This window comes from Actinomycetospora lutea (genome assembly GCF_028737205.1).
Lineage (GTDB): Bacteria > Actinomycetota > Actinomycetes > Mycobacteriales > Pseudonocardiaceae > Actinomycetospora > Actinomycetospora lutea.
Map to the genome: position 1 here is coordinate 1 of NZ_JAQZAL010000021.1, position 115,343 is coordinate 115,343.

104 protein-coding genes, 2 tRNA genes and 1 pseudogene (1 of these 107 running past the window's edge) are annotated in these 115,343 nt (G+C 73.7%); 58 read left to right on the forward strand and 49 right to left on the reverse strand.

The genetic code is table 11. From position 1 onward, the window contains the following. Positions 1-124 precede the first annotated feature (124 nt). Positions 125-1,129, forward strand: a complete 1,005-nt coding sequence (locus PHK61_RS21555; RefSeq protein ID WP_274283076.1) for an isopenicillin N synthase family dioxygenase — start codon at positions 125-127, stop codon at positions 1,127-1,129. Between the two features lie 187 nt (positions 1,130-1,316). Here PHK61_RS21555 and PHK61_RS21560 read toward each other — a convergent pair whose 3' ends face one another. After that, complete coding sequence (locus tag PHK61_RS21560; RefSeq protein ID WP_274283077.1) at positions 1,317-2,030, reverse strand: FadR/GntR family transcriptional regulator; 714 nt, start codon at positions 2,028-2,030, stop codon at positions 1,317-1,319. Positions 2,031-2,230: 200 nt separating this feature from the next. Here PHK61_RS21560 and PHK61_RS21565 point away from each other — a divergent pair, with 200 nt between their 5' ends. The 4 genes from PHK61_RS21565 to PHK61_RS21580 all read left to right on the forward strand — a co-directional run bounded on the left by PHK61_RS21565 (position 2,231) and on the right by PHK61_RS21580 (position 6,314). Then, entirely contained in the window at positions 2,231-3,103 is an 873-nt protein-coding gene (locus tag PHK61_RS21565) for a fumarylacetoacetate hydrolase family protein (RefSeq protein WP_274283078.1), read from the forward strand. Positions 3,104-3,128: 25 nt separating this feature from the next. Next, positions 3,129-3,893, forward strand: coding sequence for an alpha/beta fold hydrolase (locus PHK61_RS21570; RefSeq protein WP_274283079.1), 765 nt, complete (start codon positions 3,129-3,131; stop codon positions 3,891-3,893). Between the two features lie 32 nt (positions 3,894-3,925). Next, the gene (locus PHK61_RS21575) at positions 3,926-5,224 is read left to right on the forward strand and encodes a metal-dependent hydrolase family protein (RefSeq protein WP_274283080.1); all 1,299 of its coding nucleotides are present in this window, start codon (positions 3,926-3,928) and stop codon (positions 5,222-5,224) included. Between the two features lie 220 nt (positions 5,225-5,444). Next, entirely contained in the window at positions 5,445-6,314 is an 870-nt protein-coding gene (locus PHK61_RS21580; RefSeq protein WP_274283081.1) for a M48 family metallopeptidase, read from the forward strand. Between the two features lie 209 nt (positions 6,315-6,523). Here the strand turns inward: PHK61_RS21580 and PHK61_RS21585 are convergent, their stop codons facing one another. The 3 genes from PHK61_RS21585 to PHK61_RS21595 all read right to left on the reverse strand — a co-directional run bounded on the left by PHK61_RS21585 (position 6,524) and on the right by PHK61_RS21595 (position 8,764). Beyond that, positions 6,524-6,802, reverse strand: a complete 279-nt coding sequence (locus PHK61_RS21585; RefSeq protein ID WP_274283082.1) for a hypothetical protein — start codon at positions 6,800-6,802, stop codon at positions 6,524-6,526. Between the two features lie 94 nt (positions 6,803-6,896). Further along, positions 6,897-7,595 (reverse strand): response regulator, encoded by a 699-nt coding sequence (locus PHK61_RS21590; protein WP_274283083.1) that lies wholly within the window; start codon positions 7,593-7,595, stop codon positions 6,897-6,899. Further along, a complete protein-coding gene (locus PHK61_RS21595; RefSeq protein ID WP_274283084.1) occupies positions 7,592-8,764 on the reverse strand; it encodes a sensor histidine kinase in 1,173 nt (390 codons plus the stop codon). Before PHK61_RS21595 ends, PHK61_RS21590 begins: the two co-directional genes overlap by 4 nt. A 239-nt stretch (positions 8,765-9,003) precedes the next feature. Here PHK61_RS21595 and PHK61_RS21600 point away from each other — a divergent pair, with 239 nt between their 5' ends. Then, positions 9,004-9,354 (forward strand): DUF6223 family protein, encoded by a 351-nt coding sequence (locus PHK61_RS21600; RefSeq protein WP_274283085.1) that lies wholly within the window; start codon positions 9,004-9,006, stop codon positions 9,352-9,354. Here PHK61_RS21600 and PHK61_RS21605 read toward each other — a convergent pair. Next, on the reverse strand, positions 9,329-9,760 hold the full coding sequence (locus PHK61_RS21605; RefSeq protein ID WP_274283086.1) for a VOC family protein: 432 nt from the start codon (positions 9,758-9,760) through the stop codon (positions 9,329-9,331). The two genes, PHK61_RS21600 and PHK61_RS21605, sit on opposite strands and share 26 nt — an antisense overlap. Next, a complete protein-coding gene (locus tag PHK61_RS21610) occupies positions 9,757-10,533 on the reverse strand; it encodes an arsenate reductase/protein-tyrosine-phosphatase family protein (RefSeq protein ID WP_274283087.1) in 777 nt (258 codons plus the stop codon). The genes PHK61_RS21605 and PHK61_RS21610 overlap by 4 nt, the downstream gene beginning before the upstream one ends. Before the next feature lie 82 nt (positions 10,534-10,615). On the opposite strand from PHK61_RS21610, the gene PHK61_RS21615 reads away from it, so the two are divergent. Beyond that, positions 10,616-11,869 carry an APC family permease gene (locus PHK61_RS21615; RefSeq protein ID WP_274283088.1) on the forward strand — a complete coding sequence of 418 codons (1,254 nt, stop codon included), beginning with the start codon at positions 10,616-10,618 and terminating at the stop codon, positions 11,867-11,869. A gap of 149 nt (positions 11,870-12,018) precedes the next feature. Then, entirely contained in the window at positions 12,019-13,695 is a 1,677-nt protein-coding gene (locus tag PHK61_RS21620; RefSeq protein ID WP_274283089.1) for a heparan-alpha-glucosaminide N-acetyltransferase domain-containing protein, read from the forward strand. 11 nt (positions 13,696-13,706) lie between these two features. On the opposite strand, the gene PHK61_RS21625 is transcribed toward PHK61_RS21620, so the two are convergent. Beyond that, positions 13,707-14,027 carry an ArsR/SmtB family transcription factor gene (locus tag PHK61_RS21625; protein ID WP_337993992.1) on the reverse strand — a complete coding sequence of 107 codons (321 nt, stop codon included), beginning with the start codon at positions 14,025-14,027 and terminating at the stop codon, positions 13,707-13,709. Between the two features lie 214 nt (positions 14,028-14,241). Here PHK61_RS21625 and PHK61_RS21630 point away from each other — a divergent pair, with 214 nt between their 5' ends. The 6 genes from PHK61_RS21630 (at position 14,242) to PHK61_RS21655 (ending at position 18,116) form a co-directional block, all read left to right on the forward strand. Further along, positions 14,242-15,351: a cation diffusion facilitator family transporter gene (locus tag PHK61_RS21630; RefSeq protein ID WP_274283091.1), complete on the forward strand. Its 1,110-nt coding sequence runs from the start codon at positions 14,242-14,244 to the stop codon at positions 15,349-15,351. A gap of 64 nt (positions 15,352-15,415) precedes the next feature. Then, the gene (locus PHK61_RS21635) at positions 15,416-15,739 is read left to right on the forward strand and encodes an ArsR/SmtB family transcription factor (protein WP_274283092.1); all 324 of its coding nucleotides are present in this window, start codon (positions 15,416-15,418) and stop codon (positions 15,737-15,739) included. Beyond that, a complete protein-coding gene (locus PHK61_RS21640) occupies positions 15,736-16,215 on the forward strand; it encodes an SRPBCC family protein (protein WP_274283093.1) in 480 nt (159 codons plus the stop codon). The genes PHK61_RS21635 and PHK61_RS21640 overlap by 4 nt, the downstream gene beginning before the upstream one ends. A gap of 120 nt (positions 16,216-16,335) precedes the next feature. After that, the gene (locus tag PHK61_RS21645) at positions 16,336-17,016 is read left to right on the forward strand and encodes an ArsR/SmtB family transcription factor (protein WP_274283094.1); all 681 of its coding nucleotides are present in this window, start codon (positions 16,336-16,338) and stop codon (positions 17,014-17,016) included. A gap of 9 nt (positions 17,017-17,025) precedes the next feature. Next, positions 17,026-17,646 (forward strand): class I SAM-dependent methyltransferase, encoded by a 621-nt coding sequence (locus tag PHK61_RS21650; protein WP_274283095.1) that lies wholly within the window; start codon positions 17,026-17,028, stop codon positions 17,644-17,646. After that, positions 17,643-18,116: a class I SAM-dependent methyltransferase gene (locus tag PHK61_RS21655; RefSeq protein ID WP_274283096.1), complete on the forward strand. Its 474-nt coding sequence runs from the start codon at positions 17,643-17,645 to the stop codon at positions 18,114-18,116. The genes PHK61_RS21650 and PHK61_RS21655 overlap by 4 nt, the downstream gene beginning before the upstream one ends. A gap of 11 nt (positions 18,117-18,127) precedes the next feature. On the opposite strand, the gene PHK61_RS21660 is transcribed toward PHK61_RS21655, so the two are convergent. After that, the gene (locus PHK61_RS21660) at positions 18,128-18,922 is read right to left on the reverse strand and encodes a nucleoside phosphorylase (RefSeq protein ID WP_274283097.1); all 795 of its coding nucleotides are present in this window, start codon (positions 18,920-18,922) and stop codon (positions 18,128-18,130) included. Positions 18,923-19,048: 126 nt separating this feature from the next. On the opposite strand from PHK61_RS21660, the gene PHK61_RS21665 reads away from it, so the two are divergent. Genes PHK61_RS21665 through PHK61_RS21685 form a run of 5 tightly spaced genes read left to right on the forward strand, consistent with a single transcriptional unit; the run spans position 19,049 to position 22,488 of the window. Beyond that, the gene (locus tag PHK61_RS21665) at positions 19,049-19,546 is read left to right on the forward strand and encodes a protein disulfide oxidoreductase (RefSeq protein WP_274283098.1); all 498 of its coding nucleotides are present in this window, start codon (positions 19,049-19,051) and stop codon (positions 19,544-19,546) included. A gap of 10 nt (positions 19,547-19,556) precedes the next feature. Next, the gene (locus PHK61_RS21670) at positions 19,557-20,498 is read left to right on the forward strand and encodes a cytochrome c biogenesis CcdA family protein (RefSeq protein ID WP_274283099.1); all 942 of its coding nucleotides are present in this window, start codon (positions 19,557-19,559) and stop codon (positions 20,496-20,498) included. Further along, positions 20,495-21,040 carry a DoxX family membrane protein gene (locus tag PHK61_RS21675; RefSeq protein WP_274283100.1) on the forward strand — a complete coding sequence of 182 codons (546 nt, stop codon included), beginning with the start codon at positions 20,495-20,497 and terminating at the stop codon, positions 21,038-21,040. Before PHK61_RS21670 ends, PHK61_RS21675 begins: the two co-directional genes overlap by 4 nt. A 51-nt stretch (positions 21,041-21,091) precedes the next feature. Beyond that, positions 21,092-21,646 (forward strand): carboxymuconolactone decarboxylase family protein, encoded by a 555-nt coding sequence (locus PHK61_RS21680; RefSeq protein ID WP_274283101.1) that lies wholly within the window; start codon positions 21,092-21,094, stop codon positions 21,644-21,646. Beyond that, positions 21,643-22,488, forward strand: coding sequence for a radical SAM protein (locus PHK61_RS21685; RefSeq protein WP_274283102.1), 846 nt, complete (start codon positions 21,643-21,645; stop codon positions 22,486-22,488). Before PHK61_RS21680 ends, PHK61_RS21685 begins: the two co-directional genes overlap by 4 nt. 93 nt (positions 22,489-22,581) lie before the next feature. On the opposite strand, the gene PHK61_RS21690 is transcribed toward PHK61_RS21685, so the two are convergent. From PHK61_RS21690 to PHK61_RS21700, 3 genes are read right to left on the reverse strand one after another with little or no spacing between them, the layout of a single operon-like run. Next, a complete protein-coding gene (locus tag PHK61_RS21690) occupies positions 22,582-24,237 on the reverse strand; it encodes a PhnE/PtxC family ABC transporter permease (protein ID WP_274283103.1) in 1,656 nt (551 codons plus the stop codon). Next, on the reverse strand, positions 24,234-24,995 hold the full coding sequence (locus tag PHK61_RS21695; protein WP_274283104.1) for a phosphonate ABC transporter ATP-binding protein: 762 nt from the start codon (positions 24,993-24,995) through the stop codon (positions 24,234-24,236). The genes PHK61_RS21690 and PHK61_RS21695 overlap by 4 nt, the downstream gene beginning before the upstream one ends. Continuing rightward, positions 24,992-25,888: a putative selenate ABC transporter substrate-binding protein gene (locus PHK61_RS21700; RefSeq protein ID WP_274283105.1), complete on the reverse strand. Its 897-nt coding sequence runs from the start codon at positions 25,886-25,888 to the stop codon at positions 24,992-24,994. Before PHK61_RS21700 ends, PHK61_RS21695 begins: the two co-directional genes overlap by 4 nt. 166 nt (positions 25,889-26,054) lie before the next feature. On the opposite strand from PHK61_RS21700, the gene PHK61_RS21705 reads away from it, so the two are divergent. After that, complete coding sequence (locus tag PHK61_RS21705; RefSeq protein ID WP_274283106.1) at positions 26,055-26,588, forward strand: DinB family protein; 534 nt, start codon at positions 26,055-26,057, stop codon at positions 26,586-26,588. 24 nt (positions 26,589-26,612) lie between these two features. On the opposite strand, the gene lysX is transcribed toward PHK61_RS21705, so the two are convergent. The 4 genes from lysX to PHK61_RS21725 form a co-directional block, all read right to left on the reverse strand. Next, positions 26,613-29,900 carry a bifunctional lysylphosphatidylglycerol synthetase/lysine--tRNA ligase LysX gene (gene lysX / locus PHK61_RS21710; protein WP_274283107.1) on the reverse strand — a complete coding sequence of 1,096 codons (3,288 nt, stop codon included), beginning with the start codon at positions 29,898-29,900 and terminating at the stop codon, positions 26,613-26,615. Between the two features lie 228 nt (positions 29,901-30,128). After that, the gene (locus PHK61_RS21715; RefSeq protein ID WP_274283108.1) at positions 30,129-32,102 is read right to left on the reverse strand and encodes an ABC1 kinase family protein; all 1,974 of its coding nucleotides are present in this window, start codon (positions 32,100-32,102) and stop codon (positions 30,129-30,131) included. A 104-nt stretch (positions 32,103-32,206) separates the two neighbouring features. Further along, positions 32,207-32,995 carry a class I SAM-dependent methyltransferase gene (locus tag PHK61_RS21720; protein ID WP_274283109.1) on the reverse strand — a complete coding sequence of 263 codons (789 nt, stop codon included), beginning with the start codon at positions 32,993-32,995 and terminating at the stop codon, positions 32,207-32,209. A 405-nt stretch (positions 32,996-33,400) separates the two neighbouring features. Then, complete coding sequence (locus tag PHK61_RS21725) at positions 33,401-33,970, reverse strand: hypothetical protein (protein ID WP_274283110.1); 570 nt, start codon at positions 33,968-33,970, stop codon at positions 33,401-33,403. A gap of 225 nt (positions 33,971-34,195) precedes the next feature. On the opposite strand from PHK61_RS21725, the gene PHK61_RS21730 reads away from it, so the two are divergent. After that, positions 34,196-34,411: an SHOCT domain-containing protein gene (locus tag PHK61_RS21730; protein ID WP_274283111.1), complete on the forward strand. Its 216-nt coding sequence runs from the start codon at positions 34,196-34,198 to the stop codon at positions 34,409-34,411. Beyond that, the gene (locus tag PHK61_RS21735) at positions 34,408-35,898 is read left to right on the forward strand and encodes a multicopper oxidase family protein (RefSeq protein ID WP_274283112.1); all 1,491 of its coding nucleotides are present in this window, start codon (positions 34,408-34,410) and stop codon (positions 35,896-35,898) included. The genes PHK61_RS21730 and PHK61_RS21735 overlap by 4 nt, the downstream gene beginning before the upstream one ends. 16 nt (positions 35,899-35,914) lie before the next feature. On the opposite strand, the gene PHK61_RS21740 is transcribed toward PHK61_RS21735, so the two are convergent. From PHK61_RS21740 to PHK61_RS21770, 7 genes are all read right to left on the reverse strand, one after another. Further along, positions 35,915-38,494 carry a heavy metal translocating P-type ATPase gene (locus tag PHK61_RS21740; protein ID WP_274283113.1) on the reverse strand — a complete coding sequence of 860 codons (2,580 nt, stop codon included), beginning with the start codon at positions 38,492-38,494 and terminating at the stop codon, positions 35,915-35,917. A gap of 184 nt (positions 38,495-38,678) precedes the next feature. Beyond that, positions 38,679-39,974, reverse strand: coding sequence for a CocE/NonD family hydrolase C-terminal non-catalytic domain-containing protein (locus PHK61_RS21745; RefSeq protein WP_274283114.1), 1,296 nt, complete (start codon positions 39,972-39,974; stop codon positions 38,679-38,681). Between the two features lie 591 nt (positions 39,975-40,565). After that, positions 40,566-41,597, reverse strand: a complete 1,032-nt coding sequence (gene yhjD, locus PHK61_RS21750; RefSeq protein ID WP_274283115.1) for an inner membrane protein YhjD — start codon at positions 41,595-41,597, stop codon at positions 40,566-40,568. 950 nt (positions 41,598-42,547) lie between these two features. After that, on the reverse strand, positions 42,548-43,006 hold the full coding sequence (locus PHK61_RS21755; protein WP_274283116.1) for a DUF7144 family membrane protein: 459 nt from the start codon (positions 43,004-43,006) through the stop codon (positions 42,548-42,550). A 79-nt stretch (positions 43,007-43,085) separates the two neighbouring features. Further along, positions 43,086-43,247 (reverse strand): hypothetical protein, encoded by a 162-nt coding sequence (locus tag PHK61_RS21760; RefSeq protein WP_274283117.1) that lies wholly within the window; start codon positions 43,245-43,247, stop codon positions 43,086-43,088. A gap of 1 nt (position 43,248) precedes the next feature. Then, complete coding sequence (locus tag PHK61_RS21765; protein ID WP_274283183.1) at positions 43,249-43,596, reverse strand: DUF6325 family protein; 348 nt, start codon at positions 43,594-43,596, stop codon at positions 43,249-43,251. A 776-nt stretch (positions 43,597-44,372) separates the two neighbouring features. Beyond that, entirely contained in the window at positions 44,373-44,582 is a 210-nt protein-coding gene (locus PHK61_RS21770; protein ID WP_274283118.1) for a hypothetical protein, read from the reverse strand. A gap of 198 nt (positions 44,583-44,780) precedes the next feature. On the opposite strand from PHK61_RS21770, the gene PHK61_RS21775 reads away from it, so the two are divergent. From PHK61_RS21775 to PHK61_RS21785, 3 genes are all read left to right on the forward strand, one after another. Next, positions 44,781-45,101: a helix-turn-helix domain-containing protein gene (locus PHK61_RS21775; protein WP_274283184.1), complete on the forward strand. Its 321-nt coding sequence runs from the start codon at positions 44,781-44,783 to the stop codon at positions 45,099-45,101. Positions 45,102-45,343: 242 nt separating this feature from the next. Then, positions 45,344-45,625, forward strand: coding sequence for an IS110 family transposase (locus PHK61_RS21780; RefSeq protein ID WP_274283119.1), 282 nt, complete (start codon positions 45,344-45,346; stop codon positions 45,623-45,625). Positions 45,626-45,674: 49 nt separating this feature from the next. Then, complete coding sequence (locus PHK61_RS21785; protein WP_274283120.1) at positions 45,675-46,415, forward strand: transposase; 741 nt, start codon at positions 45,675-45,677, stop codon at positions 46,413-46,415. A 57-nt stretch (positions 46,416-46,472) separates the two neighbouring features. On the opposite strand, the gene PHK61_RS21790 is transcribed toward PHK61_RS21785, so the two are convergent. Next, positions 46,473-47,189: a UPF0158 family protein gene (locus PHK61_RS21790; protein ID WP_274283121.1), complete on the reverse strand. Its 717-nt coding sequence runs from the start codon at positions 47,187-47,189 to the stop codon at positions 46,473-46,475. A 1,329-nt stretch (positions 47,190-48,518) separates the two neighbouring features. Between PHK61_RS21790 and PHK61_RS21795 the strand changes: the two genes are divergently transcribed. Then, entirely contained in the window at positions 48,519-49,133 is a 615-nt protein-coding gene (locus PHK61_RS21795; RefSeq protein WP_274283185.1) for a sensor histidine kinase, read from the forward strand. Between the two features lie 554 nt (positions 49,134-49,687). Here PHK61_RS21795 and PHK61_RS21800 read toward each other — a convergent pair. Next, entirely contained in the window at positions 49,688-50,317 is a 630-nt protein-coding gene (locus tag PHK61_RS21800; RefSeq protein WP_274283122.1) for a TetR/AcrR family transcriptional regulator, read from the reverse strand. A gap of 127 nt (positions 50,318-50,444) precedes the next feature. Between PHK61_RS21800 and PHK61_RS21805 the strand changes: the two genes are divergently transcribed. Genes PHK61_RS21805 through PHK61_RS21855 form a run of 11 tightly spaced genes read left to right on the forward strand, consistent with a single transcriptional unit; the run spans position 50,445 to position 62,089 of the window. After that, the gene (locus PHK61_RS21805) at positions 50,445-51,605 is read left to right on the forward strand and encodes an acyl-CoA dehydrogenase family protein (protein ID WP_274283123.1); all 1,161 of its coding nucleotides are present in this window, start codon (positions 50,445-50,447) and stop codon (positions 51,603-51,605) included. A gap of 35 nt (positions 51,606-51,640) precedes the next feature. Continuing rightward, complete coding sequence (locus PHK61_RS21810) at positions 51,641-52,387, forward strand: SDR family NAD(P)-dependent oxidoreductase (RefSeq protein ID WP_274283124.1); 747 nt, start codon at positions 51,641-51,643, stop codon at positions 52,385-52,387. Positions 52,388-52,417: 30 nt separating this feature from the next. After that, positions 52,418-53,623 carry an acyl-CoA dehydrogenase family protein gene (locus PHK61_RS21815; RefSeq protein WP_274283125.1) on the forward strand — a complete coding sequence of 402 codons (1,206 nt, stop codon included), beginning with the start codon at positions 52,418-52,420 and terminating at the stop codon, positions 53,621-53,623. Next, positions 53,620-54,396 (forward strand): enoyl-CoA hydratase-related protein, encoded by a 777-nt coding sequence (locus PHK61_RS21820; protein WP_274283126.1) that lies wholly within the window; start codon positions 53,620-53,622, stop codon positions 54,394-54,396. Before PHK61_RS21815 ends, PHK61_RS21820 begins: the two co-directional genes overlap by 4 nt. Positions 54,397-54,401: 5 nt before the next feature. Next, on the forward strand, positions 54,402-55,322 hold the full coding sequence (locus tag PHK61_RS21825; RefSeq protein WP_274283127.1) for a 3-hydroxyacyl-CoA dehydrogenase family protein: 921 nt from the start codon (positions 54,402-54,404) through the stop codon (positions 55,320-55,322). Beyond that, positions 55,319-56,527 (forward strand): acyl-CoA dehydrogenase family protein, encoded by a 1,209-nt coding sequence (locus PHK61_RS21830; RefSeq protein ID WP_274283128.1) that lies wholly within the window; start codon positions 55,319-55,321, stop codon positions 56,525-56,527. The genes PHK61_RS21825 and PHK61_RS21830 overlap by 4 nt, the downstream gene beginning before the upstream one ends. A gap of 44 nt (positions 56,528-56,571) precedes the next feature. Continuing rightward, positions 56,572-58,206 carry a class I adenylate-forming enzyme family protein gene (locus PHK61_RS21835; protein ID WP_274283129.1) on the forward strand — a complete coding sequence of 545 codons (1,635 nt, stop codon included), beginning with the start codon at positions 56,572-56,574 and terminating at the stop codon, positions 58,204-58,206. 30 nt (positions 58,207-58,236) lie between these two features. After that, positions 58,237-59,058 (forward strand): enoyl-CoA hydratase/isomerase family protein, encoded by an 822-nt coding sequence (locus PHK61_RS21840; protein WP_274283130.1) that lies wholly within the window; start codon positions 58,237-58,239, stop codon positions 59,056-59,058. Next, positions 59,055-60,266 (forward strand): acetyl-CoA C-acetyltransferase, encoded by a 1,212-nt coding sequence (locus PHK61_RS21845; RefSeq protein WP_274283131.1) that lies wholly within the window; start codon positions 59,055-59,057, stop codon positions 60,264-60,266. Before PHK61_RS21840 ends, PHK61_RS21845 begins: the two co-directional genes overlap by 4 nt. Before the next feature lie 51 nt (positions 60,267-60,317). Further along, on the forward strand, positions 60,318-61,676 hold the full coding sequence (locus PHK61_RS21850; protein WP_274283186.1) for an NAD(P)/FAD-dependent oxidoreductase: 1,359 nt from the start codon (positions 60,318-60,320) through the stop codon (positions 61,674-61,676). Further along, entirely contained in the window at positions 61,673-62,089 is a 417-nt protein-coding gene (locus tag PHK61_RS21855) for a PaaI family thioesterase (protein ID WP_274283132.1), read from the forward strand. The genes PHK61_RS21850 and PHK61_RS21855 overlap by 4 nt, the downstream gene beginning before the upstream one ends. 304 nt (positions 62,090-62,393) lie before the next feature. Here the strand turns inward: PHK61_RS21855 and PHK61_RS21860 are convergent. Both PHK61_RS21860 and PHK61_RS32120 read right to left on the reverse strand, forming a co-directional pair. Continuing rightward, positions 62,394-62,466, reverse strand: a tRNA-Ala gene (locus tag PHK61_RS21860). Positions 62,467-62,471: 5 nt separating this feature from the next. Next, positions 62,472-62,690 carry a DLW-39 family protein gene (locus PHK61_RS32120; RefSeq protein WP_420791424.1) on the reverse strand — a complete coding sequence of 73 codons (219 nt, stop codon included), beginning with the start codon at positions 62,688-62,690 and terminating at the stop codon, positions 62,472-62,474. A gap of 117 nt (positions 62,691-62,807) precedes the next feature. Here PHK61_RS32120 and PHK61_RS21865 point away from each other — a divergent pair, with 117 nt between their 5' ends. The 4 genes from PHK61_RS21865 to PHK61_RS21880 all read left to right on the forward strand — a co-directional run bounded on the left by PHK61_RS21865 (position 62,808) and on the right by PHK61_RS21880 (position 65,810). Beyond that, a complete protein-coding gene (locus tag PHK61_RS21865) occupies positions 62,808-64,001 on the forward strand; it encodes a Tm-1-like ATP-binding domain-containing protein (protein WP_274283133.1) in 1,194 nt (397 codons plus the stop codon). Beyond that, positions 63,998-64,837 carry a phosphoenolpyruvate hydrolase family protein gene (locus PHK61_RS21870; RefSeq protein WP_274283134.1) on the forward strand — a complete coding sequence of 280 codons (840 nt, stop codon included), beginning with the start codon at positions 63,998-64,000 and terminating at the stop codon, positions 64,835-64,837. Before PHK61_RS21865 ends, PHK61_RS21870 begins: the two co-directional genes overlap by 4 nt. A gap of 1 nt (position 64,838) precedes the next feature. Continuing rightward, positions 64,839-65,282, forward strand: coding sequence for an SRPBCC family protein (locus PHK61_RS21875; RefSeq protein ID WP_274283135.1), 444 nt, complete (start codon positions 64,839-64,841; stop codon positions 65,280-65,282). 120 nt (positions 65,283-65,402) lie between these two features. Beyond that, positions 65,403-65,810 (forward strand): histone-like nucleoid-structuring protein Lsr2, encoded by a 408-nt coding sequence (locus PHK61_RS21880; RefSeq protein WP_274283136.1) that lies wholly within the window; start codon positions 65,403-65,405, stop codon positions 65,808-65,810. A 77-nt stretch (positions 65,811-65,887) separates the two neighbouring features. Here PHK61_RS21880 and PHK61_RS21885 read toward each other — a convergent pair. From PHK61_RS21885 to dnaA, 9 genes and pseudogenes are all read right to left on the reverse strand, one after another. Then, positions 65,888-65,961, reverse strand: a tRNA-Ile gene (locus PHK61_RS21885). 71 nt (positions 65,962-66,032) lie between these two features. Next, positions 66,033-66,674: pseudogene (locus PHK61_RS32250) on the reverse strand (DUF3566 domain-containing protein); the annotation flags it as partial. Between the two features lie 605 nt (positions 66,675-67,279). Further along, positions 67,280-69,790 (reverse strand): DNA gyrase subunit A, encoded by a 2,511-nt coding sequence (gene gyrA / locus PHK61_RS21895; RefSeq protein ID WP_274283137.1) that lies wholly within the window; start codon positions 69,788-69,790, stop codon positions 67,280-67,282. 195 nt (positions 69,791-69,985) lie between these two features. After that, positions 69,986-72,007, reverse strand: coding sequence for a DNA topoisomerase (ATP-hydrolyzing) subunit B (gene gyrB, locus PHK61_RS21900; protein ID WP_274283138.1), 2,022 nt, complete (start codon positions 72,005-72,007; stop codon positions 69,986-69,988). Between the two features lie 231 nt (positions 72,008-72,238). Further along, positions 72,239-72,928: a DciA family protein gene (locus PHK61_RS21905; RefSeq protein WP_274283139.1), complete on the reverse strand. Its 690-nt coding sequence runs from the start codon at positions 72,926-72,928 to the stop codon at positions 72,239-72,241. Between the two features lie 28 nt (positions 72,929-72,956). Further along, the gene (gene recF / locus PHK61_RS21910) at positions 72,957-74,135 is read right to left on the reverse strand and encodes a DNA replication/repair protein RecF (protein WP_274283140.1); all 1,179 of its coding nucleotides are present in this window, start codon (positions 74,133-74,135) and stop codon (positions 72,957-72,959) included. A 38-nt stretch (positions 74,136-74,173) separates the two neighbouring features. After that, on the reverse strand, positions 74,174-75,166 hold the full coding sequence (gnd, locus tag PHK61_RS21915; RefSeq protein ID WP_420791426.1) for a phosphogluconate dehydrogenase (NAD(+)-dependent, decarboxylating): 993 nt from the start codon (positions 75,164-75,166) through the stop codon (positions 74,174-74,176). Further along, positions 75,163-76,389, reverse strand: a complete 1,227-nt coding sequence (dnaN, locus tag PHK61_RS21920; RefSeq protein WP_274283142.1) for a DNA polymerase III subunit beta — start codon at positions 76,387-76,389, stop codon at positions 75,163-75,165. Before dnaN ends, gnd begins: the two co-directional genes overlap by 4 nt. Positions 76,390-77,160: 771 nt before the next feature. Next, complete coding sequence (gene dnaA, locus PHK61_RS21925; protein ID WP_274283143.1) at positions 77,161-78,852, reverse strand: chromosomal replication initiator protein DnaA; 1,692 nt, start codon at positions 78,850-78,852, stop codon at positions 77,161-77,163. Positions 78,853-79,254: 402 nt separating this feature from the next. On the opposite strand from dnaA, the gene rpmH reads away from it, so the two are divergent. Both rpmH and rnpA read left to right on the forward strand, forming a co-directional pair. Continuing rightward, positions 79,255-79,398, forward strand: coding sequence for a 50S ribosomal protein L34 (gene rpmH / locus PHK61_RS21930; protein ID WP_274283187.1), 144 nt, complete (start codon positions 79,255-79,257; stop codon positions 79,396-79,398). Between the two features lie 117 nt (positions 79,399-79,515). Next, a complete protein-coding gene (gene rnpA / locus PHK61_RS21935; RefSeq protein WP_274283144.1) occupies positions 79,516-79,872 on the forward strand; it encodes a ribonuclease P protein component in 357 nt (118 codons plus the stop codon). Here rnpA and PHK61_RS21940 read toward each other — a convergent pair. Continuing rightward, positions 79,862-80,641: an FkbM family methyltransferase gene (locus PHK61_RS21940; RefSeq protein ID WP_274283145.1), complete on the reverse strand. Its 780-nt coding sequence runs from the start codon at positions 80,639-80,641 to the stop codon at positions 79,862-79,864. The two genes, rnpA and PHK61_RS21940, sit on opposite strands and share 11 nt — an antisense overlap. Before the next feature lie 147 nt (positions 80,642-80,788). On the opposite strand from PHK61_RS21940, the gene yidD reads away from it, so the two are divergent. The 7 genes from yidD (at position 80,789) to PHK61_RS21975 (ending at position 87,035) form a co-directional block, all read left to right on the forward strand. Next, entirely contained in the window at positions 80,789-81,139 is a 351-nt protein-coding gene (gene yidD / locus PHK61_RS21945; RefSeq protein WP_274283146.1) for a membrane protein insertion efficiency factor YidD, read from the forward strand. Further along, positions 81,133-82,443, forward strand: a complete 1,311-nt coding sequence (gene yidC, locus PHK61_RS21950; protein ID WP_337993993.1) for a membrane protein insertase YidC — start codon at positions 81,133-81,135, stop codon at positions 82,441-82,443. Before yidD ends, yidC begins: the two co-directional genes overlap by 7 nt. Before the next feature lie 167 nt (positions 82,444-82,610). After that, positions 82,611-83,183 (forward strand): Jag family protein, encoded by a 573-nt coding sequence (locus PHK61_RS21955; protein ID WP_274283147.1) that lies wholly within the window; start codon positions 82,611-82,613, stop codon positions 83,181-83,183. An 82-nt stretch (positions 83,184-83,265) separates the two neighbouring features. Further along, positions 83,266-83,967, forward strand: coding sequence for a 16S rRNA (guanine(527)-N(7))-methyltransferase RsmG (gene rsmG, locus PHK61_RS21960; RefSeq protein ID WP_420791427.1), 702 nt, complete (start codon positions 83,266-83,268; stop codon positions 83,965-83,967). A gap of 115 nt (positions 83,968-84,082) precedes the next feature. Further along, a complete protein-coding gene (locus PHK61_RS21965; RefSeq protein ID WP_274283189.1) occupies positions 84,083-85,015 on the forward strand; it encodes a ParA family protein in 933 nt (310 codons plus the stop codon). Further along, a complete protein-coding gene (locus tag PHK61_RS21970; protein WP_274283148.1) occupies positions 85,012-86,136 on the forward strand; it encodes a ParB/RepB/Spo0J family partition protein in 1,125 nt (374 codons plus the stop codon). Before PHK61_RS21965 ends, PHK61_RS21970 begins: the two co-directional genes overlap by 4 nt. A gap of 233 nt (positions 86,137-86,369) precedes the next feature. Further along, positions 86,370-87,035: a GNAT family N-acetyltransferase gene (locus tag PHK61_RS21975; RefSeq protein WP_274283149.1), complete on the forward strand. Its 666-nt coding sequence runs from the start codon at positions 86,370-86,372 to the stop codon at positions 87,033-87,035. A 54-nt stretch (positions 87,036-87,089) separates the two neighbouring features. On the opposite strand, the gene PHK61_RS21980 is transcribed toward PHK61_RS21975, so the two are convergent. The 9 genes from PHK61_RS21980 to PHK61_RS22020 form a co-directional block, all read right to left on the reverse strand. Beyond that, a complete protein-coding gene (locus tag PHK61_RS21980) occupies positions 87,090-88,247 on the reverse strand; it encodes an N-acetylmuramoyl-L-alanine amidase (RefSeq protein WP_274283150.1) in 1,158 nt (385 codons plus the stop codon). 244 nt (positions 88,248-88,491) lie between these two features. Further along, positions 88,492-88,818 (reverse strand): thioredoxin, encoded by a 327-nt coding sequence (trxA, locus tag PHK61_RS21985; protein WP_274283151.1) that lies wholly within the window; start codon positions 88,816-88,818, stop codon positions 88,492-88,494. Between the two features lie 46 nt (positions 88,819-88,864). After that, complete coding sequence (trxB, locus tag PHK61_RS21990; protein WP_274283152.1) at positions 88,865-89,905, reverse strand: thioredoxin-disulfide reductase; 1,041 nt, start codon at positions 89,903-89,905, stop codon at positions 88,865-88,867. 49 nt (positions 89,906-89,954) lie between these two features. Further along, on the reverse strand, positions 89,955-90,587 hold the full coding sequence (locus PHK61_RS21995) for a hypothetical protein (RefSeq protein ID WP_274283153.1): 633 nt from the start codon (positions 90,585-90,587) through the stop codon (positions 89,955-89,957). Then, positions 90,584-91,222: an RNA polymerase sigma factor SigM gene (sigM, locus tag PHK61_RS22000; protein ID WP_274283154.1), complete on the reverse strand. Its 639-nt coding sequence runs from the start codon at positions 91,220-91,222 to the stop codon at positions 90,584-90,586. The genes PHK61_RS21995 and sigM overlap by 4 nt, the downstream gene beginning before the upstream one ends. Before the next feature lie 56 nt (positions 91,223-91,278). Continuing rightward, entirely contained in the window at positions 91,279-93,231 is a 1,953-nt protein-coding gene (locus PHK61_RS22005; RefSeq protein WP_274283155.1) for a protein kinase family protein, read from the reverse strand. A 108-nt stretch (positions 93,232-93,339) separates the two neighbouring features. After that, positions 93,340-95,865, reverse strand: a complete 2,526-nt coding sequence (gene murJ / locus PHK61_RS22010; RefSeq protein WP_274283156.1) for a murein biosynthesis integral membrane protein MurJ — start codon at positions 95,863-95,865, stop codon at positions 93,340-93,342. Then, positions 95,862-98,183, reverse strand: a complete 2,322-nt coding sequence (locus PHK61_RS22015; RefSeq protein ID WP_274283157.1) for a DUF6049 family protein — start codon at positions 98,181-98,183, stop codon at positions 95,862-95,864. Before PHK61_RS22015 ends, murJ begins: the two co-directional genes overlap by 4 nt. Beyond that, positions 98,180-98,608, reverse strand: a complete 429-nt coding sequence (locus tag PHK61_RS22020; protein ID WP_243741718.1) for an NUDIX hydrolase — start codon at positions 98,606-98,608, stop codon at positions 98,180-98,182. Before PHK61_RS22020 ends, PHK61_RS22015 begins: the two co-directional genes overlap by 4 nt. Positions 98,609-98,786: 178 nt before the next feature. On the opposite strand from PHK61_RS22020, the gene PHK61_RS22025 reads away from it, so the two are divergent. After that, complete coding sequence (locus PHK61_RS22025) at positions 98,787-100,256, forward strand: CCA tRNA nucleotidyltransferase (protein WP_274283158.1); 1,470 nt, start codon at positions 98,787-98,789, stop codon at positions 100,254-100,256. A 518-nt stretch (positions 100,257-100,774) separates the two neighbouring features. Here PHK61_RS22025 and PHK61_RS22030 read toward each other — a convergent pair. Further along, positions 100,775-102,229: an MFS transporter gene (locus PHK61_RS22030; RefSeq protein ID WP_274283159.1), complete on the reverse strand. Its 1,455-nt coding sequence runs from the start codon at positions 102,227-102,229 to the stop codon at positions 100,775-100,777. A gap of 211 nt (positions 102,230-102,440) precedes the next feature. Here PHK61_RS22030 and PHK61_RS22035 point away from each other — a divergent pair, with 211 nt between their 5' ends. Both PHK61_RS22035 and PHK61_RS22040 read left to right on the forward strand, forming a co-directional pair. Next, positions 102,441-103,031 carry a YqgE/AlgH family protein gene (locus PHK61_RS22035; RefSeq protein WP_274283160.1) on the forward strand — a complete coding sequence of 197 codons (591 nt, stop codon included), beginning with the start codon at positions 102,441-102,443 and terminating at the stop codon, positions 103,029-103,031. A 104-nt stretch (positions 103,032-103,135) separates the two neighbouring features. Continuing rightward, positions 103,136-103,624, forward strand: coding sequence for a DUF427 domain-containing protein (locus PHK61_RS22040; RefSeq protein ID WP_274283161.1), 489 nt, complete (start codon positions 103,136-103,138; stop codon positions 103,622-103,624). Between the two features lies 1 nt (position 103,625). On the opposite strand, the gene PHK61_RS22045 is transcribed toward PHK61_RS22040, so the two are convergent. Further along, the gene (locus PHK61_RS22045) at positions 103,626-104,108 is read right to left on the reverse strand and encodes an SdpI family protein (RefSeq protein WP_274283162.1); all 483 of its coding nucleotides are present in this window, start codon (positions 104,106-104,108) and stop codon (positions 103,626-103,628) included. Positions 104,109-104,243: 135 nt separating this feature from the next. Here PHK61_RS22045 and PHK61_RS22050 point away from each other — a divergent pair, with 135 nt between their 5' ends. Then, positions 104,244-107,156, forward strand: coding sequence for a leucine--tRNA ligase (locus PHK61_RS22050; protein ID WP_274283190.1), 2,913 nt, complete (start codon positions 104,244-104,246; stop codon positions 107,154-107,156). A 100-nt stretch (positions 107,157-107,256) separates the two neighbouring features. Here the strand turns inward: PHK61_RS22050 and PHK61_RS22055 are convergent, their stop codons facing one another. Next, complete coding sequence (locus tag PHK61_RS22055) at positions 107,257-108,339, reverse strand: inositol-3-phosphate synthase (protein ID WP_274283163.1); 1,083 nt, start codon at positions 108,337-108,339, stop codon at positions 107,257-107,259. 53 nt (positions 108,340-108,392) lie between these two features. Next, on the reverse strand, positions 108,393-109,052 hold the full coding sequence (locus tag PHK61_RS22060) for a PadR family transcriptional regulator (RefSeq protein WP_274283164.1): 660 nt from the start codon (positions 109,050-109,052) through the stop codon (positions 108,393-108,395). A 176-nt stretch (positions 109,053-109,228) separates the two neighbouring features. Here PHK61_RS22060 and PHK61_RS22065 point away from each other — a divergent pair, with 176 nt between their 5' ends. The 4 genes from PHK61_RS22065 to PHK61_RS22080 all read left to right on the forward strand — a co-directional run. After that, the gene (locus tag PHK61_RS22065; RefSeq protein ID WP_274283165.1) at positions 109,229-109,636 is read left to right on the forward strand and encodes a DUF5318 family protein; all 408 of its coding nucleotides are present in this window, start codon (positions 109,229-109,231) and stop codon (positions 109,634-109,636) included. A gap of 453 nt (positions 109,637-110,089) precedes the next feature. Continuing rightward, the gene (locus PHK61_RS22070) at positions 110,090-112,609 is read left to right on the forward strand and encodes a transglycosylase domain-containing protein (protein ID WP_274283166.1); all 2,520 of its coding nucleotides are present in this window, start codon (positions 110,090-110,092) and stop codon (positions 112,607-112,609) included. Between the two features lie 36 nt (positions 112,610-112,645). Next, positions 112,646-114,247, forward strand: coding sequence for a glycosyltransferase family 87 protein (locus tag PHK61_RS22075; RefSeq protein ID WP_274283167.1), 1,602 nt, complete (start codon positions 112,646-112,648; stop codon positions 114,245-114,247). Between the two features lie 170 nt (positions 114,248-114,417). Then, on the forward strand, positions 114,418-115,343 hold the 5' portion of the coding sequence (locus PHK61_RS22080) for a hypothetical protein (RefSeq protein WP_274283168.1). 28 nt of this gene lie beyond the right edge of the window; only the first 926 of its 954 coding nucleotides appear in the window; its start codon is at positions 114,418-114,420; its stop codon lies off the right edge, out of view.

A 115,343-nucleotide genomic window follows, 5' to 3' on the forward strand; every position in this document is an offset into this window, starting at 1 on the left:
GAACGCGGCTACGTCCTGACCGACACCGAGGCCCCCGTCCCCGAGGACGCCCTCGTCGAACTCCGCCGCTCGCCCGACACGGTCTGGCTGCGGACCTGGGGCGGCTGAGCGGATGGACGCACCGGTGTCGACGAATCTCCCGGTCCTCGACATGGCGATGCTCGACGGCGACGAGGCCTCGGCCGCGGCGTTCCGCGACGCCCTGCGCACGGCGACGCACGAGGTCGGGTTCTTCTACCTCGTCGGGCACGGCATCCCCGACGACGTCACCGCCCGGGCGTTCGCCACGGCCGAGCGGTTCTTCGCACTGCCCGAGCAGGACAAGCAGGGCATCGAGATGCTGCGCAGCCCGCACTTCCGCGGCTACACCCGCACCGGCGGTGAGCTCACCGCCGGCCGGGTCGACTGGCGCGAGCAGATCGACCTCGGCGCCGAGCGCGCCCGCACCGACGACCCGGGCGCCCCCGCCTACATGCGCCTCGAGGGCCCCAACCTCTGGCCGGCGGCGCAGCCCGAGCTGCGCACGGTGTTCACCGACTGGGAGCAGCGGTGCTCGGTCGTCGCTCGCCGGCTGATGCGGTCGTGGGCGCTGGCGCTCGGCAGCGCCGCCGACGTCTTCGACGACACCTTCGGCGACCGCCCGTCCACGCTGATCAAGCTCGTCCGCTACCCCGGCCGGGAGGACCGGGGCCAGGGCGTCGGCGCCCACAACGATCCCGGCGTGCTGACGCTGCTGATGATCGAGCCGGGCAAGGGCGGGCTCCAGGTCGAGCACGAGGGCGCGTGGCTCGACGCGCCCGCCCTGCCCGGGGCGTTCGTGGTGAACATCGGCGAGCTGATGGAGTTCGCCACCGACGGCTACCTCAAGGCGACGAGGCACCGCGTCGTCTCGCCGCCCCTCGGCGAGACCCGCCTGTCGATCCCGTTCTTCTTCAACCCCGCTCTCGACTCCACCGTCCCCCGGATCGACCTGGCGCCGGAGCTCGCGAGCCGGGCCCGCGGGGTCACCCGGGACCCCGGCAACGTCATCTCCGGCACCTTCGGCGACAACCTGCTCAAGGCCCGCCTGCGCGCCCATCCCGACGTCGCGGCGATCCACCACGCCGACCTGGTGCCGAGCAGGTCCTGAGCCCCTCCGCTCGGGACGCTCCGCCCGCCCGGGGTGTGGGCCGGCCCCGGACTTCGTCCCGGGGGGAGGAACGGCGTCCGGGACCGGCCTGTCCATCGTGGCAGCTCGCCGCGGGCTTTCGGGGCGGACTTCGTCCTGCGGGCAATCAGCTCGTCCGACGTCTCGCCGACGAGGGCGCCGCGGACCGTCAGAGCGCGCCGAGCAGGTTGGTGCGGACGTCGACGAGGTGGGCGCGCATGTGCTCGCGAGCAGCGTCGGGGTCGCGCTCCACCAGGGCGGTGACGATCTCGCCGTGGCAGCTCTCGTAGCCACGCCGGCGTTCGGGAGTCGCGGACCGGCGCTTGATGTTGCCCCACACCGGGAGGTCGCGGGCGGCGTTCATCGTGTCGAAGAGCCGGAGCAGCAGCCCGTTGTGCGCGGCGGCGGCGATGGCGCGGTGCAGCGCGGAGTCCCAGGCCTCGAACTCCTCGTAGGTCGTGGTGGCGTTGCCGCGGCGCAGGCAGTGCTCGACGTGGTCGATGTCGGCCTGGGTGGCGTGGCGGGCGGCGAGCGCGGCGACCTCCGGCTCGAGCACCAGCCGGGTCGACATGATCTCCGCCGGACTGGTCTGCAATGGTCCGTTCGCTCCCGGGGGCAGCGCGAGGTCCCGGCCCAGCTCGGCGAGGAACGTCCCCCGTCCCACGTGACGGGTGATCCGTCCTTCGCGCTCCAGCTCGGCCAGCGCCGCGCGCACGGCTCCCCGGGACGCGCCGAGGCTCTCACTGAGGGCGCGCTCGGTCGGGATCTTCGACCCGGTACGCAGCGCGCCGTCGGAGAGTCCCTGGTCGAGCAGGGTGCGCAGTCGGGCGACCACCGGGCCGGGCGCCGGCTCCGGGCGGTCGTCGCCGAGGGGTGCGGCCACCGTCCACCTCTGCTTCCGTCGAGCACCTGCAGTCCGACCAATACCGGACCAATGCTATCTCATCCGTCCTATTGGCATCCACCCCGCCGCGTCGTACGGTCGTTCCAGTGACGCCGTGACGCACCACACGCGGCGATTGGTCAGGATTGATCGGTATTGCGCCGCCCGTGACGTCGGCCGGGGGTGCGGTGGAGGTGTCCATGAAGCTGGTGACGTTCGTGGCCGACGGGCGCGAGGCGCTCGGGCGGGTCGACGACGACGGGACCACCGTCGGCGACCTGGGCGCGGTGGTGGGCGACCGGTCACTGCTCGAGGTCATCGAGGCCTGGGACCGGCTCGGGCCGGCGATCGGCGACGCGCGTGACCTGCCCGTCGTGGCGGGCGCGCGGCTGCGGGCGCCGATCCCGGAGCCGCGCCGCGACCTGTTCGCGGTCGGCAAGAACTACCGCGAGCACGTCGCGGAGTTCGGGCGCTCGGGCTACGACACCCCGCAGCGCTCGGAGGACCTGCCCGACAAGCCGATCGTGTTCTCGAAGGCCACGACCGCGGTCACCGGCCCGTTCGACGACGTCGAGTCCCACCCGGCGGTGACCCGGGAGCTCGACTACGAGGCCGAGCTCGGCGTCATCATCGGCCGCGGCGGGCGCGGCATCTCCCGCGAGCGGGCCCCGGAGCACGTGTGGGGCTACACGATCGTCAACGACGTCACCGCCCGCGACGTGCAGCGCGACCACAAGCAGTGGCTGCTCGGCAAGTCGCTCGACACCCACGCCCCGATGGGTCCGTGGGCGGTGAGCGCCGACGAGATCGCCGATCTGGGCGCGCTCGAGGTGTCCTGCACGGTCAACGGGGAGCCCCGCCAGAAGGCGCCGGTCGCCGATCTCATCTTCGACGTGCCCGAGCTGATCCGCGTGATCTCCGCGGGCATCACGCTGCTGCCCGGCGACGTCATCGCCACCGGCACGCCCGCGGGCGTCGGCATCGGTTTCGAACCGCCCCGCTTCCTGCGCTCCGGCGACGTCGTCGAGTGCGCGATCACGGGCCTCGGTGCCCTGCGCAACACCATCCGCTGAACGACTCCCCGAGGAGGACGAACGCGTGCAGGTCAACGGCAAGGAGCTCGCCGTCGAGGTCACCGGGGACGGCCCGCCCGTCCTGCTGGTGCACGGTCTCGGCGGGACGTCGAACTTCTACCAGCCCCAGGTCGCGGCGCTCGCCGAACGGTTCACGGTGATCCGGCCCGACATGGAGGGCTCCGGGCGCTCGCCCGTCGCCGGCACACTGTCGATCGAGGGCTTCGCGAACGACCTCGCGGCGCTCGTCGAGGACCTCGACGCCGGCCCGGCGAGGGTCGTCGGGCACTCGATGGCGACGATCACCGTGCGCAGCCTCGCCGCCCGCCGCCCGGAGCTCGTCAGCCACCTCGCGCTCCTGGGTGCCGTGCCCGCGCCGCTGCCCGAGGCCGGCCAGCAGGGCCAGCACGACCGCGCGGCGAAGGTCCGCGCCGAGGGCATGGCCGCCGTCGCCGACGCGGTGATGACCAACGCGACCGCCGAGGCGACCCGCCGCGACCACCCCGCGACCGCGGCGTGCGTCCGCGAGCTGGTCCTGCGCCAGGACCCCGAGGGCTACGCCCGGTCCTGCGAGGCGCTGGCGGGGGCGAACGACCCCGGCCCGGTCGACCCGGCCCTGCCGCTGCTGCTGCTCACCGGTGCGGTCGACGGCGTCGGCGCCCCCGCGGTCACCCAGGCGCTCGCCGAGTCCCACGGCTCGGCCGTCGCGGAGATCCTCACCGACTGCGGTCACTGGACCGCGCTCGAGAAGCCGCACGAGGTCACCGAGCACCTCCTCAAGTTCTTCTGACCCACACCACCCCTCGACGACGAGGAGCCGTCATGAGCAAGGTCCTCTTCCGCAACGTCTCCATCCTCGACTCCACGGGCGCCGACCCGTACCCCGGCGACGTGCTCGTCGAGGACGACCGGATCGCCGCCGTCGGCACCGTCGACGAGTCCCGCGCGCTGCACGCGCAGGTCGTCGAGGGCCGGGGCCGCACGCTCATGTCCGGGCTGTGCGACGCGCACACCCACTTCAGCTGGAACAACTCCGCCGACCTCGACGGCCTGGGCACCATGCCCGTCGAGGAGCACCTCCTCTTCGCCGTCGAGTCAGCGAAGAAGTACATCGACTCCGGCTACACGATGTGCCTCGGTGCCGCGTCGGCCAAGGAGCGCCTCGACGTCGTCTGCCGCGACGCCATCAACGCCGGGCGCATCCCGGGCCCGCGCTACCTCGCCAACGGCCCCGAGATCGCCGTCACCGGCGGCGCCCTCATCAAGTCGATCACCAAGTTCGCCGACGGCCCCGAGGGCATGCGGCTCGCGGTCCGGCAGCTCATCGACCTCGGCGTCGACCAGATCAAGCTGTCGATGACCGGCGAGGAGATCACCGGCACGCAGCGCGCCGAGGACACCTACTTCTCCGACGAGGAGGTCGCCGCCGCGGTCACCGAGGCCCACCGCCGCGGCAAGCGCGTCTGCGCCCACGCCCGCTCCGCCGAGAGCGTCAAGATGTGTGTCCGCAACAAGGTCGACATCATCTACCACGCCAGCTTCACCGACGCCGAGGGCATGGACATGCTCGAGGCCAACAAGGACTGGGTGTTCGTCGCCCCCGGGATCAACTGGCTGATCGCGACGCTCTACGAGGCCGAGGCCTTCGGGTTCCCGCAGGAGGCCGCCGAGGCCGTCGGGTACAAGAAGGAGCTCGAGATGGCCACCGAGGGCCTGCGCGAGATGCACCGGCGCGGCATCACGCTGCTGCCCGGCGGCGACTACGGCTTCGCCTGGACCCCGCACGGCACCTACGCCCGCGACCTCGAGCACTTCGTCGAGCGCCTCGGCTTCACGCCGATGGAGGCGATCATCTCGGCCACCGCGTGGGGCGGCGAGATCATGCTGCGGCCCGACGAGCTCGGGAAGGTCCAGCCCGGCTACCTCGCCGACCTCGTCCTCGTCGACGGCGACCCGATCTCCGACATCACGATCCTGCAGGACCACGACGCCCTGCACGCGATCATGAAGGACGGCAAGTTCCACAAGGAGGACCAGCCGCTGGTCACCAGCAGCGGCCTCGACGCGCCCGCCGGGCAGGTCAGCGGGACGACCCGGCAGTACGTCGAGGCCCGTCCCTGATCCCGGAAGCGCGTCGTCCGAGGGGGCCGGGCGTCACGCCGGTGCCCGGTCCGGGACCGGCTCGAGGCGGCGACCACGACGATCCGGCCACCAGCAGGACGGCGACAGCCACGGGGCGGGACGAGGGCGTCAGATCATCCCGTGCGGGTGACGTGGGCGTCGTCCCGTCCGGTGAGGGTGGGGGCGACGCCCGCGGACGGCGCCGGATCGGGGGACGACGATGTCGGGTCGGGGCGCCGCCGGGCGGGGACCGTCGTTGCGCCACCCCGCCGAGGTCCCGTTCTTCGTCGTCATGGTCGCCCTGAACGTCGTCATCGTGCTGGTGATCGTGTGGGCCGCGGTCGTCGTCCCGTTCCTGCCCGAGTCGCTCCAGGGGTCGGCCGGGGCGGACGCCGTCCGCGCCGCGCTGATCGCCCTGTTGTTGTTCGTGCCGGCGCTCGTGGTCGTCCGCGAGGTCCAGCGGGCGACGGTACGGGGCACCGCGGTGCTGCTCTCGGAGCGGCAGTTCCCGGAGCTGTACCGCACGGCGGACGAGCTCGCCGCGGCCCTGCGACTGCCGAGATGCCCCGACGTCTTCGTCACGAACGGCAACGGCGAGCTCAACGCCTTCGCCGCCCAGGCCGCCGGGCACGACTACGTCGTGCTCCACAGCGAGCTCTTCGCCAACCTGTACGCCCACAACCGGGACGGCCTGCGGTTCGTCCTCGGCCACGAGCTGGGGCACATCCGGCTGCATCACGTGTCGCTCTGGTACCAGATCGCGGTCGCCTACTCCGCGCGCATCCCGGTCCTCGGGCCCACGCTGTCGCGGCTGCGGGAGTACTCGTGCGACCGGCACGGTGCCGCGGCGTCCCCGGACGGCGCCGCCGGACTCGTCCTGCTCACGTCCGGGCGGTACACGGAGAGCGACGTCGACGTCGCCCAGCTGCTGGAGCAGGGCCGGCTCCTGCGCGGCTTCTGGGTCGGTCTGGCCCAGCTGCCCCGGTCGCACCCCTTCACCGTCCGTCGCCTCGACCGCCTGGTCGACCTCGGGCTGCTGCACCCGCCCGGCCCGCTCGTGGCCGTGCGGACACAGGAGTCCGCCGGCTGACGGTCACGGCTCCTGCTCCCCCTCGCCGGCCACCCACGCCGTGGGACGTGGCGCGGCGGACGGCGAACTTCAGTTCCTCGGCCAGGGCGTCGCCCTCGTACTCGCGCAGCCCGGCTCCGAGGAGGTACAGCAGACGGATCCGCCGGTCGGCGGCGACCTCCCGGCGCAGCACGGGCTCGACGATCCCCGCCGACCGGGCTCGCTCCGGGTCAGCCGACCACCTTCAGGCCACTGCCGATCTCGCGGACCACCGTGTTGTCCCGGTTGCGGGCCATGACGTGACCGAGCCCGAGCAGGCCGGCGACGGGCCACGGGATCACCTCGAACGCGGCGAGCGCGCCGACGGTGATCAGGTAGCTGAGGCTGCCGGTCAGCGGCCACCCGACCGGACCGACGTACGGGATCTCGACGTGCCACTCCCACCGGGAGGACTCATCCTTCTCGGTCGTCGCCGCCGACGAGGCGGCGGCGGCACCGTCGGACGTCATCGGTTGCTCCTCCGCGTCGCGGTTCCTCGGTGCCCACACCGTGGGCCCCGGGCGCCGGAGCGGCCTCATCCACGTCGGGTGATCCGACCGTGGCTCACTCGCCGTCGCGGGCGGGGTCCGGCGGTGCGACGAGGCGGTGTCGGAAGGCGACGACGACGAGCTGGGCGCGGTCGTGGACGCCGAGCTTGACCATGGCCCGCCCGACGTGGGTCTTCACCGTCGCGGGACTGATCGTGAGGTGCTCGGCGATCTCCTCGTTGCCCAGTCCGTGGGCGACGAGCCCGACGATCTCCCGCTCGCGCGTCGTCAGCCGGGTCAGCGCGGACCGGTCGACGCGGGGTGCGCCGGGGCCGCTGACGAGGCGTGCGACGAGGCGGCGCGTGGGTCCGGGGGACAGCAGGGCCTCGCCGCCCGCGACGACCCGGATGCCGTTCAGGAGCTGGCGGGGTTCGGTGTTCTTGACCAGGAAGCCGGCGGCCCCGGCTCCGAGGGCCTCGATGACGTTCTCGTCGTGGTCGAACGTCGTGAGGACGAGGACGTGGACCCCGGCGAGGTCGGCGTCCCCGGCGATCTCACGGGTCGCGGCGAGCCCGTCGACGCCCGGCATCCGGATGTCCATGAGCACGACGTGGGGACGGGTCCGTCGGGCGAGGTCGACCGCGGTGGCACCGTCCCCCGCTTCGCCGACCACGGTCATCCCGGGCTCGGCGTCGATCAGCACCCGGAAGCCGCCGCGGACGAGCGCCTCGTCGTCGGCGATCAGCACCCGCAGGGTGTCGCCGGCGGACGTCACCGGACCTCCGGCACGGGGAGCTCGGCGCGGACCTCGAAACCGCCGTCGGGGCGGGGCCCGGCCGTCAGCGTGCCGGCGAGCGCGCGGGCCCGTTCGCGCATGCCGTCGATGCCCTGCCCGTCACCGTCGGTCGGCGGCGTCGCGGTGCCGTCGTCACGGACACGCACGACGAGCCGGGACGGCTGGTGCTCCACGGCCAGCCAGACCGTGCGGGCGTCGGCGTGCCGGATCACGTTGGTGAGCGCCTCCTGGACGATGCGGTAGGCGGCCAGGTCGACGGGTACCGGCAGCGCCGGTCGGTCGCGGTCGACGTCGAGCTCGATCTGCAGGCCGGCACCCTCGACGGTCTCCAGCAACGAGGCCAGACGGTCGAGTCCGGCGGGCTGCTCGACGTCGTCGGAGGTGCGCAGGGCCGCGAGGACGGCCTTGACATCGGCCAGGCCGGTGTCGCAGATGCCCTTGATCGCCGCCAGGGCCTCGCCGGCCTGGCCGGGACGCTGCTCGAGGACGTGCAGGCCGACGCCCGCCTGCACGCTGATCGTCGCCATCGAGTGTCCGACCACGTCGTGCAGCTCGCGGGCGATGCGCAGCCGTTCCTCGGCGATCAGACGGCGGCCCCGCTCCTCACGGAGCGAGGTCTCCCTGGCGAGCTCGGCGCGCGTGCTCGCCAGCAGGGCGCGGTAGTAGCCGACGGCCGCGCCCGCGCTCCCGGCGGTGGCGGCGAGAAGGACCGCGATCGGCACCACGCCGACGGTGTCGACGTCCCCGAGGACGACACGGATCGCCAGGATCTGGACCCCGGCCGTGACGGCCGCGCCGGCCAGGCCCCACCGCCAGCCGCGGTCGGCGGCCAGGGTGAAGCAGCCGAGCAACGGGACGAGCGCGACGAGGCGCCCGGGGTAGGGACCCAGGAACCAGACCAGGACGATCGCGTTGCTCGCGGCGAGCGTCGCGCGCGGATGCCGGCGACGGAGCGCCACCGAGGCGGCGAGGCCTGCGGCGAGGCCGAACGCGCCGGCGTCGAGCCCGCGTGGGGCCGGAGTCGACACCGGACCGATCCCGGCCCACGCCGTGACGAGGACCAGCACGGCGAGCACGACACCCAGCCCGACGTCGACCGCCGCCGAGGACGTGTGGCGACGCGGGGGGTCCGCCCTGGTGTCGCTCATCGATCCGCCTCCCCGTCCGGGCCGGGGGCGCGGCCCGTGCGTCATGGTGCGCCTCGTGGGGACAGCACGCGTCCGCCCGGCGAGGTGCCTGCGGCCGTACCCCGCCGGCGGTAGGGACCACCCCCGGAGGCGCACCGTACGACGGTCTCCGCAGACCGGACAGACGTCCGTGGCGGGACGCCCGGGGTGGTCCCGGGGGTCCAGTCTCGGCGCCGTACCGAAACGGGAGGTGTTCTCCGATGTCTGATGACCTGCTCCTCGCCGTGCTGCGAGCGACGGACGCGGTCGGCGTGGCCGGCTACGAGCTCGGCGCCGGGCGGACGGTGCCGAGCGTCGCCGCGGTGATCGGTCTGGCCGCCGTGGTCCTCGGCGCCGTGGCCCTGGCTCGTCGCGGCGCCCGGAGCCGACCCGTCGCGGCCCTGGTGCTCGGGCTCGTGGCCGCGATCGTCGGCGGCCTGCACGCCGCGACCGCGGCGGGCGGGCTCGGGACCGGCAACGGTCTCGCCGGGGCCGTGGTCGCCGTGGTCCTGGGGCTGGCCGGCGCCGGTCTCGGGGGGATCGCCCTCACGCGGACCCGGACGTCGGCCTGACCTCGGCCGGGCGCGCCGACCCTCCGGGGTGTGCCGGCTGGAACAGCTCCACGAGGTTGCCGTCCGGGTCCGCGATCAGGACCTGCTGGCCGCCGGGCCCGGAGACGAGGTCACTGCGGAAGGGCAGACCGGCAGCACGCAGGCGACCGATCTCGACGTCCAGGTCGTCGACCTCGAGATGGATGCGGTTGCGGCCGGGCATCGCGGCGTCCTCGGGCGTGGCACGCGCACCGGAGCTGGCGGGGCCGGAGAGCAGGAGCCGGAGACGACCCCGCAGGACGTCGGCGAAGGCGGGCGCGGCGCTCCGGTTGAGCGTGAACCCGAGGTGGTCGACGTAGAAGTCGACGGCGGCCCCGACGTCGTCGACGAGGTAGCGGACGCTGACGTACTGGTCGGTCGGGTTCATCGCTCATCCTCTCGGGGATCGGTCGTGGCGAGGACGGGCAGCAGGTGCCGGACCCGCCCGTCGATGTCGTCGGCGGCCCGCTCGAAGGCCGCGTGGTCCGGCGCGTCGAGCCCGGCCGGGTCCGGGATGCTCCAGTGGACGCGCCGGACGTGGCCGGGGAACTCCGGGCAGTCCTCCCGCGCCTTGTCGCACAGGGTGACGACGAGGTCGAACGACTCGGCGGCGACGTCGTCCAGGTGTCGGGGACGCCGGTCGGACACGTCGATGCCGAACCGCTCGCGCAGGACGCGGACCGCGGCGGGGTGCAGGTGCTCCTTCGGTCGGCTGCCGGCGCTCGTCGCCCGGGCCGCGCCGGCCGAGCGATGGGAGAGCAGCGCCTCGGCCACGGGCGACCGGGCGCTGTTGCCGGTGCAGACGAACAGGATCGAGGGAGGTCGCGTTCCGGGTCGTACCGGTGGTGCCGAGGGCGTGGTGCGCAGGGCCGGGTGGAGCGCCGTCCCGCTCCCGGCGAGCTCGTCGGCGCAGCGGCCGAGGTCGAGGTGGTAGTAGCTGTCGCGCCGATCGGCCGAGCTGCGGGTGGCCCGGACCAGCCCGCCGTCGCGCAGCAGCCGCAGGTGGTAGGAGACCAGGTTCTGGGGCTCGGCGAGCCGCGTCACCAGCTCCCGGACGCGGAGGTCGCTCCCGGCGAGCTCGGTCATGAGCCGCCACCGCACGGGATGCGCCGCCAGCTGCACGAAGGCCGGCGGCACGGTGTCTTGACTCCCGAGCGGCATGCGCAGCAGTATGCGCGCGGACCACCCGATTCATCAAACGAAATTGATGCATTGTTCGGGGTGGTCGAGCGAGGGAGCCGTCGTGAGCGACCCCCACCTGGCCCGTCGGCTCGGGCTGACCGACGCGGTGCTGATCGGCATCGGGTCGATGGTCGGTGCCGGCGTGTTCTCCGCCTTCGCACCGGCCGCGGCGGCTGCCGGCGCCGGACTGCTGATCGGGCTGGCCGTCGCGGCCGTGGTCGCGTACGGCAACGCCACGGCGTCGGCGCAGCTCGCCGCGCAGTACCCGGTCTCGGGCGGGACCTACGTCTACGGCCGCGAGCGCCTGGGCGACTGGTGGGGGTTCCTCGCCGGCTGGGGCTTCGTCGTCGGCAAGACCGCCAGCTGCGCCGCCATGGCCCTGACCTTCGCGGCCTACGCCGTGCCGCCCGCGTGGCAACGGCCGGTCGCCGTGGTGGCGGTGCTGGCCCTGGGCGCCGTGAACTTCCGCGGCATCACCCGCACCGCCCGGCTCACCCGCATCCTCGTCGTGATCGTGCTGGTCGCCCTGGCCGTGGTCGTCGGCGTCGGGCTCCTCGGCGCGCCCACCGACGTCCGGTTCCCGGGCGAGGGCGGGCTCGGCGGACCCGGCCTGTACGGCGTGCTGCAGTCCGCGGGTCTGCTCTTCTTCGCCTTCGCGGGCTACGCCCGCATCGCCACGCTGGGCGAAGAGGTCAGCGACCCGCGCCGCACCATCCCGCGCGCCGTCGTCATCGCCCTGGCCGTGGCCGTCGGTGTCTACGCGGTCGTCGCGGTCACCGTGCTGCTCGCCCTCGGCCCCGACCGCCTCGCCGCCTCGTCGGCACCGCTGATCGACACCGTCGCCGACCACCCCTGGGCGGTGCCGATCGTGGCCGTGGGCGGGGCGGCGGCCGCTCTCGGGGCGCTGCTGGCGCTGATCGCCGGCATCGGGCGGACCGTGCTGGCCATGGCCCGCCACGCCGACCTCCCCCCGTGGCTCGCCGCGGTGCATCCCCGCTTCCGCGTGCCCCACCGCGCCGAGGTCGCCGTCGTCGGGGTCGTGTCACTGCTCGTGCTGACCGTCGACCTGCGCGGGGCGATCGGGTTCTCGTCGTTCGGCGTGCTCGCCTACTACCTGGTCGCCAACCTGGCGGCCGCGACCCAGGTCGGCGAGCACCGACGGTTCCCGCGGTGGCTGCAGGTCCTCGGCGCCGCCGGCTGCCTGCTGCTCGCCGCCACCCTGCCCTGGCAGGCCGTCGTCGCCGGCCTGATCGTCGTCGCGGTCGGCGTCGCGTACCGCGCCCTCCGCCGGGTGGCTGCACGACCGAGGCCGTGACACCGCCCGGTCCACCCGACCGGGGCTTACCCCGGGGTGACACGAGCCTGACCTCGATGAGCGATCCCCGTGCCCCGACGGCGATTCTGCGCGGGCCCCGTGCGGCGGAGGCTTCAGTGGTCACCGCCGCAGGCGCCAGGGAGCCCTCGATGACCACGACCGAGCCACCACGTCCGCGGACCCCGAGGTCGCCCGGTGCGGTCACCGATCGCTTCCCGGCCGTGCGCCCCCCGGCGCGACCCCAGCCGGTCGACCCGCCGACGGTGACGCTCGCCGCGACACCACGTCCCGCGACGGTCCCGCTGGTCGCCACCCCCGCCGCGGCGCCGACCTCCCGTGTCCGTGGCATCGACCTCGCCCGGGGCCTCGCGCTGCTCGGGATGATCGCCGCCCACACGCTCCCCCTCGCCGACGGCGACCAGCCCACGCTGGCCGGGCGCCTGGTGAACGGGCCCGCCGCGGCGCTGTTCGGCGTCCTGGCCGGCCTCTCGGTCGCGCTGCTGACCGGACGGCGCCGCCTCGAGCCCGGCACCGGGACCGCGCGCCGGCACGCGCTGCGCCTGGTGGTCCGGGGCCTCGCGATCGGGACGGTCGGGCTCGCCCTCGGTCAGGCCGCGCTCGGGAGCATCGACGTGATCCTGACCTACTACGGCCTGCTGTTCATGCTCGCCGTGCCGCTGGTGCTCCTCTCGACCCGCGCGCTCGCCGGGCTCGGAGCGGCGCTCGTCGTCATCGCCCCCGTCACCGGGTTCCTGCTGCGCGCGCAGCTGCCGCCCGGCGAGCTGCTCGACCCGTCGTTCACCTTCTTGCTGACCGACCCCGCCGGCCTGCTCACCACCCTGCTGTTCACCGGCGCCTACCCGGTCTGGCACTGGCTGGCCTACCTCTGCGTCGGCATCGCCGTCGGCCGCCTGCGCCTCGACAGCACCAAGGTCGCCGCCGCACTCGCCCTCGGCGGGGCGGCGCTCGCCGCGATCGCCGCCGCGTCCTCGGCGCTGCTCCTGGAGGCCGCCGGCGAACTCACGCAGGTCCTCACCGCTCCCGGCCTCGCGCCCGAGGAGCTCGCCGCGCTGTTCACCGAAGGACCCACCGGCGTCACGCCGACCACGAGCTGGTGGTGGCTCGCGGTCACCCTGCCGCACTCCTCCACCCCGTTCGACATGGCCCGCACCATCGGCACCTCGCTGGCGGTCCTGGGCGCGATGCTCCTGCTCGACCGCCTGGTCGCCCGCTGGGCCGACCGCACGCCCGGCCGCATCCTCTCCGCCGCCCGGGCCCCGCTCGCCGCGGCCGGCTCGATGACCCTGACCTTCTACGTCCTGCACGTCGTGGTCACCGGGCTCGCCCCCGCGAGCGACCCGTGGGTCCTCTTCCTCGCCCAGGCGGTCGTCGCCCTCACCGCCGGCATCCTCTGGCAGCGACGCGTGGGGCGAGGCCCGTTGGAGACCGGCGTGGCCACGCTCGTCGACGCCGTCGTCGCCGCTCCGCCGCGCAGCACCGACACGGCCGCACGCCCGGGCGTCGTGTCGCGGCTCCGGTCCGCGATCGCCGTCGCCGCGCTCCTCGTCGCGGTCGCCGCCGGAGCCGGCGTCGCCCTCGCGTTCCCGGCGACGAGCGACGCGGCCGCGACGAGCGCGGAGTCCGACACCGCCGACGAGACGTCGGGCCCGCAGGACCCCGGCGCGGTCCCCGACGCGCCGGGCGCACCGGACCCCGCCGGCGCAGCCGACACCGAGGACCCGGCAGCCGGCGGCGACGCCGACACGGGCGACACGGGCGACGCACCGGAGCCCGGAGCGGACGACGATCCGGCCGACGCGGGCTGACCCGAGGGTCCTCAGGGATGCCGGGCGTGGTGGGCGTGGTGGGCGTCGGGAGCGTCGGCGGTCCCGCGGTGGTCGGCGTCGCGGACCGCCTCGCTGAGCAGGCGGCCCACGTGCGTGTCGCGAGCGCGATAGACCTGGCGGCGTCCGTCGCGGCGCTGCGTGACGAGCCCGACGAGGCGCAGCTTCGCGAGATGTTGCGACACCGACGGTCGCGCGATCCCGAGCCGTTCGGCCAGCGTCGTGACGTCGAGCTCGGCGCCGCACAGCAGCCACAGCAGCCGGAAGCGCGTCGGGTCCGCGAGCATCCGCAGCCCCTCCGTCGCCGCTTCCACGCGGGGCAGCGTCGGTAGCTGTGACCACTGCTCGGCGGGGGCAGGGAGCTGCTCGCGGTCCACGCGACCGACCCTGCCACCCGAGCCCGGCGCCGGTCGTGCGGACCAGCCGCTCCGGTGCTCCCGCCAGGCCCTGGCATTTCGCGTGTTCGCGTGCGCACGCGAGCACGCGTTACCTACACTCGGGGCTCCGGCGCGAGAGGGAGGTTCCGACGTGGACGAGTCCGCGACCGGCCGGCACGCGCACGGCCACGGACACGGCCACGGCCACGGCCACGAGCCCCGGCGGACCGGCCTGCTGGCGCGGGTGCGTCACGCGGTCGTCCCACACGCCCACGACGCCGTGGACGCGATCAACACCGCGGAGTGCTCGGCGCGCGACGGCATCCGCACCGCGTGGATCGGGCTGGCCGGCATGACGGCGACCGCGATCGCCCAGGTCGTCATCGTCGCGGCGTCGGGCTCGATCGCCCTGCTCGCGGACACGCTGCACAACCTCGGGCACGCCGTCACCACGATCCCGTTGATCATGGCCTTCCAGCTCGGCCGGCGGGCGGCGACGGATCGGTACCCCTACGGGTTCCGGCGCGCCGAGGAGCTCGTGGGCCTGCTGATCTCGCTGGTCATCCTGGCCTCGATCGTCCTCATCGTCCGGGAGTCCGTCGACGCGCTGATCGACCCGAGACCGCTGACCAACCCGTGGTGGGTGTTCGCCGCGGGCGTCGTGGGCGCGCTGGGCAACGAGATCGTCGCGATCCACCGCATCCGCACCGGGCGGCGGATCGGCTCCGCCGCCCTGATCGCGGAAGGTCAGCACGCACGGGCCGACGGCCTCACCTCGGTCGCGGTCGTCGTCGGCGTCGTCGGGGTGTGGCTCGGCGTCGAGCGCGCCGACGCGATCGTCGGTCTCCTCATCGCTGCCGTGATCACCGGCATCCTGATCAATTCTGGGGTGATCATCGTGCGTCGGCTCCTGGACGGCGTCGAGCCCGGCGCCGTGGCCCGGATGCGTGCGGTGATCGCCGGCGTCGACGGGGTCCGCGAGGTGGGGCTGGTCCGCGCGCGCTGGGTGGGCCACCGCATGGAGGGGGACGCCGAGATCGGTGTCGACGCGGACCTGTCGCTGCGGGAGGGGCACGACGTCGCGGAGCACGTCGAGCACGAGCTCATGCACGCCATCGGCAACCTCGACCGCATGCAGGTCCACCTCCACCCGACGGTCGGCGGCGCGGTGCCCGGCGACCTGCACGAGCTCTCCGGCCACCACGCGTCCGAGGCCGCCCGCGCCGCGTACCGGGAACGGACGGCGCGCACCGGGTCGTAGACCTGTCGGCGCACAGGGTGCGGCGTCTTCCGTTCCGGCATCGGTCGCTCTACACTTACCGTTCGTGTCAGCTTACCGAGATGCCGGGCTGGGGTTGCTGGGCGACCCCATGCGCCGGGCGATCTTCGAGATGCTGGCGCGCCGGCCCAGCTCGGTCCGCGAGCTCGCCGAACAGCTCCCGATCAGCCGCCCCGCGGTGTCGCAGCACCTCAAGGCCCTCAAGGACGGCGGGCTCGTCGTCTCCCACGCCGAGGGCACGCGGCGCATCTACCGGCTCGATCCACAGGGCGTCGCAGCCCTGCGAGCCTGGCTCGACGGCGTCTGGGAGCACGCCCTGGCGGACTTTCACAAGTTCGTCGACCAGAACGCCACCGAGGAGCAGCCATGACCACACCGATCCCGGCGATCGAGGGCAAGACCACCGTGAACGTCGGGCGTGAGCGCGCCTTCGAGCTGTTCACCGGCCACTTCGGGGCGTGGTGGCCGCGGCAGTACCACATCGGCGCCGCCGAGGTCGCCGACGTGATCCTGGAGCCGGGTGAGGGCGGGCGCTGGTTCGAGCGCGGCGTCGACGGCAGCGAGTGCGACTGGGGACGGGTCCTGACCTGGGAGCCCCCGGAGCGGGTGGTGTTCACCTGGCAGATCGGCGGCGACTGGCAGTTCGACCCCGACCCGACGCACGCGAGCGAGATCGAGGTCCGCTTCCACGCCGACGGGCCCGAGCAGACCACGGTCGAGGTGGAGCACCGCCACTTCGAGCGCCTCGTCGGCGGCGAGGGCGTGCACGGCGCCATCGAGCACGGCGGCGGAGGCTGGGTCGCGCTGCTGGCCGCCTTCGCGCAGTCGGTGGAGGGGCAGCAGTGAGCGACCCGGACCTCTCCTGATGGCCCCGACGCACTGACCGCCCGCGACCGGCGGCCACTTCCTCGACCGGACCGGCTTCGCGTACTCTATTTCCGTTCTTCCGGAAACAATGGAGAAGGCGTGCGCGCGAAGACGCTCCTGTACGAGCAGTTCGCCCTGGTCGGCAAGGCCCTGGCCCATCCCGCCCGGCTCGAGCTGCTCGATCTCCTCGCCCAGAGCGAGTACGCGGTGGAGCCCCTGGCCGCCGCCGCGGGGCTGCCGCTGTCGACCGCGTCGGCGCACCTGAAGACCCTCAGGACGGCGCAGCTGGTGACCAGCCGGCGCGAGGGGACGCGCATCGTCTACTCGCTGGCCGGCGAGGACGTCGCCGGCCTCTTCGCCCATCTGCGGGAGGTCGCCGAGGCCCGCGTCGACGGTGTCACCCCGGCCCGACGCGCCTACCTCCGGCTCGTTCCCGACGACGCCCGCGAGGACGATCCCGTCTGGGACGAGGTCGGCCACGACGACCTACTCGACCGGGTCCGGCGGGGCCGCGCCGTCGTGCTCGACGTCCGGCCGGCGATCGAGTACCGGGCGGGCCACATCCCGGGAGCCGTGCACATCCCGGCCGACGAGCTCGCCGCGCGGCTCGACGAGCTGCCCGACACCGAGATCGTCGCGTACTGCCGCGGCGAGTACTGCGTCCTCTCCTACGACGCGGTCCGCCTCCTCACCCGGCGAGGTCGCCGAGCGGTCCGCCTCGCGGCCGGGATGCTGGAGTGGCGGTTGGCCGGGCGCCCCGTCGAGACCACCGCCGCCTAGAGGACGACGATGTCGACCGAGCACTGGGAGACGATCTACCGCGACCGGCGGAGCGACGAACTGTCGTGGTCCCAGTCCGCACCGGCGACGTCGCTCCAGGTGATCGACGAGCTCGGGCTGGACGCCGACCGGGCCGTCGTCGACGTCGGGGCCGGGGAGAGCGCCCTCGTCGACGCCCTCCTGGCCCGCGGGCACCGCCGGATCACGGTCCTCGACGTCGCGCAGGGGGCCCTCGACCGCGCGCGGGCCCGCCTGCGAGGGGTGCCGGGCGCGGACGCGGTCCACTGGGTCGCCCAGGACGTGCTGACCTGGGCACCGGCCACGACGTTCGGTCTCTGGCACGACCGCGCGGTGTTCCACTTCCTCACCGCACCCGCCGACCGGCAGGCCTACGGGGACGTCGCGGCCCGCGCCGTCGCGCCCGGGGGCTTCCTCGTCGTCGCCACCTTCGCTCCCGACGGGCCCGCGCAGTGCTCGGGTCTGCGGGTCCGGCGCTACGACGCCGACACGCTGGCTGCGCAGTTCGCCCCGGGGTTCGTCCCGGTGCTCGCGCGCGCGCAGTCCCACCACACGCCGTGGGGTGCCGTCCAGCCCTTCACCTGGCTCGCGCTGCGCCGATCGACGTCATGACGACCCTGCACGTCGACGAGGACGCGGTCTGGCGCGAGGCGCTCGCCGGCCTGCGCGGCGAGGTCGTCGAGCTCGGCTGCGGCGACGGCCGGACCTTCCCCTGGTATCCCCCGGGCGTCACGGGCGTGCACGCCTTCGAGCCCGATCCCTCGCTGCGCCACGACGCCCGGGGGGTCGCCGCGTGGACCGCCACCCCGGTCTGGGTCCGCGACGATCCCGTCGAGGACCTGCCGCTGGCCCGCGGGAGCATCGACGGGGCGGTGCTCCGTCTGCTGCTGCACCGGCGCCCGGCCGCGCCCGTCGTGGCGGAGCTCGCGCGGGTCCTCCGGTTCCGCGGTGAGCTGGTGATCCTCGAGGACGCGGGCCCCGACCCGCTGGCCGCCGTGCGCGCCGGCGGGTTCACGGTCGAGGACACGTGGTCGGTCCGTCATCCGACCGGGATGCGCGTGCTGGGGCGGGCGGTGCGGTGACCACGGACCACTCACGCCAGGGCGGCGGCCGCCGCGGCCCGCACCACGTCCAGGGCGTCGTGCACGCCGTTGTCGACACCCTTCTCGAAGTCGTCGCCCGCCGTCGCCATCGTGTTGGTGATGTGGGCGAGGCAGACCACGTCGGCGTCGCGGGCCTCGGCGTACGCGTAGAGCGAGGCCGCCTCCATCTCCACGCACGCGATCCCCTCGGCCTCCGCGGCCGCGATCGCCGTGCGGGTCTCGCGGTAGGGCGCGTCGGTGGTCCAGGACGATCCCGTCAGGACCGGTTCGGGCAGGTGGTCGAACGCCCCGTCGAGTCGCTTCTGCACGCCGGGCCGCAGGCTGCTCCACCTCCCCGGCGCGACGTAGTGGGCGCTGGTCCCCTCGTCACGCAGCGCCCGGTCGATGAGGACGAAGTAGGGCGTCGCGCCGAGCGGACGGATCCGTCCGGCCGACGTGACGCTGACCAGGAGCTCGCAACCCGACGCCGCGAGCTGCTCGGCGACGAGCACGGCGAACGGCCCACCCACGGCCATGCCGACGACCCCGACCTCGATCCCGTCGAGGTCCACGGTCCACATCTCGGTGTGGTAGCAGGCCCAGCCCTCGTGCCGGGTTCCCCGCCCAGTGACCTGCAGGTGACGGACGACGTCGCCGTCGGGGTCGAGCATGCCGACGCGCGGCACCGGGATCGTCTCCAGACCGCGCTGCCGTCGCGCCTCGCGCAGGAGGTTCGCGGGCTCGAACAGCGACGGCGCCTGGTGGTCCTTCGCGGCGAGCAGGGGGTGGTCGTCGGGACTCGTCACGCGGGGCATCACAACATCGCCCGCGCCGAACCGCCGCGCGTCCGCCGACGAACCACACCGTTCCGGGCCGCGGCCACCGCGGGCCGCGCGTACCGTCGCGCACAACCGACCTCGGAGGTCCCATCGATGCGACCGGTCCGGTCCGTCCTGGTCGTCGTCGCCGCGCTCGCGCTGACGCTCGTCGCCGCCTGCTCGACGGCCGCCCCCGCCCCGTCCGGGCCCGACTCGCTGGCGTTCTCCTCGCGGACCCTGCAGGGCGCGGAGTTCGACGGCCGCAGCCTCGCCGGGAGGCCCACGGTGCTGTGGTTCTGGGCGCCCTGGTGCTCGGTCTGTCGATCCGAGGCGCCCTCGATCGCCCGGGCGGCGCAGCAGCACCCGGACGTCACCTTCGTCGGCGTCGCGGCCCTCGACCAGATCCCGGCGATGAACCAGTTCGTCGAGACCTACCAGCTCGGCGGCTTCACCCACCTCGCCGACCTCGACACCTCGGTGTGGCGGCGCTTCGGCGTCACCGAGCAACCGGCGTTCGCCTTCATCGCGCCCGACGGCTCGGTCCAGGTCGTCAAGGGCACCCTCGCCGAGCCCGACCTGGCCCAGCGGCTCGCCGCGCTGGGCCGCGCCTGAGCCGCGCCCCGTGGAGGCCTCGCTCCTGGCTTTCGCCGCGGCCGCCGGGCTGGTCGCGGCGCTGAACCCGTGCGGGTTCGCGATGCTGCCCGCCTACCTGGCCCTCGTGGTGCTGGGCGAGGACACGACGAGCGGGGGCCGGCGACGGGCCACCGTGGTCGTCCGGGCGCTGGTCGCGACGGCCCTGATGGCCCTGGGCTTCCTCGTCGTGTTCGGCGCGTTCGGGCTCGTCGTCGCCCCGATCGCCTCGTCGGTGCAGCGGTTCCTTCCGGTGGTGACCGTGGTCGTCGGCGCGGTCATGATCGGCCTCGGGGCCTGGCTGCTCACCGGGCGCGAGCTCACCGTGCTGCTGCCGCGGGCATCCGGCGGCGCCCCGACGGGACGACTCGGCTCGATGCTCGGTTACGGCGTCGCCTACGCGGTCGCCTCGCTGTCCTGCACGATCGGGCCCTTCCTGGCGGTCACCACCGCCACCTTCGGCTCCGGCTCGGTGCTCGGCGGTGTGCTGGCCTACCTCGTGTACGGGCTCGCCATGGCCGTGGTCGTGGGCGTGCTCGCGGTCGCCGTCGCCCTCGCCGGGCACGGGGCGGCGACCCGCTTCCGGCGTCTGCTCCCGTCCGTGAACCGCGCGTCCGGGGGACTGCTGTTGCTCGTCGGGCTCTACGTCGCCTACTACGGGGTCTACGAGCTGCGCCTGTTCATCGGCGGCGGCAGCGCCACCGACCCGGTGGTCGCCGCCGCGGGCGCGGTCCAGCAGACCCTCTCCGGCTGGGTCGACTCCGTCGGCCTCCTGCCGTTCGCCGCCGTCCTGCTCCTGCTCGTCGTCGGCGGGGTGCTCGTCCGCCGGCGGCACCGCACCGCACCCGACCACGCCGACCCCCGAACCGAGCGGGCCGGCGACACGAACACCGCGGGAACCACTCCCGCCGATCCGAGAGGACCGAGTCGATGACCGACACGGCCACCCCCACGGGGACGGTGGACACCGCGCCGCGCCCCTACCGGCTCATGGCCGGCGCGTTCGCCGCGCTGCGCATCTTCATGGGCCTGGTGTTCCTCAGCAACGGCCTCGCGAAGGTCACCGACGTCGGGAACTACGACTGGGGCTTCATCTCGTTCAACCTGATCACCAGCCCCACCGCGCAGGCCATCGCCGGCGGGGCCGCGGCGCAGACCTACATCACGCCGCTCGGGGCGTTCTTCCAGGGTGTCGTGCTGCCCAGCTGGGGCTTCTGGGGGCCGTTCCTCACCCTCGTCGAGGTCCTCATCGGCCTCGGGCTGCTGTTCGGCGTGGCGACCCGGCTGGCCGCGGTCGGCGGCCTGCTGCTGCTCGCGCCGATCTGGCTGATGCTGCTGCGCTCCGGCGGCTACCTCTGGGAGTACCCGTCGGAGGACATCATGCCGCTGGTCCTGCTCGCGATCGTCCCGGCCGGACGCACCGCGGGCCTCGACCGGTTCCTCGCGCCGCGTGTCCGGTACCGGTGGCCCTTCTGAGCGCCCGCCCGCAGGCTTCCGACAGCGACATCTCGACCGGACGGTGAGGCGATGACGACGATCGAACGGGTGGAGCTGGACCAGGTCCCGCTGCTGGCGCGGCCCTACTTCGCCGACGGTGACCCGGGGCCCATCGTGCGGGCACTGGCCCAGGTCCCCGAGCTCCTGACGGTGGCGCTGCCGTTCATCGGGGCGGCCCTCGCTCCCTCGGCGATCGGCTTCCGCGCGAAGGAGATCGTCATCGTGCGGACGTCCGCGCTCGCGGGTTGCCGGTTCTGCGTCGAGACGCACGCCGTCGTGGCGCTCGACGCCGGCCTCTCCCCCGCCCACGTGGCCGCGCTGCGCACGCCGGGTCCCGTGCCCGACGGCCTGTTCGGCGACCCGGCCGAGGAGGCCCTGCTGGGCTGGGTCGACGTCGTCGGGGGCGGCGGGCCGGTGTCCGACGAGGAGCGCGCCGCGATCCTGCGGCACTGGGACCACCACGAGATCGTCGAGCTGACCACCGTCGTCGGTGCGACGCTGATGCTCAACCGGTTCGCCACCGCGCTGGCGCTGCCGACCTCACCCGACGCCCTCGAGCGTCTCGAGAAGGAAGGCCTGCGGTGAGCGTCGAGACTCCCGAGCGTCCGATCGCCCGTGCCGTCGCCGAGGGGCGGATGCCGGGCCGCGTGTGGATGTACGCGAACTACCACTGCAACATCCAGTGCACCTACTGCCTGACCGAGTCGGGCCCGAAGGTCACCCAGCGGGCCCTGTCGCCCGAGACGATGATCGCGGTCGGGGAGCAGGCGAAGGAGCTCGGTTTCACCGACCTCGGGGTGACCGGCGGCGAGACGTTCCTGATGCCGCACATGCCCGACACGCTCGCTCGCCTCGCGGACGAGCTCCCGGTCGTGGCGCTCACCAACGGCACGTTGTTCAGCCGGCGGCTCCTCGAGAAGGTCGAACCGCTCGCGGAGCGCGACGTCGCCCTGCAGATCTCGCTCGACCGCCCGGACGCGGACGTCAACGACGAGATGCGCGCCCCGGACAACTTCCGCAAGGTCGTGGCGGCCGTGCCGGCGCTGGTCGAGCGGGGGATCACCGTGCGGATCGCCACCACCGTCGAGTCGATCGAGGACAACGAGCTGGACCGGCTCTGCGCCCTGCACCGCGACCTCGGCGTGCCCGACTCCGAGCACATCATCCGGCCGATCGTGCGCCGCGGCCGTGCGGACACCGAGAACCTCGGCGTGACCGCGGTCCAGTCCGACCTCCCGGCGGAGCTGACGATCACCGACGACGGGGCGTTCTGGGGGCCGTTCGGTCCCACCGTCCACGACGACCGGCTCGACACGGACCTCCTCGTCACCCGCACGACACTGCCGCTCGAGACACCGGCGCGGGCGTTGCTCGGCCTGCTCGAGGGCCGACCCGACGGGGACGACTCGGCCCTCAACATCAGATGAGCGTGAGCACCAGCGTCCGGTCGGGCGCTCCGTCCCTCCCCGTCGACGGGGACCAGGTGGCCGTCCGGGTTCTCCCGGGCGGCCACCGCCGTGTCATCGCAGGCTGCGTCGCAGGCCGGCGCTCGTGACGTCGACGAGCGCCGTGAGCACGACGATCGCCGCCAGGGTCGTGAGCGCGGCGGCGTAGGCGAACGCGGCGAGCTGCTCGTTGAGCAGGAGTCCGAGCCCGCCGGCGCCGACCACGCCCACCACGACCGTCTCGCGGATCGTGACCTCCCACCGGTAGAGGCCGAACGCCACGAAGCGGGGTGCGGCCGCCGGAACCACGGCGTAGCAGAACACCACCGGCCTCGCGACGCCCTGGGCCTCCATGGCCTCGCGGGGGCGCCGGTCGAGGTTCTCCACCGACTCGGTCATGAGCCGCCCGAGCACGCCGAGGGTGTAGACGCCGAGGGCCAGGGCTCCGGGCAGCAGGCCCGGCGCCATGACGAACAGGAACAGCAGCGCCCACACCGGCGGGGGCAGGGCCCGCAGCACGACGAGCACGGCGCGGGTCACGATGACCACGAGCCACCGGCCCGGTGTCCGCGCGCCGGCCGCGGACCCCGGGAAGGCCAGGGCGGAGGCGCCGGCGAACGCGATGACGATCGCGACGACCGACATCGCGACGGTGATCAGGGCGGCCTGCACCAGCTCGGCGACCGTGGTCGTGCCCAGTCCCGGGGGCCAGGCGTCCTCGACGATCAGGAGCACCTGGCGCCAGGTGTCGGCGGCCGTCAGCACCGACAGGTCGAGCTGCACCCACCAGAGGCTGCCGACCACCAGCACCGCACCCGCGACGAGCGACCCCCCGATCACGCGGTCGCCGGGACGCCCACCCGCGGCGCGACGCCGGCGCACCGCCGAGCTCCACAGGTCGGTCGCCGCGCTCAGCAGGATCAGCGCGTAGAGCACCGACCAGACCTCGCGGTAGTTCAGGGTCTGCAGGCTCAGGGCCAGCTGGAAGCCGAGCCCGCCCGCGCCGATGAGGCCGAGGATGGCGGCGCTGCGGATCGCGCACTCGAAGCGGTAGAAGCCGTAGGACAGCAGGTCCGACCACGCCGCGGGCATCAGCGCGTAGAGCAGGGCGGTGGTGCGTGGCGAGCCCGCCGCCAGGGCGGCGCGGAAGGGGCGGCGCGCGGTCTCGTCGAGGAGCTCGGCGAACACCTTGGCGGTCACGGCCCCGAACGGGATGCCGATCGCGAGGACGGCGACGAGCGGGGTCAGGCCCAGGATGCTGAGGAGGACCAGGCCCCAGATCACCTCGTGGATCGCGCGGGGCAGCACGAGCAGCCCGCGCACGGTCGCCCACCCGACGGCACCGCGCCGCCGCGCCGCGCCGTGGCGGCCCTCCAGCCACCACACCTCGGAGGACAGGACTCCCCCGACCAGGCCGAGCACCAGGCTGAGCACCGTGCCGAGCGCCGCGTACGCGACGGTCGTGACCGCGGCGGCCGCGAGGATCTCGAGGAAGGCCGCGTCGGTGCTGGGTGCCACCGCGGCGGCGAGGAAGTCGCCGACCAGGCCGAGGCCCTCCGGCCGCAGCAGGGGACCCTGGGTCCACCCGGTCGCCGCGACCGATGCGAGCACGACGACGAGCAGCGCCCCGCCCCACAGGCGCCTCGCACGGCGGCCCGCCCCACCCGGGACACCGGCTGCGGCCTCCCGCAGCTCCACCGGCGCGGAGGGCGGGCGGATCGTCTCGGTCACGACGCGGGTTCGGCGGCGTAGAGGTCGTCCACGTCGCCCGGGGACACCGCCGACGGAGGCCGGTCGAACACGATGCGCCCGCCGCGCAGGGCCACGATGCGCTCGAAGCGGCCGAGCGCCATCGACACGTCGTGCAGGCTCGTGACGAGCGTGGTGCCGAGCTCGGCGCTGACCCCGGTCAACAGCTCGATGACCTCGGCGCCGAGCCGCGGGTCGAGGCTCGCGATGGGCTCGTCGGCGAGGATCGCCCGTGGCTGCTGCACGAGCACCCGGGCGACGGCGACCCGTTGCTTCTGCCCGCCCGAGAGCGTGCTGGTGCGCGCCTCGATCTTCTCGGGGATGCCCACCCGCTCCAGGGCCCCGCGCACGTCGTGCACGCCCTGCGGGCGCAGCAGCGACACCGCCGCCCGCCAGAACGACCAGTGCCCCAGCCTCCCGGCGTTGACGTTGTGCACCACGCGGAGCTCCTCGACGAGGTCGAAGTGCTGGTGGATGGTGCCGATCTGACGTCGGACGCGGCGCGCGGCCCCGGCGCGCGCCCGCGCCAGGTCGCAGCCGAGGGCGGTGACGGCGCCCTCGGTGGGCGCGAGCGTGCCGTTCAGCAGCGCGATGAGACTGGACTTGCCCGCCCCGCTCGGTCCGATCACCGCGACCCGCTCGCCCGCGCCGATCTCCAGATCGCACCCGTCCAGGGCGAGGGTGTCGCGGAAGCGCAGGCCTACGCCGCAGAGGCCGAAGACGGGGTCGGGCGCCGTCACTGCACGAGGCCCAGTGACCGTCCGACCTGCTCGACCTGGTCGTAGTTGGCGGGCTGGGTGGGGATGAACGACCCGGCCCCGAAGAGGTCGAGGATGTTCTTGTCGGCGGGGTCGGCCGGGTCGAGCGCGAGGAGCGCGCCACGGATCCGGTCGGTCGTCCCGGCGCCGAGCTGCTCGTCGATGTCGGGCCGGGCCAGCCAGTGGTAGTCGTGGTAGGTCGGCGTCCGGAAGATCTCGCGCACCTTGGTGGTGTCGACCCCGCCGCCGGCGACCCGCTGGTCCCACACCGTCGCGTTCAGGGCTCCGACCTCGTAGGCGCCCGAGGTCACGAGAGCGATGGTGGCGTCGTGCGAGCCGGAGAAGCCGCTCGGGCCGCGGAAGGAGTTCGGGCCGACGCCGGCCTGGTCCAGGAAGTACTGCGGCATCAATCGGCCGGAGGTCGAGGACTCGCTGCCGAACGTGAGGCTGCGCCCGCCGACCTCGCGCAGTCCGGCGACGTCGGTGGCGGGCGCCAGTCCGGACGCCGTCGTCGCGATGAAGACGCTGCGGAAGCGCTCGTCGACGTCCCGCTGGGCCAGCGGGACCGAGCCGGGGACCTGCTGGCGGGCCTGGACCCCGGTGAGGCCCCCGAAGAAGACCATGTCGAGGTCACCGCGGCGGTACGACGTCACCGACGCGGCGTAGTCGGTGAGCGGCACGTAGCGCACCGGGACGCCGAGCGTGCGTGTCAGCCGCTCGGACAGGGCCCCGTAGAGGCGCTGCAGCTTCTGCGGGTCCTGGTCCGGGATGGCGCTGATGACCAGCTCCCGCGGTTGCTCGGCGGCACCGCCGCCGCAGGCGGCGACCAGCACCGACACGAGGGCGAGAACGATCGCGAACAGGGCACGGCGCACGTCGGTGTACCTCCGGTGATCCCGCGGGACATCGGGAGCGACAGGTCGCGACGACATACGTCCGCCGGCCCCGAACGGTTCGGTACCTTCCCACGGGCTCCGGGATGCCGCTGTCCCGATGGTCGGGGCCTCGCGTCACCGACCAGGACGAGCGAGACTCTCCGAGGTGGACCGAGCCGCCACCCACCGGGAGCTCGACGGCGCGCGCGCCACGTTCCACGACCTGCACGCGCGCGCGACGCCGGCCGATCTGCGCCGACGCTCACGGGGCACCCGCTGGAACAACCAGCAGCTGCTGTTCCACATGCTGCTCGGCTACCTGATCATGCGGGCGCTCATCGGTCTCGCTCGCCTGTTCAGCCGGCTCCCGCCGTCCGCGAGCAGGACCTGGGCGCGACTCCTCGACGCCGGCACACGGGCCTTCGACGTCGCCAACTATCTCGGGTCGTGGGCCGGCGGAACCGCCCTCGCGTCCCGCGGTCAGCTCTACCTCTTCGACCGCGTCGTCGCCGTTCTCCACCGCCGCCTGGACGCCGAGACCGACGCCGACCTCGCCCGGGGCATGCACTACCCCACGCGCTGGGACCCGTTCTTCCACGACTACATGACCCTGGCCGACCTGTACCGCTTCCCGACCCGGCACTTCGACTTCCACCGTCGGCAGCTCAGCCTCGGGTCCGACGCCGCCGGCCGCGCCTGACTCCGGGCCGCGATCGCCGGCGTCTCAGGGCCCGGGCCGGACGATCGGGAACAGCAGGCTCTCGCGGATGGTGCTGCCGGTCAGCATCATGACCATCCGGTCGACGCCCATCCCCAGCCCGCCCGACGGCGGCATGGCGTACTCGAGGGCGAGCAGGAAGTCCTCGTCGAGCTCCATCGCCTCGGCGTCCCCACCGGCCGCCAGCAGCGACTGCTCGGTGAGCCGCCTGCGCTGCTCGATCGGGTCGACCAGCTCGGAGTAGGCGGTCCCGATCTCGGCGCCGAAGCAGACCAGGTCCCAGCGCTCGGCCAGCCGGGGGTCGTCGCGGTGCTGGCGGGTGAGCGGGGAGACGTCGGTCGGGAAGTCGCGGTAGAAGGTCGGCTCGAGGGTGTGGTCCTCGACGAGGTGTTCGTAGAGCTCGAGGACCACCGCTCCGCGGCCCCAGTCCGGGTCGTACGGGATGTCGAGGCGGTCGCAGTGGCGGCGCAGCTCCTCGACGGTGGTGTCGGCGGTGATCTCCTCGCCCAGGGCGTGCGAGATGGCCGCGTTGACGGTCGTCGCGCGCCAGGTCCCGCCGAGGTCGTACTCGCGGCCCTGGTGGACGACGACGGTGCCGCCCAGCGCGGCGCGGGCGGCCTGCTGGATCATGTCCTGCACCATCGTCTGCATGGTGTCGTAGTCGCCGTAGGCCTCGTACGCCTCGAGCATGGTGAACTCGGGGTTGTGGGTGGCGTCCGCGCCCTCGTTGCGGAAGTTGCGGTTGAGCTCGAACACCTTCTCCGCGCCCCCGACCATGAGCCGTTTGAGGTACAGCTCGGGGGCGATGCGCAGGTAGAGGCGCATGTCGTAGGCGTTGATGTGGGTGGTGAACGGTCGGGCGTTGGCTCCGCCGTGCACCGGCTGCAGCATCGGGGTCTCGACCTCGAGGTAGCCCCGGCCGGTGAGGCACTCGCGCACCGCGTGCACGGCGTCCGACCGTTGGCGCAGCATGCGGCGGGCCGCGCCGTTGACCACCAGGTCGAGGTAGCGCTGCCGGACCCGGGCCTCGGGGTCGGCCAGGCCGCGGCGCTTGTCGGGCAGGGGGCGCAGGCACTTCGCGGTGATCGACCACGCGGTGGCCAGCACGGACGTCTCCCCGCGGCGGGACGTCCCGACCTCGCCGGTGACGCCCACGTGGTCGCCGAGGTCGACCTGCCGCACCCAGTCGCGCACGCCGTCGCGGCCGAGCCGGTCGGCCGCGAGCATGACCTGCAGCTGCGCGTCACCCTCCTGCAGCACGGCGAAGCACAGCCCGCCGAAGTCGCGCAGGCGCACGACCCGGCCGGTCACCGCCACGCGCTCGCCGGTCGCCGCGTCCGCCTCGAGGTGCCCGAACCGGGCCCGGATCTGCGCGAGGCCCGCGGTGCGCGGGTGGCCGACGGGGTAGGGGTCGACGCCGTCGGCCAGCATCCGCTCGTACTTCGCGTGCCGCACGCGGACCTGCTCGGGCAGCCGGGCGCGGCGTGCCGCGAGCTGCGCCGCGACGGGGTCCTCCGCCTCGGCCGGGGAGGGCGGGGGAATGACGACGGCCGGACCACCCTCGCTGGCGAGGCCGCGGCGTTGCAGGGTCCGCAGGCTCGGGGTGGTGAGGAACCCCTCCGCGGCGGCGGCGGCCAGACCGAGCCGCGGGAGGTCGCGGGCGGCGCGGTAGCACAGGTAGCGCGGCGTCCAGATCGGCTGGTACTTGGCGTTCGCGCGGTAGAGCGACTCGAGCTGCCACCAGCGCGACCCCAGCACGAGCAGGCGCCGCCACAGCCGGACCACCGGGCCGGCGCCGATCCGCTCGCCCTGCTCGAACGCGGCGCGGAACATCGCGAAGTTGAGCGACAGGCGGTCCACCCCGAGGGTGCGCGCCTGCTCGACGAGCGAGGCCACCATGAACTCGGTCAGGCCGTTCTCGGCGGTGCGATCGCGGCGCATGAGGTCCAGGGACAGCCCGTGGCGGCCCCACGGCACGAACGAGAGCAGCGCGCGCAGCTCTCCCCCGCCGTCGAAGCACTCGACCAGCACGCACTGCCCGTCGGCCGGGTCGCCGAGGCGGGAGAGCGCCATCGAGAAGCCGCGCTCGGCGTCGGTGTCGCGCCAGGCGTCGGCGCGCTCGACGACCTCCTTCATCTCGTCCGGGGAGAGGTCGGCGTGCCGCCGCACGCGGACGGTGTGGCCCGTCCGCTCCACCCGGCTCACGGCCTGGCGGACCACCCGCATCGACCGGCCCTCCACCGAGAACTCCCGGACGTCGAGGACGGCCTCGTCCCCCAGCTCGACGACGCTCAGCCCCGCACCCGCGTAGGCGTGGGCCCCGCGCTCGCTCGCGCCCATCACCGCCGGCAGCCAGCCGTACCGGCGCGCCTCGTCGAGCCAGACCTCGATCGCGCCCGGCCACGCCTCCGGATCGCCGATCGGGTCGCCGCTGGCGAGGCTGACGCCGGAGACGACACGGAAGGTCACCGCGGACTTGCCCGACCTCGAGAACACGGCGGCCTTGTCGCGGCGGGTGGCGAAGTAGCCCAGCGAGTCGTCGTCGCCGTACTGGTCGAGCAGCACGCGCAGCCGCTGCTCGTCGGCGGGGTCGAGCCGGCGGCGGTCGGGCCGGGGCCGGAACAGCACGTACGCGGCGGCCAGCACGGCGAGGGCGCCGAACAACCCGCACAGGAACGTGACCGCGCGCGGTCCGGCGCCGGCGATGCCCACCGCTCCGGGGTCGCCGAGACCGCCGAGCACGTAGGTGACCGCCCACCCGAGCCGGTCCGCGGGGCTGCTCAGCGTGCCCGGGAACAGCTGCAGCAGGCCCCAGCCGAGCAGCGTGCCGGCGAGGACGAGAGCGAGGTAGGTCCCCAGCGCGCGCCACCCGCTGTACCGCTGCGTCCGCGCGGTGAACCGCCCACGGGCGACGAGCAGGATCGCGAGCGCCGCGACGCCGAACACCAGCCGCAGCCACGTCCCCGTACCCCCGACGTTCAGGGTGATCAGGTCGTCCGCGTCGGTGTCGATCCTGAACTCGACGCCACCCAGCACGCGGCCGAGCACGAGGTAGGCCACGACGAACCACCACGCCGCGCGCATCCGTCGGCGCACGGCGGAGGCGAGGATGCCCAGGAAGGTCGCGGTGGCCAGGCTCGGCGGCGCCTCGACCGACACGACCTCGATCGCGGTCCGGAGCCACTCCAGGGGGGCGCGCAGCGGCGGCACGAGCGCCGTGACGGCGCAGAAGGCCGCGACGAACGCGAGGTAGCCGGCGAGGAGGTCCGGCACCCGGTCGGCGAAACGGGCCATCGCCGACCGACCGGCCGCTGTCGGTTCGTCGGGGGGCGCCGCGGGCGGCGACGTCGCCGTCGCGCGGGATCCGGTCCCGGGGGCCTGGGGCGGCTCGTCAGCCGTCAGCTCGACCATGTCGTCTCTCCGAGAGGGTGTCGCCGGCCCCGGCGCGCGTACCCGCCCGGGCTCCTGCCGCCAGCATGACGATCAATCCGGTGACCGGATACAGCGATTCGCGTGGCGTGCTCACCCACCTCGTCGTTCGTCGGTCTCGGCGGCCGACTGGCGGCGGACGATCTGGGCGACGACCCGCAGGAGCATCACCGTCGCGAGGACGAGGCCGATCCAGCCGATGGCGATCAGTGCGGTCGTGCCCGCGTGGGGACCCGCCACGCCCGCGCCGACGAGCAGGAGCACCGACACGAGCAGCCCGACGCCGCCGATGGCCGCGAACAGCACCTGGTCGACCCACGCGGTGATGGCGGAGCGTCGCGCGGCGCTGAACGTCTCGACGTCCACGCGGACGAGCCCCGACCGCAGCTGCAGGGCGATGTCCTCGGCGAGGCCGGGCAGGGTGCGCAGGGACGGCAGCGCGCGCAGCAGCTCCCGCTGGGCCACGGCGGCGGGGTCGCCACCACCGTCCTGCAGCCTCGACGTGAACTGCTCGGTGGCCGACGTCGCCAGGTTGAACCCGGGATCGATGCCGCGCAGCGTGCCCTCCAGGGTGACCACCGCGCGGGCGATGAGGGTGAACGCGGGGGGCACGGGCATGCCCTGGCGTTCCATGACGGTGAGCAGGTCCTGCAGCGCACGCGGGTCGAAGCCGGCGCCCGAGAGCTGCTCGGACAGCAGGCGGCTGACCTCGCTCTCGAGCGTCATGAGGTCGACGGCCGGACCGGCGGCACCGGACATCTCACGGAGCCCGCGGGCGATGAGGCCGGTGTCGGCGGTGGCCATCCCGAGGCCGACGAGCTGCAGGGCGCGCAACGTGACCGGATCGATGATCCCGACGGCGCCGAAGTCGATGAACCAGACGGTGCCGTCGCCGTCGACGAGGATGTTGCCGGGATGGGGGTCGGCGTGGAACGTCCCGGACTCGAGCATCGCGACGAGGAACGCGCGGAAGAGCCGGTCGGCGAGCACCGGCCGCGGCACCGGGCACGCGTCCACGGCCGCGGCGTCGGAGACCGTCTTCCCGTGGACGCGCTCCATCACGAGGACGACCTCGCTCGTCATCCCGGTCATCACCTGGGGCACGTCGACGCCGTCGACGTGGGCCGCGAGGACCGCCCGGCGCAGGGCGGCGCCGTAGGCCGCCTCCTCGGTGTAGTCGAGCTCCTTGCCGATCGAGCGGATCAGCTCGTCGGAGACGCGCTCGAGTCGGAGGGCCCGGGCGCCCTCCCACCGCTGGACGGCGATCCGGCTCGCCCAGCGCAGCACGGCCGCGTCGCGGGCGACCCCGAGCTCGACGTCCGGGCGACGCACCTTGACCACGACGTCGCGGCCGTCGCGGGTCTGAGCGAGGTGTGTCTGCCCGATCGACGCGGCCGCGAGCGGCTCGTCGCAGAACGTCGCGAAGACCTCCTCCACGCCGGCCCGGCGCTCGTGCTCGAGCGTGGCACGCACCTGCCCGACCGGGACCGGCGCGACGTCGGACTGCAGTTCCTTCAGAGCGACGATGAGCGCCGGCGGCAGCAGGTCCGCCCGGGTCGAGGCGATCTGACCGAACTTGACGAACATGCCGCCGCAGTCCTCGAGGAAGGACTTCACCCGCAGCGCGCCGTCGGGCGTCGCGAGCGCTGCGCGCGACAGGGGCCGACGTCCGGCGAGACCGCGCCGGCGCGCGATGCCGAGCACCTCGACGAGGCGCCCGACGATGGTCGCGGCCGTGGCCAGGCGCGTCCGCAGGCTCGGGCGTCGTCCGGGAGGTCGGCGCCGGAGCACGACCTCCAGGACGATGCTCACGACCATGGTCGCGAGGACACCGAAGGCGAAGACGACGACGAGGACGGACGAGGTCGCCTCGCCGGCGGTGTCGCCGAGCACCACGACGGCCGTGACGAGGCCGATGAGCGTGCCCAGCACGCCCGCGACCGTGGCACGGCCGACGCCGCGCGCGATCCCCAGGATCCGCCCGGAGACCAGGCCGACGCCCAGGATGAACAGAACCGCGAGGACCCACTGCCAGAAGGACAGGTCCACCACCAGCTGCACCGTCACGGGCTCTCCTCCGGGTGGCACCGCGCCGCGGCCCCTCCACCGCGGCGCGCGAACGCCCCGGAAGTACATCCCGGCCCGACCCGTCCGGACCAGTGCCAGGACGATCAGACGCCGGCCCGGGGTTGCTGGGCGACCCCGTGCGGTGCTGCCACCCCGGACCCCTTCTGCACGAGGAGATAGGCATAGCGCCGGTCGAGGTCGTTCTCGGGAACGAGGACCATGCCCACGGGATCGAGTCCGAGATCGGCGACGTCGCCCCAGAAACCGTCCAAGGAATAGGTGGTCATGTTCGACGAGTTGCGCCGATAGTTCCGACGGAAGGCGCGCGTCGACAGGGACCCGTTGTCGTACTTGATCTGCACGAATGCGAGGCCGCCAGGTCGCAACATCGCCGACGCGATGCGCATCAGCCGCATCCCGTACTCGGGACTGGGAACGAGCTCGAGCACATAGAGGCAGACGAACAGGTCCAGGCTCTCGCTCGGCACCCGCTGGAGAGCTGATTCCGGATCGGCCAGATCGACGACGATCTCCGTCACCGGCGTACTGCAGACGCTTCGCACGTGTCGTGCTGCTTCCGCGGTCGACGCGGCATTGACGTCCACGGCGATGAAGCTGTCGGCTCGCGGCGCGAACTGCACCGCGTTGGCTCCGCCCCCGACGCCCCACTCGAGTACTCGACCCAGATCCGTACCACTGCCGACCATTGCCGCCAGTTGATCGTACAGGGACGCGTGTGCCGAGCCGATCTTGTCGAACATCTCGTCGTCGATCACGCTCGCGCCACGCCAGTGCGAGTCGTCTCTCCAGGTCGGTGCGCCCTCGTCGGCCCAGTAGCCGGCCGCCTCCCCGATCAACCGCCGCTCACTGTGCTGGAGGCCGACCGCGGTCAAGAGGTGGTCCGCGACGTCGCACGCTCGCCTGCCGAGGCGGCGGAGACGCCTCGGGGCTCGGCGAACGCCGACCATCGCACCCGAGCTCGTCCAGGCCGCAACACGCACGTCGTGTCCGTGGTCGCGGGCGCCCGCGGCCATGAGTCTCCGGACAGCGAGTGCCGTGCGAGAGGCAACGGATCGGTCGACGGCGTCGCGGGTTTCGGGGTTGTCGGTGTGGCTCATGTGTGCCCTCACGGGAGTCGCCGGCGGAGGCCGGCGCAGACGAAATGGACCCGTCGAGCTCGCTGGACCAGAGGTCGACGTCCGGTACGCCTCGCACTGCCCGCAGGTGGGAGGCAGTGCGGAACGGCGAGCAGCCGGAGACCTCGGCGGCCTCCGTCGCCTCGAGGTGACGGACGTAGATCAGGCGGCGAGCGCAGGCAGCGCGGGCGGTCCTCGTCGGTGGGCTTGCCTGCTGAACAGCAGACGGTGGGCGCGGACCCTCGGCGCGCGGCGTGCGGGGCGCACACGGCGGACCGGGCCACGTGGAGGCGGAGTCTGGACCAACCCGCGAAGGAGCGGCAGCAGCCGCGGAACGACGGAAGCGCACGCCGGCTCCAGGACGGCCAACGTGACCACCAGCATCGCCACGGCGACGTGCAGCAACAGCCCCGACAGGCTGTGGGGCCAGCCATGGGAATGGGGGAGGAGCTCGGCCCCGGCCTGCGGGAGCTTGCCGAGCGCGTGGACGGCCGGCTGACCGACCACCGCGAGGTTCATCGTGACGAACAGTCCCGTGGCACGGCCTGACCAGCGCAACCGACCAGCGCCGACGATGAGCGCAGCCAGAGCGACAGCGAGGAGGTGGACCGGTGGCTCGTCGGCCAGGACGTCGAAACCGACGGCCGCCACGAGAACGAGGAGCGAGGAAACCACGAGGAGGCCGACCCGGAGGCGAGAGTGCTCATGCGCACTCGTCGCGTGACCGACCACCGCCAGAAGGTAACACGAACGGGTGATCGATCATCGTTCGACTCCCGCGAGATCACTCCCTGCGTCCTTCTGGGCGCCCGATGAGCGACACGCGCGAGCGGAGCTCGGGTGACGAGGGTCGGTGTCGGTCGCGGGAGGGACCAGCGCCTGGGTCGAGTCGGGCCGTCCGACCCTCAGCGGCCGGCGGCCGCCGGTCCAGCCTCACTCGGACGAGGAGGAGTCGTCATGATGGGTTCCCTGCCGATGCTGGGCTGGCTGTGGCCGTTGCTGATCGTGATCGGGCTGGGGCTCATCGCCGCCGGCACGATCGTCCTGGTGCGCCGTCGCCCCCTTCCGACGGCGAACCGCACGTCCACCGCCCGCGAGGTCCTCGACGCGCGGTATGCCCGCGGCGAGATCGACGACGACGACTACCGGCACCGCCGCGATCAGCTCCGATGACCGGCCGCCCCGGTTCCGGCGTCAGGGTCAGCCGCCGACGAGCCCTCGGGCTGCTCGGGCTCGGCACCGCCGCGGTCACCGTCGGGGCCGCGGGATGGGCGACCCTCGGGACAACCGGCACCACCGGCACCCCGCGTCCGAGCTCCGGCCTGCCCACCGGTGAGCCGCTGGCTGCCCCGACCGAGCTGGTCAGCAGCCGCGGCCGGCTCGCCGTCGACCTCGACGTCGCACCCGGCGCGTCCCTGGGGGGACACCCCGCCTCGGCGTGGGGCTACAACGGCACCAGCCCGGGGCCCACCCTGCGCGTCCGCCCCGGCGACGAGATCGCCGTGCGGCTGCGCAACGGACTCGACCGACCCACCAACCTGCACGCCCACGGCCTGCGGGTCTCCCCCCAGGGCAACTCCGACAACCCGTTCATCCACATCGCGCCCGGCGAGGCGTTCGACTACCGCATCGCCGTCCCGGACGGCCACCCCGCCGGGACGTTCTGGTACCACCCCCACGCCCACGGCCATGCCGCCGACCAGCTCTTCGCCGGTCTGGCCGGAGCGCTCGTCGTCGACGCCGCCGGCGAGCCGCCCGTGTCGCAGGACCGGGTCCTGCTCATCACCGACACCACCCTCGACACCGGCGGGCCCGCCGCCGCCACCCCCGCGACCCGCATGGTCGGGAGGCAGGGCGAGCTCCTGCTGCTCAACGGCCAGCACCAGCCCGTCGTCCACGCCGCCGCCGGCGAGCTGCTGCGCTGGCGACTGATCAACGCGACGACCTCGCGCACCCTGACCCTGCACCTCGACGCCCACCCCGTGACCCGCATCGCCCTCGACGGGATCACCCTGCCGGCCGCCACCACCGGCGACACCGTCCGGCTCGCCCCCGGCAACCGGACCGACGTGCTCGTCCGCCCCGACCGACCCGGGACGTTCCCGCTGACCGCCACCACGGAGCTCCGCCACGCGATGGGAATGATGGGCGGGCCGACCGCCGGTGGCCAGACCGAGGTCCTGGCCAGGTTGGCCACCGACGGCGCCGCTCGGCCTCCGAGCCCTCTGCCGACCTTCCCCGCAGGCCCCGCGCCGGACGCCGGCGCGACGAGCGGAGCTCGCCGCCTCGCGTTCACCATGGGGATGAGCGGTGGCATGGGCTCGGATGGGCAGGGCATGAGCTTCGGCTTCGACGGCCGGGCCTTCGATCCCCGACGGACCGACCAGGCCGTGGCTCTGGGCGCCGTCGAGGAGTGGACCGTCACGAACCCCACCCCGACGGCCCACCCGTTCCACCTGCACGCCTGGCCGTTCGAGGTCCTCGCCGACAGCGCCGGCACCCCGACCACCGACACGCTGCAGGACGTGGTGCTCGTGCCGGCCGGTGGCTGGGTCCGGCTCCGCATCCCGTTCACCGCGAACCCCGGCCGCAGCGTCTACCACTGCCACATCCTCGACCACGAGGACGCCGGCATGATGGCCACGATCGCCGTCGGCTGACCCCGACGCTCGGGGGTCAGCGATCGGCCGTGCGTGGTGACGAGCCACCGACCCGTCCTGCCGGGCCGTGCCGCTCGAGCTCCGCTCCCGTCTCGACGACGGGTTCGACGTCGGCGACCGGCGCGTCGACGAGCGGCGCGGCGCGGTAGCGGCGCAGCCGGTTGGCGTTGCCGACCACGCACAGCGAGCTCAGGGCCATGGCGGCGGCGGCGAGCATGGGGCTGAGCCGCAGGCCGAGCAGCGGGTAGAGGACGCCAGCCGCGATCGGGATGCCGGCAGCGTTGTAGACCAGAGCGAAGAACAGGTTCTGCCGGATGTTGCGCATGGTGGCTCGGGAGAGCCGGACGGCCGTGACGACGCCGGCCAGCGAGCCGGAGATGAGGGTGATGTCGGCGGCTTCGATGGCGACGTCGGTGCCGGTCCCGATGGCGAGGCCGATGTCGGCCTGCGCGAGGGCCGGTGCGTCGTTGATCCCGTCCCCGACCATGCCGACGCGCCGTCCCTCTGACTGCAGGCGGCGGATCTCGCCGGCCTTGTGCTCGGGGAGCACCTCGGCGAGCACCCGGCGGACACCGACCTGACGGGCGACGGCGGCCGCGGTGCGCGCGTTGTCTCCCGTGATCATGACGACGTCGAGGCCGAGGTGGTGCAGCGCGGCGACGGCGGCCGCGGAGTCGTCCTTGACGGTGTCGGCCACGGCGACGACGCCGGCGGGTTGCCCGTCGACGGCGGCCATGATGGGCGTCCCGCCGTGCGCGGAGAACTCGGCGGCGACGGGGTCGAGGGCCGCGGTGTCGACACCGTCGTCGGTCAGGAGCCGGTCGGTGCCGACCAGGACGTCGTGACCGTCGACGGTGGCCCGGACTCCCTTGCCGGTGATCGAGGCGAACCGGTCCGCGGTGGCGTCGCCGACTCCGCGGGCGCGGGCGGCGGTGACGATGGCCGAGGCCAGGGGGTGCTCGCTGTCGGCCTCGGCGGCGGCGACCAGGCGGAGCAGATCCTGCTCGCTGGTCGGTCCGACGGCTCGGACGTCGGTCAGGGCCGGCCGGCCTGCGGTGATGGTGCCGGTCTTGTCCAGCACGACCGTGTCGAGCCTCTGCGCGGTCTCGAGAGCTTCGGCGGAGCGGATGAGGATGCCGGCCCGCGCACCTCTGCCCGTGCCGACCATGATCGACAACGGCGTGGCGAGGCCGAGGGCGCACGGGCACGCGATGATCAGCACGGCGACCGCGGACACCAGCGCGAGGGTGAGCGCCGGCGGTGGCCCGGTCAGGTACCAGACGGCGAACGTGACCACGGCGACCGCGATGACGACGGGCACGAAGTAGGCCGAGATCGCGTCGGCGAGGCGCTGGATGGGCGCCTTCGACGCCTGCGCCTGCTGCACCATGCGGACGATCTGGGCGAGCATCGTGTCGGCGCCCACCTTGGCCGCCTGCACATGCAGGGAACCGGTGGTGTTGATGGTGGCCCCGATGACCACGTCGCCGGCGTGCTTGGTGACCGGGATCGGTTCGCCGGTGACCATGGACTCGTCCACCGCGGAGCTCCCCGAGACCACGGTGGCGTCGACGGGGATCTTCTCCCCGGGCCGGACGATGATCTCGTCGCCGACGAGGACCTCGTCGATCCCGATCTCGGTCTCGGTCCCCGCGCGCACCACGCGAGCGGTCCGCGCCCGCAACCCCAGCAGGGCCCGGATGGCCTCGCCCGTGCCGGCCTTCGCGCGGGCCTCGAGCAGCCGTCCCAGCACGATGAGGGTGAGGATCACCCCGACGGCCTCGAAGTAGACCTCCCGGACGTCCTCGGGCAGCAGGCCCGGAGTGAGGGTGACCACCAGGCTGTAGCCGTAGGCAGCCATCGTGCCCAGGGTGATGAGGCTGTTCATGTCGGCGTTGCGGTGGGCCAGGCTGAGCCACCCGGTCCGGTGGATCGGCCAGCCGGTGTAGAGCATCACCGGCGTGATCAGCGCCAGCTGTACCCAGTGGTCGAGCAGGACCCCGGGCACCCACTCGGCGCCGAACAGGTCGTGGGCCATGACCGCGACGAGGACGGGGAGAGTGAGGACAGCACCGACGATCAGCCGTCGGCCCAGGTCGGTGATCTCCGCGCGCCGCTCCCGCGCCTGCGCGGCCTCGTCCGCGGTCGCGTCGCGGGAAGCCTGCGCCGTGATCGGAGGCGGTGTCGACGTGCCGGTGCCCGCCGCGTGCCCGGAAGTGTCGGCGGTCTCGACCACGAGCGAGCCGTGGATCATGTTCATCCCGCAGGCGAACGGGAACGTCCCGGCCCGCGCCGGGTCCAGCGCCACGGTGGTGCGGGAGTGGGCCGGCAGTGCCGCGCTGGTCCCGAAGTCGGGGAACACGACGCGCGACGTGCAGTCGCCGCTCTCCTGCCGGTCGAACACCAGCTCCAGGGGGAGCCCCTGGCGCACCCGGATCACCTCGGGCTGGTAGCCGCCGTGCACCGTCACCTCGACGCGTTGCACGCCCCCGGTGAGGGTCGCGGCGAGCGCGTGACGGGGGCCGCAGAAGAACCAGCCCAGCGCGAGGACGACCACGACCGCGCCGACCAGCACCACGATCCCGTCCGTGCTCATCGACGGCCTCCCCTCGCCGGCAGCGTGCGGCCTCGCAGGCTGCCGCCGATCGTCACCACCCGGAGTCCGTCCGGACAGGGACCGACGGCGGGCCGGAGGAGGGTCCTTCGACCGACCGTGCGGCCGACGCCGGGCCCTGCCCCGCTCGACCGACGCCCCGGCAGCGTCGCCGGCCGCGCCGTCGCTACGTCCCCGGTCCGGGCACGCTGGTGACCTCGATCCAGCTCTCGCCGCCGAAGTGCACCGTGTCGCGGGCCAGGTACGGCGGGACCGGCAGGTCGAACTGCGGGTAGCCCTCCCCCGGGTCCTTGCGGACCAGGTCGGTGCGGCTGGCCAGGTCGAGGCGCAGGGTCTCGCCGGCGCGCAGCAGGACCGGGCCCGGCGTCAGGCTGAAGCGCAGCACCACCGGCTCGTGCGGGGTCAACGGCTCGCGGGCGCCGGGGTCGATCGCGATCTCGATCGTCGTGCTGCGCGCGGCGTCCTGCGCCCGCGCCACCGGCCGCATCGCCCCCATCGAGAGCGGGTGGGCGGCACCGTGGGTGTCGACGCGCGACAGGCGGGCGAGCACGAACGAGTCGATCTCGTTGCTGCTGAAGGTCAGGCGCGCGGTGACCGCCCCGGCGAGCTCGACGTCCTCGGTCACCGGCAGCTCGAACGACAGGACCTGGTTCGCCAGCTCGTCGAGCCCGCCGGGCATCGGCACCCCGAGCGGGACCGCGGCCCAGGAGTTCGACCCCTCCTCCGGGACTGCGTCGGTCAGTCGGTGGACGACGTGGTCGGCGCCGGCGGACGCGAGGTGCAGGCGGCGCAGCTCGCCCTCCGGCGGCGGGAACGCCGAGGAGGTCGCGAAGCGGTCGGCACCGTCGACCCAGTACCGCACGCGCGGCAGCTCGCCGTAACCGTTGTCCACACCGCGCAGGACGTGGTCGTAGAAGGCCAGCGCCTCGCCCTGCCAGGCGAACACGGGCAGGTCGTACTCGGGCGGGCCGAGGACCATCCAGCGGCGGTCGGCCGGCGTGCCGGCGTTCTCGAACAGGTCGTAGGTGCCGTACTGGTGGAAGTTGAAGTAACCGAGGTTCTGCACCACCACGAACGGCACCTCGAGGTCGCCGAGGACGCCCGTCGAGCCCTCCGGGATCGTCGACGTCTCGCGGTCCTTCTCGTCGAACGTCCAGTGCGCGAAGATCTCGCGGGCCCACGCGCTCGGGGTCGCGGCCATGAACTTGCGGAACAGCGTCCCGACGTTGCGGTGCACCAGCTTCTCGAGCAGCGGGTGCAGCGGCCCGTTGGTGAGGCGGCTGATCAGCGCCCGCCGGTTCGGCGACACCCGCCCGGCGTCGCGGGCGTCGGTGAAGTTCGCCCCCAGCCACAGCGCCAGGAAGAAGCTGTTGGGCACCCCGGCGAACTGCTGGAACTGGCGGACGAAGTCGGTGCAGATCTCGTTGGCGAAGAACGCCCGCAGCGCCGGTGGCCGGCGCACGGTGCTGTAGCCGGCGATGGAGACGACGGCCGGGTAGCGCCCGGGGACGGCGGGTGTGTAGACGACGCCCTACATCCTCTACGTCATCGACCTCGGCGAGACCGGTCCGCTGCTCATCGAGGTCGGCCCCGGCCCGGCCGCCGGCGGGTTCTCGGACTTCTGGCAACGGGAGTTCGGCATCCTCGGCGAGATGGGCCCCGACCGGGGGAGTTACACCGCCGAGGCCGTCGTCGGCGGTGTGTTCGGCACCCTCGCCCACCCGGAAGCCCGGATCCTCGGCCGCTACCGGGGGGACCGGCTCGGCGTGGTCGGCCGGACGAGCCCGCTGCCTCTTGCCGCGCGTGTCCAGCGACGGCGTCTGCTGCAACCTTCGCGCGCCGAGCATCCCTGGCCGCCACGGCTTCCCTCGAGCGGCTTCGGTCAGACACTCGGAGGAGAGATCGAGTACGCCCAGGTCGCGCCGGAGCTGGTGGTCGAGGTCGAGACCAACACCGCATACGAGCAGGGCCGATGGCGACACGCCGCCAACTACGTACGGCTGCGCCCGGACCTCGCTGCGGAGGACGGCCCTCCAGCTGATCGAGGCTGGCCTCAGCGTCGGCGGGTGATCGCGCCGGCCACGGCGCCGAGCACGGCGCCGGCTCCGAACAGGACGGCTGTCGTCCGCGACGACGGGCGTCCTCCCAGCGTGACCGCCGGCCGCACGATCACGGGCGCGGGCTCGCGGACCTGCTCGATCTCGTTCTCGGGCAACGTCGCCGCCCACGCGGTCACGAAGAGGACCAGCCGGGCGACGACGTTGGTGAACACGAGCAGGCCCAGGATCGGGCCGAACGCGACCCCGGCCGGCGAGGTCGTGACGACGGCGAGGTAGATGGTCATGACCTGCTGGAGCACCACGAGGGCGACGGCGCCGAGAGCGGCCGCCCGCACGGCGCTGCGCACGGTCACCGGTTCCCGGGGGAGCCGGGCGACGACCCACACCAGCACGATCCAGTTCGCGAGGACGGCCAGGGCCAGCCCGACGAGGACGACCAGGAGCTCGGTCCACCAGGTGGGGCCGAGTCCGAGCAGTTCGATCACCGTGCCGGTCATGCCGGTACCGATCGCGGTCACCGCGGACGACACCAGCAGCGCCAGCGCGAGCCCGACCATGGCCAGCAGGTCCATGCCGTAGCGCTTGACCAGGGGCACCGTCGGCTCGCGTTGATCCCACTGCTGGGACAGCGCCTCCCGCAGGTTGGCGGTCCAGCCCAGACCGGCGATCAGCCCGAAGACCAGACCGATGACGCCCACCGCGTCGCGCTGGCTGATCGCGGTGTCGATGATGGCGTTCACCGTGGGGGCCAGCGTCGGCGGCAGGGCGGTCGTGATGGCCTCCCGCAGCTCCGCGAGCAACTGCGGGTTGCTCGCGAGGACGTACCCGGCGGCGGCGAAGGCCATCATCAGGACCGGGACCAGGGCCAGCACGCTGAAGTAGGTGACCGCGGCCGCGTAGTGATCGCCGTGCTTGTCGACGTACCGCGTGCCGGCTCGGACCAGGTGATCCAGCCAACGATGCCGAGCTCGCAGCACCTCGAACCGACCGGGCTCGGTCGGCGTCGCACCCTCCGTCGTCGTCATGACGATCTCCGCCGGCTGGGCTCCGTCTCGGGGGCGGCCGGGTCAGGACCGCTGCGGAGGATCCGCGCTCCCGATCTCCTCGACGACAACACCGTCTGTGGAGGTCGCCCGGAGAAGGCGAATCCCTCGGATGCGCCGCACGCCTCGGACGACGCACGTTCCTCGACCTGGATCTCACCGCGCACGGCGGACACCCCATCTCGTTCCAGGTAGCTCATCGAGACCGCCCCGCCACAACCTCGCGCGAGTCGAGGGACTGCGTCAGTCGTCGTCGCGACGAGCGTCGCGGCGGTCCTCCCGCCGGTCCCGCCGGTCCTCACGCCGGTCGCGTCGGCGGTTGATCCCCTGGGCGACCACGATGGCGCCACCGACCGCGGCGGCGGTCCGGCGTCGGCGTCGGCGTCGGGCTGCAAGTGGCATCTCAGACTCCTTCCGCGACCTCCTTCCGCGACGTCGGCCTCGACGGCGGCCAGGACCGCCTGGGTGGGGATCCGATAGGACAGAAGCCATCGATCAATTGGGCAGTCGGACACCGGCCCCTGACCACGCACAGGGCCGAACGTCCCCCATCCCCCAGAGGTCGCACCGAAACGTGCTCGGGTTTCCGAACCCCGCGTCCTCGATCAGCACGAGCAGGACGTTGGGCGCCCCGTCCGGTGGCGCGATGTGCGCGCGCCGACCCCAGCCGGGGACCGACCCCTCCAGGGGTGCGAGCCGTCGTGTCGCGGAACGGGTGGCGTCGAATCGGCAGAGTGGTGCGCTCCTGGCTGTCTGGCATCGCTGTTCCTCGGTCGGGCGCCGGCCCGTCGGCCGACGGGTTGCGGTCGTGCCGGACGTGCTCCCGTCACCGGCCCGGGCGCAAGGCCCGAGCCGGGTCGGTCGGAGATCTGAAGGGACGACGGCGCCGCCTCCGCGCGCGAGCCCGGTGGCTGCCGTCGCGGTCGCCACGGTCAGGCGTACGCACCGCGGCGATTGGTCGCCAGGGCGTAGATGACGGCGATGTCGACGGCGATGACGACGATCGCCCACAGCGGGTACGCCGCGATGAAGGCCAGGTTCACGACGGCGCTGATCAGGGCCAGGACGATCCCCACGACGCGGGCCCACAGGCGCCCGGCCATCACCCCGAACCCGGCGGCGAAGATGAGGACGCCCAGGATCAGGTGGAGCCAGCCCCACGCGTTGTAGTCCACGTTGACCACCAGGCCGGTGGCCGGGACCACGAAGTAGGAACTGCGCAGGAGGGCGACCAGGCCCTCGATGATCTGGAAGGTCCCGAGCAGGATCATCATGATCCCGGCGAAGGAGATCCATCCGCTCCAGTCGTCGGTGTCGGAGCCGTAGGACTTCGGGCCCTCCTGGTACATCGACTGTCCACCCGAGAAGGTGCCGGGTCCGGTAGAGGTCACGGGATGTCCGTTCCCGGAACCGGCGACGCCGGTTCCTCTTTCTGGGCCCGCCCGATGCGGGCCACGGATGCGAGATGCGTCAGTCGTCGTCGTCGTCGCGACGATCGTCGCGGCGGTCCTCCCGCCGGTCCTCGCGCCGGTCCTCACGCCGGTCGCGTCGGCGGTTGATCCCGTGGGCGACCACGATGGCGCCACCGACCGCGGCGGCGGTCCGGCGTCGGCGTCGGGCTGCAAGTGGCATCTCAGACTCCTTCCGCGACGTCGGCCTCGACGGCGGCCAGGACCGCCTGGGTGGGGATCCGGCCGCTGGCGACGAGCTGCCCCCCGCTACGGCGCACCGCGGCTCCGAACGGCGCGGCCCAGAGGTTCTCCCACACCATCACCGCCGCCGAAGTCCCCGCCTCGATCGCCGCGCCCAGGTCCTCGACGTCCTGCTCGGAGAGCACCATCGCGAGCTCGGCCTCGGCGGCCCGGAACTCCCCGAGCTCGCTCTCGTCGAGGTCGGAGATCTCGGCGGCCTCGAGCGTGCCCTCCGCGTCCTTGCGCAGGAACAGCAGATCGAGGACCCGGATCAGTCCACGGTCGGTCAGGTCATTGAGGTAGGGGCGATCTGCCCCTGACCGAAATCGTCACCCGGGAACTGCACGACCACCCAGTCGACGGGCCCCAATTGATCCATGGCTTCTGTCATATCGGCCTCCACGTCATGGTCACGCCGCCCGCTTCGGGGCGTGTCCGCCCCGACATTCCGACAGCCGCCCCCGACCCGACCCAGGGCCGAACGTCCCGGTCGGACCGGGCATCGCGAGCGGGCCTCGGTGGAGCCCGATGGAGCCCGGTGGCGGGCTCGAGACGTCGCCGCGGATCCCCTCGTCTGGCTCGGGGCTGCGGGCGGCGCCGCCGGGTGTGACGCTCGGAGGGCGCTCGCCAGGGGTGGGGCACGTCGGGGGCGGGGTGGTGGTCGGTCGTGCTCGCCGGGCCGCCGTCGGTCGCTGCGGTGTCCACCTCGCGGGGTACCGGGAAGCGTGATCGTGGTCGAGGCCGTGGCGGCCACGAGGTCGAGCGAGCCGGGCTCGGCCAGGCGGCGTGCGACGCGCACGGTGAGCACGATCCCCGACGCCGAGAAGATCGCCAGGGCGAGGGAGGCTCCGGAGAAGCCGTCGGCCAGGGCTTCGGGAGGCGTTGCGCCGGTCGTGGCGGCGTGAGGGCCGAGAACCAGGTGCACCGTCGCCACAACAACGAGGTCCAGGCCCGGTGACTACCTCGCCAGGGCCCCCGCGAACACGAGGCGCAACAGCCGCGCATCTCGGGGGATCATCCGATCACACCATTGAATTGCGCCTCATTGGCCGAGGCCCTACCTCGTTCAGGTGTCTCCCGCCGCGGCCCGCGCCGCGGCCATGACGTCCGGGTCGACCCAGCCCGTGGGATCGAGCCCGTTGACGCGAGCACGGTCCACCAGGTCCAGGAGACGGGCGGCGTGTGCCTGCTCCTCGTGGGAGAGGCCCTCACGACGGGCTCGCCACAGCCCCTCCTGGGCCCGCTCGACCCCTTCACGAAGTGCGGTCTCGAACATCCCACCCACCTCCTCGCGGCTCATGACACCGCGTCCGATCGCCGTGCGGTCCGGTGCGCGCCCCGCGCCGCTGGATGTCGCGCGGTACGCGGTGCCGACGCCGATGCCCTGCGGCCCTGCCGCTCCCGTCCATGACGGCCACGCTCGCAGTCCCGCCCGTCCGGCCGCAGGGCCGAACGACCCGAAGCGGGTCAGAAGCTGGGGGTCCGCGAGATCGCCCGCAGGATCGGGCGCGACGCCTCGACGGTGAGCCGCGAACGACGCCGCAGCCGCCCGCCCGATGACCGCGACTACGACGCCGACCCGGCGCGTGCTCGTGCTCGTGCTCAGGAACGAGCACGCCGGCCCCGTCTGACCCCGCTGAGCACCCCGGACTGCGCGCGGCGGTGCAGGCCGAGCTCGAGCAGGAGTCGAGCCCGGAGCAGATCGCCGGCTGGCTGGGGCCACGTGCCGCTGCTGGTGGCCTGGCATCTCTGCCACGAGACGATCTGTGAGTGTGTCGCTGCGGTGCTCCGGTAGGGAGGGCCGTCAGGGTCGGTGCCGGTGACTTCGGTGTGACTCGGAGACAATCTGGCCGCTGCGGCGTGCCTTCTGGTAGACGCGTCCGTCGGCGTTGCCGGCGCCGGTCTGGTCCATCGGCTGGCCTGATCAGAAGCTTGTCCGCCTCATGGGGCGTGACTCCTCACAGATGTGCCGCTCGGTGACCCTCCCCAGGCTGGCGCCGATCTGACCGCTGTCCCCGTGGAAGGGAGCACCGGCCGATGCCGATGTTGGCCGAGGTGATCGACGCCGTGGTCGGCGCCGACACCCATCGCGATACCCACGAGCTTGAGATCGCCCACCCGAGCGGCGTGATGATCGCGGTGTCGTCGATCAGCAACGACACCTGCGGTTACGCCCGGGCGGTCGCCTGGATCGCTGAGCACGCGCCCGGCCCACAGGTCGTGGTAGCGGTTGAGGGCACCCGAAGCTACGGCGTCGGGCTGGCTCGCGCGCTGACCGAGGCGGGGTTGACCGTGATCGAGTGCGAGCAGCCCCCGTAGCGCCCGCCGCGGACGAGGCAAGTCTGACGCGATCGATGCGCACCTGGCGGTGCGCTGGGCACTGGAGCTCGACGCCGCGAAGCTGCCCATCCCGCGCGCCGACGGCGACCGGGAGGCCCTGCGCACCCTGCTGTGCGCCCGCGACGAGCTGACCACCACCGGCACCGCACGGATGAATCGGTTAAAGGCCCTGTTGAGCGAGGGTGACGACACCGATCGGGCCCTGGCGCGCGGCGCGCTCACCGAGAGCACCGTCGACCAGCTGGCACGCCGTCGCCAACCCCGAGACGCCTCCCGCCTCCAGGCCGTGCGTCACGCCGAGATCCGGCGGCTGACGGTCGCGGTGCGCGAGCAGCGCCGCGAGCTCAAGACCAACCGGGCCCAGCTCGCGGCCATCGTCGATGACCTCGCCCCCGGGCTGACCGACCACAAGGGCATCGGTCCGGTCTGCGCCGCCCAAGTGATCGTGTCCTTCTCCCACCCCGGCCGGTGCCGTCACGAGGCCGCGTTCGCCGCGCTCGCGGGGACGAGCCCGATCGAGGCCAGCAGCGGTCGCACCACCCGGCATCGGCTCAACCGCGGCGGCGGCCGCGCGCTCAACCGCGCCATCCACACGATCGCCCACACCCGCATGCGCGACTGCCCGGCCACCCGGGCCTACGTCGCTCGCCGTATCGCCGAGGGCAAGAACCTCAAGGAGGTCCGGCGCTGCCTCAAGCTCTACATCGCCCGCTGGCTGCACCGCTTCCTCACCACGGCGATGACCCCTGCGCCGATGGCGCCCGCTTGACCGAAGGGCTCGGCCGTGGAGCCCGCCCTCGCGTCGCCGAGCGCCGGGAACGGGGCTTCAGCGCGACACCGGCTCGGAGCGCCCAGCCACGCAATACCCGGCGTCGGCGAGCCACGCCCGCGCCCTACCCCGCTGGCGCTCCTCGCAGAAGGCCCACCAACGCTCGAGCTCGCCGGGCCATCGCGCGAGGACGTCTTTGAAGCGGCGGAACGCGCCGCGGCCCTGGATGGCGATCGCCAGCCGGTCGCGCTGTTCTTCGTCGGGCACGCTGGTGATGAACTCCTGCATGTCGCGGTAGCCGGCCCGGGAGCCCTCGGACTCGACCGGCAGCCACCACGGCGCGTCGCCCTCGCCGTCGTCCTCCTCACCAACCTCGCGGGCGTAGTCGATGGCGGGCTGCGCCCAGACCTCGCCGCTGCGCAGGTCGAGCCGGCCTCCGCCCAGGACCGGGTCGCCTTCGAGGACGCCGGCGAGCTCCTCGAGATCCACCGGCAGTGGTCGCAGCATCGGGGTCGCGCCGGTCCCGAGCCGCGTGGCGAGCTGGTCGGCCAGCTCGGAATCGCCGTCCCACCCGCGTTCGCGCAGCGCGCCGATCCACTGCTGGGCCATCTCCGCGGCGCCCTCGGCCTCCTGGCCCAGCGCGATGAGCAGCCCGTCCCCGCCGAGCTGTAGGCCCTCCGCGGGCTCGAGTTCTCCCAACCGGGCCACGATCGCTGCCCCGTCGCCTCGATAGACCGCGCCGCGAAGCTCGCGCTTGGGTTCCACCGCGTCCATGCACGCCAAGTCTGCGCCAGCCGACAAGATCCCGACGCAGCACCCGCGGCCACGGGTTGGACGCCGACCCCCGCCCGGCAACGTCGCTCACTATCGAACCGGACTTGACAACACATAGAAGCGTCTACCAGGCGCTCTGCCACGGCGGGCGTGGCGGGCTGAGCCGCGCGCAGACCAGGCGGTTGCGCACCGGGCGCCCGCTGCGCGAGCGCGCCGCCGTCGCCCGGACCGGCGCCGAGTGCGCTACGTGGTCCCGTCGAAGCTGATCGACCAACGCCCACCTGAGGTCGAGGACCGCGCCCGGCTCGGTGACCGGGAGGGCGCTCTTGGGGGCGGCGGCGGTGGTCGTGACGGTGGCCCCACGGAGTCGCCGATGAACCGGGGCTGGACCAGGGACTGGATGACCATGTTGAGGATGGCTGACCGACGCGACCAGGAACGCCGTGAGCACCAGCAGGGCGACGGTGTCGAGCACGGCATGGCTCGTGGCCGGTGCGGCCTGCCTCGTCGGTGCGGCCTTCCTGCCCAACGCCCTGTTCCTCGAGCGCTACCCGACGCCGTCGGTCTGGACGACCTGCCTCGGGGACGGCTGCCCCCTCAATGCCTTCCTGGTCCTGAGCCGGGAGCCGAGGATCGTCCAAGCGGCCTTGAGATCGGCGCTCGAACTGGCGGCGATCATCCTGTTCGTCCTGGTCATCGGTGTGTTGGCCGCCCGGATCCGCCGGGCTTCGCCGCTGCTGCGACGCACACTGATCCCGGTGCGGGCGGCCGCCATCCTGCACTTCGGCGCGTACACGGCCTACCTCGTGGCCCGGCGTACCGGGGTCGACCCGATGGTTCTGCAGTCCTGCGCCTGGCTCGTCCTGCTGAGCATTCCGTTGTTCGCGGCGAGCTTCGTCGCCGGTCTGCTCTGGGCGCGCCTGTACGCGGCGCGCAGTCTCCAGCGGGTGACGCTGGGTCTGGACGCGGCCGCTACCCCCGACGAGCTCCGGGATCTCATCGCCGACGCGCTCTCCGATCAGTCGATCGAGCTCTTCTACCCGCGCCCCGACCGAGGATGGTCGGACTCTCGGGATCGACCGGTAGCGCTGCCCACCCGGGACACGGACCGGTGCGTCGTCCAGATACCGCACGAGCGCGCACCGGTCGTCGCCATCGCCTACGACGCCGCCCTGCGCGAGCAGCACGTCCTCGTCCGGGCGGTGGGCGCGTGTGCGGTCACCGCCCTCCGGCAGCAGCGCCTCACGGCCGCGTTGAGGTCGTCGCTGGCCGAGGTCGAGGCCGCTCGCGGGCGGACGGCGGCGGCAGCTGCCGCCCGAGCGGCGACGGATCGAGCGGGATCTCCACGACGGCGCCCAGCAGCAGCTCGTGCTGTTGCGGATCAACCCGGAGCTCGCCGCCGAGCAGATCGAGCGGGAACAGGCCGGTGGAAGCGAACAGCTCCGAGCGCTCGGCGAGGACATCGATCGGGTGCTCGACGAGATCCGGAACCTGGCGGCAGGGATCTTCCCTCGCCTCCTCGCCGACGCCGGTCTTGGTGAGGCCTTGGCCGCCGCCGCCCGCCGGGGCCCCATCCACACGACGGTGGACACGGTCGGGGTCGGCCGGTATCCGCTCGAGGTGGAGACCGCGGTCTACTTCTGCTGCCTCGAGGCTCTGCAGAACAGCATCAAGCACGCCCGGGGCGCGTCTGCGGTCACAATGCGCGTGGTCGACGACGGAGCGTTGCTGCGCCTCGAGGTCACCGACGACGGGATCGGCTTCGACCCGCCCGACCCACCGCCGACCTCGACCGGGGTGACGAACATGAAAGATCGCCTCGGCAATGTCGGCGGTCGTCTCTGGATCGAGTCAGCTCCCGGTTCCGGCACGGTCGTGCGCGGGGACGTTCCCACCGACGGAGTGTCCGGCGCCTGCCGAGGCGATTCCCCGGACGTCACGTGAGGCAGCGAGCGGGAGCGGCTGACCGGTCTCGTCGGTCCATTCCCCGTGTCATCCGCATTGTCTCCACGACCGCCGCCCGCCCCGGTGGATCTCCATGGTGGAGGTGCGGCGAGCCCTACCGCAGAATGGTGGTACACCTCCTTGCTCCGCCCTACCTGGCTCGACAGCTTCTGTCGGCAGGGGCAGAGACCCGATCTCGAGACAACTCTCCGTAGGCCTGTGATGGCGACCCTGGCGGCCATGCGCAGTCGACGCCGAGCACCGCCGTGGTTCGTGCCACGTCCTGACGCCAGTGATCGCACGAGCGATCGTTCTTGCAGGTCAGAAGCGGTGGAGACGAAGGGAATCGAACCCTCAACCCCCGCCTAGCAAAGATGGCCGACCGCGTTGACCAGGGCCTCTACCAGCAACGACGTCCTCGCGAGGCGTCACTCGGTGCTCCGGGTCATCGTCGATGGCCCTCGTTTCGTGTCAGGCGACGTGTCACGTGGCCGAGGATGGGGACGAGCTCGACACTCCGCCAACGTCAGACCCACCCTCGGCTCGCGTCTCGTTCACTGCGCCGCGGCGACGAGCTTCATGAGCGTGTCGGCGAGCTCGTCGAGAGCACGCTCCTGCGCGTCGCTCTCCAGCCCGCCGCACCATAGCGGTGCCTGGGCCATCGCGGCGTGCATGCACTGCAGCGTCGTCTCCACCCCGGTGACCGCGAACTCCCCCGAGGCGAGGCCCTCCTCGAGGACGCCGCGGAACACCTGGTCGTGCCGCCGGCGCAGTTCCTTGATGCGCTCGCGCGGGTCGTCGGGCCAGGTGCTCGGCACGAGGAAGAGCCGTAGCGCGGCCGGGTACTCGCCGACGGCGATAGCGACGTGCTCACGGATGAGGGCCCGCAGCCGCTCGTGGGGCGGGCCCTCGACGGTCGCGGCCAGCCGCTCGAGCCGCCCGGTCCAGTCGGCGCCGAGCGTCTCGATGGCCGCCACGGCCAGCTCGTCCTTGCCGGGGAAGTAGTAGTAGAGCGACCCCTTGGTGACGTCGAGCCGTTCGGCGACGTCGTCGAGGCTCACCGCGTCGTACCCGCGCTCGCCGAACAGCTCGGCGGCCGTGGAGAGGATTTCCTGGACCCGGCGTCCCCGCTTGCGCTGGACACGGCCGACCGGCGCGGCGTCCTCCACCGGCTGACGGCTCATCGGCCCTCCTCGTCCATGCCCCACAGTATCGCGATCATTGACCTACAAGTCAAATCCTGACCCAGCCTATTGACTCTCGGGTCAAAGTTTGCCACCTTCGTCAATCAGACACCGAAGGGGGCACCCCATGGACTTCGAGCTCACCGAGACGCAGCGCGAGTACCGCGACCGTGCTCGCGGCATCGCCGAGAAGGAGCTGCTGCCCGGCTACCAGGCGCGGGAGCGCAGCGGGCGCATCGACCCCGAGCTCCGCCGTGAGATCGGCCGGCTCGGCCTCATCGCGCCGGAGCTGCCGACAGAGCTCGGTGGCCGAGGTCTGGACCGGCTCACCGCCGGCGTGGTCACCGAGGAGATCGGCCGGGGCGACATCAACGTCGCCTACCTGCAGGTCGTCGGGTCGCTGGTCGGCCAGATCCTCGCCGGCAACGCGACGCCGGAGATCGCTCAGGCGTGGGTACCGCGGATCTGCGCCGGAGAGGAGATCGTCGGGATCGGGCTGACCGAGCCGCAGGCGGGGTCGGACGCGGGCATGCCTGCGCTCACGGCCCGCCGCGACGGCTCCGGGGAGGACGCCGACTGGGTGCTCGACGGCGTGAAGTCCCTGTCGTTCGCCGGGGAGGCGGCGGCGGTCGTCGTGTTCGCCCGGACCGGACCATCACAGTCCCGGGGCAAGGACATCAGCGCCTTCCTGGTACCGCTCGACGCACCCGGAGTCTCCCGTGAGCCGTACTCCGACATGGGCACCACGGCGGTCGGCCGGGGAGCGGCCCACCTCGACGGGGTGCGCATCCCCGCCGACCACCTCCTGGGCGCGGAGGGCCGGGGCTTCACCCAGGTGATGCAGGGGTTCGATTTCAGCCGCGCCCTCATCGGGCTGCAGTGCCTCGGGTGCGCGCAGCAGACCGTCGACGAGACGTGGCGCTACGTGGGCGAGCGCACCGCATTCGACCGTCCGCTGAGCAAGAACCAGGGCGTGGCGTTCCCGCTGGCCGAGGCCGAGACGCTGCTGTCGGCGGCGCGGCTGCTGTGCCTGCGGACGCTCTGGCTCAAGGACGTCGGCCGGCCCCACACCGCGGACGCCGCGATGAGCAAGTGGTGGGCCCCGAAGACCGCCTACGACGTCATCAACCAGTGCCTGTTGCTACACGGCCAGTACGGCTACCGCACCGAGCTTCCCATCGAGCAGCGACTGCGCGACGTGCTCGGGCTACAGATCGGCGACGGCACCGCTCAGATCATGAAGCTCGTCATCGCCCGGCAGTACCTGGGCCGCGAGCTCGCACCGTGACGACAACAACTCTCGAGGAAGGACCAGGAACAGCCATGGGCAAGCTGCAGGACAAGATCGCGATCGTCACCGGGGCGGGACAGGGCATCGGGCGAGGTATCGCCGAGAAGCTCGCCTCCGAGGGCGCCACGGTCGTCGTCACCGACATCAACGAAGCGACGGCCAAGGAGACCGCTGACGCCCTGGGTGGAGGCGCGGTCGGGCTGCACACCGACGTCACCTCCCGCGAGTCGGTGGAGGCGATGGTCGCCCAGGCCCACCAGCAGTTCGGGCGGATCGACGTCCTGGTCAACAACGCGGGCTGGGACAAGGCGGGGCCGTTCGTCGACTCCGACCCCGCTGACTGGGACCGGGCCATCCAGATCAACCTCTACGGCGTCCTGAACACCTCCAAGACCGTACTCCCGATCATGGCGGGGCAGGGCTCGGGTTCGGTGGTCAACCTCGCCTCCGACGCGGGTCGGGTCGGGTCCGCGGGTGAGGCGGTGTACTCGGCGGCCAAGGGCGGGGTCATCTCGTTCACCAAGACCACCGCGCGGGAGATGGCCCGCCACCAGGTCAACGCCAACTGCGTGTGCCCCGGTCCGACCGACACGGCCCTGTTCGCCTCTGTCGTCGAGGGCAACCCGAAGCTGCGCGACGCCCTGATCAAGGCGATCCCGCTGCGCCGGCTCGCGCAGCCGGCCGATCTCGCCAACGCCGTCGCGTTCCTCGCCTCCGACGAGGCCGCCTACATCACGGGCCAGACGCTGTCGGTCAGCGGCGGCCTGTCCATGAGCTGACCGTCCCGGCAGCGAGGAGGAAGACCGACCATGACGGATCTGGCCCACGACTACCTCGACCTCGACGGCCTGTTCTCGGCCGACGAGCTCGAGCTCCGCGACCGCGTGCGCGCGTTCGTGCAGGAGCGCATCAAGCCCCACATCGCCGAGTGGTACGAGAACGCCCAGTTCTCCCGCGAGATCGCCCGGGAGATGGGCAAGGCACGCCTGCTCGGCATGCACCTGAGCGGGTACGGCTGCCCCGGCCGCAGCGCTGTCGAGTACGGCCTCGCGGCCATGGAGCTCGAGGCCGGCGACTCCGGGCTGCGCACCTTCGTCAGCGTGCAGGGATCGCTGGCCATGAGCGCGATCCACAAGTTCGGCTCGGAGGACCACAAGCAGCGCTGGCTGCCCGGCATGGCCGCCGGGGAACTCATCGGGTGCTTCGGGCTCACCGAGCCGGGCGCGGGCAGCGACCCGAGCAGCATGACGACGTACGCCGAGCGCGTCGAGGACGGGTGGGTGCTCCACGGAGCCAAGCGCTGGATCGGCCTCGCCACGATCGCCGACGTCGCCGTCATCTGGGCGAAGACGAACGAGGGCGACGGTGCTGGCGAGGGGGCAGCATCGATCAGGGGGTTCCTGGTCCCCACCGACACGCCCGGATTCTCCGCCACGGCGATCGAGCCCAAGCTCGGCATGCGCGCCTCGATCCAGGCCGAGATCACGCTGACCGACGTCCGGCTCCCCGCCGACGCCGTGCTCCCCGACGCCCGAGGATTGCGCGGGCCCTTCTCCTGCCTCAACGAGGCGCGCTACGGGATCATGTGGGGCGCCATGGGCGCGGCGCGCGACGCCTACGAGGACGCGCTGGCCTACGCCCTCGAGCGTCGCCAGTTCGGCGTCCCGATCGCCGCCTTCCAGCTGACCCAGCAGAAGCTCGTCGACATGGTGCTGGAGATCCAGAAGGGCGTCCTGGTCGCGCTGCAGACCGGCCGGCTCAAGGACGCGGGCACGCTGCGTCCCCAGCAGATCTCGCTGGGCAAGCTGAACAACGTGCGCGAGGCGATCGCCATCTGCCGGGAGGCGCGCACGGTGCTCGGCGGTAACGGCATCACCCTCGACCACTCCCCGCTGCGCCACGCCAACAACCTGGAGAGCGTGCGGACGTACGAGGGCACCGACGAGGTGCACACCCTGATCATGGGCGCGGCCATCACCGGCATCCCCGCGTTCAGCGCGGGACACCAGCCATGAGCTACGAGACGATCACCGTCGACGTCGCCGACCGACTCGCCGTGATCACCGTCGACCGGCCCGAGGCGCGCAACGCGCTCAACCGCCAGGTCCTGGCCGACCTACGGGTAGCGTTCGCCGCACTCGCCGACGACGACCAGGTGGGGGTCGTCGCCGTCACGGGCGCGGGCGAGCGGGCCTTCGTGGCCGGCGCCGACATCACCCAGCTGCAGCACTACACGGCGCAGACCGGACTCGACGCCGAGATGCAGCGGCTCTTCGACGACGTCGAGGCGTTCGAGAAGCCGACCATCGCCGCGGTCAACGGCTTCGCCCTCGGCGGCGGCTGCGAGCTCGCGATGGCCTGCGACATCCGGATCGCGGCGGACACCGCACGCTTCGGCCTGCCCGAGACCAACCTCTCGGTGCTGCCCGGAGCGGGCGGCACGCAGCGGCTGGCCCGGCTCATCGGCACCGGGCGGGCGATCGAGCTGATCCTGACGGGCCGTTTCCTCGAGGCCGACGAGGCCCGGCAGGCCGGGCTCGTCACCTCTGTGGTCGCACCGGAGAACCTGCTCGCCGAGACCCGCACCGTCACCGACCGCATCCTCGCCAAGGGCCCGCTGGCGGTCCGGCTGGCCAAGCTCGTCATCCGGACCGGGATGGACGCCGACCAGCGCACCGGGCAGGTCGTGGAACGCCTCGCCCAGTCGCTGCTCTACACCACCGACGACAAGCGCGAGGGCGCCGCGGCGTTCCTCGAGAAGCGCACACCTGACTTCCGGGGGAGGTGACGACGATGAGCAGCCAGGACACACCTGGGGTGCACGACGTCCTCGTCGTCGGCTGCGGCGCGATGGGCTCGCAGATCGCCATGGCCTGCGCGCTCGCGGGCTACCGGGCGACCGCCTTCGACCTCGACGCCGGGGCGTTCGACCGCGCCGCGACCGAGCTGCGCCGTCGGCTCGACCGCGACGTCGCCAGGGGCCGGCGCGACGAGGAGGCGGTGACCGCGGCGTTCGAGCGCCTGAGCTTCACCACCGACCTCGACGCGGCGGCGCGGCGCGCCGACTTCGTCATCGAGGCCGCCGCGGAGGACCTCGAGGTCAAGCGCGAGGTGTTCGCCCGGCTCGACGCTCTCGCGCCGGCGCACACGATCCTGACCACCAACTCCTCGGCCATCGCCTCGTCGCGGATCGCCGACGCCACTGCCCGGCCCGACCGCGTCGCCAACATGCACTTCTTCAACCCGGCGCTGGTGATGCGCTGCGTCGAGGTCGTCGGCGGGCCCGAGACGTCCGCCGCGACCGTGGCCACGACCACCGCGCTCGCCCGCCGGCTCGGCAAGGACCCGGTGGTGCTGCGCAAGGAGGTCCCCGGCTTCGTCGCCAACCGCATCCTCGGTGCGGCCCGCGACGAGGCGGTCTCCCTGCTCGAGCGGGGCGTCGCATCGGTCCAGGACATCGACACGGCCTGCCGCACCGCGCTGGGCTACCCGATGGGCCCGTTCGAGCTCATGGATCTCACCGGGATCGACATCGGGTACCGCGCCAAGCTCGCCCGCTACGCCGAGACCGAGGACCCGGCCGACCGGCCCAGCCGCACGGTCACCGAGCTCGTCGAGCGCGGCGAGCTGGGCCGCAAGACCGGGCTGGGCTTCTACAGCTACGCCGACGACGGCACCCAGTACCCCCGCGAGGACGACGGGACCCCACGATGACGACCATCACCTCCGGCCCTCCGGAGATCTCCTCCAGCGACTACTACCTGCTCGACGAGCTGCTCACCGACGAGGCGCGCGACGTCCGCGACCGCGTGCGGGGGTTCGTCGACCGCGACCTGCTGCCGGTCATCAATGACTACTGGGACCGGGCCGAGTTCCCGTTCGAGCTGGTGCCGAAGATCGCGCAGCTGGGGCTCGTCGGGTCGACGATCTCCGGCTACGGCTGCCCGGGGCTCAGCCGCCTCGCGGCCGGCGTCCTGACCCGGGAGCTGGCGCGCGGCGACGGGAGTGTCAACACCTTCTTCGGTGTGCAGACCGGGCTCGCGATGGGCTCGATCGCGCTGCTGGGCAGCGAGGAGCAGAAGCAGCGGTGGCTGCCCGGCATGGCAGCCCTGGACATGATCGGGGCGTTCGCCCTGACCGAGCCCGGGCACGGCTCGGACGCCGTCCGTCTCGAGACCACCGCCCGCCGCGACGGTGACCATTGGGTGCTCGACGGCGCCAAGCGCTGGATCGGCAACGCCAGCTTCGCCGACGTTGTCGTCGTGTGGGCCCGGGACGTCGAGGACGGCCGGGTCAAGGCCATCGTGGTGGGGAAGGACGCCGACGGGCGTTATCCCGACGGCTACTCCGCCGACCTCATCACCGGCAAGATCGGCAAGCGTGCCGTGTGGCAGCCCGACATCACGTTGCGTGGCGTGCGGGTGCCGGTGGAGAACAAGCTCGACGAGGCCCGGTCGTTCCGCGACGCCACCCGGGTCCTGACCTCCACCCGCGGCGGGGCCGCCTGGGAATCGCTGGGCCACGCGATCGCCGCCTACGAGATCGCGCTGGCCTACGCGGGGGAACGCCAGCAGTTCGGCAAGCCGATCGCGAGCTTCCAGCTCGTCCAGCACAAGCTCGCCGAGATGCTCGCCGAGATCACCGCGATGCAGCTCTACTGCTTCCGCATGGCCGACCTGCACGAACAGGGCCGTCTCACCGGACCGATGGCTTCGCTGGCGAAGATGCACCACGCGCGCAAGGCCCGGCAGGTCTGCCTCGACGCCCGCGACATCCTCGGCGGCAACGGGCTGCTGATCGAGCACCACGTCGCCCGGCACCTCACCGACATGGAAGTCGTGCACACCTACGAGGGCACCGACTCGATCCAGTCCCTGATCGTCGGCCGCGACCTCACCGGCATCTCCGCCTTCACCTGACCCGCCCGCGCCACCCGGACCACCCTCGACGAAGAGACGCTGCGATGTTCACCTACGACCCGACCGCCTACCGGAACTACTTCGAGCGCGAGTTCACCTATCTCGCCGGCTTCCGCCGCAACACCCGCCGCTACGCCGGCCGGGTCGCGATGACCGACCCCGCGACCGGCGACCGCTGGACCTACGCCGAGCTGGGCCACCGGGTGGACGCCCTGGCCGCCGGGCTGGCCGCAGCCGGCGTGCGCCCCGGCGACGTCGTCGTCCACCAGCTCTTCAACGGTCCCGAGTTCGCCCAGCTCTACCTGGCCACCCAGGCCTGCGGCGCGGTGGGCTCGCCGGTCAACTTCCGGCTCGCCGCCGGCGAGACCGCGCACGTCCTCGACGACAGCCAACCCACCGTCTTCGTGTACGACACCGAGCTCTCGGAGATGGTCGCGGCCGCACTGGAGCGCGCCCGGCACCGTCCCGCGGTGATCGCCGCGGTCGGTCCCGGCACGCCCCTGCCGGGAGTGATCCCGTTCGAGGAGCTGGTCACGCCCGGCAAGCCCGTGCCGGCAGCAACGCGCACGGTCTACGACGAGACCACCCGGCTCTACACCTCCGGCACCACCGGCATGCCCAAGGGCGTCCCGCTCAACAGCATGGTCGAGATCTTCAGTGCCCATGACGTGATCATGCACTTCCCGCTGTCCCCCGAGGACCGCACGCTGAACATGACGCCCTGGTTCCACCGCGGCGGGCTGTACTCCGGCGGGCCCAACCCTGTGTTCTACCTGGGCGCCGAGGTCGTGCCGATGCGCGCGTTCGATCCGGAGCGCTGCCTCGATCTGGTCGCCGAGCACGGGCTGACCTACCTCATCGGTGCCCCGACCAACCTGGCGATACTCGCCCGGGCCCAGTCCGACCGGCCCCGCGACCTCTCCGCGTTGCGCGGCATCGTCACCATGGGCGCCCCGCTCGAGCGCGAGGCGTGCCTGCGCTACCAGGAGCTGCTCACGCCCCGCATCTTCAACGGATACGGCACCACCGAGACGTTCTGGAACACCTTCCTGCGCCCGGTCGACCTGCCCGACCACGCCGGTGCCGCGGGTCGCGCGTCCACCGACGACGACGTCCGCGTCGTCCAGGTCCACGAGGACCGCCCGGGTCGGCCCGACGAGCGGGTCGCCCAGGACAGCACGGAGGTCGGCGAGGTGATCGTCCGGTCCCCGAAGGCCGGCTACGCCTACGTCAACTCGCCGGCCCAGGAGGCGGAGAAGTTCCACGACGGCTGGGTCCACCTCGGCGACCTCGCCGTCTGGGACGCCGAGGAGTACGTGACGATCGTCGGCCGCAAGGACGACATGCTCATCTCCGGGGGCGAGAACGTGCACCCGGTGCAGGTCGAGGAAGCGCTCAACGAGCACCCGGGCATCACCGACTCCCTCGTGATCGGCGTTCCCGACCAGCGCTGGGGACAGCGCGTCGTCGCCTACGTCATCCGCACCGACCCGTCCCTCACGGCCGCCGACTGCGAGGCGCACTGCCGGGCGCACCCGATGCTGGCCCCGTACAAGCGGCCCCGCGCCTACCGGTTCGTCGACGAGCTCCCGCTCACCGCCACCGGCAAGAAGGTCCACTACCGCGCCCGGGCCCAGGCCGTCGAGGACGACGCCCAGGGCCTGTTCGAGACCCCCTGACCGATCCGACGACCCCAGAGGAGCACTGCCATGAACTTCTCCGACTACCAGCAGCTCGACTTCGAGCGCCAGGACAACGGCGTCCTGCTGATCACCATCAACCGCCCCGACAAGTACAACGCCACCGACGAGCAGCTCCACGGCGAGCTCGCCCGGGTCTGGAACGACGTCGCCAGCGACCCCGAGACGCGCGTCGCGGTCATCACCGGCGCGGGCAAGGCGTTCTCCGCGGGCGGGGACCTGGCCATGGTCGAGCGCCTGGCCGGCGACCACGAGCGGGTCTCCCAGATGCTCACCGAGATGAGCGACCTGGTCTACAACATCATCAATTGCGAGAAGCCGATCGTGTCGGCGATCAACGGGGTCGCCGTCGGCGCCGGCGTCGTAGTCGCGTTGCTCGCGGACATCGCCATCTGTGCCGAGGACGCCAAGCTCGGCGACGGCCACGTCAAGCTGGGCGTCTCCGCCGGCGACCACGCCGCGATCATCTGGCCGCTGCTGGCCGGGATGGCCAAGGCCCGCTACTACCTGCTCACCGGCGAGATGCTCACCGGCGCCGAGGCCGAGCGGATCGGCATGGTCGCCAAGGCGCTGCCGCGCGACCAGGTGCTCGACGAGTCACGGCGGGTCGCGCAGACCCTGGCCACCGGCGCCCAGCAGGCCATCCGGCTGACCAAGCGCTCGCTCAACAGCTGGCTGCGCACCGCCGGACCGACCTTCGACGCGTCCGCGGCCTACGAGATGCTCTGCTTCATGGGCCCCGACGTCGTCGAGGGCGCCACAGCACTGCGCGAGAAGCGCGAACCCCGCTTCCCCTCCGCCGCGCCGCAGTCCTCAGGGGTTCCCTCATGACCGACGCGGTGATCTGCGAACCCGTCCGCACCCCGGTCGGCGCCTTCGCCGGCGGCCTGCGCGACGTCCCGGTCCAGGACCTGGCCTCGACGGTCGTCCGCGAGCTCGTCGCGCGCACCGGGATCGCGTCGACGGACGTCGACGACGTCGTCTTCGGCCACTGCTACCCCACCATGGACGCCCCGGCCATCGGCCGCGTGGCGGCGCTGGACGCGGGACTCGACGTCGACGTCCCCGGCATCCAGGTCGACCGGCGCTGCGGCTCCGGCCTGCAGGCCGTGCTCTACGCGGCGATGGCGGTGCAGACCGGCGGCGCGTCCCTGGTGCTCGCCGGCGGTGCCGAGAGCATGTCCGGTGCCGCGCACTACTCGCACCAGCCGCGATGGGGTGTCAAGGCGGGCACCATCGAGCTCAAGGACGCGCTGTCCGTGGGCCGGGTGACCGCGGGCGGGCGCCACCACGAGGTACCCGGCGGCATGCTCGAGACCGCCGAGAACGTCCGTCGCGAATGCGCCATCTCACGGGAGGACCAGGACCGGCTCGCCGTGCGCTCGCACGAGAAGGCGGCGGCCGCCCAGAAGGAGGGGCGCTTCGCCGACGAGCTGGTGCCGGTCACGGTGCGGGGGCGGAAGTCGGACACCGTGGTCGACGCCGATGAGCACATCCGGCCCGACACCTCGCTCGACAAGCTGGCCGCGCTGCGCCCGATCCTCGGGCGGAGCGACGAGGGGGCCACCGTGACCGCCGGCAACGCCAGCGGCCAGAACGACGGCGCCGCCGCCTGCCTGGTGACCACCTCCGAGCGCGCCGAACAGCTGGGGCTGCGCCCCCTCGTGCGGCTCGTCTCGTGGGGCCTGGCCGGCGTCCGCCCCCGGACCATGGGGATCGGGCCGGTCCCCGCCACCGCAGCCGCCCTCGACCGCGCCGGTCTCGGGTTCGAGGACCTCGACGTCATCGAGCTCAACGAGGCCTTCGCCTCCCAGGTGCTGGCCGTGGCCCAGCAATGGGGCATCGACCCGGTTGCCGACGAGCGGGTCAACCCCAACGGCTCGGGTATCTCGCTCGGTCACCCCGTCGGGGCCACCGGTGTGCGCATCCTCGCCACCCTGGCCCGGGAGATGGACCGCCGCAGCGCCCGCTATGGCCTGGAGACGATGTGCATCGGCGGTGGGCAGGGTCTCGCGGCCGTCTTCGAGCGCGTCACCTGAGGAGGCAGGAACATCGTGTCCCAGCCGCCCTCCGGAGACCGACACCGGGTCGTGATCGTCGGTGGCGGGTTCGGGGGCGTGCGCGCCGCGCATGCCCTCAGCCACCTCCCGGTCGACATCACCCTCATCGACCGCACCAACCACCACCTCTTCCAACCGCTGCTCTACCAGGTGGGGACCGGTGTCCTCTCCCCCGGTCAGATCGCCCCGGCCCTGCGCAGCATCTTCCGGAAGAAGCCCAACGTGTGCGTCCAGCTGGCACAGGTCGACGGATTCGACCTCGACCGACGGGTCGTGCACGGTGTCGCGGACCACGGCATCGAGGTGCCCTACGACACCCTGATCGTCGCGGCAGGAGCGACCCACTCCTACTTCGGTCGCGACGAGTGGGAAGCACACACGCTCGCCATGAAGAGCCTCGATGACGCGAACCGACTGCGCAGCCGGGTTCTGGGTGCCTTCGAGATGGCCGAGCAGGCCGACACACCCGCCGAGCGGGAGGCGTGGCTCACCTTCGCCATCGTCGGCGCCGGCCCCACCGGGGTGGAGCTCGCCGGGCAGGTCGGGATCCTCGCCCACCGGCTCCTGCCGGCCGAGTTCCGCAGCATCGACACCACCAGCGCGAGGGTCCTGTTGCTCGACGCGGCGCCCACCGTTCTCGGTCCGTTCGCCCGGCCGCTGCAACAGCGTGCCCGGGCAGACCTGCACGAGCTCGGCGTCGAGGTGCAGACATCCGCGCCGGTCACGACCATCGATGCCGAGGGCATCGAGATCGCCGACGACACCGGGAGCCACCACCGGATCACCGCAAAGACGGTCATCTGGGCGGCGGGCGTGAAGGCCTCGCCCCTGGCCGAACGACTCGCCGAAGCCGCGGGAGCTGAGACCGACCGGGCCGGACGCCTCCTCGTCTCGCCGGACTGCACGGTCCCCGGCCACCCCGAGATCTTCGCCATCGGTGACATGGTCTCCCTCCCCGGAGTACCCGGAGTGGCACAACCCGCGATCCAGGAGGGCCGCTATGTCGCCGAGGTCATCGGCGCCCGCCTGGCCGGCGCCCCCACTCCGGAGCCGTTCCGGTACCGGGACAAGGGGGCGATGGCGATCGTCGGCCGGACCCACGCCGTCGCCCAAGTCGGCAGAATCCGGCTCACGGGATGCCCGGCTTTCCTCGTGTGGGGCGTGGTGCACCTGGCCTACCTGGTGGGCTGGGGCAACCGGTTCGAAGCGGTCGGCCGCTGGCTGTGGACGATGATCGCCCGCAACCGCCGGGAACGGCTGATCAGCGTCGTGAGCCTGGTCCCCGAGGAGACCGCTCGCGACCAGTTGGCCCGGACCGGTATCAGGCGCCGTCGCGAGCGCGCGGGGGTCGGTCCCGAGCGCCGGGAGAGGGGCACGGTCAGGCCATGATCGAACCGCTGCCGTCGGGACCGATCGTCGAGCAGATCCGCACGTCGATGGGCTACCGACTTCATGAGCGCTCCGGCTCGCGCGTCCGGGCGACGCTCACCCTCGGCGAGGCGCACCACCAACCGTTCGGGCGCGTCCACGGAGGGATCTACGCCATCGCCGTGGAGGGGGTGGCCAGCGAGGGTGCGTGTGCCGCGGTGGTTGACCGCGGCATGTACGCGGTCGGGACCAGCAACACCACCGACTTCCTCCGCCCCGTCACCGCCGACGAGGTCGAGGTGCTCGCCGAGCCCATCTTCCAAGGCCGAACCCAGCAGCTGTGGCAGGTCTCCATCACCCGCCTCAGGGACGGCAAGCTGGTAGCCCGGGGACAGCTGAGGCTGCAGAACCTGCCCCTGCCCGAGGACGCGTAGCAACCCTGCACCATCCACAGACCGGACAGCAGCTGCGCGGGACGGCCACGGCCGCCCGACCTCGTGTCCGCGCTCCATCCACCTATCCCGGCGCCCGGCACCGTTTCGATTTCGCGTCACGGGCGCGTCCCGGGCAGCGCACCCTCAACAGCAGTCGCGCATCAAGAAGGTGCTGGTCGGGCGACCAGAACTCGCTCGCTCGGGCTGGCCGTGCCACCGAGTAGCGCTCCGTTTCGCGTCACGCCACAGCCGAAATGACCTCACGCGACGTCGCCGTCAGAGCGTTTGCCCAGGTCATGGTGGGTGGAGACGAAGGGAATCGAACCCTCAACCCCCGCCTTGCAAAGGCGGTGCTCTGCCAATTGAGCTACGTCCCCGCGGGTCAGGACGAGGTGGTCGCCTCGTGCCAGACGTCCTTCGTGGGTTGCTGTTCCCGGTGACGCCGGAGGAGGACCACGGCCCCGGCGACCAGGGCGAGAGACACGAGGGCCTTCACCGCACCCCTTTCCACGACGACCCGGCCCACGGTACCGCAGCGTCCGCGCGCGCCCGTCCGCCGCACGCGAGCGGCAGCGGCCGGCGACGGGCTCCCCTCGCCCATCTATCCGAGCGAAGGTGCCCTTCGCTCGGAACGGGTGATCGTCGGGCGGCCTCGCGCCGTGCCCGCCCCGAGCGGTAGGACTCACCCGAGACGACGGCGTCGTGGACGGGAGCTCGGATGGCCGGGGCGGGTCGTGCCTACGTGGTGGGCACGTTCGACACGAAGGGCGAGGAGCTGCGGTACGTCGCCGGGCTCCTGCGGGACGCGGGGCACGCGGTGACGACCGTGGACGTCGGCACCAGCGACCCGGACGCGGGCACGGCGGACGTGGGCCCGCGCGAGGTCGCGGGGGACGCCGCGTTCACCGGCGACCGCGGGAGCTCGGTGACCGCGATGAGCGCGGCGCTCGAGCGCTGGCTCCCGGAGCGCGACGACGTCGCCGGGGTGCTCGCGCTCGGCGGATCCGGCGGCACCGCGCTCGTGACGCCGGCGCTGCAGCGCCTCCCGGTGGGCCTGCCGAAGATCGTGGTGTCGACGGTGGCCTCGGGCAACGTCGCCCCGTACGTCGGCGCCGTCGACATCACGCTCATGTACTCGGTGACCGACGTCGCCGGGCTCAACCGGATCAGCCGGCGGGTGCTCGGCAACGCCGCGCACGCGCTCGCCGGCATGATCGCCACGGAGCCGCCGCCGGCGCAGGACAAGCCGGCGCTCGGTCTGACGATGTTCGGGGTCACGACGCCGTGCGTCACCGCGGTCACCGAGGCGGTCAGCGACCGGTGGGACTGCCTGGTCTTCCACGCGACCGGCACCGGCGGGCGCGCGATGGAGAAGCTCGTCGACGACCGGCTCGTGGAGGCCGTCGTCGACGTGAGCACCACCGAGATCGCCGACCTCGTCGTCGGCGGGGTCATGGCGGCCACCGAGGACCGCCTCGGAGCGATCGCCCGCGCCGGCGTCCCGTGGGTCGGGTCGGTCGGGGCGCTCGACATGGTCAACTTCGGGGCGCCCGACACCGTCCCGGAGCAGTTCCGCGGCCGGACCCTCTACGAGCACAACGCGCAGGTGACGCTCATGCGCACGACGCCCGAGGAGAACCGCGCGGCCGCGGCGTTCCTCGCCGAGCGGCTCAACGCCTGCCCGGGCCCGGTGCGCCTCGTGCTGCCGCTCGGCGGTGTCTCGGCCCTCGACGCGCCCGGCATGCCCTTCGCCGACCCCGAGGCCGACGCCGCACTGTTCGACACCCTGCGCGAGCACGTCCGCGTCGACGAGGGACACCGCGTCGTCGAGAGCCCGCACCACGTCAACGACCCCGAGTTCGCCGCGACCCTCGTCGCCGCGCTCGAGGAGATCACCGGAGGACGCCCGTGACCCGCGCCGAGATCCTGGAGCGTCTGCGCGCCAAGGTCGACCGTGGCGAGCCGATCGTCGGGGGTGGCGCCGGCACCGGCCTGTCCGCCCGCTGCGAGGAGGAGGGCGGGATCGACCTCATCGTCATCTACAATTCCGGCCGGTACCGCATGGCCGGACGCGGTTCGCTCGCCGGATTGCTCGCGTACGGCAACGCCAACGACATCGTGGTCGAGATGGCGCGCGAGGTCATCCCGGTCGTGCGCCACACCCCGGTCCTCGCCGGCGTGAACGGCACCGATCCGTTCCTCATCCGCCCCCGCTTCCTGCGCGAGCTGCGCGAGCTCGGCTTCGCGGGCGTGCAGAACTTTCCGACCGTCGGCCTCATCGACGGCACCTTCCGGGTGAATCTCGAGGAGACCGGGATGGGGTTCGACCGTGAGGTGGAACTCATCGCCGCCGCGCACGAGGAGGATCTCCTCACGACGCCCTATGTGTTCTCCGTCGAGGACGCCCGGGCGATGACCGAGGCCGGCGCCGACATCGTCGTCTGCCACATGGGGCTGACCACCGGCGGGACGATCGGGGCGCAGACGGCGAAATCGCTCTCCGACTGTGTCGCACTCGTCGACGAATGGGCCGAGGCGGCGCGCTCGGTGCGCGACGACGTCCTCGTGCTCGTGCACGGTGGACCGGTGTCCTCTCCCGAGGACGCCGCGTACGTCCTCTCGCGCACGCGCGCCTGCCACGGCTTCTACGGCGCCAGCAGCATGGAGCGCCTGCCCACCGAGCAGGCCCTCACCGCCACGACCCGGGAGTTCGTCTCGCTCCGCCCCTCGACCCCCCAGGAGGACTGACATGCCCGACCTGACCGCCAGCGCCGTGGTCCCCGCCGACGCCGACACCGTGTGGCGGGTGGTCCGCGATTTCGACGGGCTCCCGACCTGGCACCCGGCGATCGCGGCGAGCGAGCTCGAGGGCGACGGGCGCAGCGACCAGGTGGGCGCCGTGCGCCGGCTCACCCTCGGCGACGGCGGCGTCGTGCGCGAAAGCCTCGTCGCCCTCGACGACCGTGAACGACGCCTGACCTACGCGATCCTCGAATCGCCGTTCCCGGTCCGGGACTACCGCTCGACCATCCGCGTCCACCCCGTGACCAAGACCGGCGAATCCTTCGTCGCCTGGTCGGTGCTCTTCGACTGCGACCTCGACGACGCCGAACGGCTCAGTGCGTTGTTCGCGGGGGATGTGTTCGGAAGCGGGTTGGACGGTCTGGTCTCGCATTTGTCGCCGTCGGCGTGACGTTCGCAGCACGGAAACTCCTCCCCGTCGAACACTCCGTCCTTTCTTTGCTATTCTCGCCGCGCAACGAATAGACGGCACCTCATCGGTTCGATGATGTAGTGAGGAGTCACGCCAGCCATGGCACAGAAGACCATCGTCACCCTGGTCGACGACCTGACCGGCGAGGAGGCCGAGGACATCACGACGGTCGAGTTCGCTCTCGACGGCGTGACCTACGAGATCGACCTCGACGACAAGAACAGCGCGCGCCTGCGCGACGCGCTCGCCGAGTACGTCGCCGCCGCGCGCCGCACCGGCGGCCGGCGTTCGAACGGCGGCGGGCGTCGCCGCTCCGGCGCCGGCACGGGCACCCCGCGGGCGACGTCGCCCGGCGGCTACGACCGTGAGACCTCGAAGCAGATCCGGGAGTGGGCGAAGGCCCAGGGCTTCGAGGTGTCCGACCGCGGCCGTGTGCCGAACAACGTCGTGGAGGCGTGGGAGGCCCAGCGCAAGGGCTCCGAGCACGCCGCGACCTTCTCCGGCTAGATCCTTCCCGAGAATGACGACGGCCCCGGAGCGCGGAGCTCCGGGGCCGCTCGTGTCGGTGGGGTGCACCGTGGGGGTGGGCCCAGCTGGATTTGAACCAGCGACCTCGTCGTTATCAGCGACGCGCTCTAACCAACTGAGCTATGGGCCCTCGCAGCAACCACCAGGTGCGGACGCCACGGTACCCGACGGTCACCGGGCGTCCGACACCGGGATCCCGCCCTAGTCGCGCTCCGACAGGGTCACCTCGATGCCGCCCGCGACGTCCGCGGAGATGTTGTAGATGAACGCCGAGACGCTCGCGAGCGCGGTGAACAGGATGATGTTGACGACTCCGATGACCGCCGCGACGCCGAACACACCGCCGGCGGTGATGAGCTCGCCGCCACCGCCCGCGTCGGACGTCAGGTCCTGGTAGGTGCCGTTGAGCTGGGCCCACACCCCCATGCCGTCGAGCACCGCGTAGAGCACGCCGACCGCGAACATCCACACGAAGAACAGCGCCACGCCCAGCACGAGGGCGAGCTTGAGCACCGACCACGGGTCGAACCGGCGGACCTGCAGGCTCGCCCGTCGCGGCGCCTTGCCGGTGCGCGGGCGCCCCGCCGAGAGCTCGGCGACGTCGTCGGGCTCGCGACGCGTGTCGTCGTCCCGGTTGCGCAGACCGAGCTGCTCGGGCGAGAGCTGGTTGGTCGGCGCGTCGATCCCGGACGAGCTCGTCGTCGCCGATCCCTCGGCCGGCCGCGCCGTTCCGGACGCCGGCGCGGTGCGCGCGGCGATCGGGATGCCGCCCGAGGGCGTGCCGGAGCCGTCACCGGGCGGGCGTCCGTAGCCGGGCCCCGGGGAGCCGGGACCCTGCGGGCTAGGCCCTCCGGGCCCTCCGGGCCGTGGGAAGGGCCCCGACGGCGGGTGCGCGCCACCCGGACCGCCCTGACCACCCGGACCACCGGGACCGCCGGGACCCGCCGGACCGCCGGGACCACCCGGACCCGCCGGTCCTCCGGGACCGGGCTGCCCCGGCCGCGGCTGGCCGCCACCGGGGGCGGGCGGGCCACCGGGCCGCCCGGTCGGGATCGGTCCGGACGGCGGACCCGCAGCCGCCCCGCCGCGCTGCCACGGCGGGGGCGGGCCGGCCGGTCCGCCCGTCGTCTCGCCCTCCGCGGACGAGGACGCCGCCCCGGTGGCCGACCCGGCCTCCCCGGAGGCCTCGGACTCGGCCCCGTTCGCCTCGCTCGACGTCGCGCCCGACTCGTCCTCGACGGCGTCGACGCGGGTCGTCGACTCCGCGTCGCCGTTCCGCGCGGCGTCCGAGTCGGGAGCGGACTCCTGCGTGCTCGTCCGCGTCCCGCCCCCGCCCGTCGTCTCCGACGTCGCGGGGCCCGGCTCGTCCGGCTTGCTCGGTGTGCTCACGAAAGAACTCGTCTCGTCGGTCGGTGACGGGAGATCAGGGCTGGCTCAGGCGGGGATCGTCACGGCTGGGGCGGTGCGGTCGTCCCGCCGGCGTCCGGGTCGCCCGCGTTCTCGGCGTTCCGGGCGATGGCCAGCAGCGTGCCACCCTCACCGAGGTTCATCAGACGCACACCCTTGGTCTGGCGGCCCGCCTTGCGGACCTCCTTGGCGGTCGTCCGGATCACTCCGCCGCTCGCCGTGATCGCGTACAGCTCGTCGTCGAGCTCGACGATGAGCGCCCCCACGAGGGTCCCGCGACGGCGGTCGTACTGCAGGGTCAGCACGCCCTTGCCCCCGCGGTTCTGCACCGGGTACTCGTCGATCGGCGTGCGCTTCGCGTAGCCGCCGCCGGTCGCGACCAACAGGAACGTGCCCGCGCGGACCACGCCGAGCGAGAGGAGCTCGTCGCCGGAGTTGAAGCGCATGCCGGTGACGCCCGATGTCGCGCGGCCCATCGGGCGCAGCGCGTCGTCGCTGGCGGTGAAGCGGATCGACTGCCCCTCGGCCGAGACGAGCAGCAGGTCGTCGTCGCCGGAGCAGAGCACGGCGCCCACCAGCTCGTCGTTCTCGCGCAGGTTGATGCCGATGAGGCCGCCGGCGCGGTTGGAGTCGAAGTCGGTCAGCCGCGACTTCTTCACCAGCCCGGCACGCGTCGCGAGCACCAGGTACGGCGCCGCGTCGTAGTCCTTGATGTGCATGACCTGGGCGATCTGCTCCTCGGGCTGGAACGCGAGGAGGTTCGCCACGTGCTGGCCGCGGGCGTTGCGGTTGGCCTCGGGCAGCTCGTAGGCCTTCGCCCGGTACACGCGGCCCTTGTTGGTGAAGAAGAGCAGCCAGTCGTGCGTGGAGCAGACGAAGAAGTGCGCCACGAGGTCGTCCTGCTTGAGCGTCGCGCCCTGCACACCGCGCCCGCCGCGCTTCTGCGCGCGGTAGAGGTCGGTCTTGGTGCGCTTCGCGTAGCCGGTGCGCGTGATCGTGACGACGATGTCCTCGACCGCGATGAGGTCGGAGTCGGCGACCTCGCCGTCGTAGCCGACGAGGCGCGTCAGGCGGTCGTCGCCGTACTTCTCGACGATCTCGCCGAGCTCGTCGCGGACGATCTGCCGCTGCCGCTCGGGGCGGGCGAGGATGTCCTCGAGGTCGCGGATCGTCTCCTCGATCTCGGCCAGCTCGTCGATGATCTTCTGGCGCTCGAGGGCGGCGAGGCGCCGCAGCTGCATGTCCAGGATCGCCTGGGCCTGGACCTCGTCGATCTCGAGCAGGTCCATGAGGCCGGAGCGCGCGACGTCAACGGTCTCCGACGCGCGGATCAGCGCGATGACCTCGTCGAGGGCGTCGAGCGCCTTGACCAGACCACGCAGGATGTGGGCCCGCTCCTCGGCCTTGCGCAGGCGGTAGCGCGTGCGCCGGACGATGACGTCGATCTGGTGGCGGATCCAGTGCCGGATCATCTGGTCGAGCCGCAGGGTGCGCGGCACGCCGTCGACGATCGAGAGCATGTTGACGCCGAAGCTGTACTGCAGCTGCGTGTGCTTGTAGAGGTTGTTCAGCACGACCTTCGCGACCGCGTCGCGGCGCAGCGTGATGACGATCCGGCGGCCCACCCGGTCCGACGACTCGTCGTTGATCTCGGCGATGCCCTGGATGCGCCCGTCGCGCACCAGCGTCGCGATCGACTCGATGAGCGAGTCCGGGTTGACCTGGTAGGGCAGCTCGGTGACGACGAGGATCGTGCGGCCCTTGGCGTCCTCCTCGACCTCGACCACCGCGCGCATGCGGATCGAGCCGCGACCGGTGCGGTAGGCCGACTCGATGCCGTCGGTGCCGACGACGAGGCCCGCGGTGGGGAAGTCGGGCCCCTTGATGAAGCCCATGAGCGCCTCGAGGGTCTCCTCCTCGGAGGCCTCCGGGTTGTCCAGCGCCCACGTCGCGCCGGCCGCCACCTCGCGCAGGTTGTGCGGCGGCATGTTGGTGGCCATGCCGACCGCGATGCCGGCGCTGCCGTTGATCAGCAGGTTGGGCACCCGGCCGGGGAGGACCGTGGGTTCCTGGGTGCGGCCGTCGTAGTTGTCCGCGAAGTCGACGGTCTCCTCGTCGATGTCCGCGAGCATCGACATCGCGAGCGGCGTGAGGCGGCACTCGGTGTAGCGCATGGCCGCGGCGGGGTCGTTGCCCGGCGAGCCGAAGTTGCCCTGGCCGTCGATCAGCGGGTAGCGCATCGACCAGGGCTGGGCCAGGCGCACGAGGGCGTCGTAGATCGCCGAGTCGCCGTGCGGGTGGTAGTTGCCCATGACGTCGCCGACGACGCGGGCGCACTTCACGTAGCTGCGGTCCGGGCGGAAGCCGGAGTCGTACATCGAGTACAGGACGCGGCGGTGGACCGGCTTGAGCCCGTCCTCCACCAGCGGCAGCGCGCGACCCACGATGACCGACATCGCGTAGTCGATGTAGGAGCGCTGCATCTCCTGCTGGATGTCGACCGGCTCGATGCGGTCGCCGGGTCCACCGGGAGGCAGGGTCGTCTCGGTCACGCGGTTCTCACCCTCCTGGCGCCCCTCGCACGGGGCACCGGACGCCGTCGATCCTATCGGGGCCGGGGGTGCTCCCCCGGCTCCCCCGGACGGCCCGCGCCGGCGTGTTCGCGCCGGTCACGGGGCATGTCCGGGTTCGGGACGGGATGCCTGGTTCCACGGGAAACGTCGGCCTCCCCCGTCCCTCGACCTCGACTACACGTCGAGGAACCGCACGTCCTTGGCGTTGCGGGTGATGAACGACCGCCGGGACTCCACGTCCTCGCCCATGAGCACGCTGAACAGCTCGTCGGCGGTGGCGGCGTCGTCCAGCGTCACCCGCTGCATCAGCCGGGTGGCGGGGTCCATCGTGGTCTCCCACAGCTCCTTGGCGTTCATCTCACCGAGGCCCTTGTAGCGCTGGACGCCGTCGTCCTTGTTGATCTTCTTGCCGGCCGCACGGCCGGCCTCGATCAGGCTGTCGCGCTCGCGGTCGCTGTAGGCGAACTCCGGCTCGGCGTTCCGCCCGCCCCACTTGATCTTGTAGAGCGGGGGCATCGCCAGGAACACGTGCCCCTGCTCCACCAGCGGCCGCATGAACCGGAACAGCAGGGTCAGCAGCAGCGTGCGGATGTGCTGGCCGTCGACGTCGGCGTCGGCCATCAGCACGATCTTGTGGTAGCGCAGCTTCGAGAGGTCGAACTCGTCGTGGATGCCCGTGCCGAGCGCCGTGATGATCGACTGGACCTCGTTGTTCTTGAGGACGCGGTCGATGCGGGCCTTCTCGACGTTGATGATCTTGCCGCGGATCGGGAGGATCGCCTGGAACATCGAGTCGCGGCCGGACTTCGCCGAGCCACCCGCCGAGTCGCCCTCGACGATGTAGACCTCGCTCTGCTCCGGGTCGTTGCTGCGGCAGTCGGCGAGCTTGCCGGGCAGGCCACCCAGATCGCCGGCCGTCTTGCGGCGGACGAGCTCGCGGGCCTTGCGGGCGGCCAGACGCGCCTGGGCGGAGCCGACCGCCTTGTTGATGATGGTCTTCGCCTCGGCCGGGTTGGCCTCGAACCAGTCGGCGAGGTACTCGTTGCAGACCTTCTGGACGAACGAGCGGACCTCGGTGTTGCCGAGCTTGGTCTTGGTCTGGCCCTCGAACTGGGGCTCCGCGACCTTCACCGAGACGATCGCCGCGAGACCCTCGCGGATGTCGTCGCCGGTGAGCGCCGGGTCCTTGTCCTTGATGAGCTTCTTGTCGCGCGCGTAGCGGTTGACCGTCGCGGTCAGCGCCGAGCGGAAGCCCTCCTCGTGGGTGCCGCCCTCGGTGGTGTTGATCGTGTTGCAGAAGGTGTAGACGGACTCGGAGTAGCCCGAGTTCCACTGCATCGCGACCTCGACCTGGTGGCCGGTGCCCTCCGCCTGGAAGCCCACCGGCTTGCGGTGGATCGGGTCCTTGGCGTGGTTGATGTGGGCGACGAAGTCCTCGAGGCCGCCCGGGTAGTGGAAGGTCCGCTCCTTGACCTTCGACACGTAGCCCTCGGCGTCCGGGGCCTCGTCGAGGTCCGTGCCGTCGACGTCGCTGCCCTCGGGCTTGCGCTCGTCGCGCAGGGTGATGGTCAGGCCCTTGTTCAGGAACGCCATCTCCTGGAGCCGGCGCGAGACGGTCTCCAGGTTGTAGGTCGTGGTCTCGAAGATGCCCGGGTCCGCCCAGAAGGTGATGGACGTCCCGGTCTTCTTCGTCCTCCCGGCCGCGACGAGCTCCCCGGGCACCGAGCGGTCGTAGTGCTGGGTCCAGATCTGGCCGTCGCGGTGGATCTCCACGTCGAGCGCGGTGGACAGCGCGTTGACGACGCTGATGCCGACGCCGTGCAGACCGCCGGAGACCGCGTACGACTTGTCGTCGAACTTGCCGCCGGCGTGGAGCATGGTCATGACCATCTCGACGGCGGGCTTCTTCTCCACCGGGTGCTCGTCGACCGGGATGCCGCGACCGTCGTCGACCACGGCGATGCCGCCGTCCGCGAGCAGCGTGACCTGCACGTACGTCGCGTAGCCCGCCATCGCCTCGTCGACCGAGTTGTCGACGGCCTCCCAGATGAGGTGGTGCAGACCGCGCTCACCGGTGGAGCCGATGTACATCCCGGGCCGCTTGCGGACCGCCTCGAGTCCCTCGAGGACGGTGATCGACGAGGCGCTGTAGTCCCCGTTGTTCTTCTTCTGGGCCGAGTTCGGTGCGGCTGCCACGGGCTCCGGTGTCTCCCTTGCGTGGGCACGTGCCCGCGCGTCGCGCGCGCGGGCGGAAGTTCTGCCTCCAGTCTACCGGGTCGCCCCTCGCAGAACGGGCCCGGCACGCGGCTCAGCGCGTCACACGGCGCACGAAACGGCATCCGGAGGGTCCGACCGGCCGCCAGCGGTCCTGCGGCGCTCTGGTGCGGCGACGACGGCCCGTGCGGGCGAGCGGTCCGTGACCGTCGCTCAGCCGTACGTGTCGCGCGGCCCGCGGCCCGACACGTGGCGGGGTCCGCGCCGCCAGCTCGGCGCCGCCGGCCCGTGGATGCGCATGGACGTCACGACCCCGTCGCCCAGTCCCGCGGCGATGCGGCCGATCAGCTGGCGCTGGAGCAGGCGCAGCTGGGTGGCCCAGGCCGTCGAGTCGGCCTGCACGGTCAGCACGCCGTCGCGCAGCGACTCGGGACGGGCGTGCGCGGCCACCTCGTCGCCCACGAGCTCGGCCCAGCGCCCGAACACCGACCCGGACGCGAGCCGGGGCGCCCACCCGCGGTCGCCGGAGAGCCGGGAGGCGAGGCGGCCGAGGGTCTGCGGGTCGCGCTCGTCGGCGCCGGCCCCCGACCAGCCCCGTCGGCGCGGCCGGCCGAGACCCGACCCCGACCGCCGGACGGGCTTGCGGATCCCGTTGCCGCCCCCCGACGCCGCGCGCCGCTCGGCCGCGGCCGCACGGGCCGCCGCGAGGGCGTCGCGGGCGAGGTCGGCACCCCGGCGGGAGGTATGCCGACCGTCCGTCGCGGCTCCCGTCGCGGGGTCCGGATCACCACGTTCGGGGGTGTGGACACTTTGTTCGCGGGACCCGCCCTGCTCGCGCCCCGGATCCGGGGACGGACGACCGGCCGCGGCGGATCTGGTGGCCGAGTTGTCCACAGCATCCACAGGTCTGTCCCCAGGACCCCGCCCGGAATCACGCCTCCGGACCACCAGATCCACCCCCTGTCGTCCCGCTGACGGCAGCGATCTCACTGACCGTGCCCGAATCGACCACGTAGCGTGCTCCTTGCAGGTCGCCGGGCACATCGTCGTCCACCGCGGCCGTCACGAGCACCTGCTCGGCGCGCGCCGCGGTGCGGGCGAGCGCCCGGCGGCGCCGGACGTCGAGCTCCGCGAAGACGTCGTCGAGCACCAGGACCGGCTCCGAGCCCTCCCCGCGCAGCAGCTCGAAGCCGCCGAGACGCAGCGCGAGGGCGAGCGACCACGACTCGCCGTGGCTCGCGTACCCCTTGGCCGGACCCTCGCCGAGGGTGAGCTCGAGGTCGTCGCGGTGGGGACCGACGAGGCAGACGCCGCGCTCGATCTCCTGACCGCGTCGCCGGCGCATCTCCTCGAGCAGCATCGCCTCGACGTCCTCGGCGCTCGGGAGCGCGGCGCCCGGGGCGCCCAGCGCGTCGACGCTCTCCGCGCGCGAGCGGTAGCGCGCCCCGACCGGCTCCGACTCCGGGGCGACCTCGGCGTAGGACGCGATGACGTGCGGCGCGAGCGCGGCGGTGAGCTCCAGACGCCCGGTGACCAGCGCCGCGCCGGCGCGGGCCAGGTGGGCGTCCCAGACGTCGAGCGTGCTGGTGTCGCCGCGGGCGTGGCGGGCGGTCTTGAGCAGGGCGGAGCGCTGGCGCAGCACCTTGTCGTACTCGGCGCGCACGCCGGCCCAGCGCGGCGCGCGCGAGACCAGCAGCTCGTCGAGGAAGCGGCGGCGCTCGCCCGGATCCCCCCGGACCAGCGCGAGGTCCTCGGGCGCGAACACCACCGTGCGCACGATCCCGAGCACCTCGCGGGGGCTGCGCACCGGCGCGCGGTTGACGCGCGCCCGGTTGGCCTTCCCGCTCGCGATCTCGACCTGGACGGTGAGCTCGCGGCCCTCGTTGACCGCGACCGCGCGCACCAGCGCCGACGACGCCCCCCGCCGGATGAGCGGGGCGTCGCCCGCGACCCGGTGCGACGACAGGGTCGCCAGGTACCCGACGGCCTCGACCAGGTTGGTCTTGCCCTGGCCGTTGGCGCCCACGAGGACCGAGACGCCGGGCGCGAAGTCGAGGTCGGCCTGTTCCCAGGAGCGGAAGTCGGTGACCGAGAGCGCCCGGACGTACATCAGCTCCTCCCGTCGCTCCGCTCGCCCCAGGCCGGCGCTCAGCCCCCCGTGGGCGGCTCGTTCGCGGCCTCGCCGGCCTTGTGCGTAGCGTGCCCGCCGAACTGGGCGCGCAGCGCCGCGACCGCCTTCATCGCCGGCGAGTCGACCTGCCGGGAGGCGAAGCGGGCGAACAGCGCCGCCGAGATCACCGGCGCCGGCACCGCGTGCACGATCGCCTCGTCGACCGTCCAGCGGCCCTCGCCGGAGTCCTCGGCGTAGCCGGTGATCTGGTCGAGGTGCGGGTCGGCCTCGAGGGCGCGGACCATGAGGTCGAGCAGCCAGCTGCGCACCACGGTGCCGCGGCTCCACGCCTTCATCACCGCGCCGACGTTGTCGACCGGCCCGCCGGCGGACAGCAGCTCGTAGCCCTCGGCGTAGGCTTGCATGAGGCCGTACTCGACGCCGTTGTGGACCATCTTCGCGTAGTGGCCCGCCCCGACCGGGCCGGCGTGCACGAAGCCCTCCTCGCGGGGCCCCTCGGGCCGCAGGGCGTCGAAGACGGGCAGCAGGCGCTCGATGTCGCCCGCGTCGCCGCCGGCCATGAGGCCGTAGCCCTCGGTGCGGCCCCACACGCCACCCGAGACGCCGCAGTCGACGTAGCGGACGCCCGTGGTGTCGAGGAGCTCCGCGTGCACGGCGTCGTCGGTGAACTTGCTGTTGCCGCCGTCGACGACCAGGTCACCGGCCTCGAGCAGGTCGGCGAGGCTGTTCACAGTGGAGTGGGTGGCCTCGCCGGCCGGGACCATGAGCCACACGGTGCGCGGCGCGGCGAGCGCCTTGACGAGATCGGCCAGCGACGCCACGTCGCCGGACCCGTCGTTGGCGTAGCCGACGACCTCGTGACCCGCGGCGCGGAGCCGCTCGGCCATGTTGCCGCCCATGCGTCCGAGACCGACCATCCCCAGCTGCACGTCGCGTTCCTCTCGTCGGCCGCCCCGCCGCGGGGCGTGCCCGGGCTCGGGTCGGGAGTCTCGGGGGCGGGCGGGTCTCAGCCCGGCAGCCGCACCGGCATCAGGAGGTAGAGATACCCGGGACGGGGATCCGGGAGATCGTCGGTGTGGTCGCCGGGACCGGGCTCGACGGCGGTGGCGCCGCCCTCGGCCGGTTCGGCGTCGCCGCCGTCCGCGTCGCCGGCGGGCGAGGCGGGCCGCAGCAGCGCGGGGCGGCTCGGGGTGGTGAACGACAGGTGCGCGTGGTCGGCACCGAGGGCGCCCAGGCCGTCGAGCAGGTAGCCGGGGTTGAACGCGATGGTCAGCGGCTCGCCGACGAAGCGGCAGGAGAGCTCCTCCTCGGCGCTGCCCTCGTCGTCGCCGCCCGCGGTGAGGCGCAGCGTGTCGTCGCCGAACTCGAGTCGCACCTGCGTGCCGCGCTCGGCCACCAGCGAGACGCGCTTGATGGCCTCGACCAGCGGGGCGATCTCGATGACGGCCGCCGAGGTGTGCTCCTTGGGCAGCAGCTGGCGGTAGCGCGGGAACTCGGCGTCGAGCAACCGCGTCGTGGAGCGGCGCCCACCGCCGGCGAGGCCGAGCAGGCCGTCGCCGCGGGCCAGGGCGAGCTCGATGCGCGAGCCGGAGGACGTCAGCGTCTTGGCCGCCTCGGCGAGCGTCTTGGCGGGGGCGAGCAGCGCCACCTCGCCCGACTCGCCGGCGCCCGCGCTCTCGCCCGGCTCCCAGGAGAACTCGCGGACGGCGAGGCGGAACCGGTCGGTGGCGGCGAGCGTCAGCGTCGAGCCGTCGATCTCGATGCGGATGCCGGTGAGCATCGGCAGCGTGTCGTCCCGACCGGCGGCCACCGCGACCTGCGAGACCGCCTGGGCGAACACCTCGGGCGCGAGCGCGCCGGCGACCGGCGGCATGTCCGGCAGCTGCGGGTAGTCCTCGGCCGACATGGTCGGCAGGCTGAAGCGGGCGTTGCCGCAGGCGATGGCGGCGCGCGGGCCGTCGACGGTGACGTCGACCGGGTGCGGCGGCAGGGCACGGGTGATGTCGGCGAGCAGGCGTCCCGACACCAGCGCGCGGCCGGCGTCGCCGATCATGGCCGGGACCTCGACGCGGGCGGAGACCTCGTAGTCGAACCCCGAGACCGTCAGCGTCCCGTCGCCGTCGGTGTCGAGCAGGACGCCGCCGAGGACCGGGACGGGCGCGCGGCTCGGCAGGCTGCGGGCGACGAAGGCGACGGCGTCGGCGAGGGCGTCTCGTTCGACGCGGAACTTCATCGCGGGTCCTCCCCCTGCTCGGCCGTGCTGTGTGATCCCTGGGTCGTGGTCCCCGGGGAGGGAACGCACCCGGCGCGGGTGCATCACGGTAGAGCGTGCAGGAGGGGTCCGACACTCCGGGCCCGGTCTCGATCCGAGCCGATCGGGTGGCCCGCGCCCGATCACGGCGAGGCGCGCTCCACCCGTCCACACCACCTGTTCTTCTGGAGTTCTCTGAAGAGAGAAGAACAGTAGAAGCAGTAAGTCCTGTGCGTGGTGTGGATCGCGGCCGTCGGCGCTGGTGGGGCGGCCGGATCCGGTGTGGACACCTCGGGTCGGGCGGTGCCCGGATCCGGGGACGGATCGGCGTGTCCGGTGGACGGACCCCGCTTCGTCCTGCTCGTCCCTGCCGTTTCCACCGGCCCGGGGCGGATGTCCACAGACTTGTCCCCAGCTGTGGGTCGATCGGGAGTCGAACGATCGCGGTGTGCTACCGGGGTCGGTGCTCGGCGATCGGACGCGACGACTCGCCGCGCGCCGCGGGCTCCAGTGGTCACGCTCGGTCGCTCGACGAGCGGCGATATCTCGACGCAGCGTCATCATTCCGTGCCCGGAGCAGTGTGCCGCCCCGCGTGCCGGGCGCCGTGGGGTGAGCGAGGGCGTCCCTGGCTGCGTGGGAGGCAGCGAGGGACGCCCTCGCTGCTGCCGGAGGGCGCGCAGCACAGGGGCGCGCGTCACAGGGGTGCGCGGCCACCGCCCGGCACCGCGAACGGCTGCTCCTCCGGGAGCGACCTAGCCGCGGGCGCGCTGCTTGATGCGCGCGGTGAGCTCCTGGACCTGTTCGTAGGTCCGGCGCCGTTCGGCCATCTCCTTGCGGATCTTCTTGTCCGCGTGCATGACCGTGGTGTGGTCGCGGTTGCCGAAGGTCTGCCCGATGCGGGGCAGTGAGAGGTCGGTGAGCTCGCGGCACAGGTACATCGCGATCTGGCGGGCGAGGGCGAGCGCCTTGGTCTTGCCCGGCCCGCAGAGGTCGTCGATGGACACCGAGTAGAACTCGGCGGTCACCGCCATGATCGTCGGCGCGGTGATCTCCGACTGGCGGGAGTCGGGGATGAGGTCGCGCAGGACGATCTCGGCGAGCTGCAGGTCGATCGGCTGCCGGTTGAGCGACGCGAACGCCGTGACGCGGATCAGCGCGCCCTCGAGCTCGCGGATGTTGCGCTCGATGCGGTCGGCGATGAACTCGAGCACCTCGGGCGGCGCGGCCATCCGCTCGCCGGCGGCCTTCTTGCGCAGGATCGCGATGCGGGTCTCGAGCTCGGGGGGCTGGATGTCGGTGATCAGGCCCCACTCGAACCGCGTGCGCAGGCGGTCCTCGAGCGTCTCCAGCCGCTTGGGCGGACGGTCGGAGGACACGACGATCTGCTTGTTCGCGTTGTGGAGGGTGTTGAAGGTGTGGAAGAACTCCTCCTGGGTCCCCTCCTTGCCCTCGAGGAACTGGATGTCGTCCACGAGGAGCACGTCGACGTCGCGGTAGCGGCGCTGGAAGGCCACCTTGCGGTCGTCGCGCAGGGAGTTGATGAAGTCGTTGGTGAACTCCTCGGTCGACACGTACCGCACCCGCATCCCCGAGAACAGCCGCTGGGCGTAGTGCCCGACGGCGTGGAGCAGGTGGGTCTTGCCGAGCCCGGAGTCGCCCCAGACGAACAGCGGGTTGTAGGCGCGGGCCGGTGCCTCGGCGACGGCGACCGCGGCGGCGTGCGCGAAGCGGTTCGACGCCCCGATGACGAAGGTGTCGAACGTGTACTTCTCGTTCAGCCGGGTCTGGGAGCGCGGGGCGCCGCGCGCCGGGTCGGGTCCGGTGTGGCGCAGGTCGGCCATCGGCTCGCCGGGCGTGCGCGGCGGCCAGATCTCGTGGACGGCGGCGAGGCCGTCGCGGACCTCGTCGACCTCCTCCTCGGGGTGCGCCCGGTCCGGGTTGTGGGTGACCCGCCCGACGCCGGCCGCCGCGGCGATCGCCTCGGCCCGGTGCGACGAGGTCGGCTCCGTCGGCGAGGACGTCGCGGCGAGGTAGCCGGTGTCCGGGCCGGTGTCGGTGCCGTGGTGGTCGTGGTGCCCGTCCGCGGACGGGTCGCCGTTCCCGGACGCGGGCAGCGTCACGCGCGGGAGCGGGGAGGTGCTGGGGCCGACCCCGGGCGCGGGCCGCGCGCTGTGGTCGACGCGGACGGCCAGCGAGACGGGCCGGCCGATGTGGCGGGACAGAGCGGCGACGATCGGGTCGCGCAGGGCCCGCTCGATGGCCTCCTTGGCGAACTCGCTCGGGGCGGCCAGCAACGCGGTGTCGTCGAGCAGCCCCAGCGGTCGCGTCACCCGCACCCAGGCCCGCTGCTGCGGGGAGAGCATGGCGCCGTGGCCGGACCCGGCGGTCAGCTCGGCGACGACCTGACCCCAGGTCTCGTCGAGGTCGAAGAGCTGGTCCGACACCGCACCCCCTCCGTCCCTGACCCGCCGTGAGGACCGTCCGACCCGCCCGTGGGCATGCGCGTCCACAGTCTTGTCCACAACTGTGCACGACGGCTCGCCGGCGGTGACGGGCGGGTGCGGCGGGCGCCCCCCAGCGCCCGGGTCCTCTGTGTGTCCCCCCGCTCGGGCGGCACATGTGCCGGACCCGGGGCCGAGGTCCGCGTCCTCGGCGAGTGGTGGACGCTAACAAGGTCTCGGCAGCCCCCACAACCTCCCCGCCCCGGGTGGTCGCACCCGGGGTGCGCCCGCCCCGGGCGGTACCGGCTACCCTGGTCACGACCGGAGCCGACGCCCGACGGGGGCGTGTGGCACCCACCGTGGCGCTGCGATCACGCAGTGCGCCTGGAGCAGGAGAACGCGAAAGTGGCCAAGGGCAAGCGCACGTTCCAGCCGAACAACCGTCGGCGGTCGAAGACCCACGGCTTCCGGCTGCGCATGCGGACGCGCGCCGGCCGTGCGGTGCTCGCCGCGCGTCGCCGCAAGGGCCGCGACACGCTCAGCGCCTGATCGGTGTGCGGGCACGGCCCGCCGGCACCACAGCACGGACGGGACCGCTCCCTCGGGGACGCGGTCCCGTCGTCGTGTGTGCCGGGCCGTCGTCCCCGACCGCGCCGGCTCCGCCTCATGCTGCCCCGCCCCCGCCGGATCACCCGGCCCCAGGACTTCCGTCTCGTGCTGCGCCGGGGACGGCGCGCCGGGAAGCGTCGGCTCGTCGTGCACGCGCTCGCGCCCTCGGTGGTGCCGTCGACCCCGGACCGCCCGGCGCGGGCGGGTCTCGTCGTGGGGCGCACCGTCGGGCCCGCGGTCGTGCGGCACCGCGTCAGCCGGCGGCTGCGTCACCTGCTGCGCCCCCGGCTGGAGGCGCTGCCGTCGGGGACCGACCTGGTGGTCCGCGCGCAGCCCGCGGCCGCCGGCGCGACCTCGGCCGAGCTCGGTGAGGACCTCGACGCCGCGATCGCCCGCCTGCGGCTCAGGGACTGAAGAGGTAGTTGCGCTCGGTGTCGACGATTCCCGCGACGGGCCGCCAGCCCGCCGCCCACGTGTGCGCCCGGTACCCCAGACCGCCGGTGAGCCGGGCGAACAGCTCCGCGGCCCGCACGCCGTACTTGAGGGTGTGCCGGTCCTCGATCTCGAGCAGGAGGTGGGGCCGGTGAGCGGCGAGGGTGCCGACCGCCCCGTCGAGCAGCGCCCCCTCGGCGCCCTCGACGTCGGCCTTCAGCAACGACACCCGACCGGGCACGAGGTCGGCGACCACGGCGTCGAGCGTCTCGACGGCCACGGACTCCAGGCGGTGCCCGGCGAACTCGCGGTTCGGCCCGGCGTCCCGCGCCCCCGCCGTGACGTAGGCGCGCCCGTGGACGGGCACCCCACGACGGCGGGGGACGGAGAGCTCGGCGGTGCCGGGCGCATCACCGAGGGCGAGGCGGTGCAGGTGCACCCACGACAGCCCGGCGGCGCGGACCCCGAGCTGCAGCGCCCGGTGCGCGCCCTGCTGGGGCTCGAAGGCGTGCACGGTGCCGCGCGACCCGACGAGGTCGGCGAGAACGTGCGTGTAGAGCCCGAACTCGGCGCCGACGTCGAGACAGACGTCGCCGGGACCGACGAGATCGGCGAGTCCGAGGATCTCCTTCTCGACGGGGGCGCCCCGGCCGGCGGCCGCGACGAGCGCCGCGCGGACCGCGCGCGACCGGCGGGTGCCGCCGAGCTCGGCGTTGGGTCGTTCGGTGGGCGGCCCTCCGGCGATCGACACGGCGCGGATGCTCCCACGGGTGCGCGACGGCCCTGCCCGGGCGGTCGCTTCCCGGCCCGTGGACGGGCACCATGGAACCGACGACCGGGACCGGCGCGCGCACACCCGCGACGCGCGGCCGTGGCCCCGACGAGGAGGACGGGATCGGTGGGTGAGGTGGCCGCGTCCCCCGACGCCGGTGCACGCCGCCCGTCGATCGCGGTCCGTGCGCTGGTCGCCGTGCTGCGCTTCTACCAGCGGTGGATCTCGCCGATGTTCCCGCCCTCGTGCCGCTTCCACCCCAGCTGCAGCGCCTACGCCGTCGGCGCGCTGCGCACCCACGGGGTCGTGATCGGCACGGGGTTGACCCTGGTCAGGGTGGCCAAGTGCGCACCCTGGCACCCTGGAGGCCTGGACCCGGTGCCGCCCCGAGACCACCGGACCTGGTGCGGGTGGCCCCGCCGCGCCGCCGACACGGGGGCTGACACCCCGGACACCGAGGAGCGAGAGCAGTGCTGAACTTCATCTACTACCCCGTGTCGGGAATCATGTGGTTCTGGCACGAGGTGTTCGGCTTCGTCCTCGGGCCCGCCAACGGTTTCGGCTGGGCGCTGTCGGTGATCTTCCTGGTCTTCACCCTGCGCGCGCTGCTGATCAAGCCCTTCATCAGCCAGGTCCGCTCGATGCGGAAGATGCAGGAGTTCCAGCCGCAGATCAAGAAGCTGCAGGAGAAGTACAAGAACGACCGGACCAAGCTCGCCGAGGAGATGCAGAAGCTCCAGAAGGAGCACGGGGTCAACCCCCTCGGCGGCTGCCTGCCCCTGCTGGTCCAGCTGCCGGTCTTCATCGGTCTGTTCCACGTGCTGCGCGGGTTCCAGCCGAACTACCCGTACAACTACGTCTTCGACCGGGCCGACATCGAGTCGTTCCTGAACGCCGACCTGTTCGGGGTGCGGCTGTCGGAGGCGGTCGCGGGCGGGATGCCCGCGCCGGGCAGCTTCTCCTTCACCTTCGGCGACTTCCAGGCGAGCGTGCTGCCGGTAGCGCTCCCGCTGATGATCGCTGCGGCGGTGGCGACCCACTTCACGGCGCGCGTCTCGCAGCAGCACCAGAGTGCGGCCGCCGCGGCGAACCCGCAGGCGGCGATCATGGGCAAGATCACGATGTGGCTGTTCCCGGCCGGTCTGCTGGTCTTCGGTGTCTTCTTCCCGATCGCGATCCTCATCTACTTCCTGAGCCAGAACACCTGGACGCTGGGCCAGCAGTTCCTCATCTACCGCAAGATCGCCCGCGAGGAGGAGGAGAAGAAGGAGCAGGCGCGCGAGCAGCGTGACGCGCTCGCCCCCAAGCCGGGCCAGAAGCCGCAGGTCGGCCAGAAGCCGCAGGTGGGCCAGAAGCCGCAGGTGGGCCGGAAGCCGCAGCGCCAGGTGGCCGAGACCGAGACGGTCGCCGCCGACGACACGGGCGACGGCACGGGCGATGCCACGGACGACGCCACGGGCGACGCCACGGGCGATGCCACGGACGACGAGGCACCGTCCACCTCGTCCCCCGCCGGCCGCAACGGCGCGGCGACGGGCAACGGCAAGAACGGGTCCGGACGTCGTGCCCCGGGCAAGGTCGGGCCGGCGCGGTCCGGCGGTGCGCGCCAGAGCTCCGGGAACGCGAGCCCGGGCAAGGTCAAGAACGGCTCGGGCAACGGGTCCGCGAACGGCTCGGGCGGCCCCGGGAACGCCGGCAAGGGCGGCGGCAAGGGCGGCGGCAAGGGCGGCCAGCTCACGTCGTCCGGCCAGGGCAACAAGCGCGGCAAGAAGAAGAAGTAGCCCCGCCGGCGGCGAGTGGTGGCGGCCTCCGGTGCCGCCTCCTCGCCGCCGCGGGTCCCCCGGCCGCCGCGCGCCAGCGCGAGCCGGACCCCACGACCCGCACGCGCGCGAGAGCGGCGCGGCGCGTGCCAGGAGAGGCCCCTCGGGGCCCGGCGGAAGGAGACGGCGTGTCGGAGACGGTGGCGTCGCAGGAGAAGGACGAATCGGCGCAGGCGGGGTCGGGCGGGACCGACGCCGCCCCGGCCGCGGACGCGACGCGCGCGGAGCGCAGTTCCGAGGACCAGCTCGTCCGCGAGGGCGACATCGCCGGCGACTACCTCGAGCGCCTGCTCGACATCCTCGACTTCGACGGGGACATCGACCTCGACGTGGAGGCCGGCCGCGCGGTGGTGAGCGTGGACGGCGGCAAGGACCTCGAGAAGCTCGTGGGTGCCCGGGGCGACGTCCTCGAGGCCCTCCAGGAGCTGACGCGCCTGGCGGTGCAGCAGTCGACGGGCTCCCGCAACCGCCTCATGCTCGACGTCGCCGGCTGGCGCTCGCAGCGCCGCTCGGAGCTGACCGACCTCGGTCGCACGGCGGCGCAGGAGGCCAAGGACACCGGGCGCGCCCAGCGGCTGCGCCCGATGACGCCGTTCGAGCGCAAGATCGTGCACGACGCCGTCGCCGCGGCCGGCGGGGTGCGCAGCGAGAGCGAGGGCGAGGAGCCTCGCCGTCGCGTCGTGGTCCACCCGGCGGGCTGAGCACGGTGCCCGGGACGCCTGTTCCACGTGGAACACGACCGTGAGCACGACCCACGACGGGTCCGCGGACAGCACGGGCCCGATCGACACCCCGGCCGTGCCCGAGACGCCGGCCGCGGCCGCGGAGGTCTTCGGTGACCGTCTGGCGGCCGCGGAGCGGTACGTCGCGCTGCTCGCCGGACCCGGTCACGAGCAGGGTGTGATCGGCCCCCGCGAGCTCCCGCGGCTGTGGGACCGGCACGTCCTCAACAGTGCGGCGGTCGGCGAGGTCCTGCCGTCGGACGCCACGGTCGTCGACGTGGGTTCGGGGGCCGGCCTGCCCGGCGTCCCCCTCGCGCTCGCGCGGCCCGACCTCACGATCACGCTCCTGGAACCGATGGCTCGCCGGGTGGCGTGGCTGGAGCGCGTGGTGGACGAGCTCGGGCTGACCGTCACCGTCGTCCGCGGGCGCGCGGAGGAGCGGGAGGCCCGCCGGCGGTGCGGGGAGAGCGACGTCGTCACGGCGCGCGCCGTGGCGCCGATCGGGCGGCTCGCGACCTGGACGCTGCCGCTCGTGCGACCGGGTGGGATCCTGGCCGCGATGAAGGGCGCGAGCGCCGCGAGCGAGGTCGAGCGGGACCGCAAGGAGATCCGTGCGGCCGGCGGCGACGATCCCCGCGTGGTGCGGTGCGGCGTGGGAGACGCGGCGACCACCGTCGTGCTGGTAAGCCGGAGCGAGCGACGCGGCCCCTCCCCCGGTTCCGGACGCCGCGCCCGCGGCAGGAAGGATCGTGCCCGTGACTGAGCGACCGACCTCCCCGTCCGGCCGCACCGTTCCACGTGAAACGCGCGGCGACCGCCCCTCCGCCGAGAAGGTGCGCGAGGCCGTCAGCGACGCCGCGGCGAGTGTCGGCGCGGGCGTGGTCGGTGCCGGCGAGGTCCTCTACCCGCACGGCGGCGAGGGCCTCACGCCGATCGCGGAGGAGGCGGCGCGCGCCGCGCGGGTGCTGCACCCCGAGGACCACCGGCTGCCCCGCCCGTCGGAGCGCCGCATCATCACCGTCGCCAACCAGAAGGGCGGCGTCGGCAAGACGACCAGCACGGTGAACCTCGCCGCGGCGCTGTCCCTGCACGGCGCGCGCGTGCTCGTCGTCGACCTCGACCCGCAGGGCAACGCCAGCACCGCCCTGGGCGTCGACCACCGCAGCGGGACGCCGTCGATCTACGAGGTCCTCCTCGGCGAGATGACGATCGACGAGGCCGCCGCGGTCTGCGAGCGCTCCGACGGGCTGCTGTGCGTCCCGGCGACCATCGACCTGGCCGGCTCGGAGATCGAGCTCGTGTCGATGCTCAACCGCGAGTCGCGCCTGAAGAACGCGCTGACGACCGAGGCGCTCGACCGGCTCGACGTCGACTACGTCCTCATCGACTGCCCGCCGTCGCTGGGCCTGCTCACCCTGAACGCGATGGTCGCCGCGCCCGAGGTGCTCATCCCCATCCAGTGCGAGTACTACGCGCTGGAGGGCCTGTCGCAGCTGCTCAACAACATCGCCCTCGTGCAGTCGCACCTCAACCCGGGGCTGCACGTGTCGACGATCCTGCTGACCATGTACGACGGCCGGACCAAGCTCGCCGACCAGGTGACCTCCGAGGTGCGCAACCACTTCGGCGACGTCGTGCTCCGCACGGTGATCCCGCGCAGCGTCAAGGTCTCCGAGGCGCCCGGTTTCGGCCAGACGGTGCTCACCTACGACCCGGGGTCCCGCGGAGCGATGAGCTACCTCGACGCCGCCCGGGAGTTCGCCGCCCGCACGATGGTGCGGCGCCAGCCGGAGGGCGAGGGAGCGCGATGAGCGAGAGGACGGACACGGAGCGCAGCGGAGCTGGACCATCGAGAGTGGAGCGTCGGGGTGGTTTGGGGCGTGGCCTCGCCGCGCTGATCCCCACCGGACCCCCCGAGACCGAGGGCACCGCCGCGCCGTCGCGCCACGGCCTGGGCAACCAGGCGGCCGACGTCGTGTTCGGGTCCCGTCGCCAGGAGACGGCCGCACCGCCGGCCGAGGAGCCCGCGTCCACGGCGAACGGCGCACCGTCCGCTCCGGAGGTCTCGGGCGAGGTCGCCGGCGCGGTGTACCGCGAGGTGCGCCTGGCGGGCATCCGCCCGAACCCGCGGCAGCCGCGCACGGTGTTCGACGAGGAGGCGCTCGCCGAGCTCGAGCACTCCATCCGCGAGTTCGGGCTGCTGCAGCCGATCGTCGTCCGCGAGCTGGCCGAGCCGGAGCCGGGCGTCGACGGCGGGCCCACCCTGACCCACGAGCTGGTCATGGGCGAGCGGCGCTGGCGGGCCGCCCAGAAGGTCGGCCTCGAGCACATCCCCGCGATCGTCCGGCGCACGCCCGACGACACGCTGCTGCGCGACGCGCTGCTCGAGAACATCCACCGCGTCCAGCTCAACCCGCTCGAGGAGGCGGCCGCCTACCAGCAGCTGCTCACCGAGTTCGACGTGACGCACGAGCAGCTCGCCGACCGGATCGGCCGCAGCCGCCCGGCGATCACCAACACGATCCGGCTGCTCCGGCTGCCCGTCGCCGTGCAGCGCCGCGTCGCCGCCGGGGTGCTCTCGGCCGGCCACGCCCGCGCCCTGCTCGGTCTGGACGACGCGGGCGCGCAGGAGGAGCTCGCGGCGCGCATCGTCGCCGAGGGCCTGTCGGTGCGCGCGGCGGAGGAGGCGGTGACCCTCGCCCGAGGTGGGCAGCCGCCCGCCAAGCGGGCGCCGGCCCGCCGGCCGATTCACGCGCCGGGGCTGCAGGACCTCGCGGAGCGGCTGTCGGACACCTTCGACACCCGGGTCAAGGTCGAGCTGGGTCAGCGCAAGGGCCGGATCGTCGTCGAGTTCGGCTCCGTGGACGATCTGGAGCGGATCGCGCGTCTGATGGGTCCGGACTCCTCCTCGGGCCCCCTACCCCAGGATTGATCGTCCAGGCCCCCAGCGTCGATCTGGGAGCGCCCTGAGATCGACGCAGAGCCGCGGCCGGCGCCCGGGTCCGACCGCGGTGGGTGATTCCGGGGGACGGTTCGTCCACTCGGGGGACCCGCGACCGGCACCGTCCGGAGCGGGAACCGTATCCTCACGCGGGCAACGGTCGGGCGGACGCAACGATGCGGAGCCCGTGCCCCCATGCCGGGGAGTCGGGGAAGGCGGAACGCGTGTCGCGCACCTGTGTCGGGGTCACCCTCGACAACATCGAGGAGCTGCCGAAGCAGTGCCGTCGTTGTGTCTACTGGGAGATCCCCCCACACCTGTCCGACCAGGCCGAGGAGTTCGGCACCCTCGAGCTCGAGAAGGAAGCCTGGGTCTCCGGCGTCCTCCTCGAGTGGGGTTCGTGCGGCCGGGTCGCCCACGTCGACGGCGTGCCGGCCGGGTTCGCGTTCTACGCCCCGCCGACGGTGGTGCCCCGCGCCGCGGCGTTCCCGACCGCGCCCGTGTCCCCGGACGCCGTGCTCCTGTGCGGCCTGCACGTCCTGCCCGACTTCGCCGGTGAGGGCCTCGGGCGCCTCCTGATCCAGGACGTCGTCCGCGACCTCACGCGCCGCGGGGTCAAGGCCGTCGAGTCGTTCGCCGACGACACCGAGCGCCCGCGCGCCGAGGGCCACGGCCGGACGGACCAGGACACGCCGACGTGCGTGCTCCCCGCGGCGTTCCTGCGCGCGGTCGGCTTCAAGACCGTCGCACCGCACCCCCGGTGGCCGCGGATGCGCTACGAGCTGCGCACCGGCTTCAACTGGAAGGAGGATGTCGAGGCCGCCATCGCCCAGCTCCTGGGCTCGGTGACGATCTCGACGGCTCCGGCCGCCGCGCCGGCCCGGGCCTAGGGTCGCGGCAAGCCGGCGAGAGGGGTCTGGCGAGAGGGGTCGGCGGCCCGGCGGTCAGACGCCGGCGGGCCGGTTGCTCTCGCGTTGCAGGACCTCGGCCCAAGTGAAGGTGCCGGTGGGCTTGTCGTCCTGGCCGAGCAGATAGAGCCGCTTGACCGCGACGAGGATGCCCTCGGCGACGACGTCGCGGAACCCGGGGTCGAGCAGGGCGGCGCGGTCGCGGTCGTTGGTCAAGTAGCCGATCTCGACGCGCACCGCGGGCATGCGGGTGAGCCGCAGCAGCTCCCAGGGGCGCGGGTGCACGCCGCAGTCGAGCATCCGGGTGCGGGCGAGGAGCTCGCGGTGGATGAAGCCCGCGAGGGCCTCGCCGACCGTGGAGGTGGCACCGGTGCCCGTGCCGAAGTGGAACGCGGCGAGCCCGTTGGCGGCGGGGCTGGCGTTGGCGTCGACGTGCAGCGAGAGCACCACGTCGGCCCCCGCCGAGTTGGCGAACCCGGCGCGCTCGGCGTCGGTGGGGCAGTCGTGCGGGCCGTGGGAGAGCAGCGCCTCCATGCCGGCCGCGGCCATCCGGCCCTCGAGGCGGCGGGCGACGTCGGCGACGATCCCGGCCTCGGTGACGGCGTCGGCGCCCTGGCCCACCGAGACGCCGCGGTCGGCGCCCCCGTGGCCGGGGTCGATGACGATGCGCTTGCCCGAGAGCCGGGGCCCGGCGCGGTGCAGGCGCTCCTGCTCGCGCAGCAGGCCCGGGCGGCCGCCGGTGACCTTGCGGCCGAGGTAGCCCAGGTGGCGCAGGGTGCGGGGGCCGCACATGCCGTCGGGGCTCATGCCGTAGTCGCGCTGGAAGCTGCGCAGGGCCTGCTCGGTCTGGCGTCCGAACACGCCGTCGGCGCGCCCGGAGTCGTACCCGAGCTCGAGGAGGCGCTCCTGCAGGGAGAACACGTCGTCCCCGGTGAGCGGCTGCTGGGTGTTGAGCAGCAGCATGCGATCGCCGAGGGCCCAGCGCGCGTCGCGCAGGGCGCGGTAGGTGGCGGGCCCGACGATGCCGTCGGTGATCAGTCCACGGTGCTGCTGGAAGATGCGCACGGCCTGCTCGAGGGCGTCGTCGAACAGGGCCGGACCAGGGCCGGCCGGCTCGAGGATGCCCATCTCCTCGAGTGCTGCCCGGACCTCGGCGACCGGCGGGCCGGCGTCACCGCGGCTCAGCAGCTGCATGCACATCGCTCCCGATCGTCGGCGTCCGGCATCCGGACTCCAGGGGTGGTCGCGCTTCACTGGCGTCTCATTGTGCCCTGTCCGGGGCGCCGCGCCGTGAAGCGGGGCAATGTCGTTCGCGGGCCGCGGGTCACGGTTCGGGCTCGCCGAGCGGATACGCGACGGCGCCGGGCGGCCGTCCGGGGGGGACGGTCACCCGGCGCCGGGTGCGATGGACGGTCGCCGGTCCTCCTGGGGGAGGAGATCAGGCGAGCACGTCGGAGAGGTCGTCGAGCAGGACCGACTTCGGCTTGGCGCCGACGATCTGCTTGACCGGCTTGCCGCCCTGGAAGACCAGGAGGGTCGGGATCGACATGACCTGGTAGTCGCGCGCGGTGGCGGGGTTCTGGTCGATGTCGAGCTTGGCCACGGTCAGCTTGTCGCCGTGCTCGGCGGCGATCTCCTCGAGGACCGGCGCGACCATCTTGCACGGGCCGCACCAGGTCGCCCAGAAGTCGACGACGACGGGCTTGTCGCTGCTCAGGACCTCGTCGGCGAAGGTGGCATCGGTGACGTTCACGGGCGCGCTCATCGCGGCTTTCCTCTCCCAGGGGACGGTGACGGGATGTCGGTGTGGATCAGGACGGGGCGGGGACGGCTGCGTCGGAGGCACCGATCGAGGCGAGGCCGTCGACCTCGGCACCGTCGACGCCCGGTGTGGGCGGCGGGGCGGTGTCGCGGGTGTTGCTCGGCTGCTCGGCGAGCCAGCGCTCGGCGTCGATCGAGGCCTGGCACCCGCTGCCGGCGGCCGTGACGGCCTGGCGGTAGGTGTGGTCGACGAGGTCGCCGCAGGCGAACACGCCGGGGATGTTGGTGCCGGTACCCGGCAGCGCCACGCGGACGTAGCCCTCGTCGTCGGTCTCGACGACGTCGCGCACGAGGCCCGAGCGCGGGTCGTGGCCGACGGCGACGAAGAAGCCGGTCACGTCGAGCGTCTCCTCCTCGCCGGTGATGGTGTTGCGGACCCGCACACCCTCCACCGTCGTGTCGCCGAGGACCTCCTCCACCACCGTGTCGGTGCGGATGGTGATCTTCGGGTCCTGCCGGGCGCGCTCGAGCATGATCCCGGATGCCCGGAACTCGCTGCGCCGGTGCAGGATCGTCACCGACCGGGCGAAACGCGTGAGGAAGGTGGCCTCCTCCATCGCGGAGTCGCCGCCGCCGACCACGACGATGTCGTGGTCGCGGAAGAAGAAGCCGTCACAGGTGGCGCAGGCGCTGACGCCGCGGCCGAGCAGCTTCTCCTCGCCGGGAACGCCCAGGTAGCGGGCCTGCGCGCCCATCGCGAGGATGATGGCGCGGGCGCGGTACTCGCGGCCGTGCGCGCGCACCGACTTGACCTCGCCGGTGAGGTCGAGGGCGTCGACGTCCTCCGGGCGCAGGACCGCACCGAACCGCTCGGCCTGGCGCCGCATGCGGTCCATCAGCTCGGGGCCCTGGATCTCGTCGGCGAAGCCGGGGTAGTTCTCGACACCCGTGGTGGTCATGAGGGCGCCGCCGAACTGGCTGCCCTCGAACACCACCACGTCGAGCTGGGCGCGCGAGGCGTAGACCGCCGCCGTGTACCCGGCCGGGCCCGAGCCCACGATGATGACGTCGTGGATGGTCTGGTCGCTCACGTGGGCGTCAACGTCCCGGGGGCGCTCAGGATTCCCCGGCGCACGCCCCTCACCGGCCGACGAGCGTGTCGGACACGGTGAGCGGTGCCCCGGCGGCGCATCCCGGCTCGACGACCAGCACCCGGAAGCGCGCGGCCACCCCGGTGGGCAGGACGAGCAGCACGCCGGGCCGCCCGTCGACGACGACCTGGCGTGCGCCGGCCGGTCGGGCGTCCGCCGGCACCCCGTGGGCGGCCAGACAGCCGGCGAGGCGTCCGGGATCGGTGAGCGGTCCGTAGTCGGTGCGGCCCAGGCCGGCGCGCAGGGCCGACACGCCGTCGCCGCCGGCGAGCACGGGCGCGGGCGGGCCGCTGGGGGCCGCGGTCGGGGTGGGCGCCGGGCTCGCGGGTGTGGTGAGGGAGGCGACCAGCGCCGCGACCGCCGCTGCGGCCGCGACGACGGCCACCGCGGCCCCGAGGAGCACGCGCCGGGACCGGGCGGGGCGCTCGTCGCCGGCGGGCGGGGCGGCGCGCTCCGCCGCGAGCGCCCGGTCGATGTCGCCGAGCAGCCCGGCCGGCATCGCCGGGGTCTGCGCGCCGTGGGCGGCGAGGTCGGCCCGGGTGCGCGCCAGGGCGGCGGCGACGGCGGGGTCGTCGGGATCCGGCGGGTCGGCGTGGTCGGGCCGGCGGTCGTCGTCGGTCACGGTCCTCCTCCCCTCCGGGTCCGTCCGCTCGGTCCGCTCGTGGATTGGACGCCGCCGGGGTCCCCGGCGTTCCCCCCGGTCTCGTCGCGGGGCCGCAGGTGGCCGAGCACCCCGGCCAGGCGGCCCCGGGCGCGGGCGCACCGGCTCTTGATGGTGCCCTCCCGCACGCCGAGGATCGCGGCGGTCTCGCTGATCGAGAACCCGTGCACGTCGACGAGCACCACGGCGAGCCGCTGGCCGTCGGGGAGCGTGGCGAGGGCGTCGGCGACAGTCAGGCGGGTGAGGTGGTCGTCGATCCCGTCGCGCGGGACGGGCAGGTCGTGACCGGCGAGCGGCTCGACGGCGTGGGTGCGCCGGCGCCGGATGCGGTCGAGGCAGGCGTTCACGGTGATGCGGTGCAGCCACGTCGACACCTCGGACTCCCCGCGGTAGCGGTGCGCGCCGCGCAGGGCGGACACGAAGGTCTCCTGGACGGCGTCGGCGGCGTCCTCGCGGTGGTCGAGCGTGCGGAACGCCAGCAGCCACAGCCGCTCGGCGTAGCGGCGCACGAGCTCGTCGAACGCGCCGGCCTGGCCCGCCACGTGCGCCGCGAGCAGCTCGCGGTCGCTGCGCGGGTCGGGCGGCGCGTCGGGCACGCCGCGGGACGCTAGTGCGCGGTGTCCCGCCGCCGTGGCCGTTCGGGAAAGCTGGTCTAGGGACCCGCGCGCTCGATCGTCACGTCGGCGAGCTCGCTGAGGTACCGGTCGTCATCGTCCTGGCCCAGCGCCGTGATCCAGATGAGCAGGTTGCCCGTCGGCGGCGCCGCCTGCAGGGGGATCCGCAGCTCGTCGCCCTCGACGGTCCCGGTGCCCAGGAGCTGGGTCTGCGCGACGGGAACGTCGGCGGCGGGCGCGGACCGGATCTCGATGCGCGTGCCGGGGCTCGGCGAGCGGACCGTCACCGCCGACACCGCCGAGGGCGCCGTGAAGGTGGTCATCATCCCGATGCCGGGCTTGAGCGCGGGGAGCTGCTGGCGGTACTGCGAGGTGGACCAGGTGGTCGACGGGTCGTTGTCCGCCGCGCGGTTGATGCGCGTCGGGTTGTCGGGGCTGCCGGCCGGGCTGTACACGGCGACGCTCGAGAGCTGCACCGGACCGCCCGGGGCCGGCGCGGGCGCCGGGGCGGGCGCGGGTGCCGGGGCCGGGGTGCCGGGCGGCGGGGCGGCCGCCGAGGGCTCGGGCGGGATGACGACGACCGGCGGGGCCGAGGTTCCGCCGCCCGCGACCACCGAGACGACCTGGTAGGTCACGAACCCGAGGATCGCCAGGGTGGCGATCACGAGCGCGGTGACGCCGAGCCGGAGCTTGCGCCGGCGGGAGGGATCGGGGCCCGGTTCCGGGACGGCATCGTCGTGCCAGACCTCGGTGGGGTCGTCGGCGTCGATCGTCTGGCCGTTCTCGAGCACCGGCAGCAGCACGCCGTCGTCCTCGAGGCCCTCCCGCATCTGGGTCACGAGGCGGTGGACGGCGGCGGCGGTCCGGATGCCGCCGTCCTCGTCGAGGGTGCGGTCGACCAGCGCCGCGAGCTCGGTCGGCAGGTCGGGACGCAGCTGGCGCGCCGACACCGGCGCGCCGTCGGGGCCGTGCGGCGCGGGCCGCAGGCCGGCCGGGGTCCGGGCGCCCTCGCTGCCGGGCCACCGCGCCGTGAGCAGCAGGTAGAGCAGGGCGCCGAGACCGTGCACGTCGTCGGCGTTCGAGGCGTCGCCGCGCGGCATCGGGAACGCGAGGCGGGTGGCCGCGCGGGCGCTGACCCGCACCCGCTGCGGGTGGTCGAGCCCGAGGACGAGCCCGGAGCGGTGCGCCGCGGCCACCGCGTCGGCCAGCGGCTCGATGACGCGCAGGGCGGCGCTGGGGCGCAGCGGGCCGTCGGCCACGAGCTCGGCGAGGTCGCGGCCCGGCGTCCAGTCGGCGACCGCGGCGCCCAGCACCCCGGGCGGGAGCGGGCTGCCGCCGGGCCGGACGACGTCGAGGATGCGGGCGGCGTGCGGGTGCTCGAAGTGCGCCGACCGGGTGGCGCGCGACAGGGCCGCGGAGGCGCGCGCGTCGCCCTGCCAGGGGCCGACGAGCAGCGTGATCGCGACGTCGCGCTCGAGCATCACGTCGCGCGCCTTCCACAGGGTGGCGTCGGCGCTGCGGTCGCGGCCCACCTCGGCGACGAGGCGGTAGCGGTCGGCCAGCAGGGTGCCGGGCATGAGCTGTCCGGCGGCGGGCAGCGGGCCGGACGACGGGCCGGGGCGCACCGGTCCGCCCGGGCCGGCGGGTCCGCGCCCGGGCCGGCGGGGCGGCACGGGGAAGGAGCCCGACGGCGGGCCCGGCGGTCCGCCGGGGCCCGGTCCCTGCGCGGCGGGGCCGCGCGGTGCGCGCCCGGCGCCTCCGCCGGAGCCGTTGGGGGGCGGGGTCGCGGTGCCGGTCGTGCCGTTCGCCCCGCTCTCGGGCGCGCCGGCGGCCGCCTCGGCGCGGGAGACGTGCATGGTCGGTCCGTCGATGCCCACGCCGGTGCGGCGCGGCGCGCGCGACTCGTGCCCGTTCGGCTCCTGCCGGACGGCCTCGGTCTCCTCGGACGAGGGGCCCGTGGGCGTGCGCTCCCCCGACGGTTCGCCGGCCACCTCCCTCACCTCCCCCTCGACGTCGCGAGCCTACGGGACCACCGGTCCGCCTCGGGGGACGCCGGGCCCGCCGTCGGGGTTGCCCGATGACACCCGCGTGGACCAACGTCAGGCGCTGGGCGCCCGTCCCCGCCCGAGCAGCCGCCGCAGGCGGGACACCACGGGCTCCAGCTCGGGCACGCGCAGCACGCGCATGGCCACGGCGACGACCACCAGGAAGACCACCGAGCCGCTGACGAGCACGAGCCACGACCGCAGCACGAGCGACGCGCTCCCGCCGAGGACCCGCTCGAGCAGCGTCACGCACAGCACGGCCACCAGCACCGCGACGATCGAGGCGAGCAGCGTCAGCACGAACGTGCGCAGGACCCGGCGCGTGTCGAGGTGTCCGAGGCGCACCCGCAGCCAGATGTTGCCGACCACGAGGCCGACGACGAACCCGAACGCGTTGACCCCCGCGAGCCCGAGGACGACCTGCTCGGGCGGCAGCAGCACCGGGCAGAGGTACGCCATCGGCACCTTGAGCGCCGTGATGACGACCATGATCAACGTCGGCGTGCGGGCGTCGTTCATCGCATAGAACACGCGCATCTGGAGCATCACGACGGCCATCGGGAGCAGGCCGAACGCGGACGCGGCCATGGCGCCGCCGAGCGAGGCGGCGCCCTCCGGGCCCGATCGCCCGACGCTGAACAGCGCGACGCCGAGCTGCGAGCCGAAGACGGTGAGCAGGGCGCTCATCGGCAGCAGGGTCACCGTGGACAGGCGGGTGCCCAGCGAGAGGTCGGCGACCACCTGGTCGGTGCGCCCGTTCGCGGCCGCGGCGCTCATGCGGGGCATCAGGGCGGTCAGCAGCGACACGCCGAGCACGCCGTACGGCACCTGGATGAGCAGCCAGGCATAGCTGTAGATCGCCGGTCCGCCCTCGTCCGACCCGGAGGCGACCCGCAGGATGGCGGCGAGGCCGACCTGGCTGACCAGCACGTACCCGACGACCCACGCCGCGAGCCCGCCGAACGCCGAGAGGCGGCGGTCCCACCCGAAGCGCCACTTCCAGTGGAAGCCGACGCGGCGCATCGCCGGGAGCATCACCGCGGCCTGCACGACGATCCCGAGCGTGCTGCCCACGCCCAGGACCAGCAGCTGGGTGTCCGAGATGCCCACGGGGGGCGACGGGAGCACCGCGTAGATCCCGAGGGCGACGAGCGCGACGAGGTTGTTGAGCACCGGTGCCCACGCCGCGGGACCGAAGTTGGCGCGCGAGTTGAGGATCGCGCCGAACAGGGCGCCCATGCCGTAGAAGAAGATCTGCGGCAGGAGCAGGTAGGCGAAGTCGACCGCGAGCTCGACGTCGACGCTCGGGTCCAGGTACGGGCGGATGAGCAGGGGCGCCGCGACCACCGCGAGCGTGGTCGCCAGGAGCAGGCCCACCGTCGCGCCCGAGAGCAGCTTCTGGGCGAACGCGTCTCCGCGGTCGCCGTCCTCCTTCGCGGCCTGGACGAGCACCGGGATGACGACGCTGGTGAGCACCCCGCCCAGCAGGAGCTCGAAGATGATGTTCGGGAGGGTGTTGGCGACGTTGAACGAGCTGCCGACGAGGTTCAGGCCGACGATCGCGGTGAGCCCCAGCGTGCGCAGGAAGCCCGTGAGACGGCTCACGAGGGTCGCGACCGCCATGCCGCCCGACGCCTTCACCAGCGCCTTGTCGTCGCGGCCGGGCCCGACGTCGCTGGGGGCGCGCGGCGCCGGGACCGCGGACGCGTCCTGCTCGAGCGGCGCGCGCGGGAGCAGCACGGTCTCGTCGAGCGACCCCGCGACGCTCCACGACGCGAGCGGGGCCGGGCGCGCGGTGCGCACCGTCCGCTCGTCGCGCGCTCCGGTGCGCAGGGCCTCGGTGCGGTGCGGGTCGACCGCCGGGCGGCCGGGCACCGTGGCGGTGAGGTCCCCGGCGTCGGCCGGGTCGGCGGCGGCCGTGGTGTCGACGGCCTCGACCGCGGCGGTGGGCGCGGTCAGGCCGGTGGTGGACGCCTCGTCCGCGGCGGCGCCCGGGGGTGAGCCGGGCGGGCGGACCGGGGGCAGGGGCGGACCGCCAGCGGTCCCGGCCGGAGCCGGACGCCCTGCGCCGGGCCGTCCGGGGCGACCCGACGGCGGCGGGCCGGCCGGCGGCGGGCCCGACGGCGAGGGGCCGGACGGGAGCGGCGGCCCGGCCGGCGGACCCGGCGGCGCACCCCGCGGAGGGGCGGGCGGAGGGGCGGGCGCCCCGCGGGGCGGCGCGGGCGGGGGCCGCGGGGGTCCCGGCGGCGGACCCTGTCCCGGGGGCGGCCCCGAGGGTGCTGGTGCCCGGGGTGGTCCCTGCGGTGGTGGTCCCTGCGGTGGCGGTCCCTGCGGCGACCGTGCCGGCGGCGCACCGGCCGGTGGGGCCGGCGGCGGACCGGCCGGCCCGGACGGCGCGATCGCCCCGGGTGCCGGCCCGGCCGTCGGACGCCCCGGCCGGTCGGGCGGGACGTCGCCGTGGGCGGGCGGCGGGGGGACGACGTCGGGAGCGGCGTCGGGAGCGGCGTCGGCATCGCGCCCGGTCCCGACCTCGTCGGCGGGCTCGTCGTCCGGCCGGCGGCCCGGGTCGCGGGCGGTCACCGTCTCTGCAGCTCGCGTGTCGGGAGGTCCGACCCGCCCGGCCCGTCCGGGCCCGTCGGGCCGCGACGGCGTCTGCGGCGGGACCTCCGGTCGCGCCGGGCCGCCAGCACCCGGCGAGCGATCCGGACGCTCGCCAGGATCACCAGCACGACGGCTGCGGACGCGGTCAACCACACCGTGATCGTGCCGTAGGCCGTCGATCGCAGCAGCAGGCGAGCCGTGGGACCGAGAGGTTCACCCCCCGGTGTCCGGGCCTGCGCGTCCACCTGGAACTGCCCGGCGCGGGTGACCTCCACCTCGACCTGGACCTGCCTGCTACCGAACGCGGGCACGGTCACGACCGGCAGCGGGGTGGTACGCAGGCCGGCCGTGGGCTCGAGCACGACCTGGACCCGCACGGCCACCGGCAGGCGGTTCTCCACGGTGAGCAGCAGGGGGGCGTCGTTGGTCCCCAGCGAGTACGAGCCGGACGGCTGGACGACCCGCACCGCCGCGCGCAGCTCGTCGACCTGCCGTTCGACCCCGCCGACCTGCGCCTCCTGGGCGGGCGGATCCCCGCGCCACGCGGCGGAGACGCTGCGCAGGACGCCGTCGGTGAGCGGTTCGACGAAGTCGGACGGGGACGGCGCGCCGACCCCGTCGCGCTCGGTGGCGGCGAGCAGCTCGCGCTGGCGGTCCCGGACCACGACGGCGCGCGCCACGAGGGGCTCGGCGATCGCGTCCACGTCCCGGGAGCGGGGTCCGAGCGTGGCCGGGGGCAGCGGGGTGGCGGCGCCGACCGGCCCGACGAGGGTGGCGAGGTCGACGGGACGGGCGAGGCCGAGGCGGGCGAGGTCGTCGACGCCCGCGAGCAGGGCGCCCGCCTCGGCGGTGCTCGCGGCCCAGTCGGTGGGCGGGGCGAGCACGGTGACCGGCGGGACGCCGGTCGCGGGCGCCTCCTGCAGGGCGCGCAGCCCCAGCACCCCGAGGGCGTCCTGGGTGGCGAGCGGCGCGGACGTGCCGGCGGGGCTGGTGGAGTCCCCCGGGTCGTCGTCGGCGGTCCGCGGGCCGAGCGCCGTCAGGGCGACCGGGTCGAGGGTGACGGCGGCCGGTCCGGGCGCGCCGGGCAGCCGGGCGAGCGCGCCGGTGGGCAGCGTGCCGTCGAGCACGTCGCCGTCGAGGAGCACCGCGCGGGTGCCGCGCCCGGCGAGGTCGGCGAGGGCCCGCTCGTCGAGGAGGCCGCCGGCGGGCCAGACGGTGTCGGGGACCGGCGTGGTCCCGAGGATGTCGCCGACGCGCCGGGTGCCGGTGCTCAGCGCCGCCGCGGAGAGGTCGGTGGCGCCGCGCGCGGTGGCGACGAGGTCGGTGCCGGCGTAGGGCAGGGCGGTGACGCAGCGTCCCCGCGCCTGGGTGCGGACCGCGTCGAGCCACCGGCCCGCGGCCGCCGCGCCCGCGCCGGGCACGGTGCCGCCCGCGGTGCGGACCTGGTAGCCGCCGGCCATGGCCTGGGCGGTCTCGAGCAGGTCGGCGTCGACGGCCAGGCACACCGAGCGCGCGGCCGCCGAGCCGGGCGGCGCCGCCCGGCCGAGGGCGTCGACGAGCCCCGCGAGCCGGCCGCCGGGGGCGAACGAGGTGGCCAGGTCGTCGTCGGCGAGCAGGGTCGGCGCGCCGGGCAGGACCGGGACGCGCCGGGGCCGGTCGGCGAGCGGGTAGAGCAGCGAGACCGCGGTGGCCCGGCCGACCGGTGGCGCCGCCGGGGGGCCCTCGCCGGGGACGCCGACCACCGGCAGCAGGAAGCGGACCGCGCCGAGGCGGGTCGCGCCCGCGCTGCCGAGCGCGCCGTCGACGCCGACCAGCATCGGGTGCACGCCCGACGCGGCGATGCCCAGCGATCCGGGGCCGGTCAGCGGCACCCGCACCAGGAACGGCGCCTCGGTGGCCGGGGCGACCGCCGGGGCGACCTCGACCGGCGGGGTCCGGACCGCCGCGCCGCCGGTCCCGCCGTCGAGCGCGCCGAGCGCGGCCCGGCTGCCCGCCACGGCGGCGCCCCGCTCGAGACGCACGTCGACGTCGCGGGCGGTGACCGCCGAGCGGTTGACCACCCGCCCGCTGACGACCAGCTCCGGCGGCCCGTCGGCGGTGACCACCCGGGGCGCGAGCGTGTCGAGCACCACGTCGACGGAGCGTCCGGTCGGTGCCGCCGTGGGTGCCGCCGTGGGTGCCGCCGTGGCGGCCGGCGCGACCAGCACCAGCAGCAGGCCCACCAGCGCGAGCACGAGGCCCGCGCCGTGGGCCCGACGGAGACGAGCTGCTCCCCGCGGACGGCGGGGAGGGCTCACGCCGACTCCTCCAGGATCTGGGCGGCGCGGCGCACCAGGCGGCGCTCGTCGGCGTAGGCGAGGCGGGAGTCGAGCTCGCCGAGCGGCACCCACGCCACCTCGGTGACCTCGACGTCGGCGTCGGAGAGCTCGCCGCCGTGGGCCCGCAGCAGGTAGTGGTGCACGGTCTTGTGGATGCGGCGGTCCTCGGCCACGAACCAGTAGTCGATGCTGCCGAGGAACGCCCGCACGGACGCGATGATGCCGGTCTCCTCCTCGACCTCGCGCACGGCGGCCTGCTCGGCGGTCTCGCCCTCCTCGAGGTGGCCCTTCGGCAGCGACCAGAGCAGGCGCCCACGACGGTCGAGGCGGCCGATGAGGGCCGCACTCGTGCCGGCGGCGTCGACGACGAGGCCTCCCGCCGAGGTCTCGTCGACCGTGCGCATCCGCCGCCGGGAGCCACGCCGTCGCCGGTCGCCGGACCGGCGGGACGGGCTGGACACGACCGCGATCGTACGGCGCCCCCGCCGTGACGGGGATCTGTCCGCGGGTCGACGCGCGGGTGTCGTCCCGGCGGATCCGCCCTCCCGGTCCCGCATCCTGCTCGCGGTAGCCTGTCCTGTCGTGCCCGGACCCGCGCCAGCCCCTTCGTCCACGACCGGCGCCGATCACGCGGCGGTGGTCGAGATGGTGAGCTACTCCCCCGTGGCGGACGAGCTCGCCCGGCGGTTCGCCGACGCCGGCCACCGCCTCTACCTCGTCGGCGGTAGCGTGCGCGACGCGCTGCTCGGCCGGCACTCCACCGACCTGGACTTCACCACCGACGCGCGGCCCGACGCGATCCAGCGCCTGGTGTCGGGCTGGGCCGAGGCGGTCTGGGACACCGGCATCGCCTACGGCACGGTCGGCGCGGTCCGCCACGGCGTGACCTGCGAGGTCACGACGTTCCGCGCGGACGCCTACGACGGCGTGACCCGCAACCCCGTGGTCGCGTTCGGCGACACCGTGGAGGGCGACCTCGTGCGGCGCGACTTCACCGCCAACGCGATGGCCCTCTCGCTGCCCGACCGCACGTTCGTCGACCCCTACGGCGGGCTGGCGGCGCTGGCGCGCGGCGTCCTCGACACCCCGACCGACCCGCGGACCTCCTTCGGCGACGACCCGCTGCGCCTGCTTCGGGCGGCGCGCTTCGTCTCCCAGCTGGGCTTCGAGGTCGCGCCGAGGGTCGAGCAGGCGATGACGGAGATGGCGCCCGAGCTGGGCCGGATCACCGCCGAGCGGGTGCAGGCGGAGCTGACGAAGCTGCTGCTCGGCGCCCACCCGCGGCGCGGGATCGAGCTGATGGTCGACACCGGGCTCGCCGACGTCGTGCTGCCCGAGGTGCCCGCCATGCGCCTCGAGATCGACGAGCACGCCCAGCACAAGGACGTCTACGAGCACTCGCTGACGGTCATGGAGCAGGCGATCGGGCGGGAGGGCCCGGACGGCCCCGACCTCGTCCTGCGCCTGGCCGCCCTGCTGCACGACATCGGCAAGCCGGCGACGCGCAAGGTCGAGCCCGGGCGGCGGGTGAGCTTCCACCACCACGAGGTGGTCGGCGCGAAGATGACCCGCAAGCGGCTCCGCGAGCTGCGCTACCCCAAGCAGGTCATCGAGGACGTCGCGCAGCTCGTGTTCCTGCACCTGCGCTTCCACGGCTACGGCAAGGGCGAGTGGACCGACTCCGCCGTGCGCCGCTACGTCACCGACGCCGGGCCGCTGCTCGACCGGCTGCACAAGCTCGTGCGGTCGGACTCGACGACGCGCAACAAGCGCCGGGCCGCCGCGCTGCAGCGCTCCTACGACGACCTCGAGGAGCGGATCACGCGGATCGCGCAGGAGGAGGACCTGGCGCGCGTGCGCCCGGACCTCGACGGCAACGCGATCATGGAGCTGCTGGGCATCCCGCCGGGCCCGCTGGTGGGGAGGGCCTGGCGCCACCTCAAGGACGTCCGGCTCGAGCGCGGGCCGCTCGACCACGACGAGGCCCGCGAGGAGCTGCTGCGGTGGGCCGCCGCCGAGGGGATCGGGTCCGCGGGGGAACCCGAGGACTGAGGCTGCGTCGAACCCGGTGTGGGATCCTTGCGCTACGCCTTCGGCACCGGGGAGGGCCCGGTGCACCGCCACGTCTCGCGTGCCGACCGCGACCTGGGCCCGACCGGCGACCCCGACGCGGTCGCCCTCGACTTCGACGGCGACGGGCGGGTCGACGACGCCCTGTGGGACGCCGACGGCGACGGCGTCGCCGACCACTCGGTGCTCGACCTCGACGACGACGGCCGCCCGGACCACGCCTACACCGACCCGTCGGGTCGCGGCCTCTGGGACGTCCGTGCGCCGCTCCCCGGGGCCGATCCGGTGGCGACCGGCGCAGCGCTGAGCTGGACCGACGTGCGCGGCCGGTCGGCGGAGGCCACGGCGGGGCTGGACACCGACGGCGACGGGGTGCTCGACGGGGTGGCGGTGGACGCCGACCACGAGCCGGGTGCGGAGGTGGTGTGCGACCTCGACGGCGACGGGCGCGTCGAGCAGCTGCTGGTCGACGGTGACGGCGACGGCCGCCACGAGCTCGCCTACCTGTCGTCGGAACCCGGCTCGCCGTCGGCGCGGTGGGACCTGCTGCTGCTCGACACCGACGGCGACGGGGCCGTCGACACCCTCGCCGGGGACGGCGCGGCCGGCTGGGTGTCGCCCTGATCCCCGGCCCGGCGCTGCTGCCAGCGCAGCGCCAGCTCGTGCACCACGAGCCCGAGCAGGTAGATCGCGGCGGCGAGCACCAGCAGCAGCGGCGAGCGCCCGCTGGGCGGGCAGAGGAACGCCGCGCCCGCCACGGCGATCACGTAGGTGACGTTGAAGGTGGTGTCCGAGAGCGAGAACACCCGCCCGCGGACGTCGTCGCCGACCTCGCGCTGCACCGCCGCGTCCGAGCAGAGCTTGATCGCCTGCCCGACCAGGCCGAGCACGAACGAGCCGGCGAGGATGGTGGGCAGCGTCATCGGGAGACCGAGGGAGAGCAGCGCCACCGCGGCCAGCACGAGCATGACGCGGACCGTGCCCGTGCGGCCGACCTTCCCGGTGAGCCACGGCGTCACCACCGCCGCGACGCCGAGGCCCGCGGCGACGGCGGCCACCACCTCGCCCAGCCCGGCGATCCCGGCCTTGAGCGGCCCGACGTCGGTCAGCGAGTTCCGCATCAGCAACATCACCACGAGCGTGGTGATGCCGAACGCCAGCCGGTGGGCGGCGACGGCGCCGAACGCCGCGAGCACGCCGGGGGCGTCGCGGGCGGCGCGGGCCCCGTCGACGAGACCGTGCGCCACGGCCCGCAGCGCCTGGGCGGCCTCGCTGCGCTCGTCGGGCCCGAGCGAGCCGCGGGCGATCGTCGTGGCGACCAGCACGATGACCAGCGAGCCCACGGCGGCCACGGCCGTCGTCCACGCGGCGTCGGTGTCCTGCGGGCCGATGAGCCCGCGCAGCCCGATCGCGCAGCCCGCGCCGATCGCCGCGGCCACCGCGCCCGACGTCGTGACCAGCGAGTTCGCGCCGACGAGGTGCTCGTCGGCCACCACGTGGGGCAGCGCGGCGGACAGGCCGGCCTGGATGAAGCGGCTCACGCCGATCGTGGCCAGCGCGCCCAGGTAGAGCCCCGGCCCGGTGACCCCGGCGAGGACCACCCCCGCCGTGAGCAGCGTCAGCACCCCGCGCAGCGCGCCGGCGACGATCATGACGCGCCGGCGGTCCCAGCGGTCGAGCAGCGCGCCGGCGAAGGGGCCGATGAGCGAGTAGGGCAGCAGGACCGTGGCCAGCCCCAGGGCGACCATGAGGGGGTCGGCCTCGCGCTCGGGGCTGAAGAGCACCAGCCCGCCGAGCGCCGCCTGGAACACGCCGTCGCCCCACTGCGCGGCCAGCCGGACCGTCAGGAGCTTGCCGAACCCGGGGTGGACGAGCAGCTCGCGCAGCCGCCGGACCGGGTTGCGTGCCGGGGTCGCGGCGGCCGCGGGCGCGGCGGGGCCGGGAGCGACGGTCACGGGCACCCACGCTACGCGGTCGGGCACGCCCGCAGTCCCGGCAGCGGTGTCGGGAATCCGCCCGACCGATCGGCGCACGCCGGGACGGGCCCGCTGCCTCGTCGCGGCGGCCCATCCGTGCCCGGACGTGCTCGCGACCGCCGCGTGACCGCCCCGTGACCATGCGGACGTGCCTGCCGCCCCGCCGTGCACCGGTGCGACGATGGGGCGCGTGGCCAGTGGTGTGGGTGAACATCAGCAGGCCGAGGTCGAGGCGGGGACGCTCCTCGTGGCCTCCCCGACCCTGACCGACCCCAACTTCGCGCGCTCGGTCGTCTTCGTCATCGACCACCGGCCCGCGGGCACCCTCGGGGTCGTGCTCAACCGGCCCAGCGAGGTCTCGGTCGCCGATGTCCTGCCCGGCTGGGACCCCCACACGACCCGCCCGAACGCCGTGTTCGTCGGCGGCCCGGTCGAGCAGCGCACGGCGCTGTGCCTCGCGGCGCTGCGCACCGGCGAGGACCCGGCGAGCACCGGCGGCGTCGTCGGCGTGCGCGGGCCGCTGGCCCTCGTCGACCTCGACGGCGACCCCGACGACCTCGCGCCCCGGGTCCGCGGCCTGCGCGTGTTCGCCGGCTACTCGGGCTGGGACCGCGGCCAGCTCCAGGGCGAGATCGGCCGCGGCGACTGGTACGTCGTGCCCGCCCTGCCCGACGACGTCCTCGCCCCGGCCGGCTACGACCTCTGGGGCGGGGTCCTGCGCCGGCAGGGCGTGCCCCTGGCCCTCCTCGCCACCCACGTCAGCGAGCCGCGCCGGAACTGACGCGCCCTGTCCCGCAGCGAACGGGTATCTCGCTGCTTCTCTGCGCACGAACTCCCCGTTCGCTCGCCGCGCCGGGGCGGGTGCGAGCACCTAGCGTCGAGCACGTGCGACGCGTCGAACCCGGGCCCGGTCAGGAATCGGTGTGGGACTACCCCCGCCCGCCCCGCGCCGAGGCCGTCCGTCGGCGCGCGGTCGTGACCCATGCCGGGACGGTCGTCGCCGATTCCGACGATCTCGTCCGCGTGCTCGAGACCAGCCACCCGCCGACCTGGTACCTGCCGCGCACCGCGTTCGCCGACGGCGTCCTGCGCCCCGCGCAGCGGCGCACGGTGTGCGAGTGGAAGGGGACGGCGCGCTACGTCGACATCGTGGTGCCGGGCGCGGCGCCGCTGACCGAGGTGGGCTGGTGGTACCCCCAGGACGCGGTCTACCCGGCGCTCGCCGACCGGGTCGCGCTCTACCCCGCGCCGTTCGACGAGATCACCCTCGACGGCGAGCGCGTCGAGCCCCAGCCCGGCGGGTTCTACGGCGGCTGGATCACCGCGGACGTCGTCGGCCCGTTCAAGGGCGGGCGCGGCACCTGGGGCTGGTGAGTCAGGCCCCGGCCTGCGACCGGGGGCAGATCGCGCACGTCCCCCCGCACACGCCGGTGGCGGGCGCGCAGTCGTCGGCGGGCGCGGGCTCCTCGGGCGCGCCCGCGGTGCACGGCGTGGCCGGCAGCGCCATGAGCGCCTCGTGCTCGGCCTCCTCCGCGTCGGCGAACCGCGCACCCACGACGCCGCCGGCGCCGAGCAGCCCGACCAGGGCGAGGGCGCCGAGCACGATCATCGTCACGCCCGCGGCGGTGGTCGCGGCGGCGAGCGCGGCGCCCGCCCCGACGAGCCCGGCGACGCCGGCCCCGACGAACGCCGGCGCGGCGGCCCGGTTGGCGCGGCGGAAGGCGTCGACGCTGCCCATGGTCCACACCGTGCGCACGCCGAGCACTCGGTTGCGGGGCAGGCGGTGGCACAGCGCGAGCACGCCGGCGCCGCCCACCACCAGGGCGGCCGCCGCCAGGACCAGGGCCGGGACGATCACACCCCCAGAGTAGGCTCGATGCGTCCTCGCAGGGATCCGCGGTGCCCCGTCGTGCGGCGCCGGACCCGACCGCGGGCTCCCCGCGGAGGACCCCAGGTCGAACTGCAGGAGGAACCCGTGACCGCCGAGCCCGAGGTGGCGAGCCGCGCCGACAGTGCCGGCAGCGGCAACGGCACCCCGCCGTACCGCTACACCGCCGCGCTCGCGAACGAGATCGAGCGGCGCTGGCAGGACCACTGGGAGTCCGCGGACACCTTCGCCGTCGCGAACCCGTCCCCGGACCACCCGGGGCCCGCGGGCGAGAAGTTCTACCTGATGGACATGTTCCCGTACCCGTCGGGCGCGGGCCTGCACGTCGGGCACCCGCTGGGGTTCATCGGCACCGACGTCCTGGGCCGCTTCCTGCGCATGACCGGGCGCACGGTGCTGCACACCATGGGGTTCGACGCGTTCGGGCTGCCCGCCGAGCAGTACGCCGTGCAGACCGGCACCCATCCGCGGACCACCACCGAGGCGAACATCGCGCGCTACCGCGCCCAGATCCGCCAGCTCGGCCTGGCCCACGACCAGCACCGCTCGGTGTCCACCACCGACATCGACTTCTACCGCTGGACCCAGTGGATCTTCCTGCAGATCCACGGCTCCTGGTACGACCGCGAGGCCGACCGCGCCCGCCCGATCACCGAGCTCGAGGAGGAGTTCCGCGCGGGCATCCGGGCGCTGCCCGACGGCCGCGACTGGACCGCGCTCTCGCGCCCCGAGCAGGACCGCGTCCTCGACGACCACCGGCTGGCCTACCTGGCCGACGCGCCGGTGAACTGGTGTCCCGCGCTGGGCACGGTGCTCTCCAACGAGGAGGTCACCGCCGACGGGCGCTCCGAGCGCGGCAACTTCCCGGTGTTCCGGCGCAACCTGCGTCAGTGGATGATGCGGATCACCGCGTACGCCGACCGCCTGGCCGACGACCTCGACGGCGTCGACTGGCCCGACTCGGTCAAGACGATGCAGCGCAACTGGATCGGGCGCTCGCAGGGCGCGCAGGTCCGGTTCCCGGTCGCGGGCTCGGACGCGGTCATCGAGGTGTTCACCACCCGTCCCGACACGCTGTTCGGCGCGACCTACATGGTCGTCGCCCCCGAGCACCCGATCGTCGACGTCATCGCCCCGGACGCGTGGCCGTCGCCCCGGACCGGCGAGGACCTCGACGGGCGCTGGACCGGCGGCGCCGCGACCCCCGCGGAGGCGATCGAGGGCTACCGCCGGGTCGTCGCCTCGCGCTCCGACCTCGAGCGCCAGGAGGCCCGCGACAAGACCGGCGTGTTCACCGGCGCCTGGGCGACCAACCCCGTCAACGGCGAGCCGCTGCCCGTGTTCGTCGCCGACTACGTCCTCATGGGCTACGGCACCGGCGCGATCATGGCGGTGCCCGGCCAGGACCAGCGCGACTGGGACTTCGCGACCGTCTTCGGCCTGCCGATCCGCCGCACGGTCCAGCCGCCGGCGGACTTCGAGGCGTCCGGGGGCGAGGCCTACGTCGGCGCCGGCCCGGCGATCAACTCGGCCAACGACGAGGTCTCGCTGAACGGCCTGGGCGTCGACGAGGCGAAGGCCGCGATCGTCGCGTGGCTCGTCGGGCGCGGTGACGGCGAGGCGGTCGTGCAGTACAAGCTGCGCGACTGGCTGTTCTCCCGCCAGCGCTACTGGGGCGAGCCGTTCCCGATCGCCTACGCCGCCGAGGGCGAGAGCGACGGCGGGCCCTCGATCCCCCGGGGGCTGCCCGACAGCGACCTGCCGGTGCTGCTGCCCGATGTGGAGGACTACGCGCCGAAGTCGTTCGCGCCCGACGACCGGGACTCGTCGCCGGAGTCGCCGCTGGCCCGCGCGACCGAGTGGGTGGCGTTCTCCGCGGACCTGCCCTCGGACCCGGAGCGCGGCTTCGCCGAGTACCTGCGCGAGACCAACACGATGCCGCAGTGGGCGGGGTCGTGCTGGTACTACCTGCGCTACCTCGACCCGGACAACAAGGAGCGCTTCGTCGACCCCGACGTCGAGCGCTACTGGCTGGGCCCGCGCTCGCCCGGCGACCCCGGCGGCGTGGACCTGTACGTCGGCGGCGTCGAGCACGCGGTGCTGCACCTGCTGTACTCGCGGTTCTGGCACAAGGTGCTCTTCGACCTCGGCCACGTCTCGTCGTCGGAGCCGTTCCGCAAGCTGTTCAACCAGGGCTACGTCCAGGCCTGGGCCTACACCGACGCGCGCGGGGTCTACGTGCCGGCGGAGGAGGTCGTCGAGGACGCGTCGTCGGCCACCGGATTCACGTGGAACGGGGAGCCGGTCTGCCAGGAGTACGGGAAGATGGGCAAGTCGCTGCGCAACGTGGTGACGCCCGACGAGATGTGCGAGGCGTACGGCGCCGACACGTTCCGGCTCTACGAGATGTCGACGGGGCCGATGGAGGCCTCGCGGCCGTGGTCGACGCGCGACGTCGTCGGCTCGCACCGCTTCCTGCAGCGCGTGTGGCGCCTCGTGATCGACGAGCAGACCGGCGCGCTGCGCGTCTCCGACGCCGAGCCCGACCGCGACACCCTGACCGCCCTGCACAAGGCGATCGACGGCGTGCGCTCGGACCTGCCGGCGATGCACTACAACACCGCGGTCGCCAAGCTCATCGAGCTGGCCAACCACCTGACCAAGACCTACCCGAACGGCGGCGCCCCGCGCTCGGTGATCGAGCCGCTGGTGCTCCTGCTCGCGCCCCTGTGCCCGCACCTCGGCGAGGAGCTGTGGTCGCGGCTGGGCCACCCGGAGACGCTGGCCTACGCCCCGTTCCCCGAGGCCGACCCGGCCCTGCTCGTCGAGGACTCCGTCGAGTACCCGATCCAGGTCGACGGGAAGGTCCGCTCGCGGATCACGGTGCCCGCGACCGCCGGCGAGGACGACGTCCGTGCGGCGGCGCTCGCCGAGGCCAAGGTCGTCGAGCTCCTCGCGGGCGCGGACCCGCGCAAGGTCATCGTCGTCCCCGGACGCCTGGTGAACATCGTCCGCTGAGGTCGGGGCCGCGCCGGGGCTTTCTGAGCGAAGGGCACCTTCGGTCGGGTAGATGGGCGAGGAGTGCCCTTCGCTCAGAACCCAGGGCGACCCGCGAGCCTCAGGCCGGGCCCCGCTCGCCGCGGATGAACTCCTCGACGCGGTCGTAGGCCACCGAGTCGCGGTACTGCTCGGGCGGTGACTTCATGAAGTACGACGACGGCGCGAGCAGCGGGCCGCCGATGCCGCGGTCCATCGCGATCTTCGCGGCGCGGACGGCGTCGATGATGATGCCCGCGGAGTTCGGGGAGTCCCAGACCTCGAGCTTGTACTCGAGCGAGAGGGGCACGTCGCCGAAGGCGCGGCCCTCGAGGCGCACGTAGGCCCACTTGCGGTCGTCGAGCCACGGCACGTGGTCCGACGGGCCGATGTGCACGTTGCCCTTGCCCATGTCGCGGTCGATCTGCGAGGTCACGGACTGCGTCTTCGAGGTCTTCTTGGACTCCAGGCGCTCGCGCTCGAGCATGTTCTGGAAGTCCATGTTGCCGCCGACGTTGAGCTGCATCGTGCGGTCGAGGTGGACGCCGCGGTCCTCGAAGAGCTTCGCGAGCACGCGGTGGGTGATCGTGGCGCCGACCTGCGACTTGATGTCGTCGCCGACGATCGGGACGCCCGCGTCGGTGAACTTCTGCGCCCACTCGGGGTCGGACGCGATGAACACGGGCAGGGCGTTGACGAAGGCCACGCCGGCGTCGATGGCGCACTGGGCGTAGAACTTGTCGGCGTCCTCGCTGCCCACCGGCAGGTAGGAGACGAGCACGTCGGCGCGGGCCTCGCGCAGCGCGGCGACGACGTCGACCGGCTCGCTGTCGGCCTCGGTGATGATCTCGCGGTAGTAGCGGCCGAGGCCGTCGAGGGTGTGGCCGCGCTGGACGGTCACGCCGGTCGGCGGGACGTCCGCGAACTTGATCGTGTTGTTCTCCGAGGCGCTGATGGCGTCGGCGAGATCCTGGCCGACCTTCTTCGCGTCGACGTCGAACGCCGCCACGAACTCGAGGTCGCGCACGTGGTACCCGCCGAAGTCGACGTGCATCAGACCCGGCACCCGTGCGGCCGGGTCGGCGTCGGCGTAGTAGTGCACGCCCTGAACGAGCGACGCGGCGCAGTTGCCCACGCCCACGATCGCCACTCGGACCGAACCCATGGCTGTTCTCCTCTTTGTCTCTTTCGGGGTGGCGGGTGACGGGACCTGCGGAGTCAGGCGCCGTGGGGGGTCGGACGGGCTCCGGGGCCCGGCTCGTCGTCGGGGGGTGTCCGCGGTGAGCCCTCCCCGCGTTCCGCGGCGATCAGCTCGTTGAGCCAGCGCACCTCGCGCTCCGTGGACTCGAGGCCGATGCGGTGCAGCTCACGCGTGTAGTGGTCGATCTGCTCACCGGCGCGGGAGAGCGTCGAGCGCAGCCCCTCGCGGCGCTCCTCCACCTGGCGGCGCCGTCCCTCGAGGATGCGCATCCGCACCTCGACCGGGGTGCGGGAGAAGAAGGCCAGGTGGATGCCGAAGCTCTCGTCGTCCCACGCCTGGGGGCCGACCTCGGCGAGGAGCTCGTCGAAGCGGTCCTTGCCCTCGGCGGTGAGCTCGAACACGCGCCGACCCCGACGCGTCTTCGAGCCCCAGGTGCTGCGGGACGACGCCCGCGCCCGGGAGGACGCGACGGTCTCGGCGCCCTCCTCCGGTCCGTCGGCCGGCGCGTCGGTGGTCTCGGCGATCAGCCCCGCACGTTGGAGCCGGCGCAGGGTCGGGTAGAGCGACCCCCACGAGAACGCCCGGAACGTGCCGAGCCGGGCGTGCAGCTGCTTGCGCAGCTGGTACCCGTGCATGGGGGCCTCGTGGAGCAGGCCCAGCACGGCGAGCTCGAGCACGGCCACCTCCCCCACGCGTCCCGACCCGCCGCGACGATCACGACGTCCGTGGCGTCTACCATATCGGACCGATACATCAGGCGTCGCCGATCCGCGATCACGTCACAGTCGCGCGGGTCGTCCGGCGTGCCCGCGAGCGGGGGACGCGGGACGCCGTGCATGGCTAGGCTGGCGTCGTGCCGGGAGTCCGTCAGGTCGTCGACTACGCGCTGCAGCGCCGCGCGGCGCTCGCCGACGTCGCCGCGGGCCGCGTGGCCACCGCGGACGCCTGCGACGCCGGGACCTACCTGCTCCAGGCCGCCTCGTACCACGGTCGGCCGACCGCCCGGACGTGCCCGCTGTGCCAGCGGGAACCCCTCGTCGAGGTCATGTGGGTCTTCGGCGAACGACTCGGCGCGGCCGCCGGATCCGCTCGTTCCGCCGACGAGATCCACCGGTTGGCGGATGCGATCAGCGAGTTCACCGTGCACGTCGTGGAGGTCTGCCGGTCGTGCCGGTGGAACCACCTCGTACAGTCATACGTCCTGGGAACCGACGATGCGTCGGGAGGGGGCCGCCGGCGGCGCCGGACCGCCTCCCCCTGACGCCGATCGGGACCGGGTCCGACGGGAACCCCCACGGGACGGACGAGGAACCACCCGGCAATCGGGAGGCGATCGGTGGACGACGAGCGGCGCACGGACCGCGGGGGCGGTCGACCCCCCGGTGCCGATCGCGGCACCCCGCCCGCGCCGCCGGCCCGGTCCGGCCCGCGCGGCGACCGCCACGGCGGAGCGCCGCCGGGGGGCCCGAACGGGGCCGCACCGGGCCGCCCGTCCGGACCGCCGCCGGGCCCGCCGGGCCCGCCGGGACCGCCGGGACCGCCGGGACCTCAGCCCGGTCCGGGTCGCCCGCTCCCGCCGCAGGGCGGCCGCCCGCCGGGGCCGCCCGGCCCGCCGCACCCGGGTGACCACGGGCTGCCGCCCGGCTGGCGCTCGGTGCCCCCGTCGCGGAACCCCACCCACCACCCGCCCGCGGCCCCCACCGACGCTCCCACGGTGGCGAACGGCGCCGCGGTCGATGCGCCCGGCGCACGACGCAGCGCCGTCGGCACGGTCACCCCGCCCGAGGGCCGGGAGACGGCGCGCGAGCCACGCCTGCTGACCCACGACGGTGGACGCCCCACCCGCGTCGACGGGGGACGCCACGGTTCGGCGACGCGGGCGATGGCCCCGACGGCGACGGCCGCGACGTCGCGCTCGGCGATGGGCGCCGGCGGCCTGTCCGGCACCGCCGTCGCGCCGTCCCGCACCCGTCCCGGTGGCGGGGACGACGGCGGCGACGAGCCCCCGCGCGGACGGCGGAAGCCGCCCGGCCCGGGGCCCGATCCCCGCAAGCGCCGCAACCGCCGTCTCCGGCGCATCGCCTACGTCCTGCTCGGCCTCCTCGTGCTCGGCCCGGTGCTCGCCTTCGCGGTCGGCTGGATCTTCTTCCGGGTGCCGACGCCCGACGACGCCACCAACAACCAGCTCGCGACGATCTCGTACGCGAACGGCTCCTCGCTCGCCTCGCTGGTGCCCGAGCAGGGCAACCGGATCAAGGTGCCGATCACCCAGGTGCCGCTGCACGTCCAGCAGGCGGTGCTCTCGGCCGAGGACCGCTCCTTCTACTCCAACCTCGGCTTCGACCCGGTCGGCATCCTGCGCGCGGTGTGGCTGCAGGCCACCGGCGGCAGCGGCGGCGGGTCGACGATCACTCAGCAGTACGTGAAGAACACGCTGGTCGGCGACGAGTACTCGATCTGGCGCAAGTACCGCGAGGTGGTGATCGCGGCGAAGATCTCCCAGGAGCAGAGCAAGGAGGAGATCCTCGGCAACTACCTCAACACGATCTACTTCGGCCGCGGTGCCTACGGCATCCAGGCCGCGTCGCAGGCGTACTTCGGCAGGGACGTCTCGCAGCTCTCGGTCTCCGAGGGCGCGATGCTCGCCGGGCTCATCCAGTCGCCGTCGCGCTGGGACCCCGCCGTCGACCGCGGCATGTCCGAGCAGCGCTGGAACTTCGTCCTCGACGGCATGGTCAGCCAGAACTGGCTGCCCGCCGCGGAGCGCGCGGGACAGGTCTTCCCCGCGGCGATCCCGCCGCAGCCCCGGCGCAGCGGCATCCCCGACAACGACCGCGGGCACATCGTCTCCGCGGTGCGCGCCGAGCTGAACTCCTACGGCATCACCGAGCAGCAGGTGAACCAGGAGGGTCTGCAGGTCACGACGACGATCGACCCGGACCGGCAGGACGACGCGGTCGAGTCCGTCGAGCGTCGCCTGCGCGGCCAGCCGCAGAACCTGCGCACGTCGCTCGTGTCGGTCGACCCGCGCACCGGCGCGATCCTCGCCTACTACGGCGGGGAGGACGGCTCCGGCTTCGACTACGCCCAGGCCCAGCGCCAGCCGGGCTCGTCGTTCAAGCCGTTCGTGCTGCTCGCCGGTCTGCAGCGCAACCCGTCGCCGATCGGGCTCGGCACGACCTTCGACGGGTCGAGCCCGCAGACGATCGCGGGCACCGAGGTGGAGAACAACGAGGGCGAGAACTGCGCCAACTGCGACCTGCGCACGGCGATGACGCAGTCGATCAACACGGTCTTCTACCAGCTCGGCGTGCAGGTCGGCCCCCAGCGCGTGGCCGACGCCGCGCACCAGGCGGGCATCTCGGCCGAGCTGCCCAACCCCAGCGGCGGCATCTCGCTGGGCGACCGCGAGGTCCGTCCCGGCGACATGGCGGCGGCGTACGCGACGTTCGCCGCGGACGGCGTCTACCACCGGCCGCACCTCGTCAGCCGCGTCACCACCGCCGACGGCCGGGTGCTCTTCGACGCCGGCGCGCCCGCGGGCGAGCAGCGGATGAGCCAGCAGCTCGCCCGCAACGTCACCGAGTCGATGCTGCAGGTGGCCGACCACTCCGGCATCCCGCTCGCCGGCGGGCGCCCGGTCGGCGCGAAGACCGGCACCGTGCAGTCGTCGGTGGACGGGCAGAACAACGACGCCTGGACGGTGGGGTTCACGCCGTCGATCTCGACGGCGGTCTGGGTCGGGACCGACGACAACACGCCCATCAAGACCCGCGACGGGCGCCCGATCTACGGGCGCGGCGTGCCCGGCCAGATCTGGCAGGGCTACATGAACGACGCCGTGCAGGGCGACCCCGTCGAGCAGTTCTCGGACTTCCGTCCCATCGGCGCGCCGCCGCAGACGACGCCGACCGCTCCGCCGGAGCAGCAGTGCGTCGAGGGTCAGCCGTGCCCGCCGGAGGACCAGGGCCAGGGCGGCGACCCGGGCCAGGGCGGCGACCCGGGCCAGGGTGGCGGTGGCGACCAGGGCCAGGGCGGCGGTGACCAGGGCCAGGGCGCCGGAGGCGACCAGGGCCAGGGCCAGGGTGGCGACCAGGGGCAAGGTGGCGCCGCGGCCGGTGACGCCGGCGGTGGAGACGGCGCCGGCGGCGGCCAGGGCGGCGGCGGCGGGCAAGGCGGCGGTGACGGCGGCGGTGGAGACGGCGCCGGGGGCGCTCTGGTCCCTGGTGGTTGACCGTCGCGCTGACCGACTCTCCGCCGGTGGGTCGCCGTGACCGGCTCGCCGACGCGGGCCCGCACCCACGACCCGGCCTCGCTCGGCCCGGACCAGCGGGTCCGTCCCACCCAGGAGGACCCGTTCGTCGCGTCGCTGTCGACCGTGGTCGGCGGCCCGCTGGGCGAGCACGCGGTGGCCGGCCGGGCGCGGTTCCTCACCCCGCTGCGGGTGGTGCTGCTCCTCGCCGTGACGGTGCTGGCGCTCGCGTGGTTCGCCAAGGCGCCGTGCCTGCAGCAGTACCCCGGGGACAACGGGCTCGAGCTCGACTGGCGCGACGGGCGCCAGTACGTGGCGATGTGCTACTCCGACACCGTCCCGCTCTACACCGCCGAGCGCCTCGACGTCGGCGGCATCCCCTACGGGACGTCCTGGGTCGACCGGCGCGAGGACGGCAGCGAGCAGGTCCGGTACATGGAGTACCCGGTGCTCACCGGGTTCTTCCAGTGGGCCAACGCGCGCCTCGCGGACCTGTGGCTGGCCGGCGCCGACGCCGGGCTGCTTCCGGGCGGGCTGGCGGTGGTCGTGTACTTCGACCTGTCGGCGTTCTGGCTGGCGCTCGCATGGCTGGTGACCGTCTGGGCGGTCGTGCGGCTGCGACCCGGACGGCCGTGGGACGCCGCGATCGCCGCGGTGTCGCCGCTGGTCGCGGTGCACGCGTTCACGAACTTCGACACGCTCGCGGTCGCCGCGGCCACCCTCGGGATGCTGGCGTGGGCCCGGCGACGACCCGGGCTCGCCGGGCTGGTCCTCGGCGTGGGCGCCGCCGCCAAGCTCTACCCGCTGTTCCTGCTCTTCCCGCTGCTGCTGCTGTGCCTGCGGGCGGGGCGGATGCGCGCGTGGGCGCAGGCCACGTGCGCTGGGGTGCTGGCCTGGGCGGCGCTGAACCTGCCGGTGGCCCTCGTCGCGCCCGTCGGGTGGTGGGAATTCTTCCGGCTCAACGGCCAGCGCGGCGCCGACCCCGACTCGCTCTACAACGTGGTCTCCGGCTTCACCGGGTGGAGCGGGTTCGACGGTCCGCTCGCGCCCGGGCAGCCGCCCTCGGTGCTCAACGCGGTCAGCGCGGTCCTGTTCGGGGTGTGCTGCCTCGCGATCGCGGTCCTCGTCGTGAAGGCCCCGCGCCGGCCCCGCGTCGCGGCGATCGCGTTCCTCGTCATCGTGGCGTTCCTGCTCACCAACAAGGTGTGGAGCCCGCAGTACTCGCTGTGGCTGGTGCCGCTGGCCGTGCTCGCCTACCCGCGCTGGCGCCCGCTGCTCGCCTGGATGCTGATCGACGCGCTGGTCTGGGCGCCGCGGATGTACTACTACCTCGGCACCGACGCCAAGGGCCTGCCCGCACCCTGGTTCCTCGGCGCGGTCGTCGTGCGGGACGTCGCCGTCCTCGTGATCGCCGGGCTCGTCGTGCGGACGGTGCTGCGTCCCGAGCACGACCCCGTCCGCACCCCGCGCGACCCGTCGTTCTCGGTCGGGCTCGACGACCCCGACGGGGGCGTGCTCGACGGGGCGCCCGACGAGACGCGGCGTCTGTCACGTGCCGACGCCGTGATCGACGCCGTGGCGCGGCCGCTGCGGCGGCGGGGACCTTCAGTCCCTCGATGAGGGCGACTCCTCCGATCGGGGTGTGTCGGTGGGCGACGACTCCGGCGGCCGGGTGAGTCCGGGCGTCACCACCGGGCGACCTCCTCGTTGGTCACCACGTGCCGCCGGTCGGCCCGCTCCCCCGCGGGGCCCTCCGGCACTCCCCGGGCAGATGGAGAAAGGTCCCCTTCATGGCGCTGCGTGCTCCCCGCCGCCTGCTGACCGCCGCCCTCGCCGGCGGACTGGTGACGGGCTCGCTGCTGCTCGGAGCCGGATCCGCGATGGCGGCCCCGAGCTCCGACGACGTCGTCGAGGCGCGCTGCGGGCAGACCGTCCGCGCCGAGCCGGGCCAGACCATCAAGGTGATCCCCGAGCTCGGCCTGCCCTTCGAGCGCGAGGTGCGCCGCGGGATGGAGCCGATCGCTCAGGTCGTCGGCGGGATCGGCGGGCTGCTCTGCCGCGTGCAGGTGCAGGTCGTGGAGCCGGTCGCGAGCGGGGTCGCCCAGGCGGCGCCGCCGCTGCGTCCGGCGACCGACCAGCTCAGCCGCGGCACCGGCGCCGTGCTCGACCCCACCCCGCAGCCGCGGGCGACCACCCCGCGCTCACAGGCCGCCACGCCCGCGCCGGCCGCCGCGGTCCCGACGCTCACCCCGCAGCAGGCGGCCGCCGCCGCGCCGGCGTTCGCGCCCGCCTTCGGCGCGCTCCCGTCCTCGTTCCTGCGCTCGGCGAGCGGCCCGGCGCCGGGTCTCGCGGCCTACGACCCGAACATGCTGCTCGGCTCGGCGTTCCCCGGCCTGCGCGCCGGCGCGCCCGCCTACCTCGGCTACGACGCCGCCAGCGCCGTCACCACCGCGAGCCAGGTCCAGGCGCTGCCGGTGGACGGGCTGACCGACGGCGGCGTGGGCGTGCCCGCCCTCATCGCGGTCCTCGCGCTCTCCGGCGTCGCGGCGTTCACCGTCCGGCGGATCGTGCTCGGCAAGGCGCCGGTGGCCGCGGGCGCGGCACCCGTGACCGAGCCGGCCGACGAGCTCGCCGAGGACGCCACCGAAGACGACGCGGCCGAGAACGCCACCGAGGACGCCACCGAGGACGATGCGGCCGAGGACGTCACCACCGC

Coding starts and splice junctions, on each gene's coding strand:
- PHK61_RS21565 (WP_274283078.1), top strand. CDS start 2,231: ATGAAGCTGGTGACGTTCGTGGCCGACGGGCGCGAGGCGCTCGGGCGG.
- PHK61_RS21575 (WP_274283080.1), top strand. CDS start 3,926: ATGAGCAAGGTCCTCTTCCGCAACGTCTCCATCCTCGACTCCACGGGC.
- PHK61_RS21580 (WP_274283081.1), top strand. CDS start 5,445: ATGTCGGGTCGGGGCGCCGCCGGGCGGGGACCGTCGTTGCGCCACCCC.
- PHK61_RS21585 (WP_274283082.1), bottom strand. CDS start 6,802: ATGACGTCCGACGGTGCCGCCGCCGCCTCGTCGGCGGCGACGACCGAG.
- PHK61_RS21595 (WP_274283084.1), bottom strand. CDS start 8,764: ATGAGCGACACCAGGGCGGACCCCCCGCGTCGCCACACGTCCTCGGCG.
- PHK61_RS21600 (WP_274283085.1), top strand. CDS start 9,004: ATGTCTGATGACCTGCTCCTCGCCGTGCTGCGAGCGACGGACGCGGTC.
- PHK61_RS21605 (WP_274283086.1), bottom strand. CDS start 9,760: ATGAACCCGACCGACCAGTACGTCAGCGTCCGCTACCTCGTCGACGAC.
- PHK61_RS21610 (WP_274283087.1), bottom strand. CDS start 10,533: ATGCCGCTCGGGAGTCAAGACACCGTGCCGCCGGCCTTCGTGCAGCTG.
- PHK61_RS21620 (WP_274283089.1), top strand. CDS start 12,019: ATGACCACGACCGAGCCACCACGTCCGCGGACCCCGAGGTCGCCCGGT.
- PHK61_RS21640 (WP_274283093.1), top strand. CDS start 15,736: ATGACCACACCGATCCCGGCGATCGAGGGCAAGACCACCGTGAACGTC.
- PHK61_RS21650 (WP_274283095.1), top strand. CDS start 17,026: ATGTCGACCGAGCACTGGGAGACGATCTACCGCGACCGGCGGAGCGAC.
- PHK61_RS21655 (WP_274283096.1), top strand. CDS start 17,643: ATGACGACCCTGCACGTCGACGAGGACGCGGTCTGGCGCGAGGCGCTC.
- PHK61_RS21665 (WP_274283098.1), top strand. CDS start 19,049: ATGCGACCGGTCCGGTCCGTCCTGGTCGTCGTCGCCGCGCTCGCGCTG.
- PHK61_RS21675 (WP_274283100.1), top strand. CDS start 20,495: ATGACCGACACGGCCACCCCCACGGGGACGGTGGACACCGCGCCGCGC.
- PHK61_RS21680 (WP_274283101.1), top strand. CDS start 21,092: ATGACGACGATCGAACGGGTGGAGCTGGACCAGGTCCCGCTGCTGGCG.
- lysX (WP_274283107.1), bottom strand. CDS start 29,900: ATGGCCCGTTTCGCCGACCGGGTGCCGGACCTCCTCGCCGGCTACCTC.
- PHK61_RS21730 (WP_274283111.1), top strand. CDS start 34,196: ATGATGGGTTCCCTGCCGATGCTGGGCTGGCTGTGGCCGTTGCTGATC.
- PHK61_RS21735 (WP_274283112.1), top strand. CDS start 34,408: ATGACCGGCCGCCCCGGTTCCGGCGTCAGGGTCAGCCGCCGACGAGCC.
- PHK61_RS21740 (WP_274283113.1), bottom strand. CDS start 38,494: ATGAGCACGGACGGGATCGTGGTGCTGGTCGGCGCGGTCGTGGTCGTC.
- yhjD (WP_274283115.1), bottom strand. CDS start 41,597: ATGACGACGACGGAGGGTGCGACGCCGACCGAGCCCGGTCGGTTCGAG.
- PHK61_RS21760 (WP_274283117.1), bottom strand. CDS start 43,247: ATGCCACTTGCAGCCCGACGCCGACGCCGGACCGCCGCCGCGGTCGGT.
- PHK61_RS21770 (WP_274283118.1), bottom strand. CDS start 44,582: ATGTTCGAGACCGCACTTCGTGAAGGGGTCGAGCGGGCCCAGGAGGGG.
- PHK61_RS21780 (WP_274283119.1), top strand. CDS start 45,344: ATGCCGATGTTGGCCGAGGTGATCGACGCCGTGGTCGGCGCCGACACC.
- PHK61_RS21790 (WP_274283121.1), bottom strand. CDS start 47,189: ATGGACGCGGTGGAACCCAAGCGCGAGCTTCGCGGCGCGGTCTATCGA.
- PHK61_RS21800 (WP_274283122.1), bottom strand. CDS start 50,317: ATGAGCCGTCAGCCGGTGGAGGACGCCGCGCCGGTCGGCCGTGTCCAG.
- PHK61_RS21805 (WP_274283123.1), top strand. CDS start 50,445: ATGGACTTCGAGCTCACCGAGACGCAGCGCGAGTACCGCGACCGTGCT.
- PHK61_RS21810 (WP_274283124.1), top strand. CDS start 51,641: ATGGGCAAGCTGCAGGACAAGATCGCGATCGTCACCGGGGCGGGACAG.
- PHK61_RS21815 (WP_274283125.1), top strand. CDS start 52,418: ATGACGGATCTGGCCCACGACTACCTCGACCTCGACGGCCTGTTCTCG.
- PHK61_RS21820 (WP_274283126.1), top strand. CDS start 53,620: ATGAGCTACGAGACGATCACCGTCGACGTCGCCGACCGACTCGCCGTG.
- PHK61_RS21825 (WP_274283127.1), top strand. CDS start 54,402: ATGAGCAGCCAGGACACACCTGGGGTGCACGACGTCCTCGTCGTCGGC.
- PHK61_RS21830 (WP_274283128.1), top strand. CDS start 55,319: ATGACGACCATCACCTCCGGCCCTCCGGAGATCTCCTCCAGCGACTAC.
- PHK61_RS21835 (WP_274283129.1), top strand. CDS start 56,572: ATGTTCACCTACGACCCGACCGCCTACCGGAACTACTTCGAGCGCGAG.
- PHK61_RS21840 (WP_274283130.1), top strand. CDS start 58,237: ATGAACTTCTCCGACTACCAGCAGCTCGACTTCGAGCGCCAGGACAAC.
- PHK61_RS21845 (WP_274283131.1), top strand. CDS start 59,055: ATGACCGACGCGGTGATCTGCGAACCCGTCCGCACCCCGGTCGGCGCC.
- PHK61_RS21855 (WP_274283132.1), top strand. CDS start 61,673: ATGATCGAACCGCTGCCGTCGGGACCGATCGTCGAGCAGATCCGCACG.
- PHK61_RS32120 (WP_420791424.1), bottom strand. CDS start 62,690: ATGGGCGAGGGGAGCCCGTCGCCGGCCGCTGCCGCTCGCGTGCGGCGG.
- PHK61_RS21865 (WP_274283133.1), top strand. CDS start 62,808: ATGGCCGGGGCGGGTCGTGCCTACGTGGTGGGCACGTTCGACACGAAG.
- PHK61_RS21875 (WP_274283135.1), top strand. CDS start 64,839: ATGCCCGACCTGACCGCCAGCGCCGTGGTCCCCGCCGACGCCGACACC.
- PHK61_RS21880 (WP_274283136.1), top strand. CDS start 65,403: ATGGCACAGAAGACCATCGTCACCCTGGTCGACGACCTGACCGGCGAG.
- recF (WP_274283140.1), bottom strand. CDS start 74,135: ATGTACGTCCGGGCGCTCTCGGTCACCGACTTCCGCTCCTGGGAACAG.
- dnaN (WP_274283142.1), bottom strand. CDS start 76,389: ATGAAGTTCCGCGTCGAACGAGACGCCCTCGCCGACGCCGTCGCCTTC.
- rnpA (WP_274283144.1), top strand. CDS start 79,516: ATGCTGCCCCGCCCCCGCCGGATCACCCGGCCCCAGGACTTCCGTCTC.
- PHK61_RS21970 (WP_274283148.1), top strand. CDS start 85,012: ATGAGCGAGAGGACGGACACGGAGCGCAGCGGAGCTGGACCATCGAGA.
- PHK61_RS21980 (WP_274283150.1), bottom strand. CDS start 88,247: ATGCAGCTGCTGAGCCGCGGTGACGCCGGCCCGCCGGTCGCCGAGGTC.
- trxA (WP_274283151.1), bottom strand. CDS start 88,818: ATGAGCGCGCCCGTGAACGTCACCGATGCCACCTTCGCCGACGAGGTC.
- PHK61_RS22020 (WP_243741718.1), bottom strand. CDS start 98,608: ATGCGCACGGTCGACGAGACCTCGGCGGGAGGCCTCGTCGTCGACGCC.
- PHK61_RS22055 (WP_274283163.1), bottom strand. CDS start 108,339: ATGGGTTCGGTCCGAGTGGCGATCGTGGGCGTGGGCAACTGCGCCGCG.